This window comes from Paenibacillus sp. YAE3 (genome assembly GCF_057546105.1).
In genome coordinates, this window is sequence record NZ_BAAIYF010000004.1 from 228354 (window position 1) to 343696 (window position 115343).

108 protein-coding genes and 6 pseudogenes (2 of these 114 cut by a window edge) are annotated in these 115343 nt (G+C 52.1%); 86 read left to right on the forward strand and 28 right to left on the reverse strand.

Annotated features, from left to right (window positions below):
* From AC27KL_RS09705 to AC27KL_RS09735, 7 genes are all read left to right on the forward strand, one after another.
* Positions 1-1111, forward strand: partial view of a sensor histidine kinase gene (locus AC27KL_RS09705; protein ID WP_339321902.1) — the 3' portion only. Its footprint begins 353 nt before the window's first position; only the last 1111 of its 1464 coding nucleotides appear in the window; its start codon lies off the left edge, out of view; it ends in the stop codon at positions 1109-1111.
* A gap of 56 nt (positions 1112-1167) precedes the next feature.
* Positions 1168-2115 (forward strand): 4-hydroxy-3-methylbut-2-enyl diphosphate reductase, encoded by a 948-nt coding sequence (locus AC27KL_RS09710; protein WP_339321901.1) that lies wholly within the window; start codon positions 1168-1170, stop codon positions 2113-2115.
* A gap of 407 nt (positions 2116-2522) precedes the next feature.
* Positions 2523-3575, forward strand: coding sequence for a 3-deoxy-7-phosphoheptulonate synthase (gene aroF / locus AC27KL_RS09715; protein WP_487169549.1), 1053 nt, complete (start codon positions 2523-2525; stop codon positions 3573-3575).
* Positions 3576-3827: 252 nt separating this feature from the next.
* Positions 3828-5252 (forward strand): type I glutamate--ammonia ligase, encoded by a 1425-nt coding sequence (gene glnA, locus AC27KL_RS09720; RefSeq protein ID WP_036714962.1) that lies wholly within the window; start codon positions 3828-3830, stop codon positions 5250-5252.
* 215 nt (positions 5253-5467) lie between these two features.
* Positions 5468-6556, forward strand: coding sequence for a 3-phosphoserine/phosphohydroxythreonine transaminase (serC, locus tag AC27KL_RS09725; RefSeq protein ID WP_036714961.1), 1089 nt, complete (start codon positions 5468-5470; stop codon positions 6554-6556).
* Positions 6557-6685: 129 nt separating this feature from the next.
* Positions 6686-7150 carry a tRNA (uridine(34)/cytosine(34)/5-carboxymethylaminomethyluridine(34)-2'-O)-methyltransferase TrmL gene (gene trmL, locus AC27KL_RS09730; RefSeq protein WP_339321899.1) on the forward strand — a complete coding sequence of 155 codons (465 nt, stop codon included), beginning with the start codon at positions 6686-6688 and terminating at the stop codon, positions 7148-7150.
* Positions 7151-7432: 282 nt separating this feature from the next.
* Entirely contained in the window at positions 7433-7687 is a 255-nt protein-coding gene (locus tag AC27KL_RS09735) for an AbrB/MazE/SpoVT family DNA-binding domain-containing protein (RefSeq protein ID WP_036714958.1), read from the forward strand.
* 290 nt (positions 7688-7977) lie between these two features.
* On the opposite strand, the gene AC27KL_RS09740 is transcribed toward AC27KL_RS09735, so the two are convergent.
* Complete coding sequence (locus tag AC27KL_RS09740) at positions 7978-9045, reverse strand: phosphodiester glycosidase family protein (protein ID WP_339321898.1); 1068 nt, start codon at positions 9043-9045, stop codon at positions 7978-7980.
* A complete protein-coding gene (locus AC27KL_RS09745) occupies positions 9042-9449 on the reverse strand; it encodes a hypothetical protein (RefSeq protein WP_339321897.1) in 408 nt (135 codons plus the stop codon). The genes AC27KL_RS09740 and AC27KL_RS09745 overlap by 4 nt, the downstream gene beginning before the upstream one ends.
* A gap of 324 nt (positions 9450-9773) precedes the next feature.
* Here AC27KL_RS09745 and AC27KL_RS09750 point away from each other — a divergent pair, with 324 nt between their 5' ends.
* Both AC27KL_RS09750 and AC27KL_RS09755 read left to right on the forward strand, forming a co-directional pair.
* The gene (locus tag AC27KL_RS09750) at positions 9774-10430 is read left to right on the forward strand and encodes a response regulator transcription factor (RefSeq protein WP_036714954.1); all 657 of its coding nucleotides are present in this window, start codon (positions 9774-9776) and stop codon (positions 10428-10430) included.
* An 80-nt stretch (positions 10431-10510) separates the two neighbouring features.
* Entirely contained in the window at positions 10511-11734 is a 1224-nt protein-coding gene (locus AC27KL_RS09755) for an aminotransferase-like domain-containing protein (RefSeq protein ID WP_339321896.1), read from the forward strand.
* On the opposite strand, the gene AC27KL_RS09760 is transcribed toward AC27KL_RS09755, so the two are convergent.
* Positions 11731-12474, reverse strand: a complete 744-nt coding sequence (locus AC27KL_RS09760) for a DUF2161 domain-containing phosphodiesterase (protein ID WP_339321895.1) — start codon at positions 12472-12474, stop codon at positions 11731-11733. The two genes, AC27KL_RS09755 and AC27KL_RS09760, sit on opposite strands and share 4 nt — an antisense overlap.
* 238 nt (positions 12475-12712) lie before the next feature.
* Here AC27KL_RS09760 and AC27KL_RS09765 point away from each other — a divergent pair, with 238 nt between their 5' ends.
* The 3 genes from AC27KL_RS09765 to AC27KL_RS09775 all read left to right on the forward strand — a co-directional run bounded on the left by AC27KL_RS09765 (position 12713) and on the right by AC27KL_RS09775 (position 17026).
* Positions 12713-14608, forward strand: coding sequence for a PrkA family serine protein kinase (locus tag AC27KL_RS09765; protein WP_339321894.1), 1896 nt, complete (start codon positions 12713-12715; stop codon positions 14606-14608).
* A gap of 247 nt (positions 14609-14855) precedes the next feature.
* Positions 14856-15869, forward strand: coding sequence for a protoglobin domain-containing protein (locus tag AC27KL_RS09770; protein ID WP_339321893.1), 1014 nt, complete (start codon positions 14856-14858; stop codon positions 15867-15869).
* A 149-nt stretch (positions 15870-16018) separates the two neighbouring features.
* Complete coding sequence (locus AC27KL_RS09775) at positions 16019-17026, forward strand: LacI family DNA-binding transcriptional regulator (RefSeq protein ID WP_036714951.1); 1008 nt, start codon at positions 16019-16021, stop codon at positions 17024-17026.
* Positions 17027-17110: 84 nt separating this feature from the next.
* Here AC27KL_RS09775 and AC27KL_RS09780 read toward each other — a convergent pair.
* Positions 17111-17331 (reverse strand): annotated as a pseudogene (locus AC27KL_RS09780) (SpoVR family protein); the annotation flags it as partial.
* A gap of 127 nt (positions 17332-17458) precedes the next feature.
* Here AC27KL_RS09780 and AC27KL_RS09785 point away from each other — a divergent pair.
* From AC27KL_RS09785 to AC27KL_RS09805, 5 genes and pseudogenes are all read left to right on the forward strand, one after another.
* Positions 17459-18043, forward strand: coding sequence for a restriction endonuclease (locus AC27KL_RS09785; protein WP_339321892.1), 585 nt, complete (start codon positions 17459-17461; stop codon positions 18041-18043).
* Positions 18044-18158: 115 nt separating this feature from the next.
* Positions 18159-18392, forward strand: coding sequence for a hypothetical protein (locus tag AC27KL_RS09790; protein ID WP_339321891.1), 234 nt, complete (start codon positions 18159-18161; stop codon positions 18390-18392).
* Entirely contained in the window at positions 18393-18674 is a 282-nt protein-coding gene (locus AC27KL_RS09795) for a type II toxin-antitoxin system RelE/ParE family toxin (RefSeq protein WP_339321890.1), read from the forward strand.
* 108 nt (positions 18675-18782) lie between these two features.
* Positions 18783-19448, forward strand: a pseudogene (locus AC27KL_RS09800) (IS3 family transposase); the annotation flags it as partial.
* 109 nt (positions 19449-19557) lie between these two features.
* A complete protein-coding gene (locus tag AC27KL_RS09805; RefSeq protein WP_339321889.1) occupies positions 19558-20250 on the forward strand; it encodes a response regulator transcription factor in 693 nt (230 codons plus the stop codon).
* Between the two features lie 242 nt (positions 20251-20492).
* On the opposite strand, the gene AC27KL_RS09810 is transcribed toward AC27KL_RS09805, so the two are convergent.
* The 3 genes from AC27KL_RS09810 to AC27KL_RS09820 all read right to left on the reverse strand — a co-directional run bounded on the left by AC27KL_RS09810 (position 20493) and on the right by AC27KL_RS09820 (position 23194).
* On the reverse strand, positions 20493-21926 hold the full coding sequence (locus AC27KL_RS09810; RefSeq protein ID WP_339321888.1) for a SpoVR family protein: 1434 nt from the start codon (positions 21924-21926) through the stop codon (positions 20493-20495).
* Between the two features lie 429 nt (positions 21927-22355).
* A complete protein-coding gene (locus AC27KL_RS09815) occupies positions 22356-22613 on the reverse strand; it encodes a CPBP family glutamic-type intramembrane protease (protein ID WP_487169550.1) in 258 nt (85 codons plus the stop codon).
* A 53-nt stretch (positions 22614-22666) separates the two neighbouring features.
* Positions 22667-23194, reverse strand: a complete 528-nt coding sequence (locus AC27KL_RS09820; protein ID WP_339321885.1) for a CPBP family intramembrane glutamic endopeptidase — start codon at positions 23192-23194, stop codon at positions 22667-22669.
* A 244-nt stretch (positions 23195-23438) separates the two neighbouring features.
* On the opposite strand from AC27KL_RS09820, the gene AC27KL_RS09825 reads away from it, so the two are divergent.
* Both AC27KL_RS09825 and ybiA read left to right on the forward strand, forming a co-directional pair.
* Positions 23439-23867, forward strand: a complete 429-nt coding sequence (locus AC27KL_RS09825; protein WP_339321884.1) for a DnaJ family domain-containing protein — start codon at positions 23439-23441, stop codon at positions 23865-23867.
* Between the two features lie 35 nt (positions 23868-23902).
* Entirely contained in the window at positions 23903-24484 is a 582-nt protein-coding gene (gene ybiA / locus AC27KL_RS09830) for a riboflavin biosynthesis intermediates N-glycosidase (RefSeq protein ID WP_339321883.1), read from the forward strand.
* 88 nt (positions 24485-24572) lie between these two features.
* On the opposite strand, the gene yhbH is transcribed toward ybiA, so the two are convergent.
* Complete coding sequence (gene yhbH, locus AC27KL_RS09835; protein WP_339321882.1) at positions 24573-25730, reverse strand: sporulation protein YhbH; 1158 nt, start codon at positions 25728-25730, stop codon at positions 24573-24575.
* 390 nt (positions 25731-26120) lie between these two features.
* On the opposite strand from yhbH, the gene AC27KL_RS09840 reads away from it, so the two are divergent.
* The 7 genes from AC27KL_RS09840 to AC27KL_RS09870 all read left to right on the forward strand — a co-directional run bounded on the left by AC27KL_RS09840 (position 26121) and on the right by AC27KL_RS09870 (position 37701).
* Positions 26121-27068, forward strand: coding sequence for a copper amine oxidase N-terminal domain-containing protein (locus tag AC27KL_RS09840; RefSeq protein ID WP_339321881.1), 948 nt, complete (start codon positions 26121-26123; stop codon positions 27066-27068).
* Positions 27053-30379 carry a DUF5704 domain-containing protein gene (locus AC27KL_RS09845; RefSeq protein WP_445164702.1) on the forward strand — a complete coding sequence of 1109 codons (3327 nt, stop codon included), beginning with the start codon at positions 27053-27055 and terminating at the stop codon, positions 30377-30379. The genes AC27KL_RS09840 and AC27KL_RS09845 overlap by 16 nt, the downstream gene beginning before the upstream one ends.
* Positions 30380-30544: 165 nt before the next feature.
* Complete coding sequence (locus tag AC27KL_RS09850) at positions 30545-31087, forward strand: YcxB family protein (protein ID WP_487169551.1); 543 nt, start codon at positions 30545-30547, stop codon at positions 31085-31087.
* 376 nt (positions 31088-31463) lie between these two features.
* On the forward strand, positions 31464-33758 hold the full coding sequence (locus tag AC27KL_RS09855) for an AraC family transcriptional regulator (RefSeq protein ID WP_487169552.1): 2295 nt from the start codon (positions 31464-31466) through the stop codon (positions 33756-33758).
* A 400-nt stretch (positions 33759-34158) separates the two neighbouring features.
* Positions 34159-35772 carry an ABC transporter substrate-binding protein gene (locus tag AC27KL_RS09860; RefSeq protein ID WP_339321877.1) on the forward strand — a complete coding sequence of 538 codons (1614 nt, stop codon included), beginning with the start codon at positions 34159-34161 and terminating at the stop codon, positions 35770-35772.
* Between the two features lie 87 nt (positions 35773-35859).
* On the forward strand, positions 35860-36771 hold the full coding sequence (locus AC27KL_RS09865) for an ABC transporter permease (RefSeq protein WP_036711825.1): 912 nt from the start codon (positions 35860-35862) through the stop codon (positions 36769-36771).
* 36 nt (positions 36772-36807) lie between these two features.
* A complete protein-coding gene (locus AC27KL_RS09870; protein WP_339325214.1) occupies positions 36808-37701 on the forward strand; it encodes a carbohydrate ABC transporter permease in 894 nt (297 codons plus the stop codon).
* A gap of 58 nt (positions 37702-37759) precedes the next feature.
* Here AC27KL_RS09870 and AC27KL_RS09875 read toward each other — a convergent pair whose 3' ends face one another.
* The gene (locus AC27KL_RS09875) at positions 37760-38983 is read right to left on the reverse strand and encodes an MFS transporter (protein WP_339321876.1); all 1224 of its coding nucleotides are present in this window, start codon (positions 38981-38983) and stop codon (positions 37760-37762) included.
* A 184-nt stretch (positions 38984-39167) separates the two neighbouring features.
* On the opposite strand from AC27KL_RS09875, the gene AC27KL_RS09880 reads away from it, so the two are divergent.
* The 20 genes from AC27KL_RS09880 to AC27KL_RS09975 all read left to right on the forward strand — a co-directional run bounded on the left by AC27KL_RS09880 (position 39168) and on the right by AC27KL_RS09975 (position 63135).
* The gene (locus tag AC27KL_RS09880; RefSeq protein WP_339321875.1) at positions 39168-40352 is read left to right on the forward strand and encodes an ROK family transcriptional regulator; all 1185 of its coding nucleotides are present in this window, start codon (positions 39168-39170) and stop codon (positions 40350-40352) included.
* A 32-nt stretch (positions 40353-40384) separates the two neighbouring features.
* The gene (locus AC27KL_RS09885; RefSeq protein ID WP_339321874.1) at positions 40385-41383 is read left to right on the forward strand and encodes an asparaginase; all 999 of its coding nucleotides are present in this window, start codon (positions 40385-40387) and stop codon (positions 41381-41383) included.
* Positions 41384-41422: 39 nt separating this feature from the next.
* Positions 41423-42850, forward strand: coding sequence for a dipeptidase PepV (gene pepV, locus AC27KL_RS09890; protein ID WP_339321873.1), 1428 nt, complete (start codon positions 41423-41425; stop codon positions 42848-42850).
* Positions 42851-42895: 45 nt separating this feature from the next.
* Entirely contained in the window at positions 42896-44359 is a 1464-nt protein-coding gene (locus AC27KL_RS09895; protein WP_339321872.1) for a M17 family metallopeptidase, read from the forward strand.
* Positions 44356-45048 carry a copper homeostasis protein CutC gene (locus AC27KL_RS09900; protein ID WP_339321871.1) on the forward strand — a complete coding sequence of 231 codons (693 nt, stop codon included), beginning with the start codon at positions 44356-44358 and terminating at the stop codon, positions 45046-45048. The genes AC27KL_RS09895 and AC27KL_RS09900 overlap by 4 nt, the downstream gene beginning before the upstream one ends.
* A 303-nt stretch (positions 45049-45351) precedes the next feature.
* A complete protein-coding gene (locus AC27KL_RS09905) occupies positions 45352-47004 on the forward strand; it encodes an extracellular solute-binding protein (protein ID WP_339321870.1) in 1653 nt (550 codons plus the stop codon).
* Positions 47001-47966, forward strand: a complete 966-nt coding sequence (locus AC27KL_RS09910; protein WP_445164701.1) for an ABC transporter permease — start codon at positions 47001-47003, stop codon at positions 47964-47966. Before AC27KL_RS09905 ends, AC27KL_RS09910 begins: the two co-directional genes overlap by 4 nt.
* A gap of 20 nt (positions 47967-47986) precedes the next feature.
* Entirely contained in the window at positions 47987-48877 is an 891-nt protein-coding gene (locus AC27KL_RS09915; RefSeq protein ID WP_339321869.1) for a carbohydrate ABC transporter permease, read from the forward strand.
* A 100-nt stretch (positions 48878-48977) separates the two neighbouring features.
* Entirely contained in the window at positions 48978-51962 is a 2985-nt protein-coding gene (locus AC27KL_RS09920; protein WP_487169553.1) for a glycoside hydrolase domain-containing protein, read from the forward strand.
* Entirely contained in the window at positions 51963-52307 is a 345-nt protein-coding gene (locus AC27KL_RS09925; protein WP_487169554.1) for a hypothetical protein, read from the forward strand.
* Positions 52308-52350: 43 nt separating this feature from the next.
* Positions 52351-54129: a cache domain-containing sensor histidine kinase gene (locus AC27KL_RS09930; RefSeq protein ID WP_487169555.1), complete on the forward strand. Its 1779-nt coding sequence runs from the start codon at positions 52351-52353 to the stop codon at positions 54127-54129.
* On the forward strand, positions 54104-54889 hold the full coding sequence (locus tag AC27KL_RS09935; RefSeq protein WP_339321865.1) for a response regulator transcription factor: 786 nt from the start codon (positions 54104-54106) through the stop codon (positions 54887-54889). Before AC27KL_RS09930 ends, AC27KL_RS09935 begins: the two co-directional genes overlap by 26 nt.
* Positions 54890-55034: 145 nt before the next feature.
* Positions 55035-56096: an SIS domain-containing protein gene (locus AC27KL_RS09940; RefSeq protein ID WP_339321864.1), complete on the forward strand. Its 1062-nt coding sequence runs from the start codon at positions 55035-55037 to the stop codon at positions 56094-56096.
* A gap of 16 nt (positions 56097-56112) precedes the next feature.
* Complete coding sequence (locus AC27KL_RS09945; protein WP_445164700.1) at positions 56113-56910, forward strand: DeoR/GlpR family DNA-binding transcription regulator; 798 nt, start codon at positions 56113-56115, stop codon at positions 56908-56910.
* Between the two features lie 46 nt (positions 56911-56956).
* Positions 56957-57937: an ROK family protein gene (locus tag AC27KL_RS09950; protein ID WP_487169556.1), complete on the forward strand. Its 981-nt coding sequence runs from the start codon at positions 56957-56959 to the stop codon at positions 57935-57937.
* A 75-nt stretch (positions 57938-58012) separates the two neighbouring features.
* Positions 58013-58879: a class II fructose-1,6-bisphosphate aldolase gene (gene fba, locus AC27KL_RS09955; protein WP_036711843.1), complete on the forward strand. Its 867-nt coding sequence runs from the start codon at positions 58013-58015 to the stop codon at positions 58877-58879.
* A 134-nt stretch (positions 58880-59013) separates the two neighbouring features.
* Positions 59014-60111: a DUF4349 domain-containing protein gene (locus tag AC27KL_RS09960; RefSeq protein WP_487169557.1), complete on the forward strand. Its 1098-nt coding sequence runs from the start codon at positions 59014-59016 to the stop codon at positions 60109-60111.
* Positions 60112-60224: 113 nt separating this feature from the next.
* Positions 60225-60998, forward strand: coding sequence for a delta-lactam-biosynthetic de-N-acetylase (gene pdaA / locus AC27KL_RS09965; RefSeq protein ID WP_487169558.1), 774 nt, complete (start codon positions 60225-60227; stop codon positions 60996-60998).
* Between the two features lie 245 nt (positions 60999-61243).
* Positions 61244-61810 carry an undecaprenyl-diphosphatase gene (locus tag AC27KL_RS09970; RefSeq protein ID WP_487169559.1) on the forward strand — a complete coding sequence of 189 codons (567 nt, stop codon included), beginning with the start codon at positions 61244-61246 and terminating at the stop codon, positions 61808-61810.
* A gap of 176 nt (positions 61811-61986) precedes the next feature.
* Positions 61987-63135 carry a phosphodiester glycosidase family protein gene (locus tag AC27KL_RS09975; protein ID WP_339321859.1) on the forward strand — a complete coding sequence of 383 codons (1149 nt, stop codon included), beginning with the start codon at positions 61987-61989 and terminating at the stop codon, positions 63133-63135.
* Between the two features lie 146 nt (positions 63136-63281).
* Here the strand turns inward: AC27KL_RS09975 and AC27KL_RS09980 are convergent, their stop codons facing one another.
* The 3 genes from AC27KL_RS09980 to AC27KL_RS09990 are packed head-to-tail and all read right to left on the reverse strand — an operon-like array spanning position 63282 to position 65370.
* Positions 63282-64133, reverse strand: coding sequence for a DegV family protein (locus AC27KL_RS09980; protein ID WP_487169560.1), 852 nt, complete (start codon positions 64131-64133; stop codon positions 63282-63284).
* An 11-nt stretch (positions 64134-64144) separates the two neighbouring features.
* Positions 64145-64996, reverse strand: coding sequence for a DegV family protein (locus AC27KL_RS09985; RefSeq protein ID WP_339321857.1), 852 nt, complete (start codon positions 64994-64996; stop codon positions 64145-64147).
* Positions 64997-65001: 5 nt separating this feature from the next.
* A complete protein-coding gene (locus AC27KL_RS09990) occupies positions 65002-65370 on the reverse strand; it encodes a hypothetical protein (RefSeq protein WP_339321856.1) in 369 nt (122 codons plus the stop codon).
* 173 nt (positions 65371-65543) lie between these two features.
* Here AC27KL_RS09990 and AC27KL_RS09995 point away from each other — a divergent pair, with 173 nt between their 5' ends.
* The gene (locus tag AC27KL_RS09995; RefSeq protein WP_487169561.1) at positions 65544-65924 is read left to right on the forward strand and encodes a DUF423 domain-containing protein; all 381 of its coding nucleotides are present in this window, start codon (positions 65544-65546) and stop codon (positions 65922-65924) included.
* 55 nt (positions 65925-65979) lie between these two features.
* Here AC27KL_RS09995 and AC27KL_RS10000 read toward each other — a convergent pair whose 3' ends face one another.
* Positions 65980-66516: a YolD-like family protein gene (locus AC27KL_RS10000; RefSeq protein ID WP_339321854.1), complete on the reverse strand. Its 537-nt coding sequence runs from the start codon at positions 66514-66516 to the stop codon at positions 65980-65982.
* Positions 66517-66715: 199 nt separating this feature from the next.
* Between AC27KL_RS10000 and AC27KL_RS10005 the strand changes: the two are divergent.
* Positions 66716-66844: pseudogene (locus tag AC27KL_RS10005) on the forward strand (YunC family protein); the annotation flags it as partial.
* Between the two features lie 357 nt (positions 66845-67201).
* Here AC27KL_RS10005 and AC27KL_RS10010 read toward each other — a convergent pair.
* On the reverse strand, positions 67202-67417 hold the full coding sequence (locus AC27KL_RS10010; RefSeq protein WP_487169562.1) for a helix-turn-helix domain-containing protein: 216 nt from the start codon (positions 67415-67417) through the stop codon (positions 67202-67204).
* 784 nt (positions 67418-68201) lie between these two features.
* On the opposite strand from AC27KL_RS10010, the gene AC27KL_RS10015 reads away from it, so the two are divergent.
* The 10 genes and pseudogenes from AC27KL_RS10015 (at position 68202) to AC27KL_RS10060 (ending at position 73589) form a co-directional block, all read left to right on the forward strand.
* Positions 68202-68735 carry a hypothetical protein gene (locus AC27KL_RS10015; RefSeq protein WP_487169563.1) on the forward strand — a complete coding sequence of 178 codons (534 nt, stop codon included), beginning with the start codon at positions 68202-68204 and terminating at the stop codon, positions 68733-68735.
* 210 nt (positions 68736-68945) lie between these two features.
* Positions 68946-69368, forward strand: coding sequence for a hypothetical protein (locus AC27KL_RS10020; protein ID WP_487169564.1), 423 nt, complete (start codon positions 68946-68948; stop codon positions 69366-69368).
* Between the two features lie 100 nt (positions 69369-69468).
* The gene (locus AC27KL_RS10025; protein ID WP_487169565.1) at positions 69469-69723 is read left to right on the forward strand and encodes a hypothetical protein; all 255 of its coding nucleotides are present in this window, start codon (positions 69469-69471) and stop codon (positions 69721-69723) included.
* 284 nt (positions 69724-70007) lie between these two features.
* A complete protein-coding gene (locus AC27KL_RS10030; RefSeq protein WP_487169566.1) occupies positions 70008-70331 on the forward strand; it encodes a hypothetical protein in 324 nt (107 codons plus the stop codon).
* A gap of 52 nt (positions 70332-70383) precedes the next feature.
* A complete protein-coding gene (locus AC27KL_RS10035; protein ID WP_487169567.1) occupies positions 70384-70842 on the forward strand; it encodes a hypothetical protein in 459 nt (152 codons plus the stop codon).
* A 264-nt stretch (positions 70843-71106) separates the two neighbouring features.
* Entirely contained in the window at positions 71107-71310 is a 204-nt protein-coding gene (locus tag AC27KL_RS10040; protein WP_487169568.1) for a hypothetical protein, read from the forward strand.
* Positions 71311-71351: 41 nt separating this feature from the next.
* Positions 71352-71974: pseudogene (locus AC27KL_RS10045) on the forward strand (IS256 family transposase).
* A complete protein-coding gene (locus AC27KL_RS10050) occupies positions 71910-72059 on the forward strand; it encodes a transposase (protein ID WP_487169569.1) in 150 nt (49 codons plus the stop codon). The pseudogene AC27KL_RS10045 and the gene AC27KL_RS10050 overlap by 65 nt, the downstream one beginning before the upstream one ends.
* Positions 72004-72620, forward strand: a pseudogene (locus AC27KL_RS10055) (IS256 family transposase). Before AC27KL_RS10050 ends, AC27KL_RS10055 begins: the two are co-directional and overlap by 56 nt.
* Before the next feature lie 408 nt (positions 72621-73028).
* Positions 73029-73589, forward strand: a complete 561-nt coding sequence (locus tag AC27KL_RS10060) for a tyrosine-type recombinase/integrase (protein WP_487169570.1) — start codon at positions 73029-73031, stop codon at positions 73587-73589.
* A gap of 464 nt (positions 73590-74053) precedes the next feature.
* On the opposite strand, the gene AC27KL_RS10065 is transcribed toward AC27KL_RS10060, so the two are convergent.
* Positions 74054-74701 (reverse strand): lecithin retinol acyltransferase family protein, encoded by a 648-nt coding sequence (locus AC27KL_RS10065; protein ID WP_487169571.1) that lies wholly within the window; start codon positions 74699-74701, stop codon positions 74054-74056.
* Positions 74702-74837: 136 nt separating this feature from the next.
* The gene (locus AC27KL_RS10070; RefSeq protein WP_487169572.1) at positions 74838-75002 is read right to left on the reverse strand and encodes a hypothetical protein; all 165 of its coding nucleotides are present in this window, start codon (positions 75000-75002) and stop codon (positions 74838-74840) included.
* A 41-nt stretch (positions 75003-75043) separates the two neighbouring features.
* On the opposite strand from AC27KL_RS10070, the gene AC27KL_RS10075 reads away from it, so the two are divergent.
* Positions 75044-75583: a hypothetical protein gene (locus tag AC27KL_RS10075; RefSeq protein WP_487169573.1), complete on the forward strand. Its 540-nt coding sequence runs from the start codon at positions 75044-75046 to the stop codon at positions 75581-75583.
* A 196-nt stretch (positions 75584-75779) separates the two neighbouring features.
* On the opposite strand, the gene AC27KL_RS10080 is transcribed toward AC27KL_RS10075, so the two are convergent.
* The gene (locus AC27KL_RS10080) at positions 75780-76535 is read right to left on the reverse strand and encodes a stalk domain-containing protein (RefSeq protein WP_487169574.1); all 756 of its coding nucleotides are present in this window, start codon (positions 76533-76535) and stop codon (positions 75780-75782) included.
* A 1047-nt stretch (positions 76536-77582) separates the two neighbouring features.
* On the opposite strand from AC27KL_RS10080, the gene AC27KL_RS10085 reads away from it, so the two are divergent.
* From AC27KL_RS10085 to AC27KL_RS10095, 3 genes and pseudogenes are all read left to right on the forward strand, one after another.
* Positions 77583-77765 carry a hypothetical protein gene (locus AC27KL_RS10085; protein ID WP_487169575.1) on the forward strand — a complete coding sequence of 61 codons (183 nt, stop codon included), beginning with the start codon at positions 77583-77585 and terminating at the stop codon, positions 77763-77765.
* A 101-nt stretch (positions 77766-77866) separates the two neighbouring features.
* Positions 77867-78982, forward strand: a complete 1116-nt coding sequence (locus tag AC27KL_RS10090; RefSeq protein ID WP_487169576.1) for a tyrosine-type recombinase/integrase — start codon at positions 77867-77869, stop codon at positions 78980-78982.
* 68 nt (positions 78983-79050) lie between these two features.
* Positions 79051-79248: pseudogene (locus AC27KL_RS10095) on the forward strand (YunC family protein); the annotation flags it as partial.
* 131 nt (positions 79249-79379) lie between these two features.
* On the opposite strand, the gene mtnA reads toward AC27KL_RS10095, so the two are convergent.
* Both mtnA and mtnK read right to left on the reverse strand, forming a co-directional pair.
* Positions 79380-80459: an S-methyl-5-thioribose-1-phosphate isomerase gene (gene mtnA, locus AC27KL_RS10100; RefSeq protein ID WP_487169577.1), complete on the reverse strand. Its 1080-nt coding sequence runs from the start codon at positions 80457-80459 to the stop codon at positions 79380-79382.
* Positions 80456-81682: an S-methyl-5-thioribose kinase gene (gene mtnK / locus AC27KL_RS10105; protein WP_487169578.1), complete on the reverse strand. Its 1227-nt coding sequence runs from the start codon at positions 81680-81682 to the stop codon at positions 80456-80458. The genes mtnA and mtnK overlap by 4 nt, the downstream gene beginning before the upstream one ends.
* Positions 81683-81989: 307 nt before the next feature.
* Between mtnK and AC27KL_RS10110 the strand changes: the two genes are divergently transcribed.
* From AC27KL_RS10110 to sufB, 6 genes are all read left to right on the forward strand, one after another.
* Positions 81990-82451 (forward strand): Dps family protein, encoded by a 462-nt coding sequence (locus tag AC27KL_RS10110; protein WP_339321850.1) that lies wholly within the window; start codon positions 81990-81992, stop codon positions 82449-82451.
* A 409-nt stretch (positions 82452-82860) separates the two neighbouring features.
* A complete protein-coding gene (gene sufC, locus AC27KL_RS10115) occupies positions 82861-83643 on the forward strand; it encodes a Fe-S cluster assembly ATPase SufC (protein ID WP_212950446.1) in 783 nt (260 codons plus the stop codon).
* A gap of 22 nt (positions 83644-83665) precedes the next feature.
* Positions 83666-84970, forward strand: a complete 1305-nt coding sequence (gene sufD, locus AC27KL_RS10120) for a Fe-S cluster assembly protein SufD (RefSeq protein ID WP_487169579.1) — start codon at positions 83666-83668, stop codon at positions 84968-84970.
* A complete protein-coding gene (locus AC27KL_RS10125; protein WP_212950445.1) occupies positions 84967-86178 on the forward strand; it encodes a cysteine desulfurase in 1212 nt (403 codons plus the stop codon). Before sufD ends, AC27KL_RS10125 begins: the two co-directional genes overlap by 4 nt.
* Positions 86178-86609, forward strand: coding sequence for a Fe-S cluster assembly sulfur transfer protein SufU (sufU, locus tag AC27KL_RS10130; protein WP_036711864.1), 432 nt, complete (start codon positions 86178-86180; stop codon positions 86607-86609). The genes AC27KL_RS10125 and sufU overlap by 1 nt, the downstream gene beginning before the upstream one ends.
* Positions 86610-86630: 21 nt before the next feature.
* On the forward strand, positions 86631-88028 hold the full coding sequence (gene sufB, locus AC27KL_RS10135) for a Fe-S cluster assembly protein SufB (protein WP_339321848.1): 1398 nt from the start codon (positions 86631-86633) through the stop codon (positions 88026-88028).
* Between the two features lie 181 nt (positions 88029-88209).
* Here sufB and AC27KL_RS10140 read toward each other — a convergent pair whose 3' ends face one another.
* Together AC27KL_RS10140 and AC27KL_RS10145 are read right to left on the reverse strand one after the other, a co-directional pair.
* Positions 88210-89259: an HD-GYP domain-containing protein gene (locus tag AC27KL_RS10140; protein WP_212950441.1), complete on the reverse strand. Its 1050-nt coding sequence runs from the start codon at positions 89257-89259 to the stop codon at positions 88210-88212.
* A gap of 92 nt (positions 89260-89351) precedes the next feature.
* Positions 89352-90074: a molybdenum cofactor biosynthesis protein MoaE gene (locus tag AC27KL_RS10145; RefSeq protein WP_487169580.1), complete on the reverse strand. Its 723-nt coding sequence runs from the start codon at positions 90072-90074 to the stop codon at positions 89352-89354.
* Between the two features lie 136 nt (positions 90075-90210).
* On the opposite strand from AC27KL_RS10145, the gene AC27KL_RS10150 reads away from it, so the two are divergent.
* From AC27KL_RS10150 to AC27KL_RS10220, 15 genes are all read left to right on the forward strand, one after another.
* Entirely contained in the window at positions 90211-91647 is a 1437-nt protein-coding gene (locus AC27KL_RS10150; protein WP_339321846.1) for a bifunctional metallophosphatase/5'-nucleotidase, read from the forward strand.
* Between the two features lie 21 nt (positions 91648-91668).
* Positions 91669-92496: an undecaprenyl-diphosphate phosphatase gene (locus tag AC27KL_RS10155; RefSeq protein ID WP_339321845.1), complete on the forward strand. Its 828-nt coding sequence runs from the start codon at positions 91669-91671 to the stop codon at positions 92494-92496.
* A 133-nt stretch (positions 92497-92629) separates the two neighbouring features.
* Positions 92630-93739 carry an HD-GYP domain-containing protein gene (locus AC27KL_RS10160; RefSeq protein ID WP_339321844.1) on the forward strand — a complete coding sequence of 370 codons (1110 nt, stop codon included), beginning with the start codon at positions 92630-92632 and terminating at the stop codon, positions 93737-93739.
* Between the two features lie 12 nt (positions 93740-93751).
* A complete protein-coding gene (locus AC27KL_RS10165; protein WP_487169581.1) occupies positions 93752-95989 on the forward strand; it encodes an MMPL family transporter in 2238 nt (745 codons plus the stop codon).
* A 109-nt stretch (positions 95990-96098) separates the two neighbouring features.
* A complete protein-coding gene (yfkAB, locus tag AC27KL_RS10170; protein WP_036711871.1) occupies positions 96099-97211 on the forward strand; it encodes a radical SAM/CxCxxxxC motif protein YfkAB in 1113 nt (370 codons plus the stop codon).
* A gap of 17 nt (positions 97212-97228) precedes the next feature.
* On the forward strand, positions 97229-98584 hold the full coding sequence (locus tag AC27KL_RS10175) for a hemolysin family protein (protein WP_339321842.1): 1356 nt from the start codon (positions 97229-97231) through the stop codon (positions 98582-98584).
* An 11-nt stretch (positions 98585-98595) separates the two neighbouring features.
* On the forward strand, positions 98596-99627 hold the full coding sequence (gene ytvI, locus AC27KL_RS10180) for a sporulation integral membrane protein YtvI (RefSeq protein WP_487169582.1): 1032 nt from the start codon (positions 98596-98598) through the stop codon (positions 99625-99627).
* Between the two features lie 189 nt (positions 99628-99816).
* Positions 99817-100041, forward strand: a complete 225-nt coding sequence (locus AC27KL_RS10185) for a spore coat associated protein CotJA (protein ID WP_339325211.1) — start codon at positions 99817-99819, stop codon at positions 100039-100041.
* Positions 100041-100508, forward strand: coding sequence for a spore coat protein CotJB (locus AC27KL_RS10190; protein WP_487169583.1), 468 nt, complete (start codon positions 100041-100043; stop codon positions 100506-100508). Before AC27KL_RS10185 ends, AC27KL_RS10190 begins: the two co-directional genes overlap by 1 nt.
* A gap of 88 nt (positions 100509-100596) precedes the next feature.
* Positions 100597-101166, forward strand: coding sequence for a manganese catalase family protein (locus tag AC27KL_RS10195; RefSeq protein ID WP_036711877.1), 570 nt, complete (start codon positions 100597-100599; stop codon positions 101164-101166).
* A gap of 179 nt (positions 101167-101345) precedes the next feature.
* Complete coding sequence (locus AC27KL_RS10200; RefSeq protein ID WP_036711879.1) at positions 101346-101543, forward strand: YqaE/Pmp3 family membrane protein; 198 nt, start codon at positions 101346-101348, stop codon at positions 101541-101543.
* A gap of 339 nt (positions 101544-101882) precedes the next feature.
* Positions 101883-102608 (forward strand): RNA polymerase sigma-I factor, encoded by a 726-nt coding sequence (sigI, locus tag AC27KL_RS10205; RefSeq protein WP_487169584.1) that lies wholly within the window; start codon positions 101883-101885, stop codon positions 102606-102608.
* 5 nt (positions 102609-102613) lie between these two features.
* Positions 102614-103876: an anti-sigma-I factor RsgI family protein gene (locus AC27KL_RS10210; protein WP_487169585.1), complete on the forward strand. Its 1263-nt coding sequence runs from the start codon at positions 102614-102616 to the stop codon at positions 103874-103876.
* A 105-nt stretch (positions 103877-103981) separates the two neighbouring features.
* Positions 103982-105028, forward strand: coding sequence for an S-layer homology domain-containing protein (locus AC27KL_RS10215; protein ID WP_487169586.1), 1047 nt, complete (start codon positions 103982-103984; stop codon positions 105026-105028).
* A 203-nt stretch (positions 105029-105231) separates the two neighbouring features.
* Complete coding sequence (locus AC27KL_RS10220; RefSeq protein WP_487169587.1) at positions 105232-105933, forward strand: HAD family hydrolase; 702 nt, start codon at positions 105232-105234, stop codon at positions 105931-105933.
* A 56-nt stretch (positions 105934-105989) separates the two neighbouring features.
* Here AC27KL_RS10220 and AC27KL_RS10225 read toward each other — a convergent pair whose 3' ends face one another.
* The 6 genes from AC27KL_RS10225 to AC27KL_RS10250 are packed head-to-tail and all read right to left on the reverse strand — an operon-like array spanning position 105990 to position 112606.
* Positions 105990-107102 carry a YheC/YheD family endospore coat-associated protein gene (locus AC27KL_RS10225; protein ID WP_487169588.1) on the reverse strand — a complete coding sequence of 371 codons (1113 nt, stop codon included), beginning with the start codon at positions 107100-107102 and terminating at the stop codon, positions 105990-105992.
* Positions 107084-107602 (reverse strand): GNAT family N-acetyltransferase, encoded by a 519-nt coding sequence (locus tag AC27KL_RS10230; RefSeq protein WP_487169589.1) that lies wholly within the window; start codon positions 107600-107602, stop codon positions 107084-107086. The genes AC27KL_RS10225 and AC27KL_RS10230 overlap by 19 nt, the downstream gene beginning before the upstream one ends.
* A 20-nt stretch (positions 107603-107622) precedes the next feature.
* The gene (locus tag AC27KL_RS10235) at positions 107623-108738 is read right to left on the reverse strand and encodes a YheC/YheD family endospore coat-associated protein (protein ID WP_487169590.1); all 1116 of its coding nucleotides are present in this window, start codon (positions 108736-108738) and stop codon (positions 107623-107625) included.
* On the reverse strand, positions 108735-110105 hold the full coding sequence (locus AC27KL_RS10240; RefSeq protein WP_339321833.1) for a YheC/YheD family endospore coat-associated protein: 1371 nt from the start codon (positions 110103-110105) through the stop codon (positions 108735-108737). Before AC27KL_RS10240 ends, AC27KL_RS10235 begins: the two co-directional genes overlap by 4 nt.
* Positions 110105-111226 carry a YheC/YheD family endospore coat-associated protein gene (locus AC27KL_RS10245; RefSeq protein ID WP_339321832.1) on the reverse strand — a complete coding sequence of 374 codons (1122 nt, stop codon included), beginning with the start codon at positions 111224-111226 and terminating at the stop codon, positions 110105-110107. Before AC27KL_RS10245 ends, AC27KL_RS10240 begins: the two co-directional genes overlap by 1 nt.
* Before the next feature lie 12 nt (positions 111227-111238).
* On the reverse strand, positions 111239-112606 hold the full coding sequence (locus AC27KL_RS10250) for a YheC/YheD family endospore coat-associated protein (protein ID WP_212950422.1): 1368 nt from the start codon (positions 112604-112606) through the stop codon (positions 111239-111241).
* A gap of 166 nt (positions 112607-112772) precedes the next feature.
* Between AC27KL_RS10250 and AC27KL_RS10255 the strand changes: the two genes are divergently transcribed.
* The 3 genes from AC27KL_RS10255 to AC27KL_RS10265 all read left to right on the forward strand — a co-directional run bounded on the left by AC27KL_RS10255 (position 112773) and on the right by AC27KL_RS10265 (position 114998).
* Positions 112773-113120, forward strand: a complete 348-nt coding sequence (locus AC27KL_RS10255) for a YlbF/YmcA family competence regulator (RefSeq protein ID WP_339321830.1) — start codon at positions 112773-112775, stop codon at positions 113118-113120.
* Between the two features lie 123 nt (positions 113121-113243).
* A complete protein-coding gene (locus tag AC27KL_RS10260; protein WP_036707838.1) occupies positions 113244-113531 on the forward strand; it encodes a hypothetical protein in 288 nt (95 codons plus the stop codon).
* Between the two features lie 132 nt (positions 113532-113663).
* On the forward strand, positions 113664-114998 hold the full coding sequence (locus tag AC27KL_RS10265; RefSeq protein ID WP_036707840.1) for a DRTGG domain-containing protein: 1335 nt from the start codon (positions 113664-113666) through the stop codon (positions 114996-114998).
* A gap of 86 nt (positions 114999-115084) precedes the next feature.
* On the opposite strand, the gene AC27KL_RS10270 is transcribed toward AC27KL_RS10265, so the two are convergent.
* Positions 115085-115343, reverse strand: the 3' portion of a protein-coding gene (locus AC27KL_RS10270; RefSeq protein WP_487169591.1) for a YtpI family protein. Its footprint extends 50 nt past the window's final position; the window shows 259 of its 309 coding nt (coding positions 51-309); its start codon lies beyond the right edge, outside the window; the stop codon is at positions 115085-115087.

Consider the following 115343-nt stretch of genomic DNA (forward strand, 5'->3'; position numbering starts at 1 on the left):
ATTTGAGACCTTCCGCTTAAACGGCAATCCTTTTATGGTCTATCAAAAGCCAGTTGTTGTTCAGAATCAGTTAATCGGATTTTTGCAACTCGCCGTTTGGACTGGTCACGAGGAGGAATTGCTAAGTCTTCTCCGTTCCATATTGATCATCAGCGCCACCATCATGGTACTCATGGCCACCACCTTCGGCCTGTTCCTCGCCCGCAAGTCGATAGCCCCGATCGGGAAAGTCATCGAAGCGGCCGACCAAATCCAGAAGGGCTCGGACCTGAGCGTCCGAATCGCTTACGACGGGCCGCAGGACGAGATCGGGCAGCTGATCAATACGGTCAACAACATGCTGGGCCGGATGGAAGGCTTTTATAAAAACTTGGAGGAATCCTACGCCGCGCAGCGCCGGTTCGTCTCGGACGCGTCCCATGAGCTGCGCACGCCGCTCACGACGATCCGGGGCAACGTCGATCTGCTGCAAAAGATGTGGTCCAAGGACGATTCCGAACGGCCGAATCTGGATGAAGAGACCATGCATCAGATGACGCTCGAAGCGGTCAGCGACATCGCGGACGAATCGAAGCGGATGAGCAGGCTGGTCAGCGATATGCTGTCGTTGGCCCGCGCCGATACCGGGCGGACCTTCGAGAAGCAGCCGGTGCCGCTGGAAATTCTCGTCGAGGAAGTGGCCCGCCGGGCCAAAATGCTGCCGCGCACGGCCGAATGGATTACGGGGGACTTTTCCGTCCTGAACGGCGTTTATATTAACGGCAACAAGGATTACATGCAGCAAATGCTGTTCATTTTTATCGAAAACGCGTTCAAATATACGCCGGAAGGCCAGGTCGTGTTCGATGCCTTTATTTACAAAAACCAGGTAGGCATTCGGATATCCGATACCGGCATCGGCATGGACAAAGAAGAAGTGCCGCATATTTTCGACCGCTTCTACCGGGCCGACCAATCCCGCGGTGTGACGGAAGGCATCGGCCTCGGCTTGTCCATCGCCAAATGGATCATCGACGAGCTGGAAGGTTCAGTGGAGGTCGTGACGCGCCTCGGAGAAGGGACGACGTTTATCATCTGGCTGCCGATCGTCTTTCCGACGCCACTCGAATAGGGTATAATGAATAGATGTTAGCTGAAACAGCATAAGGAAAGCAGGTGAAGTCAGGCATGGAAGTTATTAAAATATCACCGCGCGGATACTGCTACGGCGTCGTGGACGCCATGGTGCTTGCGCGCCAGGCGGCCCAGAACCTGGATCTCCCGCGGCCTATATATATTCTCGGCATGATTGTTCATAACAGCCATGTGACGAACTCTTTCGAAGACGAAGGCATCATCACGCTCGACGGAACCAACCGCTTGGACATTTTGAACCAGGTGGATAAAGGGACGGTCATTTTCACCGCCCACGGCGTTTCGCCCGAAGTACGGCGTATTGCCCGGGAAAAGGGACTGACGACGGTCGATGCGACTTGCCCGGACGTAACGAAAACGCATGATTTGATCCGCGAGAAGGTAGCGGACGGATACGAGATTATTTACATCGGCAAAAAAGGCCATCCCGAGCCGGAAGGCGCCATCGGCATTGCGCCGGAACACGTGCATCTCATTGAGAAGGAAGAAGAAATCGATCAGCTGGACATTCCTTCTTCCAAAATCGTCATTACGAACCAGACGACGATGAGCCAGTGGGATATCAAGCACATCGTGAAAAAGCTGCTCGAACTGTATCCGTCGGCGGAAGTGCATAACGAAATTTGCCTTGCGACGCAGGTTCGGCAGGAAGCGGTGGCCGAGCAGGCCGGCCAGGCCGATCTGGTCATCGTCGTGGGCGACCCGAGAAGCAACAATTCGAATCGATTGGCGCAGGTTTCCGAGGAGATCGCCCATGTCAAAGCGTACCGGATCGCGGACATTACCGAGCTGAAACGCGAATGGCTGGAGGGCGTCACCAAGGTGGCGGTGACTTCGGGGGCATCGACGCCGACGCCGATCACGAAAGAAGTCATCAACTATTTAGAGCAATACGATCCGAATAACGAAGAAACCTGGGAAATCAAACGGACGGTAAACATGCAAAAGCTTTTGCCACCGGTCAAAAACATCAGATCGTAAAAAGCGATGCCAAAAAAGCGATTAGGGAACAGCGGTACAAGAGATCCACGTCTTGTGCCGCTGTTTTTTTATTTCATTACATCAGTCCGTTTTCTAGAAAATACGAGAAAAAGCGGCGGAAACGATTGAAGCAGCGCGTGAGGTATCGGCAAAACACCCCAATGACCAGGCGCCAGGAACCAATTGATTTTATGGCCCGGTCTTGACGGGGGGCGGAAAATGGTTTATTGTTACTTTATCGATTAAAAGCATAAAAGCTAAAAAGCTAAAACGCGTTTAAGCAAATAGGTGAATGTCCCCCCCGAATTGATCGGATTGAAGAGTGTCGGCTTATCAAGCTTTCCGGAACCCGGCTTCCGGGATTCGATTCGGCATAAACAACCTGATAATAGAGAGGAATGGTAATCATGATCGTCATTACATCCAATACAACTCCCGAAGAACAAATCCAAGATATCGTTCGCGTCATCGAAAAGAACGGGCTCCAGGCCCATATTTCCAAAGGCTCGGACCGTACGGTGATCGGGCTCGTCGGGAAAGTGGACCCGTCGATCGCCGAACATTTGCGGCAGATGAAAGGCGTCGAAAACGTCGTTAAAATCACGAAATCGTATAAATTGGCAAGCCGCGACTTCCATCCGGAAGACACGGTGATCGACATTAAAGGCGTTAAAATCGGCGGCGACGAGCTGGTCGTCATGGGCGGACCTTGCGCCGTGGAATCGGCGGCCCAAATCGACGAAATCGCCAAACTCGTGAAAGCGGCCGGCGGACAGGTGCTGCGCGGCGGCGCGTTTAAACCGCGCACGGGCCCGTACAGCTTCCAAGGCGTCGGCGTCGAGGGGCTGATCATGATGGCCGAAGCGGGGCAAAAACACGGCCTGCTTACGATCACCGAAGTCATGACGCCGGAATACGTGGATATCTGCGCGGAATACGCCGACATTTTGCAGGTCGGCACGCGCAACATGCAGAACTTCGACCTGCTGCGCAAGCTGGGAACCTGCGGCAAGCCGGTGCTTCTGAAGCGCGGTTTCAGCGCGACCTACGACGAGCTGCTTAATGCCGCCGAATACATTCTTGCCGGCGGAAATCCGAACGTTATGTTGTGCGAACGCGGCATCCGCACATTCGAGAGCTACACGCGCAACACGCTGGACCTGTCGGCGATTCCCGTGCTGCAGCAGCTCAGCCACCTCCCGGTCATTTCCGATCCAAGCCACGGCACGGGCCGCCGCGAGCTGGTGGAACCGATGTCCAAAGCATCCGTGGCCGCCGGAGCCAACGGGCTTATTATCGAGATGCATACCGATCCCGACAACTCGATGACGGGCGACGGCGTGCAGTCGCTGTTCCCGGACCAATTCGCGGCGCTGCTGAAGGATTTGGAAAAGCTCGCTCCGCTCGTCGGACGCACCTTCAACACGGAAAAGGCCCCGGCTGAGGCGTTTGTCGGCTAATCGGCCGGTTCATAACTTGCGATATACAAGCCTGCCCACCGGCTCCCAGACCGGATGGGCAGGCTATTTGCGTGCGGATAACATAGGCTTGAAACCAAATGTGTAAGAATACCTGACACAGGTCAAAAAAATACCTGACATGGATATTGACGATGTCAGGTTTTGCGTTTTATAATGACGACATAAATAGTAGATACTGAACGTTCACGTAGAAAATGCGGGTAAATGTTCGGATAATGGGAGGAAGAGAACATGTCGGTTGAAAACGTGTTGAAAACGATCAAAGATAATGCAATTGAGTGGGTGGATTTTCGTTTTGTGGATTTGTCTGGCCGTGCCCATCACATTTCTTTGCCTGCCAGAGAAGTGGATGAGGAAACGTTCGTAAACGGGGTTGCGTTTGACGGCTCTTCCATCGCCGGATTCCGCGGAATCGAAGAATCCGACATGGTTATGATGCCTGATCCGGAAGCGGCATTCATCGATCCGTTTACCGCACATCCGACCATCAACATCATGTGCAACATCTATACGCCGGACGGCGAGCGTTACGAGCGCGATCCACGCAGCATCGCGGCGAAAGCGGAGGAATATCTGCAAGCCAGCGGCATCGGAACAGCTGCATTTTTCGCGCCGGAGTCCGAGTTCTTTATTTTCGATGACGTACGTTATGAAAGCAGCATGAACAGCTCTTCCTTCTATGTGGATTCCGAAGAAGCCGCATGGAATACGAACCGCAAGGAAGACGGCGGCAACCTCGGCTTCAAGGTCAGAGTGAAAGGCGGATACGTGCCGGTCGCTCCTGTCGATACGCAGCAGGACATTCGCAGCGAAATGTGCCGCCTGCTTGAAGAAGTGGGACTGCGCGTGGAACGCCATCACCATGAAGTGGCAACCGCAGGCCAAGCCGAAATCAACTTCCGTTTTGACACCCTGAAGAAAACAGCGGATAACCTGCTGATCTACAAATATATCGTGCACAATACGGCCCGCCAATACGGCAAAGTGGCAACCTTCATGCCGAAACCGCTTTTCGGCGACAACGGCAGCGGCATGCACGTGCACCAATCGATTTTCGACGGCGATACCCCGCTGTTCTATGAAAAAGGCGGCTACGCCAACCTGAGCGAGATGGCTCTTCACTACATCGGCGGCATCCTGTACCATGCGCCTGCGCTGCTTGCGCTCACGAATCCGTCGACCAACTCGTTCAAACGTCTGGTTCCGGGCTACGAAGCGCCTGTAAACCTCGTATTCTCCAAGGGCAACCGTTCCGCGGCCATCCGCATTCCGGTCGCTGCCGTAACGCCGAAAGGCTGCCGCATCGAGTTCCGCACGCCGGACTCCACGGCCAACCCTTACTTGGCCTTCTCCGCGATGCTTATGGCCGGCCTCGACGGCATCAAGCGCAAAATCAACCCGGTTGAGCTCGGCTACGGACCGATGGACAAAAACATCTACGAGCTCTCCGACGAGCAAAAAGCCGAAATCCGCAGCGTGCCGGGCACGTTGGACGAAGCGCTCGACGCGCTGAAAGCGGACCATGAGTTCCTGCTTGAAGGCGGCGTATTTACGAAAGAATTCATCGATAACTTTATCGAATTGAAACGCGGCGAAGCCAAAGCGGTATCGATCCGGATTCATCCGCATGAATATAGTCTGTATTTTGACTGCTAATCGAAGATGTTGGCGAAAGGCTGTCCCAGCACGGGGCAGTCTCTTTCGTTTTGCAATTCTTTAAAGCTTTAATTAGGGAAATATGCTAAAGTGGGATAAGGAACGATGGCAAACCGGGACCTGGTGCTTGTGCATTTTGGTACTTGATGCCTTCCCGGATACCTGCTATCATTGAATTCAAAAATTCGAGTACAGAGAGAGGATGGAGAGTTAACGTGAGCAAGAGAGCATACAATTTCAATGCGGGGCCGGCGGCGCTGCCGCTTGAAGTGTTGACGCGCGCGCAAGCGGAGTTTGTTGATTTTCGGGGAACGGGCATGTCCATCATGGAAATGTCGCACCGGGGCAAAGTATACGAAGAAGTCCACCATGAAGCGGAAAGCCGCCTGTTGTCGCTTCTCGGCAATCCCGAAGGCTACAAGGTGCTGTTTTTGCAAGGGGGAGCCAGCACGCAGTTTGCGATGATTCCGATGAACTTTTTGACCGAAGGCAAAACGGCAAGCTACGTCAAAAGCGGAAGCTGGGCGGACAAAGCGATCAAGGAAGCGAAGCTGATCGGCGAAACGCATATCGCAGCCTCTTCGGAAGCGGACAAGTATATGAAGATTCCCGATCTTGCAAGCATCGAAATTCCGGAAAACGCGGCATACCTGCACGTGACCTCCAACGAAACGATTGAAGGGACGCAATACCAGCAGTATCCGGCCACCGGAAACGTGCCGCTGATCGCGGATATGTCCAGCGACATTTTGTGCCGCGAATTCGACGCGACGCAGTTCGATTTTATTTATGCGGGCGCTCAGAAAAACCTGGGACCTTCCGGGGTTACGGTCGTCATCGCCCGGGAGGCCATGCTGGCCGATTCTCCGAGCCACATTCCGACGATGCTTCGTTACAGCACGCATGCGAAAAACGACTCTCTGTACAACACGCCTCCGTCTTTTTCGGTATATATGGTGAACGAGGTTTTGAAATGGATCGAGGAGCAGGGCGGCCTTGCCGGAGTCGAACGGGCCAACCGCAAGAAAGCGGGACTTATTTATGATATAATCGATAGCAGCGAAGGCTTCTATCGCGGTCCCGTGGATGCCGGCAGCCGCTCGATCATGAACATTACGTTCCGCCTGGCATCGGAAGAACTCGAAAAGCAGTTCATCAAGGAATCGGAGCAGGCAGGATTCGTAGGCCTGAAGGGTCACCGCAGCGTCGGCGGACTGCGCGCTTCGATTTACAACGCGGTGCCTTATGAAAGCTGCAAAGCTTTGGTCGATTTCATGGCCGATTTCCAAAAGCGTCATGGATAAGGCAAGCTGAAACGGACTTTAGCCTGTGGAACAGACAGCCTTTCGCCCAACGGCGAAGGGCTTTTTCGTTGCTTTATGGCGGCGGTTTCCCGCTTTGAATCTTGAATCTGAAGGATGGAGTGATTGATTATGGCACTGCATATCGTGCTTGTAGAACCTGAAATACCGGCCAATACCGGAAATATCGCAAGAACCTGCGCGGCGACGGGCACCCATTTGCATTTGGTGCGTCCGCTCGGATTCAGCACGGATGATGCGAAGCTGAAAAGAGCGGGCCTGGATTACTGGTATGCCGTTCACATCGAATACCATGATTCGTTTGCGGAGCTGCAGGAGAAATACCCGGAAGGCCGTTTCTTCTATACTTCGACAAAAGCAGACAAACGCTATACCGACGTCGAGTTCCGGGACGGGGATTTTCTTGTGTTCGGAAAAGAGACCAAGGGACTACCGCCGGAGCTGCTTGCCGCGAATCCCGACACCTGCATCCGCATGCCGATGACCGACAAGGTGCGCTCTTTGAATTTGTCCAATTCGGCGGCGATCATCGTGTACGAAGCGCTGCGCCAGCTCGATTTTCCCGGCATGAAGTAAGTTTCTAAAAGAAAGAAATAAAAATGTTTATCGTTAGCAGGATTCGACATCCGTACATCGAACTATTAAAAAAGACCCATATTTTTGTGATTGGAAAAGGCATCCTGGCCGTAAGGAGTACTTTCTAATCAGGGGGGAAATGTCCTTCGACGGCATTCGAGCATATGAATCCGCGCGAATCGACGTTTTCTTCGCGATTGTAGAGATGGTTCGGCCCCGTTCGCAAATCATGTCTATAATCCCATAAGTTGAATAGTTAAATAGGAGAGGTGTAGTTTGTCTATGAAACCTGCTGGCGTAGTTCGCAAAGTCGATCAGCTGGGGAGAATCGTCTTGCCCAAATCGTTAAGAAAACGGTATCAGATGAATGAGGGGGACCCTGTCGAAATTTTGGTGCAGGGAGATCATATCATTTTGGAGCGTTATCGTCCGAAATGCGTATTCTGCGGCTCCATGGAAGAAGTGAGCGAGTTCAAGGAACGTTATATTTGCGGGCAGTGCCAATCCGACATGGCGCAGCTGCAAAGGCACGCATAATGACCAAAATCAGGCATCACGAATGCATTCGTGATGTTTCTTTTTTAGCGGCTGAAGAAAACGAAAAAAAGGCTTCCTGGTTCAGGAAGCCTTTTGGGCCGTGGATTAAAGGCCTTTGGTCTTATCATCGTTATAAGCCGCGGTTAGAATGCCTGCCAGGAACATAGCAAGCACCAGTGCAATAATCCAAAACGTTAATGAGAACGACATGAAGGCCACCTCCCGCTAATCTACCATGCTCATAAACCATATTATACCCACACTTCGGCAAAAAATAAATGAATATCGTTTTATTTGAAAAATAAAAAGTGGGTCGGCACCGGCCGCAGGCTGCCGTCCGACGGATGGTTGACGACTCTTCCGTTCACAATAAGGGAAGAAGAACCGCCGCCGTCAAGATTATAGGCATCAATGACGCCAAGCCCGTACAGTTTGCTTTGAAGCTCTTGCAGAGTCGCCCCGGAGCTGCCGCTTTCGTTGTAACCGTCGACGACAAGGATCAAAAGCTGGTCGTCCTTATAGTTTCCGATCAAGGTACGCGGCGCACGGTACGGGGACGTTTTCCATTTTTCCGGAATCGGCATCGGCTGCCCGTTTTTCAGCAGAACCGGCACGAACGTAGCCCCGAATCTCGGTTTGAGGCGATCCAAATCCGCCTGGTTCGAAAATTTGCCGCCGATCAGCTTGCCAGCATCGTTCAGGCCCACAAAAAACAGATCCTTGAAGCTGGGCTCGAATCCGTTGACGTATTTTCCGTTCAGCACCGTGGTGCTCAGCGGGTAACGCTTGCCGCCGCTATCGGCAAACCCTCCGGCGTTGATGCCGGCCACGGCGCCTTTCCGGTTGACGGCCTGAAGCGTCGTTTCCGCCCCGCCGACTTTGTCGCGGCCAAGCGCCATCTGCATGGCGTCCGGGTCCTTGAGCTTCACTTTCATCGCGTACCCCTGGTATACGCCGGGATTCACGCGGTACAGCTCGATCCGGATCCGGCTGCTTTCGACCCGCTCGAACGGGGTACCGAGCTTGACGCTGATCCTGCGATTATAAATGGACTCGGGTCGCGCCGCCTGGGTTTGCGCCGTCTTGACGATGGCATTCATGGCGGCGGTCGTCTGTTTATACAGGGCCGAAGTTTTGCGAATCGAAGAAATGGTCGCCTTTACGGTTTGATCGGCCTTGTCCAGGTTTTGCTTGAGCTGCACCGTTTGGGCCGCCAGCGTTTGCTTAGGGACGTAGGAGGCCGTATGTACCTCCACATGCATCGAATTGAAGCTGAACAACATAAACGCGAACATGCCCAAAAAAGGTCCGGTCGCAAGCAGGAAAAACCGGTTGATTTTCTTTTTCGTCGAAATCATTTCAGCAAGTCCATTTTCCGCTGAAGTTCGCTCAGCTGTTTTTTGACTTCGTTCAGCTGGGTGTACAGCTTATTGCTGTTATCCGTTTTGCTGGTCGCGTTGTCTTTGGTGAACGTCAGCAGCTCGTTAAACGACTGCACCTTGCTTTCGAGCTCTTTTACTTCCCCGGACAATTCCGCAAACCTGGCTTCATAGCTTTGCTTCAGCTCATCCATTTGTTTGTGCGTGTCGGCCTGAATCTGCCGGACCATTTCCTGCTTCATATGATTGCTGTATAGATAAGCGCTGGTTATGCCTGCGGCTATAAGCAATACCCAAATGATCAAAACGAGCATGACGGAAGGGGATTTTCCCCGGCTTGTCCGGTTTTGATAGGCGGAGGAAGGATCGGTGTTCGTTTGCATATCATCACCCCGGTTACAATTGGTTTTTTTGCCAGTCCTCATTCTAACATTCCCCTACCAATTTCGCAAAAATGAATCTAAAGTCACAGAAAAGCCTAAAAAGAGATTGCGCCATATGGAAGCGTTGCGATACAATCTTGTTAGATTTATTTGCTGCAGGGAGCGGGCATGGTATGTTTAACATTATTTTCCTAATTATGCCTCTGACGCCACGATCTACCTTTTATACGTCTGAAAACAAGCATTTAACGCGCTCATGACTAATCATAAATCAGATGATCAAACATTCATTCCACTTTTATCGATCAGGGGGTTTCAATCGAAATGACGAAGGTTTGGCGGGTCGTGATTGTTGACAGTCACCCCACGAGTATGCTGGGAACCAAATTGATTCTAGAAGAAAGGGAAGAACTTAGGGTTACGGGCATGGGTTCCACCTGGGAGGAAGGGCTGGTGCTCGTGGCCGAACAAAAGCCGGAACTGGTGCTCTTGGACTACCAAATGCCGGAAGGAACGGCGGAAACGCTGCTGGAGAGAATCAAACATGCGTCGCCGGACAGCCACGTGATTATTTTGACCGATACCGACGGGATCAAGCTGTTGCATTCGATCGTCAATTTGGGCGGAAGCGGAATTTTGTCGAAACAGGCGTCCGCGGCCCAATTGATGCTAATGATCGACGGGCTGCGCGAAGGGCTTGCGATGCTGCCGATGGATTGGCTGAAAAACGGGATTTGGCAGGTGCAGCCGGCGGTGATCGACGGCGGGTTGTATCATTTGACGGAAACCGAAATTTTCATCATGGAACGGATCGTACAGGGCATTACCTATGATAAAATCGCGATGGAAATTTCCGTCAGCCGGCGTTCGATCGACAATTATTTGCGTAAAATATACGTAAAGCTCGGCGTGTCCACCCGGGCCCAAGCGATCGAAAAGTTCGCGCTGACCATGAGACAAAAAAGTCCTGTTTTCAATTGATCCGGGATATATATAACATGTAGAAGAGAAGATACATACCGGATCGCCGGTGATTGGAACTGGGAGAAGGAGGAGATATCATGCAGTATTCCTTTGCGGAGCGCACGAAGGCGATGCTTTCGTCGCCGATTCACTTCATGAGATCGCTGTCTACTCGGGAATCGTTCATTTCTTTTGCCGAGGAACTTCCCGCCGAGGAGTTGTTCCCGATTTCGTCACTGGAGGCTGCCGCGGCAGCCGTCATTTCCAAAAGCCCTGCGGCGCTGCAATACGGCGAGCCGCAGGGCTATTTGCCGCTTCGGGAATGGCTGTGCAAGGATTTTCAGGAACGCAAGGGAACGGATGTGCATGCGGGACAGGTGCTGCTCACGACCGGCAGCCAGCAGGCGATGGACCTTTTAGCCCGCGTATACGTTGAGCCTGGCGATCCGGTGCTGGTCGAGCAGCCGACGGCTCCGGGATTTTTGCAAATCCTGAAGATGCAAGGAGCGTCGATCGTGCCGGTCGAAGGGGATGCGGAGGGGATCAACCCGGAGCGGTTGCTTGAGGAAGCGGAGAGGCTGAAACCGAAGCTTCTGCTCGTATCGCCGAACTTCACGAATCCGACCGGAATATTGTGGAGTCTGGAACGCCGGCGGGAGGTTCTGGATATATGTAAATCGCGGAAAATCCTCATCGTGGAGGACAATTCCTATGGCGACCTTCATTTCGGGGGAATCGGGGCAAAGGCGTTTTACCGCGAGCATCCCTCCCTGTATTCGCTGGACGATGCGGGAAACGGGGGGCAGGTGCTGCATATCGGCTCCTTCAGCAAAACGGTCGTTCCCGCGCTTCGTACGGGCTGGGCGGCCGGCAACAAAAAGATGATCGATACGATGGTCATGGCCAAACAGCTGGCGGATTGGCAGTCGAGCCATTTCAACCAGTGCCTTCTCCACTATCTGCTTGAATCTTCTACCTTTAATATCCATGAACATATCCGGATGCTGAACCGCGAGTACGAAACGAGACTCAAGCTGATGACGGAACTGCTGAAGCGCCCGGCGTGGAAACAAGTAAGCTTCGAGGTGCCCCGGGGCGGCATGTTCCTGTGGGTAAAGCTCCCGGATGCCCTGGACGGCGTCGCCCTGCTGAAATGTTCGCTGGATAAAGGCGCCGCGTTTTTGCCGGGCTCATTGTGTTATCCGAATGGGGGCGGCAGCGGATATATCCGCCTGAACTTCACGCATCCCGGCCGGGATGAGCTGCTGCTCGGGATGAATTTGATCGGCGAAGCGATCTCGGAATTCACGGCCCGGAGTTAACGTTTGCCGGCCGGTTCCGCCGCGGATGAAGAAGCGGTTTCGAGCACCCCGGCATATTCCTTGAGGCTTTCGGTTCCGGCTGCCGAGAGCACGTAACGGCCGCGCCTGATCCGTTCAAACCATCCGTAATAATTATGCTGCAGGATGGCCGCCGCGTTGCCGATGCCGGTCAGGCTGCGAAGCTGGGCGGGAGACGCGCCTTCCGGAGGTGCGGCCGCCAGGGCTTGCGCGACGCGCAGCGCTTTTTCGCGGTAGGCGGTAACCAGCTTTGCCCGGCTGCTTCCGCCGACGTTATAATCCCCGCTGCGTTCGTGGAACTCGTACAATAGGCGCTCCTTGCGTTTTTGCCTGACGGGTTTCGCCGGCTCCTGGACGCCCGGTTCGCAGAGCACTTCGACAAAAGGTTGTTTCGTTTTATAAAACGTAATCGTGATGAGGCCGAATCCCAGCTTGCGGCACAATTTCGCAATATCGCCCCAACGCTGATTGACAGCTCCGCGCTTGGCCCTGCTCCGTTCGACCGCCAAATAAACGCGGGAACTTAGCTGAAGACGTTCCATCCCCTGCAGCAGCAGCGCGAGATTGAACGTTTTTTTCATTTCCACGATCAAGGGCTCCGCCTCCGCCGGATGCACCCCGACCAAATCGCAGTGCCGCACCTCTCCTTTGATTTCGTAGCCCCGCTGTTCGAAAAAAGCCTTCAGCGGCTCATACAGCTCGGTTTCATGCCGTACGGTCATGATCATTCCCCTTTGCTTCCAAGACGGTTGATTTCCTATATTATAACATTCGATAAAAGACAATCCTCCTTTCGCGAAAAAATAGGTCAACTAATCCCATGGTTCCGCATAGGTATGTAATACACTTTTCGATCAATGGATTTGCGAATATGAACAAAGAAAAACGGGATGAAAGTTGACCCTTGACGCTTTGATGGAATTTTTGACAACTCATAACGTAGTCATAGGAGGTACTAGCATGGATATTTTCGAACGCGTTGCGGCCTATCGGGCAGAAAGTGATCAACTTGCGTGGAACGGCACCTTTAAAGATTACATCGAGCTGCTCCGTAAAAATCCTTCGGCGGCGGTCACGGCTCATGCACGCGTGTATGACATGATCAAGTCGTACGGCGTGGAGGAGGTTGGCGGCCATAAGCGTTATAAATTTTTCGAGCAGGAGATTTTCGGCCTGGACCGGTCCATCGAGAAGCTCGTGGAGGAATATTTCCATTCCGCGGCGCGCCGGCTTGACGTCCGCAAACGGATCCTGCTGCTGATGGGCCCGGTTAGCGGCGGCAAATCTACGCTGGTCACTCTCCTAAAACGGGGCCTGGAAAAATACTCGCGAACGGAACAGGGAGCGCTTTATGCCATAGACGGCTGCCCGATGCACGAGGAACCGCTGCATTTGATCCCGATCGAGCTCAGGCCCGAAGTGGAGAGGGAGCTTGGCGTCCGCATCGAGGGGAATTTATGCCCTTCCTGCCAAATGCGCCTGAAGCTGGAGTACGGCGGTGACATCGAAAAGGTGCCCGTAACCCGCGTGATCATTTCCGAGGATGCCAGGGTGGGGATCGGCACGTTCAGCCCTTCCGACCCGAAATCGCAGGATATCGCCGATCTGACCGGCAGCATCGACTTTTCGACGATCACCGAATACGGCTCGGAATCGGACCCGCGGGCCTACCGTTTTGACGGCGAATTGAACAAGGCCAACCGGGGGCTGATGGAATTCCAGGAAATGCTGAAGTGCGACGAGAAGTTTTTGTGGAATTTGCTTTCCTTGACCCAGGAGGGCAATTTCAAAGCAGGCCGTTTCGCGCTGATATCGGCGGATGAATTGATCGTCGCGCATACGAACGAAGCGGAATACAAAGCGTTTATTTCCAACAAGAAAAACGAAGCGCTGCAATCGCGGATGATCGTCATGCCGATTCCATACAACCTGAAGGTTTCCGAGGAAGAGAAAATCTACAACAAGCTGATCAAGCAAAGCGATATGCAGCATGTGCATATTGCGCCGCATGCGCTGCGAGCCGCAGCCATTTTTTCCATCCTGACCCGCCTGAAGGAAACGAAAAAACACGGCATGGATCTGGTCAAAAAAATGCGGATGTACGACGGGGAGGAAATCGAAGGCTTCAAGGAAGCCGACCTGAAGGAAATGCAGTCCGAGTATTTGGAAGAAGGCATGTCCGGCGTGGATCCGCGGTATGTCATCAACCGCATTTCCAGCGCTTTGATCAAGCAGGACCTTCAGTGCATTAACGCGCTGGACATTTTGCGGGCGATCAAGGACGGACTCGACCAGCACGCCTCCATCACCAAGGACGAACGGGAGCGTTATTTGAATTTTATCGCCGTTGCCCGCAAGGAATACGATGAGCTCGCCAAAAAAGAAGTCCAAAAAGCGTTTGTGTACTCTTTTGACGAGTCGGCAAAAACGCTTTTTGAAAATTACCTGGACAATATCGAAGCTTTCTGCAACATGTCCAAAATCCGCGATCCGCTGACCGACGAGGAGATGAATCCGGATGAGCGCCTGATGCGTTCGATCGAGGAACAGATCGGCATTTCGGAAAACGCCAAAAAGGCGTTCAGGGAAGAAATCATGATCCGCATATCGTCCTACTCGCGCAAAGGGAAAAAATTCGAATACCACAACCACGACCGGCTGCGCGAAGCAATCGAAAAGAAATTGTTTGCCGATCTGAAAGACATCGTCAAAATCACGACCTCCACCAAAACGCCGGATGCAACGCAGCTGAAGCGGATCAACGAAGTCAGCAAACGTTTGATGGATGACCATGGATATTGCCCGGTCTGCGCGAATGAATTGCTGAGATACGTGGGAAGTTTGCTGAACCGGTAAAAAGCGGAGCCGTCCTCGGACAGAGGGCGGTTTTTTTCGGTTCCGGATCTCCGTTTCGGAGCCCCTTCAAACGTTCGGGCTAGAGCCAGGGGAGGGGCAGGCGCTCCCGCCGGATTTTTCAGGTACAGAAAAGATTTGCAAAAAAATGATTCAAATCTAGTGGATTACGCGTCGATATAGTCTATAATATACAAAGTTAGCATTTTAAACGGAAAAATTTAGGACTAAAGAAGGAGATGCCTGATCCATGATCAATATATCCCCGAAACGGCAGCAGCAGCTGAATTACATCAAGTTGACCGAGCAGGATATGGAAATTCTGGCGCAACACCGTCCCGTATTCGAGAAAGTCGTCGAAGAGGTGGTGAACCGTTTTTACGCCCATATTGCGACGGAGCCGGAGCTGATGGAGATCATCGGCAGATTCACCACCACCGATAGATTAAAAGAAACGCAAAGGAAGTACTGGCTGTCGCTGGCCGAAGGCAGGATCGACGATGCGTATTTGGAGAGACGGGTCGCGATCGGCCTTGTGCATTCCCGCGTCGGGCTCGGCGTCGAATATTATCTCGGCAGTTATATGACTTATCTGGACATCGCGACGGATTTGCTCCGGCAGGCCGTGCCGGATCAGTGGACCAAGGTCGTGTTTTCGCTCAGCAAAATGTTCAATCTCGACTCCCAGCTGGTGCTTGAAGCGTACGAGATGAAAGAAAAAGAGAAGCTGAAAGATTTGGCGGACGAAAAAGAGCATGTGCTGCAGGCGGTGACCGAAGTCGTGCAGCAGCTCACCGGCATGATTGCGGAGCTGAACGAAAGCGCCGGACAGATCGCGGTGACCGCGCAGGTAACGGCCGATTCCCAGGAGACGGCTCACGCGCTGATGGACGAGCTGCACGAGGACGTGCAGCAGATCGAAAGCATGGGCGCCTTGATCAAAGCGATCTCCGACCAGACGCATTTGCTGGGGCTCAATGCCGCGATCGAAGCCGCGCACGCCGGGGACATGGGCAGAGGTTTCGCGGTGGTCGCGGGCGAGGTGCGCAAGCTGGCGGCGCATTCGCGGGAAGCGCTCGAGCAGATCCAGGACAAGGTATCGGGCATTATGGAACGGCTGAGCCGCGTCCAGGCGGAAACGGAAAAAACGACGGTTCATGCCAGGGAACAGGCGAGCAGCTCGCAAGAACTGGCATCGTTTGTGAACGTGATCGAAAAGCTGACGCAGGATCTGGCGGAAATCCAGAAACGAAGCCAAAGCTGACCTGGAACGGATTGTTTAATCTTCCATTTTCCTGCAAAATAAATCGTATATTCGCTCCACCATTCTAGTATAATAGAGTATGGCATCATGAGGATGAGGCAGACGATACATTAAAAGCGTTTCGGCAATCCGTCGTTTGGGGTGATTGAATGGCTTCGATCCATGATGTGGCTAAGGAAGCAGGGGTATCGGTTGCAACCGTATCCAAAGTAATAAACCATTACCCGGATGTCAGCGAAAAAACGAGAAAAAAAGTGAAACATGCGATTGCGCGGCTTCGTTACCGTCCCAATGTCATTGCGAGAGGCCTCGTCACCGGCAGATCCTGGACCGTCGGGGTCCTCATTCACGTTCCTTTTACGAACCCGTACGTATCGATGCTGCTGGAAGGAATCAAAACGGCGCTGGAACATAGCGGGTATGATTTGATGCGTTTGTCCGCGCGGCTGAACGATCCGGACTATTCCTTCATCGACCATTGCCAAAGCCGGAATTTGGACGGGGTTGTCGTCTTCGGCGTGGAAAAGGACCACCGCAGCATCCAGGAACTGATCCAGTCCGGCATTCCGACGATGTTCGTGGACACGGACGCCACCGGTCTCCGGGCGGGCAATATTACGACGGACAACCGGAACGGCATCCGGATGGCGGTCCGCCATCTGTTCGAGCTGGGACATCGCCGGATCGCTTATTTGGCGGGCGTTTCCGGCCAGGACGTCAACGAATTGCGTTTGGCGGGATACCGGGAAGGGCTGGAGGTTTTTTCGCTTCCCTATCGGGCCGATTATGTCGCGGACGGCGACTATTCCTACGACAGCGGCATCCGCGGAATGAATATGCTGTTGGATCTGGCCCAGCCTCCGACGGCGGTCATCTGCACCTCCGACATGGCGGCCTTTGGGGCGATCCGGGCGGTCGAAGCGCGGGGGTTATCCGTTCCCGGCGATATTTCCGTCGTCGGTTTCGATAATATTTTCGAAGCGGAGCTGTTTAAACCCAGGCTGACGACCATCAACCAAAATATTCATGCCATCGGCGTCAAATCGATCGAAGCGCTGATTGCCATGATCAAACATCCCGGAGATCCGCCGCCGGTCTTGACGGAACCGTCCAGCTTGATCGTCCGCGAATCGACGGGGAAAGCGAAGGATGCATAATGCCGGGAAGGAAGAAGGAAGAACATGCCTCGAGGAGGGCTCGGGAGCATGTTCTTTTTTGATGCAAAATTTCCACATCCGGGCAAATGCATAACATGGATCGGGAGTTATTGACGAGCTCATAAATTTTGCAAAGCCCGAAAGCATATTACAGTTTCATTTTGTTAAAGGCTTTGCCGAAGCTCCATTTTGTGGGCATGCCGTATGCTCTAAAGGTATAGATGATATCGGACGGGTAAATCTCGTTCCGCATTGGGATAGAAATCAAGTCCGAGTCCAGTTGCGAACTCTGTAATTTCAGCAATAGCTCCTTTAAATCTAAAGAAAACATTTCCATTCCTCCATTTCTGATGTTGGTTATCTGCTTGCAGCAAAGCGGCTGATTGAAATGCCTGTCGGTTGGTAAGGATGGATATAAGGGAGTGATGCTAAATGACGGTGCTGTTCAGTTTATCGATAATAGCCATTTGTTATATACTGTATCTGTATTACAATCAAAAACGCATGTTAGAGAATTATCACAGCAATGCGCTCGATGCGTTCTCGTCACACGAAGATATGAAGGAGACCCTTCGTATTGGTTTGTATAATCGTTTCAAGCGGGAGTTGGAGCAGGAGAAAGACAATGATCCGTTAATGTTTGAACATTTTGTTGCTGATATCTTGACAACCGTTCGAGGTGGTAACACTTACGTTACTAAGAGTTCAGGAGATTTTGGTGTCGATATTGAAGAACAAACTGAAAACGGATTGTACCTGGGGCAAGTGAAATGTTACAACGATATGAATCTGGTTGGATTTGGACCAATCGCGATTATCCATTCCCAGATGGTTAAGCAAGGTGCGGTAGGGGGTTATGTGGTGACGACAAGTGATTTTACATCTAATGCTCGTATCTACGCTGAAGGATTAAATATTGACTTAATTAACGGCAGACAGTTGGTGGAGCTATGGCTGGAACATTTGGAGACCAAACGTGAAGAGGTTGAGGTGCTAAATCCAATACCGCAAATGTAATTGACGCTCAAGCGACAGTTATTTACTAATGAGCTGCAGGTTGAATATATGCTATAATTCAGCTATGAGAGTTATGCTTAGCAGGCTAGCGATATCTTCGAAGGAGGTTGCAAGGATGAATTTTAGTCTAAGAGCTCCTGACGGTACGGTGATTGAATCGTATCATAAAGACCGCAAAGAATTTATTCGGATTGATGGCATGGAATATGAAGTGTACAATCCGGTAGATGATTTAGATTCCGACCCTGAGATTAGACAAATGATCGAAGCTTCTGAAAAGGACATTCACCAAGGAAAACTTTACTCGACAGATGATTTGATTGAAGCGGTAAAGCGTGGTGAAGTGTAATTGATTGTTCAGTGGACCGAAACGGCAGTGCGCCGACTCCATCAAATCAAGAGCGATCATTACACAGAACAAGAAACGGTGGAATACAAGATTAATCTCATTCGACGCGTAGAAGATAAAGTGATTAGGATGGGAACGACCATGCCATCTCGGGAATACCGTAATATTTTCTACTGCATGGTTGACCGCTATATTGTGTCTTACAAGGTGCTGAATAATGGTGAGCGATATGTGATTACCTCTTTCAAGCACGGGGCAATGAAGCGCACTTTTAAATTTTAACGAAAGCCGGATCCATATTAAACTGTACCCTATCGAGAAGACACTTTAAAAAAGTCTCTCGGTAGGGTACTTTTGTTTATAAGCAAAACGATGGGGAGGGGGAATTGGCGGATCATGAAAAAATACGGCATTTTGTGCCCTTTCAGGAAGGCAAATCCCTATAAGAGAATGATGAAAGCTACTCATGAGCACCGGGTCGTTCCTAACCTGCTGAATCGGGAATTTAAGCAGAATGTTCCTGGTAAGGTATTGCTGACGGATATCACCTATCTATTCTACGGTTCAAGTAAGAAAGCCTATTTACCAACAATCAAGGACAGTTCAACCAATGAAATTCTGGCCTATCATGTATCAGACCGGATCACAATGGACCTTGCGACAGATACCCTTCTTAAGCTTAAGAAAAACAGAAGCTTTAAAAAGGCCGATGGTGCCTTCATTCATTCTGATCAGGGATCTCATTATACACATCCGGATTTTCAAAAAATGGTTAAGAAAATGAAATTGAAACAATCCATGTCCAGGCGGGGAAACTGCTGGGATAACGCCCCTCAGGAATCCTTTTTTGGCCATTTTAAAGATCAGGCCTCCATTAAATCTTGTTTGACTTTGAACGAGTTAAAACAGGAGATCAAGTCCTACATGACCTATTACAACCACTATAGATATCAATGGAATTTAAAAAAAGATGACCCCTGTTCTCAATACAGAGATCATCTTCTTCAATCTGCCTGGGCTTTTTTAAGAATGTCCTTTACAAGCGGTACAGTTTAGGCTCGGGAGCATGTTCTTTTTTGATGCAAAATTTCCACATCCGGACACCATTCATTATAATAGGTACAACCGGAAAAACGGCTGCTGCAGGCAGCGGGAGGGCTGACTGATGAATCAAAAAAAAGTGCTGGTTGCAGACGACGAGGAAAGCATCCGCAGCGCTATCGTATATGCATTGAAACGCGAAGGGTTTGAGGTCGCAACGGCGGCGGATGGGGAGGAGGCCCTGCAAAAGGCCGCTTCGTTCCGCCCCGATCTGATCGTCCTGGACGTCATGATGCCCAAACTGAACGGCTACGAGGTTTGCAGGAGGCTGGAACATGAGAAAGGGCTTGGCATCCTATTGCTGACGGTGAAAAACGATATCGTCGACAAAGTGCTCGGACTCGAGCTTGGCGCAGACGATTTCATGAGCAAACCGTTCGATATCCGCGAGCTCGTCGCCCGTGCCAAATCGATCGTCCGCCGGCTGGACAAAGGAAGCGACGGGACGTCTTCGCCCGACTCGGAGGTATACCGCCTCGAAGGCTTAAAAGTCGATACGGTCCGGCGAACGGCGGAGATGAACGGCGAACCGATGGATTTGACGCCGAAAGAATTCGACCTGCTGGCGCTTTTGGTGTCCCATGCCGGACGTGTATATACCCGCGAGGATTTGCTCGATCTCGTATGGGGGATGGCGTATTTCGGCGGTACGCGCACCGTGGACATCCATATTCAGCGCCTGCGCAAAAAGCTTGGGGACGCCCATTATTTGTTGCAAACGGTATACGGGATCGGGTATAAGGCGATGGAGAAATAAGCGGAACGTGGGACGGACAAAAAATAAGCAACCTCGCTTCCGGTGTAGACCGAAGCCAAGGTTGCTTATTGCCGTTGCTTGTTTATGAGGGCTGCAAGAGGCTCTAAGTCGACGAGGCCTCGCCTTTTCTCTCTCGCGTACTCCGCCTCATTGCAAAAATGGCCTTGCGCCGGCTTCTTACCGGGCAAGACCACTTTTTTTCTTCGTACCTTTGGCTTTTTCTTGGCCTTAAAACCCAAACATCACACAAACTTGCGGTGCAGCTTTTTGCCGTCGTACGAAAACATCACTTTTTTATCTTCGATCACCGTCTCGAGATGCACCGTGCGTCCCCACAGCTGATACACGTAGGGCATCGTGCGTTCCATGTATTTCAGGTCGAGTTCGGTGCCTTCGTATTCATGCCGGATGACCATTTCCCCGTTCCGCATGTAATCCCCGTCGGACACGACCAGGTACGGGTTGCCGCCGTTGACCCTGGAGACGACGAGCTGGTCGCGGACGCGTTCCCAGGCTTTGTCGGTAATTTTCCATTCCGGGCCTTTTTTCTCGAATACGTATAAATCCAAATCATCGGTCAGTTCTTTCGTCAAATAGTTGCGGATAAAGGAAATATCGGAATCGTACTCGCGTACCTCGAATATTTTTTGGCGCCCCTGCCCGGGTTTGCGTCCGGCAAGCTCCTGCTCTTCCCGGGTCGGGTGATCCCAGCGCCGCTCGATATCCTCGAAAATTTTCAGCCCCAAATAATACGGGTTCAGGCTGTTGCGCGACGGCTGCACGACGGAGGCATTCAGTTTGGCGAATTCGATCGTTTCCTCGCTCGCGAGGTCCAGCTCCCGGATGATGCGCTGATGCCAATACGAAGCCCAGCCTTCGTTCATGATTTTCGTTTCGATTTGCGGCCAAAAATACAGCATTTCCTCGCGCAGCATGCTCATGATGTCCCGCTGCCAGTCCTCCAGCACTTCGGAAAACTCCTGGATGAACCACATGATGTCTTTTTCCGGTTCGGGCGGGAAACGGCGCGGGCCTGGTTCGCCTTTTTCTTTGTTTCTGGGCTCATCCAGGCTCCACAGATCGTCGTATTCGCTGGTTTTCGGCTCGCGTTTGGCCGATTCTTTTTGTTCTTTGATTTTGTATTCCATGTATTGCTGCTTATCGAAATGCTGCGGTTTGATGAGCTGCGGATCGACATGCTCCTGGATGCTCAGGACGGCGTCGATGAAATTTTCAACGGCTTCGGTGCCGTATTCCATTTCGTAGCGGCTGATCCGTTCGGCCGTGGCCGACATGCTCTCCACCATGTTGCGGTTGGAAGCGGAGAAGCGGTAATTGTTTTTGAAAAAATCGCAGTGGGCGAGGACGTGCGCGACGATCAGCTTGTTTTGGATCAGGGAATTGCCGTCGAGCAAAAACGCGTAGCAGGGGTTGGAGTTGATGACCAGCTCGTAAATTTTGCTGAGCCCGAAGTCGTATTGCATCTTCATTTTGTTGAAGGTTTTGCCGAAGCTCCAGTGCGAGAATCGGGTCGGCATGCCGTAGGCGCCGAAGGTATAAATAATGTCTGCCGGGCAGATTTCGTAACGCATCGGATAATAATCCAGGCCAAAACCGTCGGCAATTTCCATGATTTCGCGGATGGCATATTCGAGTTGTTTGATTTCATCGCTCATGAGTAAGTAGCTCCTTCCCAGTGTCCAGAAGAACGCCGGTAAGCGCCGAACGGGTTAAAATCATGATGTTACAGCTTTACGGGATGGATGCTGCGATTAGCGCCGGGGGCGGTTCTCCTTGAAAATCCTCCAGTACATTGTATGCAGCGGATGTGCGATTTAATAATGCAACGATGGACGATTGTCCTGGATGTGAATTTGATTTGACCATTCTCTAAGCGTTGCACGGTTCATGTCAATATGCTGCAGGATGACGTACGGTCGAACATCTTCAAGGATTTTCAGATATCGCTTTGCAAGTTGTTTAACTTGGAAGCCTAATATATAGAGAGCCGATTCCAACCGGAGTCGGCATTTTTTGTTCCAAAAATTGAAGCACGGTTCCGCCTGAAAAGTCCCCCAGTACATTGATTGCAGCGGATGTGCGATTTAATTATGCGAGCCTGGGTTCGGCTTGGTTTCCACAAGCAGCTTCTTCCAAATCCATATGGCAGCGACGGCCCAAACTACGATGGTCACGATCCCGCTTTCTCCGGCGACGTAAGACCAGCCCGCGGATTTTACGAAAAACAACTGCTCCAGCCAGCTGCGCGACAAATTGATGATCATGTGAATGACGACGGCCGGCCATACGCTTTGGCTCCGCCAGCGAACCCAACCCATAAAAACCGACAAAGGAAAAATCATGACAGTAAACAGCAACAAATTGATCCAGACGTTCCCGTCCTCGTTATAGCCGTTCAGATAAAAGGATAATGGAAGCAGGTCCACACGGCTGCGGTGATCAGGATCGATTTTTTGATGCCGAACGCTTGGGTCAGTCTGGGCTGCAAATACCCGCGCCAGCCGATTTCCTCCCCGAAGGAAAAAATGAACATCATGATCAGCATGACCGGCGCCCAGGAGTTCCGCGTGATATACCCTACGTATTGGGGAACGGTAAAATGGGCCGCGCCTTTGGCGAGAAATTCGGCGGAAGGCAGGTCCACGATGCCGAAGGCCCAAGCGCCGAGAAAACCGACCGTAATCGGAACGATCGACAGCAGTGCAGCCGCGTACCATTTCAACCCGCCGATTTTGGTGATGCCGAGCAGCTTCAGGGCTTCCTTTCGTCCGGGCAGGACGATGAGCAGCAGCATGACGGTAATCAGGGGCGCGAGCTGGCTGATGGCAACCAAGGCCGTAATTTTCGATAGATTGGCAAGCAGCGTCAGCAGTAACACAAGGATGCTAAAGGCCGCACCGGAGAAAGCAAATGATTTATTCATAGGAAATTCGTTCCTTTCATGTATGTGTTGGACCCATTGTAGAAGACGATTATCAAGAATTTATAAAGACGCTGGATTTGGATCGGATTTTTTTCGAATCCCGTTCTCCGGCTTTTTAGAATTTGAAAAATTTTCAAATATGGTTTGGCGGCCTGCCGCACGCCCCGTGCTACAATAAAATTGAAAATGCATCATTTTTAAATTCTTGAGGTTCATCCATTTTCTTGAAATGAGGTGGCGCGTTTTGGACTGGAATGACCGTAAAAAGAAAGCGGCGCAGGAAGTTCAGCAGCACACGACCGATGAGAGGCATGAACATCTATCCGCGCGGGAAGGCATGATCGAATCGGCTGTCGACGCATTCGCCAAAAACGGCGGGTTTAACGATTTGCCCGGCAAAGGAAAACCGATCAAAATCGAAGCAGGGGACGTGCTGACGTCCATCCTGAAAAACGCCAATGTTCAGCCGCCCTGGATCGAGCTCCGGAAGGAAATCGCCGCGGATTTGAAGCGGGTCGCAGACCGGAAGCCGTCGGTGGCGGAGATGGAAGCCGAGCTTGAAGCCATTAATCAGAAGATCCGGAAATACAATCGGCTGGTCCCGAATTCCCTCTTGCAAAAAGGGCTCGTGTCGGCCGCAAACGTTGAATCGGCTTGCGAGAAATGGGTTTAACCCGGCGACCACGGCTGAATGATGTAGGAGGTAACATGTATTCCATTCAAGAAATAAGACAGCAATTCCAAAAAGGCCGGAAGCTGAAATACGTTTTTTTCTGGGGGCATCAGCCCGCAGCAGACGGCAGCGTTACCAAAAGCTGTTTCAGCCAGTGGTGGCCCTGCAGGTTCACCGAGGACGGCGTCTCGTACACCAGCGCCGAACATTATATGATGGCCGGGAAGGCAAGGCTTTTTGGGGACGAAGAGATGCTGGAGCGCATTTTGGCGGCCAAACACCCGAAGCAGGCAAAAGACTTGGGCCGGAAGGTGAGAGGTTTCGATCCGAAAGTATGGGATGAGGAAGGTTATCGCATCGTCGTACGCGGCAACCTGGCGAAATTTTCCCAAAACGAGGAATTAGGGCAGTTTTTGCTTGGTACCGGAACGCGGGTGCTGGTGGAGGCGAGTCCCGTCGACCGCATCTGGGGAGTCGGGCTTGCAGCCGATGACGAGCGGATCGAAAATCCGCTGTTGTGGCAAGGAAACAACCTGCTCGGATTTGCTCTGATGGATGTCCGGGACCGGTTGCGGGCCGATGCCGACGGGAAGGGACACGGGGCATTTCTGTCGTAGTTTATCGTAACCAAAAAAGACGTTGCCCGGCTGCAATGCCTGCATGCCGGCAGCGTCTTTATTTATGATCCACCCGTCGTCTTAACTTTCAGTTCAGCGCGGCCTCCTGTTTGCGGAAAAACGTCCGCAGCGCCTGGTACACCTCGCCTTTTTCCTTGATGACATAATACATGAACTGATCCAGTTTAATATTGCGGTATGCCGACATCAGCGTGCTGCTGCGATTGTATTGGTTGACTTCGCCGTAACCGAACATGTTGCTGACTTTGAGCAGCTCCCCGATCAAGCGCACGCAGCGTTCGTTGTCGGAGGTCAGGTTGTCGCCGTCGGAAAAATGGAACGGATAAATGTTGTACTTGGACGGCGGGTAACGCCGGTCGATGATTTCAAGCGCTTTTTGGTACGCGGACGAGCAAATGGTGCCGCCGCTTTCCCCCCTTGTGAAAAAATCCTCCTCGGAAACTTCCTTCGCTTCCGTATGATGCGCCACAAACACGATATCCACCTTTTCGTACTGCCGCCGCAGAAAACGGGTCATCCAGAAAAAGAAGCTGCGCGCGCAATATTTTTCGAAGGAGCCCATAGAGCCTGAAGTGTCCATCATGGCGATGATGACGGCGCTGGAGTGGGGCACCACGACTTCCTCCCATGTTTTGTACCGCAGATCGTCCGGACTGATATGGTGGATGCCCGGCGTTCCGGACGTGGCGTTGCGGCGCAAATTTTCGAGAATGGTCCGCTTTTTGTCGATGTTGGATTGCATGCCTTTTTTGCGGATGTCGTTGAAGGTGATTGATTCGGTCTCCACATCCTGCTGGTCCTTCGGCTTCATGAACGGGAGTTCCATTTCCTCGAACAGCATATTTTCCAGGTCTTCCATGCTGACCTCGGCTTCCACGATATCGTATCCCGGCTGGTCTCCGGCTTTTTCGCCCTGTCCGGGCTTTTGCGCCGGATCCCGTCCCAGCACATCCCCTACCTGGCTGTCTCCGTCTCCTTGGCCGACATGCTTCTGCTTTTGGAAGTTATAAATAAAACGGTATTCGTCCAGACTCCGGATGGGCACCTTGATAATCTGTTTACCGTCCGACATGATAATGCTTTCTTCCGTAATGAGATCGGGCAGGTTCTGTTTAATCATTTCCTTCACTTTTTCCTGATGCCGGACTTGATCCTGGTATCCTTTGCGGTGCAGCGACCAGTCCTCCTTGGATACGACAAACAGCGAATGATCGTCAGATGGCATTGTTCAGCACCTCCCATATGCGCGTACTCGGTTAACGAATAAGCCATTATTAATCAAGTATATTCACGCGCGGGGATGATATGTGATACGGACAAAAGCAAATTCGCAAGTTCAAGCCATTGCAAAAAAATCCATATTCAGGCTCATTCCCGAGATTTTCGACTATTTATGACAAATATTTCAAGAATCTTGTAGTATAATGCAATTGTCCTATGATTTAGGACGGATCGCTCATAAGTCTAGCATGACCAATTACATAGCTTTTGAGGGGGTGTGCTCCAGATCATTCACGTGGGCAAGCAGTCCCGTAGGATAAGACAAGATCAAAGTAGATTGATAACGGAGACGGTTGTTGGACAAGAAAAATGTGATTGATAGGGAGTGTAATGGATGAAAAAAATCGCGCCATTATGTTTGGCAGGAGCTTTGTTGTTATCCGGCGGTTTGTTTGCGAACGGTTCCGCGACTGCCGCAGCTTCATCGACGGGCAATATTGAAGTGTTGTTAAACGCCAAAAAGATTCAGTTTCCGGACGCGAAACCTTATCAGGATGCGCAGGGGAGCGTCATGGTCCCGATCCGCTTCGTGTCCGAAGCTTTGGGAGCCGAGGTAGGCTGGGAAAAGGTAAACGGCCAAATGACCGTGTCGGTGAATAACGAAAAACATAACGTCCAGATGACGGTCGGGCAAAAGGTGGCCAAAGTGGACGGACAGGATAAATCCTACGGCACCAAAATCGAGCTGAAGCAAAACCGGACGTTCGTTCCGCTGCGCCTGGTGAGCGAGGGACTGGGGCAGCCGGTGGAGTGGGACAAGATCGGAAGATGGGTGTGGATTGGGGAGAAGAAGGCCCCGACGCTGGAGGAGTTAGGGTTGAAGCCGGTGAGTATAGAGCCGTATAGGAAGTGGTTTACCAAGAAGCAGTACCTGCTGAAGAATTTAGAGGATCAACCTTATAAAAGTACATTAATTTTTAAAATTACAGATCTTCCGACATCGTTAGTACGGGATATTTACAGCATTGAACCTTACACTGATCCTAAAACAAAGGTACCGTATCTCAAAGTAAGAGCAAAAACTACATCTGGAGCTGGTAATTTATTTTATTTAACCAATAAAAACGACATTCGTTATCGAAATCCGATTGACTCTTTAACAATCAATAACGGTGATGGTACTAAATACAGCTTTTATAAAATATGGTCTAGCGCCGACGAAGACCTTGACGGTATCGTTGATGATAAACGACTTACGATAAAGGACATCGAATATATTGGGTTTCGCTTTGGCTCTCCAGATTATATTCCTATGATGATTAGCCCATGGAAAGGAAAGTAATGGCCGTGGGACGAATACTGAAGCGAATTACTGCCATATCTTTAATTGGGCTGCTGCTCTTTTTGCAGATGCCCCTTTCTCCATTTCAAGTACAGGAAGCGTACGCGGCGACCGAAATTACTCCGCTCGGATACCATAAAGAAAGCAATTATCGATATTTCGTCGGCATGATGTATTACGAAATGTGGAGGAGCACGGATGGATCTTGGACGGATGGAGGACGACAGCCGAACAAAGGAATGCGAGGCGAGGCGACCTTCACCTACAAATTTCAGTTTCCTAACCGGAAGATAAAGAATGTTGAAGCACGGATTTATAAATATCCTGCCGATCCGGAAGTTTATTTTCAAGAATCTAGATCGGATTCATACTCGGATTATGGAGACGCAGTAAGCATCGGTACAACAGATGCAGACATAAGACCATTCAGCAAACAGGGAATTGGAACGGATACGACGACCATCCCGATCACAGTAAATATGCTTCTTGATGCTGCCAATCCAAGAGATGTAAAAAACGAGCAATGCCCCACATGTGCTCCTGAAGTCAGAGCATACCGGATTTTTGTCCCCATGCTCTTCAAAATCGAACTCGCCTCCCAACTCAACGTCAAATACTTCACGACCGACGCGAAGCCGCTAAACGTTTTTACGCCGCGGATCGATGAAGAGATGGTCGTAGGGAAGGATTATTCCTTCACGCCGCCAACGCATCCGGATTACGAATACGTTGGATTTAAAAAATCAACGACGGACGCTTCGCCAAGCGGCAATATCACGCCGGGGAATCCGTATTCCTTTACTTACGACGGCACCTTTGAAAAGTACACGCTGTTTATGTATTACAAAAAGAAGGACGGCACCGACAACGGCTGCCCTCCCGGCCAATCCTGCGAACCTGAACCTAAGCCACCGGCGGAACCTACATGCACCAAGCCTGCTCCTGCCCAGACGGTGAATGGCAAAACGATGGACCCGAACGTGTCCGCGGTCATTAAAGCCGACAGCAGGGGGAGCGAGAAGTTCGACGTGCTGCAGGGGATTCCGACCTCCGAGAGCTTGTACGGGAACGTGAAAGCGAAGGAGTATTTATACCAACATGCCTTCACTCAGATGAAAGGCGTCTGCACGTTTGAGGTCAAGGTGAAAAAGACGTACATCCTGGAATGGGACCCGGGCAAAACAGTGCCGAACCCCGACGGCAAAGGCAGCCATGAAGAACCCGACCCGCAGCGCGAAACCGAAGACAGGGAGTACACCTACACGATTCAGCGCCCGTATTCTTTTTGGAAAATCGACAATCTCGAAGTTTATGATATCGATCGGGCCACGCTGACCAACTACGCCTGGGATACGGTGACGATTCAGCCGGCCGGCTATCATCCGCCGGAATATGCGGCCACCCAGGACGGGAACTACTTCCCGCCGGACCCGCCCGGGACGCTGACCGCTCCCTCGGAAACCAAGTCAGGAGGCAAAACGAAACCTAGCGTGCCGAACGAGCAAGGCGCTTTTCAGGGCATGGCGGAGCAGGCGGTGAAGAAGGTAGAGGTCCAGAACGATTCTTTGGTGTTCAAAGGCCAGACGATCATCAGCGGCGCGCGCACCCAGGAAAACGGCCCGACGCCAAGCCGGATTCCGGAGCCGACGATGATTAACGACAACGTTTTGTACAGTCCGGGACATGTGATCAGCAAAACGAAAACGAACAAAAACAGCCAGCCCAGCACTGGCGAAATCTTTTACAACCTGATGGACGGCAGCATCAACGGGGGTTCGAACCGATCCTTCCCGATCCCGGGCATCAACCCGGTGACGGTGCATACGCCGGTCGTCATTTACGCCTCCACGACGGATGATCGGGCGCATAACCAAAAAACGAATCCGGCCGCCGGCCGCAACGCGACCATATTGGACCGGCCGTTTACGATTTACATGCCGACCGGCGGACAGCACCGCAACATTCCAGGATACGGCAACCGGGACTACGCCAAATACATCCGGGACAAGCAGGTCAAGTTTCCGTTTGATGTGTATACCGCCGATAAAAGCCGGTTTATTCCGAAAAACACCTGGGTTTCGATTCCGGTCATGCAAACGGCGGAGACGTTTTTTTTGCCGGTGTGGGTGGACGAAGGCTTTTACGACATCCAGTTCCGCACCATCGCGGAAAACGCTCCTCCGGACTATACCTCCGAATCGCACGCCAACCTGAATTTGGCCCATCATGCGGCCACGGACGTCATCCCGGTGGACGTGATCGGCAGGCTGTATGATTTCCATGTGACCGATATCGCCGATTATAACTGGGAAAAGGTATTCCGCACCCAATCCGGCAGCGCGAATCCAACCGGGGTGTCCTACTGGGTCGGCCAAAACCTGATCGACGGGGAGCCCCGCGGCAATAAAGCGGTGTATACGCTGCCGATAAGGCCGGGAAGCCATCCGCTGCAAGGTTACAAAAACGTATCGGTCAAAACCGGCTACCATTTCAAATTCGATTTCAAAACCAAAGGCAACATGTTCGGGCCGCTTGACGGCATCCGGATCACGCCCAGCTTTTATTTCGTCCGGAAGGACGGCAAAGCCGTCAACGCCAAAGGCGACACCCGCATTCCGGTAGACCTTTATTACAACACCAGCAAAAACAACTTCGTCAAAATCGGCTCGGCGCAGGACCAGGTCAAGCGTTACGTCATCCTGAACGACCGGCTGCGCAACGTACCGGCCACGGAGCTCCGCGATACCGCCGACTACAAATACGGGCATTACGGACAAGCCGGCAGCATGGGCAAAAACGAATATATCCAAAACTATATCCAGTCCTTTACGAAGCAAAAAACGCCTGTCGGCAGCTACAGCCTGCTCATTTTGCCGGAACAGCTCCGGACGTTTCTCAGGCTGCAAGGAAACATCCCGGCGTCCGTCGATCCGGAACGCGCCCATGTTTCCGTGCAAAAATGGTACGGGGAATACTCCCTGCCGGCCGAACCCTTCGTGGTGGAAGCGGGATTGAACGTGGCCGAATACGGGCGCACGCACGGCGGGCTGGACAGCAAGTCTCCTATTTTTCTCAAAAACGGGTATATCATCGTGAACTTCAACATTGAATCGATCCAGCAGGGGAATTTGAAAAATCCCCATCTGCAATACATTCATGCCCCGCTGATGAACCAGTGGCAGCTTGAAGGTTTTAACCGGAGCATCCAGGATGCTTACGGCCATCGCTTTGCGCTGAAAGACGGCGATATTCTCTTTTACCATGCGGACAAATCGAGCCGGGACGACTTCAGCTCCCAGGTTCCGCATTAAACAGGCAAGGAAACGGAGGCAAATCCGAAGGTTTTATGGAAACTCTACGGGTTTGCCCCGGCCTCCCGGCCTAAACTTTGGGCTTCCGCGTGACCGGCCCTAACCTCGCAACGTTTGCGTTGTTTTAGGAGTAAGGGGAAGTTTGATCCAAAGGAGGAGGACCGCTTGAATCATGAAATCATCGTTGAAGCCGCGCTGGAGTTGAAGGACGTGCAGGAGGTGAACCTCTTTTTTACGAGGACGTCCAGGTTGATGCTGGCTGTCGTGTTTTTTCTGATGGTCATCGGGATTGTCCTCTTGGTCGACGAGAGCCGGACCGGCATGGAGTTTATGATCGCGTTCCTGCTGGATGTTTTGCTCAGCGTCATTTTATGGTTCGCGTACGGGTGGAGCATTCGCCGGAAATCCGTAAAAGCGTTTTTCAGCGACCGGTTGATGCGGCAGCGCCATACGTTCATGTTTTCGGAGTCGGGCTTTCGATACGCATCCGAATCGGAATCGGCCAAGGTCCGCTGGAGCGATATTTATGAGGTGCGCGAATCCCGGAATTTGTTTTTGATTCTGCTGTCGTCGAGCCGGACGTTAATCGTGCCGAAGGATGGTTTTGCGACGGAACAGGATCGGGCGCAGTTCAGGGGAATCGTGGAATCGAACGTCAAAACCAGCCGGTTTCACTGGCGGAGGGAAGCGACAAGTAGCAAAAGTTAAAGCGCTTAAATTCACGCCGTCTCATGCGGTCGTTTTTTGCTTAAGAAAATGATGGTATGCGGCCTCCCGAAAGAAGGGATACGGTTTTTAGCCGGCGGTTTGCCTGTTCCATTGGGGGGCTCATAAGTACGTCATGTACGGAAAAAGAGGTGCTGAAAAAGAAGCGGGTTCCCAAGCCCATAAAATTAAATGTGCAATGCCGCCTTTCGCCAAAGCAAGAGCGTGCCCGGCAGGAAATGACTGTAAATACAACTGAATTTTCAACATAAGTTGTACGTACCATTTTTTCGCGCGAGTTGGTATAATATCCATTAACGATGAGAAAATGACCATCCTTGCCGCTTCACACGCCCGGTAAAAGAAAGGTGGTTGTCCATTGAGAAAAAAACGGAATCGTCTGTTGACTCAATTTCTTGCCTCTTATCTTCTCGTTCTTTTATTCCCTGTCTCCATCATCCTCGTTTATTATTATCCGCATTCAACCGAAGTCGTGAAGCAGCAGGATACGGATTGGAATACCCATATTACGGAACAATTGATGACTTCGATGGATACCTTGATGCGATATGTTTACCGCTTGCCTTCCGAACTCGTGCAAAACCGCGAAATCAAAATGTACGACAACAGCGACTACGGCCGGGTCCTGATTGCGAATGAAATGCGCAAATATAACGCCACGGACGGTCTGATCGACAATACCTTGCTGTACATCGAAAGCAGCGGTTATTTGTTCGCCAAAACAGGAAGCGCTTACAAGGAAGAGGATTTCGATAAGCCGGGCATCGGATATTATTACGAAACCTGGCCGCGCCGGGAAATGTTCGAGACGCTGCAGCATTTGAAAGCGCCGATGGTCCGTCCGGTCGAGGACGTCATCATCCCGGGCAGCAACCGCGTCCGCATGTTGACTTTTGCTTTCCCTTTGCCGGTCGGCGGATACGATCCGCCGGGCGCGGTGCTGATCATGGTCCGCGAAGACACGGTGATACGCATGATTCAATCCCTTTCCGAGAAATATACGGGCCGATTTTTTATCTTTGACGAGCAGGGCCGCCAGCTGCTGGCTTCGGAGAAAACGGATGACGCCGCAACGGAGGGGGTTCGCCGCCTCATGCCGGAACTGAAGGAGGGTTCGGAAGGAGGCGGCATTTACCGGGTGAACGGCAAATCTTACATCGTGTCGCATACGTTGTCGGGAACCAACGGCTGGCATTATGTAAGCATGCTGCCGGTTACCGATACGCTGCACGGCATTCGGACGATTCAGCGCAACACGGTGATTTTGATCGGGCTCATGCTGCTCCTCGAATGGCTGGTGATTTATATTTCGATCCGCAAAAATTACCATCCGATCAAAAGGCTCGTCGATTTGGCGGTACATATTTTCGAGCCTGCCGACCGCAAGCCGCTCGGCGAAATCGAAACGATCCGCTATGCGCTTGGCGAGCTTGCATCGGCGAATCATACGCTGGATGCAAAAGTGAAGCAGACGATTCCGATCATCCGGGAAAATCTGCTGTTCGAGCTCGTCAGCGGCCGGGCGCCCGATTGGGAGACGTTTTGCCTCGAAGCGGAGGCTTACGGCATCGCCTTTCCGCATCCGGCCATGGCTGTTGCGGTTTTGTCCATTGAAGCAGGCGGTACGGCGGAAGGATCGGATGCCGGCGGGCAGGCGTTCGCAGGGGCGGCGAACCTGCTCCGGCAGATCGAAAAGCGGCCGGAGAAGGGACTTCAATGTTATTTTTTTAAAAGCATTTACAATCAGGAAATGGTCTTTATCGGTTCCTTTGCGCCTGATTTTGCGATCAAAGCATTTCTTGATGACGTGCGGAAAGAGCTGGAGGCCGAAACCGGGGGCCGCGTGTTTATCGGGGCCGGCATACCGGGCAAGCTCGAATCGGTCGAAGCGGTTCACGTATCGTATTTGCAGGCGGTGCGCGCATCCGAGCAATTGCGCTTCCGCCGCGAACGCCAGGTGCTTTTTTTCGGCGAGATGGAAGCCCCGAAGGCAGGAACGGTATCTTACTTCGCCGAACTGCTGCAATCGTTGGAGCTGTCGATATTAAAAAACGACGCCGCTTCGGTTCAATCCATCGTGGAGCGGTTGGTGGCCGGCATGGGCAGCGAAGGGGCGCCGCCGCATGTCGTGCGGAGCGTCTATTTGAACACGGTCAGCGTCATCCTGAACGGCTTGCACCGGTTCAGCCATGATGATGCCAACCTGCTCCGGCTGACGGATGCGGCATTTCGGCACCGTTATACGTTCGAACAAATGGCGGGCATCGTCAGGGAGAGCTGCGGCAAGCTGTGCGACATGATCCAAAGCACGCTGCCGTCCTCCCGCAAAGTTTCGCGGGACGAAATCGTCTGTTTTATCGAGCGAAAGGGGATGGAGCCTGATTTCTCGCTGCAGCTGATCGCCGACTATTTTCAGATGTCGCCCTCGAATTTCAGCCATTATTTCAAAAAGACTTTCGGTCAGAACTTCAAGGAATATATCGACTTGCAGCGCATTCAGCAATCGGTGCGGCTGCTGCGCGAGACGGATCAGACGCTGGATGAAATATCGCGCAAGACGGGATTCTCCAATACGTCGAGTTTTATACGTTCGTTCAAAAAAATCGTGGGTACGACGCCGGGACAATACCGGGAAACGCATAAGGCGGTGTGAAGGGGCATCCATACGGCGCGGCTACAGGAAACATTGAAGGTCGATTCGGGGCAATAAGCCAGCCCCTGAACTCGGCCTTTTTGCGTCTTTTCCGGGATGAAGAGCAAGCGGGCGCGGCGCCTTCAAGCGCGGTTCGTCCTTCCCATGCCGGTGCCGTTTTTTGAACATATTCAAAAATTGAATCTGCCGGAAAATGCCGCTCCCGCAAGGTTTGACGGCTGCCGGTTTTCAAGCTTTTCAATAAATGCGCATGGTTTGAAAACTGTTCGTTTACGGCCGTTCGCGCCGGCGATTAAAGTGGTGGCAAGGGACGGACGCGTCCTTCGCGGACATCCCATCCGGATGAGATGAACATCTTCGAATTATTCTTTTATGAGGGGGCAAAATGATGCGATTTGGCATGCGAAAAAAAGTAATCGGTTTCACGTCGGTTCTCTTGGCAACGTCCGTCGTCATGACGGCCTGCAGCGGTTCGGGGGGAGGCGGCAATGCCGAGGATGGTGCATCGACCGATCCTGCGGGCAGCGGCAAGAAGGTAAAGTTGACGGCGATCATGACGAAACATGCTTTAACGAAGCCGCTGGCGGAGATGGAGTGGCTGCAGAAGGTCGAGGAAAAAGCCGGCGTCGATATCGAATGGCAGGAAATAACAGCGGATTGGGGGCAAAAGAAAGGAACGATGCTCGCAAGCGGGGACGTGCCCGATTTGTTTGTCGGACCAAACGTCATCACGGACGCCGATTTCGCCCAGTTCCAGGGATTGTTCCAGGACTTGTCCGGCATGCTGGATCAGGCGCCCAACGTTCAAAAAATGTTCGAAGAGAAACCGGACACGAAGCGGATTGCAACGCAACCGGACGGCAAAATTTACGGTTTGCCGAAATACCAGCGGTTCTGGCCAAGCTCCGCGTCCCGCCTCTACATTAATCAAAAATGGCTCGACAATCTCGGTCTGAAGGTTCCGACCACTTGGGATGAGCTGTACGACGTGCTTGTCGCATTCAAGGAGAAGGACGCCAACGGCAACGGCGACCCGAACGACGAAATTCCGATGGATTGGCCGGGAGGCATCGGCGGATATTTCAACGCGGCATATTTGCTCGGCGGTACCGGCATGACCCTGACCGACGGCAGCCCGCAAGGTTACTTCGTCGAAGACGGCAAGGTCAAAAACTTCCTGACCGACGATCGTTACAAAGAGCTTGTCATGTTTCTGAACAAGCTTTACAAAGCCGGCCTCATCAATCCGGAAGTGTTCACGCATGATTACACGAAATATCAATCGGTCGCCCGCGGAGACGGGGATACCGCGAAGGTCGGCTTTACGCTCGGGTGGGTGGCGTCGGACCGGTTCGGCGAAAAGCTTGCGCCGCAGTATACGTCGATAACGCCGCCGAAAGCTGCGCCGGACAGCGAGATTTCGTGGAGCTATGATTACAATTCGTTGAACTACGGCGTCAATCATATCGTCATGTCGGCCACATCGAAAAACAAAGAAGCGGCCATGCGGTTCATCAACGAATTGTATGCGCCGGAGGTCGGCATGCAGGTGCTCTTCGGGTCGATCGGTCCGAACATCAAGGATAACGGGGACGGCTCTTACGCCGTGCTGCCGCCGGCCGATCCGAACATGGACCCCGGCACGTGGAAATGGACGTCGACCATGGCGGACAACGGCGCTTTTTATATTCCGGACTCGCTCAAGCTGACGCTGGGCAAGGACATGCAGGAGGTTATCGGACAGTCCAAGCCGATTGAAGCGATCCAAATCGACGTCGACAACGATGTGCTGCCAAGTACGTTCATGAAATATTCGACGGCGGACAACAACACGATGGCGTTAAACAATACGAACGTCATGAATCTTGCCAACACCAGCTTTGCGAAATGGGTCACGAAAGGCGGCGTCGAAGCCGAGTGGGACACCTACGTCAAGGAAAGCGAAAAAGCCGGACTGAAGCAAAACCTTGAAATCATGCAGAAGTATTACGACGAATACAAGCAAAACCAATAAAAGTCTGAGCGGTGAGAACCTTCGTGCATCCGCACTCCTTATGTGCGGCGGCACGGAGGTCCCCGCAAGAAGAAAGGGGATGCTCCGATGCGCAACCGGGGAGGACTGCAGACGCTCAAACGCGATTACCAGCTGTGGATCATGATTTTGCCCGCCATCGCCGTCATTTTTATTTTCAACTATATTCCGATGTACGGCATTCAGCTCGCGTTTCGCGATTACGATTTTTCGAAAGGGCTTACCGGCGGCGAATGGCGGGGGCTGCACTACTTCAAGCAGTTTATCGACAGCTATTTGTTCGTGGATTTGATGCGGAATACGTTTTTGATCAGCCTGGCGACGATCGTGATCGGGTTTCCCGCCCCGATTATCCTGGCGCTCACTTTGAACCAAATCCGGCGCAAGCGGATGAAAAACGTGATGCAGACGGTCGTTTACCTGCCTCATTTTATTTCGATCATCGTTCTGGTCGGCATGATGAACGTGCTGCTGTCGCCGGAAACCGGCGTCGTCGGCCATATGATGAAGGCGATGGGGCTTGGACATATCAACCTGATCGCCTCGACGAATACGTTTATCCCTGTGTACGTGTTGTCCGATATCTGGCAGCATTGCGGCTGGAACAGCATCATCTATTTGGCGGCTTTGTCCACCGTCGATCCGCAGCTGTACGACTCGGCCAAAATGGACGGCGCCAGCCGGTGGCAGATGATCCGCTACGTGGATTTGCCGGCGCTGGTCCCGACGATCGTCATCTTGTTCATTCTCAGCATGGGCAGCATTTTGGGCACCGGGTTCGAGAAGACATTTTTGATGCAAAATTCGCTCAACCTGCCCGTTTCCGAAGTGATTTCCACCTACGTGTACAAAATCGGGATCATTTCCAACCAGTTCAGCTACGCTTCGGCCATCGGCCTGTTTAATACCGTCATTAATTTTATCTTTTTGTTCGGCGTCAACGCCATTTCGAAAAAAGTGTCCAATACGAGCTTGTACTAATGACACGGATTCGCCTAAAAGGGAGGAATATCCATGATGGCGCTTAAAAACATGGACGGCAAGGAGCTTCTTTTCAGGATGGCCCTCTTCGTGGTATGCACGCTTATTTTTCTGGTCATCGCTTATCCGCTTTATTTCATCGTGATTGCGTCGTTCAGCGATTCCACGCTGGTGGCGACCGGCAAAGTGCTGCTGTTTCCGAAAGGGTTGAGCTTGTTCGGATACAAGGAAATTTTTCAGGACAGCCGCATCTGGACCGGATACCGAAATACCGTTTTTTACACGCTGTTCGGCACGCTCGTCAATATGGTGTTTACGATGCCGGCCGCTTACGTCTTGTCGCGGAGGGAATTCAAGGCAAGGCGGGTGATCATGTTTCTGTTCGTCGTGACGATGTTTTTTAACGGCGGGCTGATCCCGACCTATCTGCTCATGAAGGATCTGCATATCACGAATACGGTTTGGGTGTTCATTGTGCCGTTTTGCGTCAACGTTTTTTATTTGATCATCGCCAGGACGTTTTTTGAAAGCTCGCTGCCGCCGGAGCTGTACGAAGCCGCGATGATGGACGGCTGCTCGCATTTCAAATATTTCGTGAAGGTGGCGCTGCCGCTTTCGAAAGCGATGATTTCCGTCATTGCGCTGTATTATTTGGTCGGGCATTGGAACGATTTTTTTACCGCGCTCGTCTACATCCGGGACAACAACCTGCAGCCGCTGCAAATCGTCCTGAGGGACATTTTGCTGTCCAACCAGGCGTTCCAAAACGGGGCGGGCACGGGCGGGGCTGCCGGCGGTTATGCGCAGCGTTACGCGGACCAGATCAAATACGGCGTCATAATCGTGTCGTCGCTGCCGATCCTCGTGTTATACCCGTTCCTGCAAAAATATTTCGAAAAAGGCGTCATGATCGGTTCGGTCAAAGGGTAAGGCGAAAAAAAAAGTTGCCCGTTTTCCGTTTGTGTTCACGGAGGGGCAACTTTTTTCGTTACATGTGTTTGCCGGAGGTATGCACCGATAGCGGCATGTGCTGCTTGCGTTCCGACAGGTAAACGGCCAGGGCGATCACAAACGCGAACCCGACCATGACCGCGCCGACCCAAGGTAAGGCAGTCAATCCCATATGATTGATGACCAATCCGCCGCAAAAAGCGCCAAACGCGTTGCCCAGATTGCCTGCCGAGTGGTTGGAGGTGGAGGCTAACGCCGGGGCCTCCTGCGCCAGGTTCATGATTTTGACCTGAATGCCCGGCATAACCGCAAACGCGGCGGCTCCCCACAGGAAAATGGTGATGACGGCGCCGACCGGACTGTGGACCGTAAACGTGAAGATGGTCAGCAGCACGCACAGGCTGAAGAAAATTCCGAATACCGCCGGCATCAGCTTCCAGTCCGCCAGCTTCCCGCCGACGATGTTCCCGACGGTCACGCCGATGCCGAACAGGACGAGAATCCAGGTCACGCTGCGCTCATGATACCCGGTAACCTGCTCCAGCAATGGGGCGATGTACGTGAACACCGCAAACAGGCTGGAGTTGCCGACCGCGCAGGCCAGCAGCATGACGAGCAGCTTCGGCTGGGCGAGGGCTTTGAACTGCTTGGTCAGGCTGGCTGCCTGATCCTGGCGGATGCGCGGGATAAAAGCGACGATGCCGATCAGCGCGATCACGCCCATCAGCGCAATGGCGGCAAACGAAGCCCGCCATCCCAAATGCTGGCCGATAAAGGTACCGACAGGTACGCCGATAATGTTCGCGATGGTGAGTCCCGCCATCATGATCGAGACGGCGCCGGCCCGTTTATGCGGTTTAACGAGATTGGCCGCAATGACGGCGCCGACCCCGAAAAACGTGCCGTGGCAAAGCGCGCTGATCATCCGTGCTCCCATAAGCACATCATAATTCGGGGCGATGACCGCGATGCCGTTGCCAAGGATAAATACCAGCATCAGCAGGCACAGCAGCAGCTTTTGCGGCAGCCGGTGGGTAAGGATCGTCATAATCGGCGCTCCGATGGCGACGCCGAGGGCATAGCTGGTGATCAGCTGCCCGGCGGTGGAGATGCTGACGTTCAAATCTTCGGCAACGTTCGGCAGGATGCCCATGATGACGAACTCGGTCATGCCGATCGCGAAGGCGCCTACCGTCAGGGACAGGATCGAAACCGGAAACGGCTCTTTCGGTTTTTCGGGTTTCGTTTTGGATGGATTCATGCTGTATAAACAACCTTTCTGTAGGATTCTATCCATGAAAATACTAACTGTAATTATTCTATTTTTCATGAAAATTTTCAAGAACTAGTTTGTGTAAAAAGGATTGACAGCTCTAGGCAAACCTTTTAAAGTTCAATTAATAACACCACTGGAGAAATTAATTAAGGTAAGGAGCAGTCCGTCCATGCAAAAGCATGACCAGGATTTTATCAAAAGAAAAAACAGGACGACCGTATTCGAAATCATCAAAAACCATTCGCCCTTGTCGCGGGCTGAGATCGCCCGATTGACGGGCATGAGCCCGACAACGGTCAGCCGGATCGTCGCCGAACTGGATCACCTCGATTTCATGCACGAAATCGAGCAGGAGACGACGAGCGTCGGCCGCAAAGCGATTTTGCTGAAGGTCAACCCGAAGTCGGTGTTATCGGTCGGCGTGGAAATCGACAAAACGGTCATCCGGATGGGCGCCGTCGATTTGGACGGGAGCGTGATCGGGGGCAAAAGCATCGCCAGAAACGCAGAGGAGAGCTCCGAAGCGACGCTGGGCAGCATCGCGGCAGGGATCAACGCCTTGATCGACGATGAGCGCCTGGACCGCCGGAGAATCGTCGGCATCGGCGTAGGGCTGCCGGGGATCATCGATCATGCCGGAGGAAAGGCTGTGCTGTCGGCCCAGCTGGGCTGGAAGCAGGCCGACATCGCCGGGCTGCTGAAGGCGCGTACCGGACTTGCGGTGGCGGTGGACAACGAACTGAAGGTCAAGTCGCTCGCGGAGCATATGTACGGGGCGGCCAAAGGGTCGAAACGTTCAGTGTTGATCGGTTTCGGCAGCGGCGTCGGTTCCTCGCTGATCATCGACGGCGACATTTACCGGGGCGAGTCCAACAGCGCGGGAGAGGTCGGCCATACCGTCGTCGACCCGGGCGGCCTGCGATGCGATTGCGGCAAAAAAGGATGTTTGCAGACTTATATCGCCGAAGCCGCGCTCATCGAACAGGCGTCCCGAGTCAAGCCGGTCGCATCCTTGGATGAGCTGTTTCAGGCAAGGCGGGACGGAGAGAGGTGGGCCGCGGACATTGTGGACCGGGCGATGGCTTTTATCGCGGTCACGATCGGCAACGTCGCCTGCATGTACAATCCGGATACGGTCATCCTCACCGGCAAGCTTGTCGAGCGTTATCCGGAAGTCAGGGCGTTCATCGCCGAAAAATGCATGAGCGAATACGTATGGGAGCCGCTGCGCGGCACGTTCCGCATCGCCTATTCTGCTTTCGAACAGGATGGCGTCATCATCGGATCGGGCCTGCTTGCGCAAGGCCGTTTCCTGGACATCGCCAGCCAAATCGAGCAGATGGAGCAAAACTAGGAACAATCCAATCCAAAAACGGAGGAACCAACATGTACTTCAAACCATTAGTGGAAGAATACCGCGCAGGCGTGCTCGAAAACGTTCATTTGGGCGTCTTGTGCGGCGTCAATGACAAAGGGGAGGTCGTTCACGAGATCGGCAGCGCCGAGCATGTCACCTACTTGCGCTCCGCGGCGAAGCCGTTCCAGGCCATTCCCGTCATGAAACGGAACATCGCGGAAAAATACGGCCTGACCGCCGCCGAGGCGGCGATGTTCGCCGCGTCCCACCGGGGCGAAGCTTATCATATCGAAGCTTTGGAGTCGATCATGCGCAAAATCGGATTGGCCGAGGAACAACTGCTGACCTGCCCTACGTATCCGCTGAACGACGAGCCGAAGTTCGCCTGCATGCGCGAGGGAAAGGCGCCGAGAAGGATCTACCACAATTGCTCCGGCAAACATTTCGGCATCATTGCCGCGGCGCGGGAGTCGGGATACGACACCGAAACGTACTGGCAGCCGTCCCATCCGATTCAGCAGGAAATTTTGCAGGCCCTCGCGGATATGGCGGAATACCCGGCCGATCGGATCGAGGTCGGCGTCGACGGCTGCGGGTTCCCGGTTTTTGCGCTGCCGCTGAAGCATATCGCCAAAGCGTATCTTAAGCTGGCCTGCCCGGACCTGATCCCGGATGCAGCCACCCGCGAGGCCGTTAAACGGATGACGGCGTATATGCATGATGCGCCGGACAGCATCGCCAGCCACAATTTCATCTGTTCCGAGCTGCTGCGCGATCCGAATATCGTCGCCAAAGGCGGAGCCAAGGGCGTCTACTGTTTTTCGCTGATCCGGGAACGCATGGCCTTTGCGCTGAAAGTCATCGATGGTTCGGAAACACCTTGGCCGATCATCGTCGCATCCATTTTGGAGCAAATCGGCTACGGCAATCGGGAGACGATCGACAGATTGTATGCGGTGGTGCCGAAGGAAATCAAAAACGACAATCACGTCCTCGTCGGCGAGCGGAAAGCTTCTTTTGTATTCTAAAGTCGATCGTCACGGGTCGGTAAGAAGGGGTTGAAAATCATGGATTGGTATCAGGAAGCGTCCGGCCGGAAAGCGGCGATCCTGCACGATTTACAAGGGCTGCTGGCGATTCCGAGCGTCTACGACGCCGAAACGGCGGCTCCCGGGCAGCCGATGGGCAGGGGAATCGGGGAGGCGCTCCGGTTTATGCTGGACCTGTGCGCTGCCGAGGGCTTCCGCGTGCGGAACTTGGACGGATATGTCGGTTACGCCGAATATGGCCCGGAGGATGCCGAGCATTACATCGCGGTGTTGAGCCATCTCGACGTCGTGCCCGTGTCCGGCGAATGGACGAAGCCTCCTTTCGAGCCCGACGTTCGCGACGGCAAAATTTTTGCCCGCGGGGCGATCGACGATAAAGGGCCGGCGATGGCTTCTTTTTATGCATTAAAAATCGTCAAGGATCTCGGCTTGCCGCTCAGGCACCGAATCCGCCTCATTTTCGGCACGGATGAGGAAAAAACGCACCGATGCATGGAGAAATATAAGGAGCTGGAGCCGATGCCCGCATTCGGTTTTACGCCGGACGCCGATTTTCCGATCGTCAGCGCCGAAAAAGGGCAGATCAATACCCGAATCCTGTTCCCGCAGGAGCCGGAAACGCCGGATGCGAAGGGGGAGTACGAACTGCTTTCGTTCCGGTCCGGCATCGTCGCCAATATGGTTCCGGAAGCGGCCGAGGCGATCGTTGCGGGTGAAGAGGGAGCCCTCCAAGCCCTGGAGCAGGCGTATCGAGCATATTGCAACGATAACGGATGCAAAGGCGGAGTCGAAACCGGGGAGCAGGCCATCAAGCTGCATATGGCGGGAAAAGCCGCGCATGGGATGGAGCCCGAATTGGGGATGAATGCGGGGCTAGCGCTGATTCATTTCCTGAAAAACTATTCATGGGGCAAAAGCGCAGGACATTACCTGCATACCGTCGATACGCTTTTGTACGACGATGTGCACGGGCGTGCCCTGGGCATTGCGATGGAGGATGAACTCAGCGGGAAACTGACCGTCAACAGCGGCATTTTGCAGTTTGACCCGAGGGGAGAAACGTTTTTTTATATGAATTTGCGTTTTCCGGTTTGCGGCAGCTATGAGGAGATTTTGAAGCGCATATCGGTGAAGCTGGAGGAGCACCGCCTGGCCATGGAGCCCCCAAGCTTGAAAAAGCCGCACCATGTGCCGGGGGACCATCCGATGATCCAGGCCATGCAGGCGGTTTACGAGGCCGAAACCGGCGAGCGGGCGAACCTGCTGTCGACGGGCGGCGGCACCTATGCGGCCCATTTCCCGATGGGCGTCGCGTTTGGTCCGCTGTTTCCGGGGATGGAATCCACGGCCCATCAGCCGAACGAATACATGGATATCGAGCTGCTGCTGCGATGCACGGCGATATACGCGCGCGCCTTAAACGAACTTGGAAACTTGGAGATTTAAACAGGCTGCTAGGCACAAATCTTTTTGCAAAGGGATGCATGGATAATGGAGATCAATACGGGGACACATGCCCAAGCGGAAGTCATGATAGAACTTGTATTCAGCGATGGCGAATACGCCCCTTCGCTTCCGCTTTCGGCCAAAATGAAGGAGCGCGGCGGGCAGACCTGGTTTTACGGACGCCATGCCGGAGAGCAGGATATCTTAGTCATTGGCCTCGGGGCCCGGGAGCGTTTCAGGATGGAAATATTGCGGGAGGCGGCGGGTAACGCGGGCCGGGCGATGCAGGACATCGGCAGGACGACGGCGGAGCTGAACCCGGACGGTTTCATGGACCTGTTCGGTTCCGAAGCGTGGCCGGCGGAAGCGATCACGGCCTGGACGGAAGGCTGGCAGCTCGGAACGTATGCGTTCAACAAATACAAAGGAAGTGCCAAACCGAAGCCGATCCAACGGGTTCGGATAAGCCCGGAAAGCAGACCGGAGGACGGACCGGCAGCGGAGCTTGGACGCATGCGCGCCGAGTCGACTGCGCTTGCCCGCGATTTGTGCAACGAAGCAGCAAGCGATTTGAACCCTTCCGCTTTCGTGGCCCGGATCCGGCAGGTTTTTGCCGGCCGGAACGTCAAGCTTACCGTCTATCAAGGGGAGGAGCTGAAGCAGCGTCAGATGAACGGACTGCTGGCGGTAGGCGCAGGCAGCAAGCATCCGCCCGCGATGGTGGAAATCAGCTACGAAGGGGATCCGCATGCGGAACATCTGGCCCTCGTCGGCAAAGGCATCACGTTCGACATGGGCGGCATGAACCTGAAGGATGCCCGCGATTTAAGCGACGCCCGCTTTGACATGGGCGGCGCGGCGGCGGTGATCGGCGCGATGGATCTGCTGACGCGCCTTGAGGTAAAGGCCCGCATCACGGCCATCATTCCGATTGCCGACAACGTGCCGGACGGAGGCGCGTTCCTGCCGTCCGACGTCATCCGATACCCGAATGGCCTGTCCGTGCAGGTCGTCAATACGGATGCCGAAGGCAGGCTGATTCTGGCCGACGGGATTCTCCATGCCCTCCGCTGCGGCGCCCGGCATATCATCGACGTGGCGACGCTGACGGGAGCGGTCGGCCACGCGCTGGGCCTGAAAGTTGCCGGCGTATGGGGGGACGATGAATACACCGGTCAGCTGATGCGTATCGGCGACCGCAACGGGGATCGGATCTGGCGGCTGCCGCTGGTGGACGAAGACGAAGAGCTTCTCGGCAGCCCTTATGCCGATATGGCCAATCTGGCGTCAAGTCCGTACGGCGGCGCGAATATGGCGGCGCTGTTCCTGCGCCGTTTCGTGGACGGGAAAGCGCGTTGGTGCCATATCGACATGGCGAACACCGTTCAAGTTCCCAGCTCGCGCGGATACAAAGTGACGGGAGCGACGGGCTACGGCGTAAGGCTGCTCGCCGATTTCGTGTGCGAGCGGGCCGCGGCGGGAACGGGCGAAGGAGGGACTTCCCGATGAAGCTTGAGGTCATTGCCACGACTTTGACGGATGCGCTCATAGCGGAACAAGGCGGGGCTGATCGGATCGAACTCGTTACCGGCATTTTGGAAGGCGGGTTAACCCCAGGACCGGGGTTGATCCGGGAAGTCGTGCGCCGGGTGAGCATCCCGGTCCATGTCATGGTCCGCCCCCACAGCCAGTCGTTCGTGTACGACGAACATGATCTTCAAACGATGAAGGAAGACATTGCTTTCATCAAGGCGAGCGGCGCGGCCGGCATCGTGCTCGGCACCCTGACCGGGGACGGAAAGGTGGACACGGCAGCGCTGGAATATCTCCTTCAGGACACGGAAGGCTTAAACGTGACGTTTCATCGCGCCTTTGACGAGATCGAGGATCAGCTGACCGCGTTTCAGGTGATTGCCGGTTATCCGCAAATCAATCGCATTTTGACGTCCGGCGGCCCGCTGCCGGCGCCGAAGTCCGCGCCGCAAATCAAGCGGCTCGTCGAGGCGTCCCGCGGAACGGGAACCGCGATTCTCGCCGGATACGGGCTTTCCGTGCCGGTGCTGCAGGAGTTCATCGAGGCAACGGGCGTTCCGGAGGTCCATTTCGGATCGGCCCTGCGCAGGGACGGAGATAACCTGAGGCCCGTGGAGCCGTCCCGCGTACAAGCGGCGAAGGATATCCTGCGCGGGTTCGAATAGGGGCAAAAGAGGGGAAGGCCGGCCAGACCCGGCCGCACCGCAGCGAGTATGGCGAATAATAAGGAATTCCACGAAAGGATGCAGCAAGACCGCATGGCGGCTTGCGCATCCTTTTTTTTGCCGCCCGCCATCTTAGATCCCCTCAACCCGGGGTCACTTTTTATCCTAATGAAGTGCACATTCGTATGATGTAAGCGCTATTTTAAAGATCAACCGGCACCCATTTAAAGAGGGAAACTGACTCTGCCGGCCCATCCGCCTTGTATCATTAGAATCAATCCTACAGGAAAGCGAGGAAAGCTAATGAATAAAAAGGGGAAGTCGGCGCTGGTGCTGCTGGCCGCCGTGATGCTGTTGCTGTCGGCCTGCACGTCCGGCAAGAAGGAAACGGCAGAGGAAAGCAGGGACCCCGGCAAACCGCCCGAAGCGAAAACGGAAACGGCAATCGATCCGTTCCGGCTGCCGGAGCTCGTCGAGGTGAGCACGATCAAAGCGGTGTCGCCGAACGAAAGAATCCCGCAGGGGGACACGATCGAAGACAATATGTACACCCGCCATTTCACCGAAAAAACGAACGTGAAGTTCAAGTATATGTGGTACGCCTCGGGCGACGATTACACGCAAAAACTGAAGCTGGCGGTGGCCAGCAACGATCTGCCCGATGCGATGGTCGTGGACGAACGGACGTTTCTGGAATTGGCGGACGCCGATCAGCTTGAGGATTTGACCGACGTATTCGAAACTTATGCGTCCGATCAGGTCAAGCAAATCTATGAGCTGAACGACGGCTTGTCCCTCGACAAAGCGACGATCGACGGCAAGCTGCTGGCCATTCCGAACATCGTGCCGAAGGGAGATTCCTTCCAGGAGATATGGGTGCGGAAAGACTGGCTCGACAAGCTGGGCCTGCAGCCTCCGAAGACGGTGGACGACGTGGAAAAGATCGCCGAGGCGTTTATTACCCGCGATCCGGACGGCAACGGCAAAAACGACACGATCGGGCTGCCCGGCAACAACGGGGTCGTCACGACCGATTACGGCTGGAACTATGATTTCAAGGCGCTGTTTAATGCTTTTGGCGCTTATCCAAGCATTTGGCTGAAGGACGGCTCGGGCAACCTCGTATACGGCTCCACCACGCCGGAAGCCAAGCAGGCGCTCGGCAAGCTGGCGGAATGGTACAAAAAAGGGCTGATCGACAAGGACTTCGCGCTCCGCAAAAATCCCGACGAGCTGGTGGTCGGCGGGAAAAGCGGCATCTTTTTCGGGCCGTGGTACATGCCGTTCGGCACCTTGACAAACGCCATGATGTCCGATCCGAAGGCCGATTGGAGAGCCTACGCGATCGAAGACGGCCATGGGCAGTACAATGCGACCGTCGTGCCTCCGAGCAGCAGCTTCCTCGTGGTGAAAAAAGGCTTTAAGCACCCGGAAGCGGTCATGACGTATTTCAACTACAATACCCGATTCCTGCAAACGCCGACGCCCGACGATAAAAAGCTGGACCAAACCTATGTCAGCCTGCGTCCGATCGATTTGAACATCGGCGATCCCGACGCGGTGTTGAAAAAACATGAAATGATCAAAGGCGCGATCGAGGGCAAGCTGACGCCGGACCAGCTGTCTCCGGAGATGCAGGGCCATCTGGAGCGCTGGAACAAATATAAAGCCGACCCGAAAGCGAACATCGGTGAATGGGGGCCTCCGTATGCGTATTTGGTCGGCGGGCAGCCGATGGCGGACGTAAAGTTCAATGAGGTGTATTCGCTGTACACGGCCACGACGAAAACGATGGAGAAACGCTGGAGCAACCTGCAGAAGCTGGAAAACGAAACCTATTTCAAAATCGTCCTCGGCGAGCTGCCGCTGGATGCATTTGATCAATTCGTGGCCGATTGGAAAGCGCAGGGCGGGGAGCAAATCATGAAGGAAGTCCAAGAGGCCGTTCAGAAATGACGGGAAAAGCGGAGCAAACCCGCCTGCCGGTCCGGCCGCAAACGGAGCTTTCCGCATTCAAGCCGGGCAAGAAGCGCAGAAAACCGTTCCAAACGCATTACCACTTGATGCTGCTGCCCGGCGTCATCCTGCTCGTCGTCTTCTCCATCGTTCCGATGTTCGGCCTGCTGATGGCGTTTCAGGATTACAAAATCAGCAAGGGTATTTTCGGATCCCCTTGGGTCGGGCTCGAAAACTTCACCTATTTTTTCGAACTGAGCGACAGCAAAGTCATTATCCGCAACACGCTGTTTCTCGCCATATCCAAAATCGTGGCCAACCTGATCGTGCCGCTCGTATTTGCCGTTTTGCTGAACGAAGTCCGGCAGCGGGCGTTCAAACGGACGGTGCAAACGATCGTTTACCTGCCGCATTTTTTGTCCTGGGTCATTTTGGCGGGGATTTTCTCGGAGCTGCTCCTGACCGACGGGATCGTCAACCGGATGCTGGAGGTTTTCGGAATCGGCCCGATCCAATTTTTGGGGGACAACCGCGTGTTCCCGTACATTCTGATCGGCAGCGACGTGTGGAAGGAATTCGGGTTCAACACGATCATTTATTTGGCCGCGCTGGCAGGCATCGATCCCCATCTGTACGAGGCTGCTTCCATCGACGGAGCCGATTGGCGGAAGCAAACCCGCCTGATCACGCTGCCGCTGCTTCGGGCGACGATCATTTTGCTGGCGACGCTGGCCATCGGCAATATTTTGAACGCCGGCTTCGACCAGATTTTCAACATGTATTCCCCGATCGTCTATGAATCCTCCGACGTGATCGACACCTACGTGTACCGGGCGGGCATTCTGGACGGCCAATACGGGTTCGCGACGGCCATCGGGCTGATGAAATCGGTCATCGCGTTCGTCCTGATCATTTTTTCCTACTCGCTCGCGTACAAGTATGCGAATTACCGGATTTTCTAACCGGGAAGGAGGTGAAGCTCGTGGTACGCAGCCAAACGGTATCGGCCAAAATTTGGTACGCCCTGTTAATCGTCGGCATGGTGCTGATCGCTTTGACGTCCATTGCGCCCATCGTTCATACGGTGGCGGTGTCCTTCAGCCATAAGGCTTACGCCGCAGCAGGAGCCGTATCGTTTTGGCCGAAAGGCTTCAATCTGTACGCGTATAAGCAGATCGTGGCCGATTCGAAATTTCTCCATTCCTTTATGGTGTCGGTCGAACGGGTGCTGCTGGGCGGGGCGATAAACTTTTTGATGACGGTGCTCATGGCTTATCCGCTGTCCCGGACCAGCGAGCAGTTTGCCGGCCGCAATATCTACATGTGGTTCCTGATTTTTACGATGCTGTTCAGCGGAGGCGTCATCCCGCTTTACATTTTGGTGAAGAGCCTCGGGCTCTTCGATTCGATTTGGGCTTTGGTACTGCCGTCCGCAGTGCCGGTATTCAACGTGATTTTGCTCATGAATTTTTTCCGCGGCATTCCGAAGGAGCTGAACGAAGCCGGAAGCATGGACGGGGCGGGTCCGTGGTACATGCTGTTTCGGGTGTACATTCCTTTGTCGCTGCCTTCGATTGCGACCGTTACCTTGTTCAGCATCGTCGGACATTGGAATTCGTTTTTCGACGGCATGATCTTTATGCGAAGCGTGGAGCATTATCCGCTTCAGACTTACATCCAGCAGCTGGTCGTTCAAATGAGCATCAGCACGATGGCCTCGGACCCGAACAAATACGAGCTGATGAGGCAGCTGTCGGACCAGACGCTGAACGCGGCCAAAATCGTCGTGGCCGTCGTTCCGGTGCTCGTCGTGTACCCGTTTTTGCAAAAATATTTCATCCAGGGCATTTTGCTCGGGTCGGTGAAGGAGTAGGGCGAAGCAGCTTTGACCTGCTTTGCCGAATATTATGGTGGCGTCATGTCTTACAGGCGAGAAATGATTTGCAATAAAATCATGGAGGCGATGATGTACCGTGCGAAAAAAATTACCGTCGTTGATGCTTGCCCTTCTTCTGCTGCTGTCCGCGGCACCTGTTTCGGAGGCGGCCCCATCGGGACTTGACGTGTGGGTCGTCAATGCCCTCAAAACCGTATACCGTACGAGTACGCTCCCGCAAAACCCGGAAACCGGCATTCGCCTAGTATCGGCCAAAAACGAATACGAAAGCGCCCAGATCGCCGTCCGCGGGACGTCCGATTTTAAAATCACGAAGGTTGAATTTTCAAACCTCGTCTCCGGCGGACGCAAGTCCATCGCAAGCAGCAACCTGAAGTACCATTTTGCCGAATACGGGCTGCCGGACACGGTTCAGCCGAACATCTTTTTTCCCGAACGGGTAGGCGATCCGATCTATCCCCTGTCGGACATCCCGGACCCGTTGTCGAACGAAAAATCGATGAAGGCAGCCGCCAACTCGACGCAGCCGATTTGGATCACGGCGTATGTGCCGTCAACTGCGGAAGCCGGGGTGTATCAAGGCAGCGTGACGGTCAAAACGAACCGCGGGGACTATCGGGTTCCGCTTGAGGTCGAAGTCGCCGACGTAGAAATTCCGCAAACCTCGGATACCCGTTTCATCAATTACATTTGGGCGATGACCAACGGCTTTACATGGGACGGCATGCAGTTCGGCGACGCCTCGTCGGACGCGTACGACGTCGGAAAGTATTATTACGGCGTGGAAACGTACAGCGACAAATGGTTTAAGCTGATGGACAATTTCGCGCAGGTGATGACGGATTACCGGCAGAACATGATCTGGGTCCGGACGGACCTGTTTTTGAAAGAAACGGGAACGAATCTTTCCGAATTCGTAAACGGTATTCCGAAGGATATCGACTGGTCGCTGTTTGACAGGTACATGCAAATTTTCATCGACAAAGGGATGCGAAACTTCGCGAACGCCCATCTGATCCACATCCTGAACTACATGCCGGCGGACGAAAAGCCCGATCCTTCCTGGAACGAGAAGCTGCCGGACGCGCTGCCGCAAACCGACGCTTTTCTGAACAACTATCTTACCGCCTTGCATGACCATTTGCAGGAAAAAGGCTGGACGAGCGAAAACGGCTTTACCTGGTACCAGCACATCCGGGATGAGCCGATCGACGACAATGCAACCAATTACTGGACATACGTCGCTAAAAAAGTGAAAGCCATCGTCCCTGACTTTAAAACGATGGATGCCGATCCGCACGGGATTCTATTAAATGATAAAACGAAACCTTACGTCGACGTATGGGTTCCTTTAACGCCCGCGTTCCAGGAAAAAGAGGTCCAGTACAAAGCTGAGCAAGCGTCCGGCAGCGATTTGTGGGTGTATACCTGCGAGGTCAACCAGCCGCCTTGGCTGAACCGCTTCTGGACGCAGCCGACGCTGACGGGCAGACTGCTGTACTGGAACCTGTTCCAGCATGGCGTGCAGGGGCATCTGCACTGGGCGTGGAACGCGTGGTACGTCGGCAGCTGGTACGGAGATTCGGCCATCGTCTATCCGGACAAGAAAAACATGACGGTCAAAAGCTCCATCCGTTATGAGGCGCAGAGGGACGGCCTTGAAGAGTACGAACTGCTGCGCAAAATCCAGGAAACCCGTCCGAAGCTGGCGCAGCAAATCGTCGACAGCGCGGTGAGTCCGGCGGATGCAAGGAAGTATACGCTCTCGCCGGAATACGTCAAGGCGCTCCATGACTACATGGTCCGGGCAGCGGCGGGCGAACAGGTTGGAGACGTACCGGCCCCGGGGAGCCCGTACGACGGACAGGAGGTGCCGCTGACGTACATGGCCGACAACGCAAGCGGGGATTTGAACTATTCGGGCACCTGGTATGACAAAAGCCGGCAGTACGCCTACCAAGGCGGCGTGCGGGTGACCGAAACGGCAAACGATGCGGTGGAATACGAGTTTGAAGGCCAAGGGATCGACGTTGTCGTCGAGAAAAACGAAACTTCCGGCAACATGGCGATTTCGATCGACGGTGCGGAGCCGGTCATAGCCGATGCGTACGAAAAGGTGCAGCATGATTATTTTACGATTTATGCCAAACGCGATCTGACGCCGGGCAGGCATAAGATCAAGGTCGTCAACATGGAAAACAAGGGCCTGTATTTGGACGCATTCCGCGTGTACATGGCGGAGGGACAGCAAGCGTACGACGCCTCTCTCAGCAATATCGCGGTCGATCAGGTGCCATCGCTGCGGTTCGACAGCAGCGTCCGCGAATACCACCTGTCGCTGCCTAATGGGGTTGATGTCGTGACGGTCAGACCGACCCAAACCGACGAAAACGGCACGATGTCGGTAAACGGCCGGCCCGTTGCCCGCGGCGAAGCGGCGACCGCCGACGTTCCGGAAGGCATGAGCCGCATAACGATCGTGTCCACGGCTTCGGACGGCCGAACCAAACAGGAATATACGCTTCATTTGATCAAAGGTGCCGTAAACGAACCCGGCATCAACAAGGCGAGAAGCAGCGCGCAGGTGACGGCGACTGCAACGCGAACCGGCGATCAAGGCGTGACCTACGGCCCGTCCAAGATGGCCGACGGCGATTACGGCACGATGTTTGCGAGCCCCCAAGGGTATAACGACACCCATCCGTTCCCGCATGACATCGTCTTGTCCTGGGATCAGCCGCAATCGTTTAACGCGATCGTCATGGCAACCACCTCGGGCCTGCTGCAGGGCATCACCGATATCGATGTGCAGGTATCCACGGCCGGCGTGAACTTCGATACCGTCGCCCGGCATGTTCCGATCCAATGGAGGAGCGATAAGGACGACAACGTGATGGAAAAGACGTTTGCGGCGATTCCGGACGTTTCGGAGGTCAAAAAGCTGCGGATTCAAATCAACGATGCCGACTACCGAACATGGAACATGTACGCGCTTTATGAGCTGGAGCTGTATCAGCTGCCGGATCACGGCGAGCTGGATGTGCAGGTGACGGGGCGGTAAATGGAAGGATTATCGGCGTCACTTCCGCCTCAATCGGCGGGATCGGCCGATTTTCATGAAGCTTTATATCGGGCAGAAGGGTATCTCAAGGCCGGTTCCGGTCAGGAGGTACCCTTTTTCCGGAGCGGAAAGTCCGCTTTCGTCCACGGAAGGTCCACATTTGTCTCCCGTTTGGCCGCCGTTTCGGCACAAAATGCAACAAGCAAGAAGCAAAATTGTGACTTTGCAGGATTTTCGCCGGGATATAATGAAGGAAACGGCGCGGTTTCAAGCGAAAATCGTCCCTGTTTTGCCTTGCCGCCTGCTGCCAGGGTACCTATAATCAAATTCATATCATTTTTGTAAGCGGATACAAAAATATGTTCAAAAACATGTTCGGGAGGATGGCATGGAGAAACGAAAACGGCCCTTGTATCATCGGTTCAAGCATCGGTTCAAGCTCCCCTATTCGCTCAAAAACCGGCTGCTCATCATTTTGTCGCTGACATCCCTGCTCCCGCTCGCCATCCTTGGCAGCATTACCTATTATTCGATGTTGTCTTTGCTTGAAAACAAAACCCAGGCAAGCGTGATCAGCCATTTGCATGAGGTGCGAATGTCGCTCGACAACACCTTTTCCCAAATGAACCACGTCTCCCAGCAGCTGGCGTTCGAGGGGAAGGTAGGCCAGGACGTCGAAAGGTATTTGCAGGCGAACGCTTACGGCAAAAAGGCGCTGCAGGATGAAATCAAACGGGAGCTTGGCGTCATCGGCTTCACGAATCCGAACCTTGGCATGATCTTTTATTTTTCGGCCGAAACGAACGAACGTTTTTTCGAAAATTACATGGCGGCTCCGTCGTTTTCGCTGAACAAGCTGCCGCTTTTGCTTCAGGCCAACCAGATCACGTATTACGGTCCCCACAAATCCTTTAATCCGCTTGACGGCCATCTCGTGTTTTCGGCGGTCCGCAAGGTGGATTTGAAGGAACGGGACGATATTTACGTCTATATCGAAACGAATTACAAATGGGTGGAGGCGCTGATCCGGAATCAGGAGAAGTCCCAGGGGTACGAGCATTTAATCGTGGACGCCAAAGGACGGATTGCCTTTACGGAAGCGGAAGATGCGTTTCCGGAAGGGGGGCTTTTCCCGGACATTCGGCAAGAGAAAACGCCGGTTAACGGATATTACGCTTTTTCGGAACCAAGCAATCAAGGCTGGCGGGTCGTAACGGTCATCTCCAAGTCCTCGTATGAGCATGAAGTGAACAAATGGATCGGCAAATTTACGGGCACCGTCGTCGCGGCCATTTTTATCAGCGTTTTGTTTTCCCTGGTTACCTGGCGCATGATTTACGATCCGCTGCGGGGATTGGTCCGCGAAATTCGGGACGTGAAGCATCAAAGGCCGGCCAAACCGGCGAGCCGCCCCGGCAATTTGGAGTTCGACATGATCCATGAGCAGCTGAACCATATGCGCGCCCGCATTTCGGGTCTGATCGAAGATATCGAACGGAGTGAACGGGAAAAGTCCGCGCTTGAGCTGGAGAAGCTGATGAACCGGATCAATCCGCATTTCATCCATAATACGCTCGATACGATCCGCTGGATCGCCAGAGGCGAAGGGCATGCGGAGATCGACCGGCTGGTGTCCACGCTGAACAAGCTGCTGTACTACAATTTGGGCAAAAACGGCGAACCGACCGTCCGGGCGGAGCTGGAGGCCATCCGGAGCTACATTTCCCTGCAGGAAGTCCGGTACAACGTGCGCATCGACGTTCATATCGACGTGGAAGCGGAGGTTCTGGATTTGCCAATTCCGCGTTTTATTTTGCAGCCGCTCGTGGAAAATGCCCTGTACCACGGCCTCGACGGGGACGGCGTCATCGAAGTGGAAATCCGCGAAGCGGAAACGGGGCGACTGCTCGAAATTGCCGTCAAAGACAACGGCAGGGGCATGGATGAAGAGACGATCCGCAGTTTCATCGAAGGCCGCCCGGAAGCGGGGAAGGTGGGGATGGGCATCGGGTTGCAGTACGTGGTGCGCATGCTGAAAAGCCATTACGGCGGCGGGGCCCTTTTTTCCATCGAAAGTACTCCCGGCGTTTCGACGACGGTCATGCTGACTATACCGATTGAAGATAAAGGAGATGCTGCCGATGACAAGCGTGCTGGTTGTGGATGACGACCATTTGGTGAGAAAAGGTTTTATCGGAATTATGCCTTGGCAAAAATACGGGTTTACGGTGGCGGGAGAAGCGGGTAACGGCGAAAAGGCGCTGGAGCTGCTGGAAAACACGAAAGTGGACCTCCTGATCACGGATTTGGCGATGCCCGTCATGTCGGGGCTAGAACTGATGAGGGAAGTCAAAGAAAAATATCCCGGGACGTTCATGGTGGTGCTGACGTTTCATCATGATTTTGCTTTGATCCAGGAAGCGCTTCGGCTCGGGGCGGTGGATTACATCACGAAAATCGAATTGGAGCAGGAGCAGCTGGACGGCATCCTGAGCCGGATCGCGGGTCGGATCCGCGAGGTCAAGGGCAACAACGCGGCGGACCCCGAACCGTTCCGGGCCGCTAACGCGGATGCGGAAGCCGGGTTCTCCTACTCGGCGGAGGTGCAAGAATGCATAAGCAATGCCGTAGGTTTTATCCGCGAGCATTACCAGACCGAACTGCTGCTGCCCGACGTCGCCCAGCGGGTCAACATGAGCCGCAGTTATTTCAGCCGCTGCTTCAAAGACATCGTCGGCACAACGTTTCACGACTACGTGCGCGAGCTGCGGATCGAACATGCCAAAAAGCTGCTGCGGCAGACGAACAAACCGGTGCAGTGGATTTCCGTCCAGTCCGGTTATCCGAACGAAAAATATTTTTTCAAGGTATTCCGCGAAATGACGGGTTATCTGCCGGGGGAGTTCCGGAAAAAATCGCGGCAGTAGAGGGGAAGCGTTCGGTCAGGCAGATCATTTCATTTCGCAAATATTGCAAAAATCAATCAAATATATGATTGTAAATTTCATTATGGTGAAATATAATGTCAGCATAAAGACTTATCATTACATTTTGAAGACTGGGGTGTTCGTATTGGCAGAACAGTTTGGCGTACTGACGTATCCGGAAATCGGAGGGCAAAGCGAGGCGCTTGCCGCCGCCTGGGAGCAGCTTGAACGGCAGCAGGATTGGGTGGACAACTATTTTAAAAGCGACAAATTCGACGAGGTCGTTTTTATCGGATCGGGAACCTCTTATTATCTTGCGTTAACCGCGGCCAGCACCTTCCGCAAATGGACGGGCAAAAGCGCCAGCGCCCATCCGTCATCGGAAATTTACCTGTTCCGGGAGCAGGCCGTCGCCGCGAAAAAGGAAGTGCTGCTTGTCGGCATCTCCCGTTCGGGCGAATCCTCCGAAGTGATTTTGGCGCTGGATTCGGTCAAAGGGCTGGCTGGCTGGACGACCTGCGGCATAACCTGCCACGAAGAGAGCACGATGGCGAAAAACGTGCCGTGCCTGTTGTCCCCGCTCGGCAACGAAAAAAGCACCGTCATGACCAAATCGTTCAGCAGCATGACCTTTATGCTCCAGGCGGCGATGGCGAAGGCGGCGGGCAGCGAAGCCCATCTCTCCGAGTTGAAGGAAGTGATGGCGCTCAGCAAGCAAACGGTGGAGAAAGGCGATGCGGCAGCCAAAGCGCTGATCGACGGCCATCCGGAGCTGAACAAGTTCATCTATCTCGGCATGGGCGCATACAACGGCCTGGCCCACGAAGCCTGCCTGAAATTGAAGGAAATGTCCTGCGTATGGACGGAAAGTTTTGGTACAATGGAATTCCGGCATGGTCCGAAATCGGTGGTGGAGCCTGGCACGATGGTATGCCTGTTCCTGTCCGAAACGGCCAGAGCCTATGAAATCAAAGTTGCGCAGGAAATGAAGGAATACGGCGCGCACGTCGTTCTCGTGACGGCCGAAGCCGGCGAAGATACTGCTTTTGCGGACCTGGTCTTTGCCACGGGCGGCCGTCAGCTCAGCGATGAGGCGAGAGCGGCGCTGAATATGCCGCTGGTTCAATATATCGGTTACTACACCGCGCTGCGGGAGGGAAGAAACCCGGACAGCCCGCGGAATTTGACCCAAGTGGTTAAAATCTGACATATAAAGGAGCGAAATGGTTTTGCGAGAACGGAATGGATCGAAAGAAGAACGTCAGGAGCATATTTTAGAATTCATCCTGGAGAACGGTTCGATATCCCTTCAGGAAGTCGTCCAGCAATTCGACTGCTCGGAGGCGACGGCCAGACGGGACCTGGAGGCGTTGGAAAAGGCCGGAAAGGTCATCCGGACGATGGGTGGGGGAGCGAAACCCGCGGGACTGATTGCCGGGAGGGAGATTCCATTCCACGAAAAGCAAAACAAGCTCTATCGGGAAAAAGAACGCATTGCCCAGCTCGCCGCATCCCTGGTCGAAGAGGGGGACGTCATCGGCTTGACGGGAGGCACGACGACGTATCTGATCGCCCGGGCTTTAAAAAGCCGCAGGAACATTACCGTGGTCACCAATGCCGTCAACATTGCGATGGAGCTGGCCGCGATCGAGGAAATTCAAGTGGTGCTCACCGGCGGTATGCTGCGCAGCAAAAACTTCGAGCTGTGCGGGCCGCTGGCCGAGCGGACGCTTGAAGCGCTGAATATCCATATCATGTTCATGGGCATCGACGGATTTTCCGTGGATCAGGGCGTCAGCACCTATTCCGAGCTGGAGGCGAACACCGCCAAAATCATGATGAAACGGACCGAGCGGACGATCGCGGTGTTCGACCATACCAAATCGGGACGCAACTCGTTGTTCCAGGTGGCGCCGTTATCCGCCCTTCACGGGATCATCACGGACGAAGAACCCGGAGAGGACACGCGGGCGCGCCTGGAGGCGGAGCAGGTTCAGGTTTACGTGGCGCAAGCCCGGTAACATCATTATTTCAAAAACTATCGAATAATGCAGGGCGGGTGTGAAGATGGAAATTTATGCAGGCGTGGATGTGGGCGGAACCAACATCGTATGCGGCTTGGTAACGCCCTCCGGCGAGGTCGTGCATCGAATCAAACGGGCCACGGAGGTTTCCAAAGGCCCGGACGCCATTTTGGAAAAAATCGCATCCATGATCGAAGAAGCGGCCGTCGGTTTCGCCGGCCAAACGGGGGCTGCCGTCTCGGTCGCCGCGGCCGGGATCGGCTTGCCGGGATTCGTCGATCCGGAAGAAGGGATCGCCCGGTTCGCGGGCAACCTCGGCTGGCGCAACCTGCCCGCGGCCCAGCGGCTGCAGGCGCGGTTGAACCTGCCGGTGTACATTGACAACGACGTTCGTACTTATGTATACGGCGAAGCGATGCATGGAGCGGGCAAAGGCTTCAAGGATGTGTTGGGGCTGACGGTAGGCACCGGCATCGCTGCGGCTATGGTCAATGACGGCAAGCTCTACTACGGCTACCGGAACATGGCCGGCGAGCTTGGACACATCGTGATGGACGGACTTTCCGATCCGTGTCCTTGCGGGTTGCATGGCTGCCTTGAAACTTATGCATCGGCTTCGGGGATGGTGCGCCAGGCGAAAAAGCGGATGCAAGACGGGGAGGCGTCCATCCTGCAGGAATGGTATCCGGGGGAGCGGCTTGCGGAACTGTCCGCCGCGGACCTTTCACGCGCCTACGATGAGGGCGATCCGCTCGCCCGCAGCGTGATGGAAAAGGCGGGAACGCTGCTCGGCCGCGCGTTGTCCTGTGCGGTCCCGCTGTATAGTCCCGAGCTGATCATCGTCGGCGGCGGGGGCGCGCTTGCGGGCGAACGCCTGCTTGAGCCGCTGCGGAAGGAGCTGTACAGCCGGATATTGCCGGATTACAGGGAGGGCCTTCAGGTGGCCCCGGCCTTAAACAACGACGATGCAGGCGTCACCGGAAGCGCCATGTACGCGAAACAAAGACATGCCGCAACCGTTTGATATCCGGAAAACAAGCATCGGTTCTAACCAGCCATCATGCATCGAAATTCATACAAACGAAGGGGAAATATGAACATGGCACTTGTTTCTTCAACTTCCTTACTGCAAACCGCCAGACAAAACAAATACGCGATCGGCGCTTTTAACGTCCATACGCTCGAAATGCTCCAGGCCGTCGTCGAAGCGGCCGAAGAGGCCCAGTCACCGCTAATTCTGCAATCGACCGTGGGCACGGTCAAACATCTGGGAGCGGACTACATCGCCGCAGCCGCGACCGTCGCCGCCAACCGCGCCAGCGTGCCGATCGCGCTCCATCTCGACCACTGCTCCGATTTTGCCGTCATCATGAGCTGCATCCGTGCCGGCTATACGTCGGTCATGATCGATGCTTCCCATTCGCCGTTCGAAGACAATGTGGCGATTACGCAAAAAGTGGTGGAAGCGGCCAATGCGGTCGGCATCAACGTTGAAGCCGAGCTCGGCAAAGTGGGCGGTGTCGAAGACGACATCGTCGTGGACGAACGGGACGCGCTGCTGGCCGATCCGGCCGAATGCGCCGAGTTCGTGGAGCGTACGGGCGTTCATACGCTCGCCCCGGCTATCGGGACGGCGCACGGCATTTACAAAGGCGACCCGAACATCGACTTCGACCGCATCAAACGCATCGCCGACGTCGTCAGCGTGCCTCTCGTTTTGCACGGCGGCTCCGGCATTCCGGAGGAGCAGGTCAAACGGGCCGTGTCCCTCGGCATGGCGAAGATGAACGTGGCGACCGAACTTCGCATCGTGTTTTCGGATGCCATCAAAGCGGTATTTGCCGCCAATCCGGAAGAAAACGACCCGCGCAAATACATGATTCCGGCCAAACAGGCGCTGAAACAAGCGGCCATCGAAAAAATGCAGCTTTGCGGCTGCGCCGGACGCGCCGGCGACTTCCGTTAATCGGAGGCCGGAACGATTCCATAGCTCTTCGGGAAAAATCCCGGGGGCTTTTTTTGTGCCGGCCTGCAACCTTCCAGATCATGGGACCGTTAGTAGATAAAATGGAATTCATCCATCTTCGAGGGGGATTAGGTATGAGATATCGGGGGTCATGGATCGCTGCATTGCTGTTGATCGCGTTGTTGGTCAGCGCCTGTTCGTCAGGGGCTCAAGACAAAAGCGCGGAAGATGCAGCGTCGGTCAACAGCCAAGCTTCCTCGGCGGACATGGCGGAGGCGCCAAGCGAAGGGAAGGCGACGACGGAATCCACAAGTGAAGCGGAGGCTGCGGTCAACAACAGCACCGAAGAACCGGCTTCCGCGGATGCCCGGCTGCCGAATGCGCCTTCGCCGTCCCAGGTTGCGGGCGCAGGCTTTAACTCGCAGGATCTGTCGAGCGGCCTGAACAAAAAGCTGATGTACAAAGCGAACATCGTGATGGAGATTCAGGATTATGGAAAGGCGCAGTCGGAAGTCCGGAACGCGGTGACGCTTTCCGGCGGTTATATCGTCAATTTCAGCGAAACCCAGTCCGCCAGCGAAAAAGGCGGCACGTTTATCGTCAAAGTTCCTGCAAACGGTTTCTCCTCCTTTTTAGGCCGGCTGGAGAACATCGCGCACGAAAACCTGCAGCGCAGCATCGAAGGGCAGGACGTGACGGAGGAATACGTCGATCTGGAATCCAGGCTCAAGGCCAAGCGAATCATGGAGGAGCAATACGTTGCTTTCATGAAAAAAGCGACCAAAACGACCGACCTTGTCGCTTTTGCCAACGAGCTGGAGCGCATCCAGGCGGAAATCGAGCAAATGAAAGGCCGCATGCGTTACATTGACCAAAACGTGGCTTATTCCACGGTCGAAATCAGGCTTTACGAGACGCCCCCAAAAAAGGAGGACCCGAAAGCGTCCGCCGTTCAAGCCCCGCTTGGGCAGCGCGTTTCCGAAGCTTTTCAGGGCAGCGTCGACGTGATCGCGATGATCGCCCAATGGATCATCGTTATCCTGTCCGGATCGCTTCCCGTCCTGGTCATCGCGGCGATCGTCCTGCTCATCCTTTGGCTGGCGCGAAAATCGGGGCGGCGGAAACGGGAAGAGGCGGCCCGAAAGCGCAAGCTGATCAATAACGGAGAGGCTGCCGCTCCGGAACACCACGAAGGCCCGGAGGGCGGGGAAGAAGGCAGGAAAGACGAGTAACAGGAAAAGCAAGCCGCAATTCGCCAAAAAATGCACATAACTTGGCCTTCATTGTGGCATATTACCTCTAGTTTGCAAATTGAGTCCATTTTTGGATGAGAGGTGATATCCACGTGAAGCGTTTTGTGATCGCATTGGCTGCGGTTTTGCTGCTGTGCTGCGGCTACCAGCAAACCGCGTCGGCGGACGGTCCTTACCATTTCGGCTTCAAAAAAAGCAAAAACGGCCAGCTTCCTTCGATTAACGAAGAAGGCTTCAAGGAAGTATTGCAGAAAAACGAAGCGATATTTTTGGGCGACACTTCCCGCAAGGAGCTGTACCTGACGTTCGACAACGGCTACGAAAACGGGTTTACGCCTAAAATTTTGGATGTGCTGAAGGAAAAAAAGGTCCCGGCCATTTTCTTTCTGACAGGCCATTACGTCGAGGATAAACCCGAGCTGGTGAAACGGATGGCGGCGGAAGGGCATTTGATCGGCAACCATTCCTGGTCCCATCCCGACCTGACGCAAATCTCGGACGCCAAGCTCAAAGAAGAACTGAAGAGGGTAAAGGATGCCGTAGCGGCCACGACCGGGCAGCAGGCCATGAACTTCCTCCGCCCGCCGCGGGGCATTTTTAACGATCGCGCGTTGGCGGTAAGCCGCCAGGAAGGTTACGTCAGCGTATTTTGGTCGGTGGCCTATAAGGATTGGGACGTGAACGACCAGCGCGGCGCAGACCATGCCTACAGGCAGGTGATGGCCCAGCTGCATCCGGGGGCGGTCATTTTGCTGCATTCCATCTCCCGGGACAACACGGAGGCTTTGGGAAGAATCATCGACGGGGCGCGGCAGCAAGGCTACGAGTTCAAAAGCCTGGATGAGCTTAAAGTGAAAACCTACTGATTCAACGCCAGAAAGATTAAAAGGCATTCCCGAAAGGGGGTGCTTTTTTGTGCATGGAGCCTGATTGAAACCATTGTCCGGCCGGAAGGAATGGCGTATTTCAGGCTGGCTTAAGCCGCTTGGATTCAGGGCAGGATTTGTATTAAACGGGAGGGATCCATTATACTGGACAACGTGCAAAAAACTTTGGTAGGCACAAAATGTTTCACCGTATGAGCTGCCGCAAAAGGAAGGAGAGGATTTTTTTGCTGCAATCATGGGACTACTCGCTGTTCAGCTGGATCAACAATGCGGCTGGCAGTTTCCCGGCCTTGGACGCAATCATGCGCTTTTTATCCAAAGATGCGGAATATCTGTTTTATTTGGCCGTGATCGTGTATTGCTTTACCCGGAGGGGAACGGACCGGAGGATGGTCGTACAGGCGCTTGTTTCCGCCTTCGTCGCTTTCGGGATCGGATCTGTTCTCGGCCATTTGTTTTACCGGGATCGTCCGTTCGTCACCCATCACGTGCATCAAATGATCGACCATGCGGCCAATGCGTCGTTCCCGAGCAATCATTCGATCGGTTCTTTTGTCATCGCGTTTTCGATTTTCCTCTGCCGCAAAAAGGACGGGGCCTTCTGGCTGCTTTTCGCCGCCTTGATCGGCTTTTCCCGGATCTGGAACGGCGTCCATTACCCGACGGACGTCATCAGCGGCGCCATCATTGCCATCGTAGTGTCGGCCGTCGTTTACAAGCTGTTCGATAAGCTGGTTTGGAGCAGACGTTTCGGCTCATGGCGGACGTTCCCCGGCAACTATTCACGGTAAGGGCAGCGACGGAGCAAATGAGGCAAGGAGCCGCATTATAAAGATCGCATTTTCACGCCAATCCTGAAAAAGGGTTGGTTTTTTCTTGCAGATTTTTCTTGGCGGAAGATGTAACTTTTTAGTGAAAGGATACGTCTTATTTTCAAAGCTTGCAGAAAAATGGAGGATCACAGACGATGGACCAAGCTTCATTGCCCAAAAGATCTACCGTGAGACAACAATCCTATAAACATAAAAAGCGCAAAAAACGCAAAAAAGGGTTCGGGTGGTTCCTTTCCCGTTTCGTATGGACCGTGCTGATTGCGGGAGCGCTTGGAGCCGGGTGGTTTTTCTTGACGCCGAGCGGCAACGAATACCGGTTCCTGATGGCGGACACGCTGATCACGACGCAGCACCGGCATTGGGCCAAATATATCATCGGGCAGGCCGAGCTGGACCGGAGGGTCGCGGAATACAACCAACGCTTCGAATCGATGGGCGAGGAAAAAGATACGCACCAGATCCATCTGCCGGCTCCGGAGCCGACTGCCTCGGAAAGCCCGGAGGCGGCCGTGCAGAAAAAGCCGCTAGTCGAAATCGAGGAGATTTCCGGCAAAGGCTACCACGGCTACGTCATGACCGTCAACGATCCGACGAAAATACGCCTCGGCGTGCCGCATGCCCGGGGGAAAGGCGAAAAAGTGTCGAGCATGGTGAAACGAACCGGCGCTATTGCCGGCGTAAACGCTGGAGGTTTCGCCGATCCGAATTGGAAAGGAAACGGATTTAAGCCGATCGGGATCGTCATTTCCCAGGGCAAGCTTTATTACAACGGCCTCGGGAACAGCAAATCGACCCAGGTCGTGGGCATCGACAAAAACGGCAAGATGGTTGCCGGCCATTATTCCTTGAAAGAGCTGAACGATATGGGGATCAAGGAGGCGGTAACCTTTCAGCCGCGGATCATCGTCAACGGCAAAGGGCTGATCCGGAATGCGAAAGAGGGTTGGGGCATTGCGCCGCGGACGGCGATGGGACAGCGGGCCGACGGTGCCATCCTGTTCGTCGTCATCGACGGCCGCCAGCCGACCTACAGCATCGGCGCGAATTTGTACGACGTGCAGCAAATCATGCTGAAGCGCGGAGCCGTGATCGCCGCCAACCTGGACGGCGGTTCATCGACGGTGCTCGTGAAGGACAACGAAATCGTGAACCGGCCATCATCCGAATACGGAGAGCGGTATTTGCCGACCGCTTTCCTCGTGTTCGAGCATCCGGAAGAAGCGAACATCCCGAACATTTGGGCCGGTTTGAATCCGAAGGACATCGATCCTGGGAAAAAGTAAGCCGTTGCTGCATGCGGCCCCAGCCTGGTTTTGTTGAGCGGCAAAATAAAGGACAGCCTGAGGGCTGTCCTTTTATCGTATGCGTATAGGTCCGTGCGATGCCGACGTGGATTCTGGCGTGAATATAGGAAAGGAAGATGATGGCATTAAGCTTTTTTAGCGTACATGATGCCGATCGTTTTCGGGCCGCAGTGGCTGGAGATGACGCAGCCCGCCGTGGAAAGCGCCACTTGGCGGGCGTTCGTGTTTTCCTGGAGCACCTTTTGCAGCCGGAGCGCTTCGTCTTCGGCAAAGGAATGGACGACCACGATCAGGTCGTTATCCATGAGGCCGCTTTTTTCCAAGGCGTTTTGCAGCATTTGATTCGTCGCTTTTTCCTTTTTGCCCCTTACCTTGTAGGCGGGGGTCATTTTTCCGTCAACCACCTTGATGACAGGGCGGATGTTCAGCAGGCTTCCCAGCAAATTTTGCACGCCGGAGCAGCGGCCGCCTTTATACAAATATTCGAGCGTGTCGATGACAAACTCGGATTCCACCTGGGGCCGTACGGCTTCGAGCAGCTTTACGATCTCGTCGAGGCTTTTTCCCTCCCGGGCGGCAAACACCGCTTTCATGACCAGGAGGCCGATCGCGCTGGAAAGGTTCAATGAGTCCACGACGCGGATCGAAGCTTCCGGAAATTCGCCCGCCGCGATCAAAGCGTTCTGATAGGTCGCCGATAATGCGGAGGACAAGCTGATGTACAAAATCGATTCCCCTTGTTTGACATGCGGCTCGAATGCAGCCATGAAATCCGCAGGAGAAGGGGCGGCCGTCTTCGGCAGGCTTCCGCCTCGGGACACCCGCTCATACAGCTCGGCCGGCGTAATGTCCACCCCGTCCCGGAGCTGCTCGTTTCCAAAAACGACATAGAGCGGAATGATTCCGATGTCGTATTGCTGGACCCACGCTTTCGGCAGGTCGCTCGTGCTGTCGGTAAATATTTTGATGTTAGACATGAACATCTCCCTTAGTTTTTCTTTACGTATAAAATCCCGATCGTTTTGGCCCCGCAGTGGGAGGAAATGACGCAGCCCGCATCGGAGATGGCGACTTCGCGGGCGCCGGTTCGTTCCTCAAGCATCCGTTTGAGCTCCCGGGCGTCTTCCTCCGCCATCGAGTGGGTAACGAAAATGAGATCTTGATCCATCTGGTCCCGGTTGGCCAGGGCGTTAGTCAGCAGCTGCTCCAGCGCTTTTTCCCGTTTGCCGCGGACTTTGTAGGCCGGGGTCATTTTTCCGTCGATGACCTTGATGACCGGACGGATTTTCAGCAGGCTGCCGACGAGATTTTGCATGCCGGAGCATCTTCCGCCCTTATACAAATAATCCAGCGAATCGATTACGAATTCGGTTTCGACAAGCGGTCTGACGCTTTGCACCAATTCGGCGATGTCCCGCGCGCCTTTTCCCGCTTCGGCCGCTTTGACCGCCTTCATCACCTGAAGCCCGATCCCCGTGGACAGGTTTAATGAGTCAACCACCGTCACCCTTCCGTCGGGAAATTCGCCCGCGGCGATCACCGCGTTTTGATACGTGGAGGACAGTTCCGACGAAAGGCTGATGTACACGATGTCCCGGCCTTCCTCGATGTCCGGCGTAAACGCCTGGATGAAGTCCGACGGCGACGGAGCGGCCGTTTTCGGCAAGCTGCCGGTCTTGTCCACTTCCGCGTAAAGCTCGGCTACGCTAATGTCCACGCCGTCCCTGTAGGTCTTGTCCCCGAACGTGACATAAAGCGGAATCAGGCCGATCCCGTAGTCCCGGATCCACTCCCGGGGCAGGTCGCAAGTGCTGTCGGCAAAAATTTTAACTTTCGTCATTTCGGTCACCTTCCTGCTCTTAACATAAGTACGACAAACATCAGGCCAAAACTGAAAATGATAATGGCGTTCAGGGAGAGCCCCAATACGGCAAAGATTTTTTTGCGGTTCCTGAGAATCGTCCCGACGATGCCCAAAATCACGCCGATGACATTCGCGGCGAACAGGCCGATCAGGATCATGGTGATGACCGTGACGCCCGTGGTCGAGCTCTGGGTCCAGGAACTGTCGGTCTCGAGGCCTTGGGCGAAAACGGCCCCCATCGCGCCAACGCTAATGATATAGGCCAGCATGGACACGAGGCTGATGATAAACGAGGCGATTCCGGGACCGGAGTGCCGTTTATGCCGGAGCGGCTGCTGGTGTGGTTCCATGTTCTTTCTCTCCTTAAGTGAATAGATATGTATGCTTCTTACTCTTCCATATTATCAAGCAAAAATCAAGACGGGCGAAGGCTTTCGGCCCGGGGAAGCGGTGGAAAAGGCATACCGGATCGGGTAATATGATGACAGACTGCAAAACCTAAGCGAAGGAGTGGAGACGACACATGCAGCGCAAGTTTATGATCATCGGCGCGATCATGGCCATGCTCTCCGTGGCGATCGGCGCTTTCGGTGCCCATATGCTGGAACCGATCGTTGGCGAAGATGCGATGAAAGTTTATGAAACCGGGGTTCAATACCATATGGCGCATGCGCTTGGCATCATTTTGATCGCGATAGCGGCCGGCATCTGGGGGGATTCGCGAAAATTGGCCTGGGCCGGCTGGCTTTTGTTTGCGGGCATCATTCTTTTTTCCGGCAGCTTGTACGTGCTGACCGTTACCGGGATCAAGCTGCTTGGAGCGATTACGCCGATCGGCGGCGTGGCGTTCATCGCCGGATGGATATGCCTGATCGCCGATGCGGCGTCGCGAAAGAAACGATAAGACTAAGAAAGCCCTTGCGCTTCCTGTTCACAGGAGGACAAGGGCTTTGCTCGTATTAGACGACCTCAATGATTTCGCTAAGCTTAAACGAATAGACCTGCTTTTCGTCAACGTGGTAGACGTTAAGCAGCTGATTGGTTTCGTCGAAATTCAATATGCGGCACGGCATACTGTTCCGTGTGCCGCCGCGGCTGATCGTCAGCCGGGTCAGCCGGTTGTCGCGGATGCATTCCGTGATCCATTCATACAGCTGGGAGCCGTAATCCGCGGAAATCGTTTTTTTCTCAGCGGGGGAGCTGGGGCTGGTCGCCGGTTGTCCAGTCTTTGCTTTTTGAGTGCGGTTGTTGTCAGGCACAGGCAAATCTGCGGAAGCGCCTGACTTGTGAACAAGGGATTTCCGTTTGTCCCGAAGCATCGAATCGATCAGCTGGCCAAGCTCCATTCCGGATTTGATCCGGAAGTCCGCGATGCTTTCGCATTTGTTAAACATTTCGATCATCGCCTGCAATGCAAGCGCATTCGAGCGGCCTTTGACCAGGATATCGACATTAAACAAATACCCTGACTCTTCAACATTTTGTTTATTCTCCATAATTCCCCCAGCCTATACCATGTGAAAAATATGTATGAAACTGAATAAATCATATCATGAACACGTAAACGTGAATAGTCCTAATGTCGGATGCGTGCGTAACTTTATTCCTAGCCGGCGGGAAGGTCGCCTACACAGGAAGCGCCTTGCGGGAATACACATAATTTGAGCATTTATCCTATTAGGGAGGTGTGAGCCTATGGTGACGATGGAGCCTATTACGGTCGGTGGTCACACCCTTGTCGGAGTGGAAGTCAAGCTCCCCAAAACGACCCTGCTGACGATCAGCACCTCGCGGGGTTACATCATGTGCGGGGCAACTAGTGTATAGGAAATTTCTCGTTGAAAAATATCTATTGTTTATTCGGCATAATCCCTTACAGGACAAGCTTTCATTAGTTTTCAAAAGAATTTGAAAGGATTTAAAATGCATCAAAAATAAACGATAAAAAACAATAGTTGTGACCAAATTTGTGACTTTTAAGAATGGAGTAAGTTTGTGATTAATGTTTTCTTATGTGGAAAACATGACCAGAGGATTTAGTTCTTAAGTAACAAAATATTTTAATGAAATAAAAGGCGTCCATGTAGGACACCCCTCAGGACTTCAATTCTGGATTGTAAGACGTTTTAGGAATCGGGGAAGGAAATACACTCGTTCAAGGTTTAAACGCAGTACTTGGCACTAATCCACACTTTCAAATTGCATCAATACTGCAATATCCTCTATGTCTAATGCATCGGCTATTTTTTCTAGCATAATCAGATTAACTTCTTTTCGATCATCACTACACAATTTAGATATTCTTGCTTGCGGAACACCTGACATCTCCTCAAGTTGTTTTTGTGTAATTCCTCTGCTTTTTAAAGCTTCCTTTAACTTAATTCTAATTTTAAGCAATAAAATTCCTCCAATCAATTGACAGGATATGACCATAAGCGTATATTGCATTAAAGAATTATATATCTGTGAGTACGAAAGCACAATAAATGATACATAAAAAAGGAGATATCGATATGCAAACAATACTGAACAAGAAATCATGGATAACGGTCTATCTGACATTGAAGTATTCCCATACTGGCTTGAATGGGTGGGAGTTGAGGAGGAATGTAATCTTCATTTTATAAAGAGTGTTGTCAAAACCCATGATGATTTAGAGAGGTGGCTAGAGTTTTTTGACGGAGATATTGAGTCAGTTAGTCTAACTTATACAACAGTGAACTATGTTGAATCAAAAATGTTAACACCTACTGCTCAACATGGGCGGTTGGTTATAGCATAAGGGGAGATAGCGGTAAGTACAGAACAGGAAAGCTGATAAAAGGGAAACTGTACCTAAAAGCCAATAGAGGCAACTGGATCACTATAAAAATGCTTATTAAAATAATGGGAGAATGAAGTAAGCCATCACTATGATAGTGATGGTTTTTTATTGTCTTGTATTGGGATATGTTGGATAATAGAACCTAGAACGAAGGTTGGGTAGGCGTGAAGTCATACACACAAAAGAGGAGCGTATCTTTTATGACTTTAGATCAAGATGGGATATTTAATTTTTGATCAAAAGGCAATGGGAATAGGGTTCGTTTTTTTAACTCATAAGGGCAGAGAGTATTTTGATCTGTAGTAAACCAAAAGAAAATAAAACGATGATTTCATAAAATATAAGGAGTGAGAAGAAATGGTTTACAATTCAGCCCATGTATTTAATAATTTTCACCAAATTAATAAAAGCATTGAACTATCTAGGCAACAGAGACTAACTCCTTCGATTTTAATAATGATATATAGCAGTATTGAGATTGCTTCCTCTCTATGTGTTGATGGAGATAGAGATGTAAGAAGGGAGGATTATATTAATTGGGTAAACACGTATCTAATACCTGAGACTAACAATTCTAATTTAAACGGAGAATCCTTGTACGGTGCTCGTTGCTCAATTCTACATTCCCTTACAAGTGAATCCAGTATGTCAAGAAGAGGTAGGGCTATTCCAATCTCATACATTTGGGGAATAGAAACAATAAATGAGCTTGAAGGAATGAAGGAGAAGGCTCAGAAGGGGGAAATAATCGTACTAGAAATTGGGTGCTTTATTGATTCATATAACAGATCAATCCAGAATTTCAGAAACGAATGTTCTATCAATTCCACTCTCGATGAAGTTGTAGCTAAGCGTGGAATAAATATGTTTTTTGGACATCAAATAAAATAGTACATTCCTTAGGAGATGAAAAGAATGAATACAAATAAAGAAGATATTCAAAAGTTTGTTATCTGCGCTCATTGAGGGATTGAACGATCTTGAACAAGTACTTGCTAGGAGCGAAGAACTGGTGATAGAAAACAAGAAAAATGAAAGATACAAGGAATTGAAAAGGCTACTAGATACAATAAAGTAAAACAAAACAAGGAGAGGTTTTACATGGCAAGATTTTTGGAGATTGAAGAGCTAATTGGAGAAACTAAAGTCACAAGTTTAATTGGTGTTGGATCTATTAATTATGTATTTAACTATGAGGGAAAGGCAGTAGTTAAAACGTCTAAAAAATTCACAGTAATTACGAATAATTATAAAGATATATGTGATCTGTTGCATCCTTTTCAATTTAACCGAACCGAATTGAATGGAACCTCAATACATGCCCCTGGACTGGATACTAAGGACAAGGGTATTGAAGCTATAATTAATTTAAACAGAGTAGCTTCGTTATATGGAAGTTTCCAAGGGGAGATTGACTTTGAAGATGGAACAACCGTAGAATCATATTTTTCGCCCTATGGTTCCATTGAAAGTTTGAAGTTGGAACAAGGCAGCTATATATTACGTAACAAAGGTGAAGAGTAATAGAAGGAACAATTCTATGGGGTGTTAATTCTATTACAAAACTCCCCATAGAATTTCAAACAAAGTAATATGAAATGAGTCCTTTATTAGGAGATGGAAAATGAACGATTACGCTGAACAAAAAAGTATAAGGCATTCAAAAGTTACCGGATATTTTGGAGAATATATTGTTCTTTACTATTTATCTAGAGAGGGATTTTCAGTTGCCCATGTAGATCAAATTGGACTTGACATTGTAGGTAGAAATAATGTTACCGACGAGCTTATTGGAATTTCGGTTAAAACAAGAAGTGGAAGGCATCCTAATCTCAAAAGATATAGAAAAAGAAAAGCACAATATGGAATATGCATCTGAAATTTTCGGTTGTGTCCCCTATTATGCATTTGTTATGGACTTCATCAATGAAAATAGCAATCAAAAGATTCTTATTTATATCGTTAAGGCCGAAAAAGTATATGAATCACAAAAAAGTAGCACTTCGGGGCTTTCATGGAGCATGTCGAAGAAAAAAATGAATGAATATCGGACTGATGACTCGATAATTAAGATCGAGATTAATCATAAAATAATTAATTGGTTTTAGTAAAATTAGCCTTTCGCATGTGATTTTACAGAAAATGATGAGGGAGGAACTAGTCATGGTTAAAAGAGTTATTGCTGGTTTACTTGGATTAATTGTATTTGGTTTATTTGGCTTTTTAATATTTACTAACTACCAGCAAACTACCGATTTAAAAATGCTGAAGAACTCAAACAACGACCTGTCATCTACTTTAGAAGAACTGAAATCTAAAGTCGATGACTTAGAATCCACATCAAATACAATTGAATCGAATAATACAGACTTAACATTCTCTGATATAGAACAGACAGAGGAAAACATAAAAAGTGATCTAGAAGATCTTAAAAGGGAAGTTAGTGACTTACATAGTCGTATTCTCGATCTGGAGTTATGGAAGTGATCGAATTAAAGCGGATTTTTAATAAAACGAATCTTTTATAGGAAGTGAATTAATGGATATCATTAGTGAAATTAAACCATTCTTATATAAAATGCTGAGTGAGGTTGGCATTAATCCAACCGACAATCAGATCAGAGTTATAGACCGAGGCAAACCACACTCCTGTAAATTTGTAGATGGTAAGATGTATATTTATACTTATAAGCACCAAGATGAATATCTAAAGATAGGAAAAGCGGGAAGAAACAGCAAGGCCAGATTTTATAGTCAGCATTATAACCCGGAAAGCTCAAAAAGCAATCTTGCGAAGTCTATCTTATTAGACCCTACAATGAATGTTTATTCGCTTTCAAAATTAACCGTGGGAAACTGGATAAAAAACAACATTGAGCGAGTTGACATAGAGATTGATGAAGGGCTAGGGATATTTACACTAAATCTAATTGAGTCGATACTACACTGCTTGTACCTTCCAAAGTATGAGGGTTTTAAAAGTCAGAGGTCAACATAAAATATGGCTTAGATCTAAATTTGATTAAGGAGGTGACTGAGATAAAAAACAAACATAAGAAAAAGTATTTAATCTTACTAGCCGTTGTATTTCCAATCACAATAATCGCCATGCTCACACTTCCTTATGAAGAACGGAAACTTGCATTAGCAATAATCCATTAATTTTCTGGATATTGTTTATTCATGGATCGCATTCGAGAAGAGAAAAAAAGATACATAAAACAAATATTTTATGATAACCGGACAATGGGGGCCCAATTACATGAAATATAAAAAGGCAGAAAAGAATAACATGAAAACAAGATACTATTACGATGTTATTGTTGGAATACATGTAAAAGAAGATGATGAGGAAGATGATATAACACGTACATATTCGATTGCATCAGATCAAGAATTTACAATAGATAATGTACTTCAGACAGCCGCTGATAGAGTCTGTAAAATAGTTTGTGTAAACTCCTAAACCCAGTAAAATGGAAGACATAGAAAGGTTTGGGGGGATACATGGGACTTTGGACGAAAGAGCAATTGCGAGCCTTCATTAAGGAGAAGTTGGTGACGGCACAAGACGCGCAGAATGCCTTAAAGGAACTGTTTGCCGAGACCCTTCAAGAGATGTTGGAGGCGGAGATCGACACGCATTTAGGCTACGAGAAGCACGAGGTTAAAGCCAAGATGACGCCAAACAGCCGAAATGGCAACAGCAAGAAGACGGTGGGCAGCGAATACGGAGGCAGGAAATTGCGATTCCACGGGATCGGATGGGGGAATTCGAGCCGGTTGTTGTGCAGAAGCACCAGAAGAATGTTACCGGCATTGAAGATCAGATCATCGCCCTGTACGCCAAAGGTGTCAGCACCCGGAAGATTCAAGACCATCTGCATAACCTTTACGGTATCGAAGTCTCGCCTACGCTCATCTCCAATGTCACCAACAAAATCGTGCCTCTCATTAAGGAATGGCAGAATCGACCGCTTCAAGGCGTGTACGCAGTCGTCTACATGGATGCGATTCACTTCAAAGTGAAGCAGGACGGAGCCATTGTAAACAAAAAAAGCCTACATGGTTATTGGTATCGACCTGGACGGAAACAAAGATATGCTCGGCATGTGGATCGGAGAGAATGAATCCAGTAAGTTTTGGCTCAGCGTGCTAAATGATCTGCGAGCGAAATCGTGGTGTCCAAGACATTCTCATCATCTGTGTGGATAATCTTAGTGGGTTCTCCGAAGCGATTGCGGCCTGCTATCCAAAGACCGAGATCCCAAAGTGTATCATCCACCAAATCCGTAATTCCACCCGCTACGTGTCGTACAAGGATCTCAAGAAAGTCACCGCTGACCTGAAGCCGATTTACAAAGATGCAACTGAGGAAGGGGCACTGCTTGAACTGGACCGCTTCGAGGAAGTCTGGGGCGTCAAGTATCCGCTCATTGTCCGCTCTTGGCGCAACAATTGGGGGAACTCTCAACCTTCTTCAAGTACTCGCCTGAGATTCGCAAACTTATCTATACCACAAATATGATTGAGAGTTACCACCGGCAGCTTCGCAAGGTCACTAAGGGGAAAAGTATCTTCCCTACCGATGAAGCCCTGCTGAAAATGCTCTACCTGGCCACGATGGATGTGACACGAAAATGGACAGGTCGTGTCCAAAACTGGGGACAGATGCTGCTTCAGCTTTCGGTCTTCTATCCGGATCGGGTCAGTAACTATTTACGTTTAATCCCCCTCGTGGGGATTGCTTGGAATGAGTTTACACAGAAATCTTGACAGACCCCGCTGATATTGTACAATGAAGTTGATACACCAACTAACTTTTTCCATTATGACATTGTTTAGATAACCGGTATTACAATATTGGGAGCATAGGACCGAGAACTGTAAGTATCGAATTTCCTCTTTGTGGATATTGAGCTAAGAAGCTACAGAAAAGAGAATAACAACAGCGAACCGTAACCCATCACTAGACAGTGGTGGTTTTTTGTTGCTCAATGTTGGGATATGTTGGATAATAGGACCTGTGACAAAAGTTGGATACTATGAACAATAGGTTATCAGATTATGAATAGAGTACGGTGAAATCGAGATAAAAGGGAAGAGGCACTGAAAAAGTATTACATAGAAAGATTAAATTATTCCTAAAGTGCCTGTTATGGAAATGAACTACCCAAGAAATTAATGTGCACAAAAGGTTTATTTCATCGATATTCAGGTTTCGAGGTGAAAAATGAATCATACCGAATTAGTTCAAAATATAGCATCTGTTTTAGCATCCGTGGTGAAATCATACGATTAATCATTTATACACTAATGCATTATGGTCTGAGGGTTTCTGAATTGGTGTCATTGAATAGGACAGACATCATTATTAACGAGAGAAGCGGAAGCCTGACCGTTAGGGAAAGTAAAGGTGGAGAGTCTAGGACTGTTCCATTAGCTGTTGATGTAAGGTACCACCTTTCCCGTTATCTTGAAACACGAACTGATAACGACGATTCACTATTCATTAGTAACGAACGCAAACGTATATCAGTCCGCACCGTTCAGCACATGTTAAGCAAATACGGTACACATCCACACGTATTGAAACATACCTTTGTTAGACAGCTAGTCAAGTCAGGTAACGATATTTCAACGGTTGCAGAACTTGCAGGACATAAGGATGTTAATGGTACACGCCGTTATTCCAAGCCTGATGAGTTAGAGAAGATAGCGGCAATTGAAAAGGCGTTCACATAACCGGCAGTACACTAAGCCCTATCAAGGGCTTTTTATTATGTCCACAATATCCTTTTGAGGCTACGGAATTCCGTCTTACTAACAATTCATTATTGATTACAATGAATGGAAACTAACACCATCTGAAAATAGAGTTCCAAGTATTCTAAAGTAACGAATCGTGACTTTAGAAAGTAACGACGTCGTTACAAACCCTATGGACGATTGTACGAGGGGTTAAGACATCTAAAATGGGTATGGGGGGGATATTAAAAGTTACAAAAAATGCAAGATTACCAAAAATTCCTGCAGCACTTCCATCTCGACATCAAGGTTAAATTTCCGGCGATACTATATATCAAGGGATATCTATTAATATCAATATAGAAATATTCAATAAATTAAATCTTACTACGAAGAAAATATATACCTGATTTTTCTGAATCCTTCGAAGTTTTTAAAACTAGACGAAGTGACATATGTAGTTAAATAAATTGATTTTTAGTACTCCCATTCCTGCACCAAATGACAAAGTGTTCACAATTTTGGAAAATTACATTGTATTCCCTCTCACCTAACCTGGAATTCGCTCTTTGAATGATCTCCTCAACTGAATATCTCTGTGGAGAGTTTCCATTCATTATTTCAAAGGATTTACCTTGAAATTCTTTGAGTGAGCATTTATGTATAACTCCTTCGGAATAATGAATTACCTCGTTATTACCAATATAAAGCCCGTGATGCGTATAACCGATCCTATTTACTACAAGATGGTCTGCAGGCTCGGGGACAAATTGCTTTTTTCGCTTGATTGCTTTTACTGTTAGTCGTGTTGTATTTCGATTTATAACTCGCGATGCAAACATAACAGGATTGCTGATAAATAAAAGATCTGACTTCTTAATGTTATTCCGTTTAGTAAAATTATTAATTGTTTGATTGACTCTATCTATTTTATCAATAGTCTTACCGGCAAGTGGTGAACGGTCATGTATATTGTCTTTTATTAAATTGCGTATATCCTTAAGGTCTCTTTTAAATTCTTTTTTAAATTCCTTTGTATCATAGATAACTTGATCAATAAAATATGCAGTATCACTTAACATTATTGACAAACGATCACGCAAACTCATAAATTAGCTACTCCCCTATCAAATATTTATGATTATTTTAGCACATTGGGGTAAATTTCCAAACGGGTTTTTAACGCATTCTCGTTTATTTCATATGCAAGATTTGCATGGTATAATTATCCTATGGATAAATAATTTAGGAGGTTGTTGATATTTCTATCAAACTTAAAGGTATACCATTAATTTTGTTTTTAGCAATAGCTGTTCTATTTGTAGCGTGGACAATTAAGAATCCAACTTCGTTTGGAAATCTAATCACTGTAACACTAATTAATATAACTAATGCTTTTTTATCGATCATAAATTTCCTGCAAGGATTACAGAATTAGGGGAGGTTAAATCATGTCAATTAATGACTATTTGCGTTTATTAGATGTTCAAGGTAAAAGCTTTGCATTTCTTGCTATTGCGCCTAAAGGAAAGTATCCATTAAGAAGCTATGGCAATGAGTTCGATAATTATGTAAAACAAGTGATAAGCATTGACAAGTATATTTCAATTTATGATTACCAAAATAATAGACCTGAGATTCTTCAAGACGTAGCTTTTAAAATGCTAATTATGCCTCTTATCGGGGATACCAATAATATGATAAAAAGGGAAACAATAAAGGAAAAGAGAGCCACTAAGGAGCAAATGGAGGCTTTTATTGTTGCTAAAGAGTTTTATGCAACTGTTCCAAATGGTGAAAAGAGCGAAGAAGAAGCTATAGAAAATGGAAAAGCAAAAGCAAAAGCATTTATCGATAAATATGCTAATGGAGAGTATGAAGTAGTAATAAAAAATGTAAGCAGACATGAAGATGGGGTTCAGTTTCTTTATGAAATGGAATTCAATAAAAGTAATGAGGACTATGTTTTCGATTATTGTTATTGCAATTAGTGTGTTGGGACTGGTGTAAAAGTATAACGGTGAGGATAGTTTTGATAAACTTCATAATATGCATCTAAAAGGCCTTTGAGAGAATATATGAAAAAAGATGTTAATTGCGTATTCGACATGTTATTAATAGCTGAGCTGATTGTATAAAAATGAAGGGGTTGTCCAACTTTGGACAGCCCCTTTTTTACATTTTCTCTTACTTGAATTTTAAAACCACTCTATTTTGATCTGCCTCATATTTTGCTTCTATATTTAACCCCAATTGCTTAAACATATCGTTAAGTGGAACCGCATATGCATTCTTTTCTTTTATATAAATTGCCCCAGTACTTGATTCTTTGTTAAGAATTATTTTATATACTTTATCATTTTGCGGATTTTTTATTTCATATGATTTTTGTTTCTCGATTATCGTGAGATATTTAAGATTACTTGCAAAATGTTCTGTAGTAATAGAGTCGGGATTATCATTATTACTTTCACGTATATAGTAGTCATTTGAAGCAATCGAGACTAGGAGATCAATATAATTAGCATCAAAACCTGCAAAAATTTCCTGCCCTTTTACATATGATGGGAGCCCCATGGTTAAACCGTAAAGTTTTCCATCAACGTCAGTTTTAATATTGAGTGCATCAACAATAATAAAGTTGCTTGATTTTTCAGTATTCTTGATAGTCGAAGCGGGTTGATTACTCGCCGCTGATCCATTATCAAGCAGAATTTGACCATTCTTTAGAGCAACATTATATCCAACTGCTTCAGACGTTTCTCGTAACGGTAAATATGTAGTTCCATTAATAATAACCGGTTTGTTTTTTAGGGCCTTCTCTTTCCCGTTGATGACCAATTTATAATTTGCAATACTTGCAGTCAATTTGCTGGAAGCAGCATAAGAAACACCAGAAAAGAATAATGCTCCACAAGCAAAGCCTATTATCAATTTCTTCATTTTGGATATTCCCCCTAAACAATATATCCTAAATCCTACCATTGAACAGTAAATAGGTCTATGGTGTTAGACGTCATGATGGAATCTTCTTTCCCCATAACGTGGAGAATGTCTTACTATACCTTCATGAAATTCACGACGGTTAACCAGTCTAAATTTTCGACAGGTCGTCTATTTCTACGGAAAGTGTAGCGGGACAATTAAGTATAGAAGGAATCCACCTAGAACCAAATAAGTTTATCAAAGCTCTACTAATGGAAGAAGAGTATCCAATACATATAGTTAGAGCGTTCCTAAATAATTTCTATGAATCAGAAGCAACAGAAGCCCTTCTGAGCGAGTTATACAGTAAGGGAGGGTGAGAATGAAGCAAGTATATCTAACAGGCTTAGACGGGTGTACAATGAGCGTGTACACGAATAAGGAATGGGCACAAGAGAAGGATTACTTTGAATACATAGAAGAGATCATGGATGATGAGTTAGAGGATTAAAGGGGTGATTTCAAATCACCTCGTCAAAGGAAATAGTTTGAATCGCGATTTCGCGGAGCAAATAAAATTAGCGGTGGTCAGATTGGCTTCTACTTGGTAATTGGTACGACGTCGTATAGCGCTCTAAGTCTTAAAGCGTGGTACATACCACGGTCATCTTAGTTAAATTCGGCAGCCACCTTAACTGGCTCGTTGCCACTTTTGGAATCACATCATGCCCATTTGTGGGTATAACGTGGAATAAAACCCACCTTGTAAACGATGGCTAAACGTCAATTTGACGTGTACCTTGTATAGTGATTGGATTTTCGCCAAGTTGTGAAAGATTTCCGAACAAGCTGGGAAGGGGGGGGACGCAGCGTCCAACCAGTGGGAAATTTCCGTAGGTCAAGGGGTAAGTTGAACTTACATCCCTCAGACCTTCTGAGTCGGAAGGTTAGAAAACAATTAAATAAAAAATACCTAAACGGAAGGAAATAATACATATTGTTTGTGAATCAAAAATATCGAATGAGACAAATTTCAAATACATAGGTGTTATATGAGGTGATGAAATGACAACTTCGACAAAAGAAAAAGAATTGTTGTGTACAAAGGACATTATGAAAAGATTGAATATGGGACGTAATGCAGCAACGGAAATAATGAACAAATTAAATCCGGTTCAGATTGGTAAAAGAAAATATGTATCAAGAGAAGTACTGGAATATTGGATTAAAACTTCAAAATTAATGTGACGTGCATGGCATAAGTGGAGTCAGTATTTGTGATAAAATTAAATTAATCACATACTTGGCTCCATTCTTATCTGGTCAGTAAGAATAGGGAGTGAAAACGAATGGCTTCAGTAAAGAAAAATAAAACTACCAAGAAATGGGAATTTGTTTTCGATTATTACGATGAATCAGGGATAAGGAAGCAAGTAAGAAGGAGAGGATTTGATTCAAAACGCGAAGCCGATGATAGAATGGCACAGCTCCAATTAGAGGTACAAAATAAAGAGTATATTGGAACGGATCATACAACACTTGGAGATTTTATTTCATATTGGCTTGATAACATCCGTAAAATGGAATGTGGCGAAACCACATTTTATAACGACAAGCTTTATTTTAAAAATCATATCAAAAACTCCATAGGAAAGCACAAATTACAAAAGCTTGATCTCGGTATTTGTCAGCGTTTCGTAACAGACATGCACAATAAAGGATTCGCAAGAAATACGATTGATAGGGTTTGTACTTTGCTTAAACGATCAATTGATAAAGCAATTGAGTATGGGTTACTGAAGGTTAATTACATGCGAAAAGTGACTTTACCCAAAAAAGAAAAAATAAACTTACAGATATGGACACTTGAACAAGCAAACCAATTTCTGATGTTCACTAAAGATAGAAGATACCATTGTGTTTATGCTCTTGCATTGTTGGCTGGAATGAGACAAGGAGAAATACTTGGTTTAAGATGGAAAGACATTGATTTCGATAAAAAACTTATTTATGTAAATCAAACATTAACATATTATGGAAAGGAAATTAAACAAGGTGCTAAAACTTATGCAGGTGTTAGGAAAATCTCAATTCCCAATCAGTTAGTCGATATTCTAAAAGAGCAACAAAAACAATACGAAGCTTTGAAGGATAAACTTGGTACTAATTTTATTGATATGGATATTGTAATTTTCAATCTTAGTAATGGAAAGACTGTGTTCCCAGGAAACTTAACAAAGAGATACGCAAAAGACATTAAGGATTCAGGATTGCCGCACATCAGATTCCATGATTTAAGACATACCCATGCAACAATGCTACTTTCAAAAGGGATTAACGTAAAAGTCATATCAGAGAGACTGGGACACACCAAAATTGGCGTTACATTGGACACCTATAGTCACGTTTTGCCAAGTATGCAGGAAGAAGTCACAAACACACTTGAGGAAATTATACTTGTGTGACCGCTCTGTGACTTTTAAGGGACTTAGAGCAAAAAAACATTGATTTATAAGGGAATATTTAAATAAACATCATGTGCGGGGCGCTCGACATCGGACTTTTAAATGATCGCCTGGGCGACCGCAAGATCATTGCGGGAAGAGCGGTGGGTGTCAGGACGTTGAAGGAGCTGCTGGAATCGCCGCTCGAATCCGTCACGTCGGAAGCAGCCGCCCTGGGTATCGTTCCGGGCATGCCCGGACATGAAGCGCTTCTTAAAATGCTATAGACAACTGGTTCAATGGTCATAGATTTTCATGAAGCTGGCTGATTAAAAGTGCGGCAAAAAAACCAGCCCTTCAGGGGCTGGTTTCGTTTTTGGCATGATGGGATTTGATAAAAATCGTTTGCGTACCGCTTCTAGCGGAAGAGCGCCGCCAGATGTTCCCGGTAGGGTGCGCGGACGATGCCTTTTTCCGTTATGATGGCGGTAACGTATTCGTTTGGCGTCACGTCGAATGCCGGATTATAGACTTTGATGCCGCTTGGAGCCGTTCTTTTGCCGAAACCTTCCGTAATTTCATGCTCCGGCCGTTCCTCGATCGGAATCAGGTCGCCCGATTCGGTATTCAGATCGATCGTTGACAGCGGACAAGCCACGTAAAAAGGAATGCCGTGCGCTTTGGCCAGAACGGCGAGGCTGTAGGTGCCGATTTTGTTCGCCACGTCGCCGTTGGCCGCGACGCGGTCCGTGCCGACGATCACCGCCTGCACCCAGCCTTTGGACATGACCATGCCGGCCATGTTGTCGCAAAGCAGCGTGACGTCGATGCCCGCCTGCTGCAGCTCGAAGGCGGTGAGGCGCGCGCCTTGGAGAACGGGGCGGGTTTCGTCCGCGAACACCTTCAGCTTCATGCCTTTTTCATGGGCGAGATACATGGGGGCGGTCGCGGTTCCGTATTTGGCCGTCGCGAGGCCGCCCGCATTGCAATGCGTCAGGACGCCCATACCGTCCGAAAACAGCGGCAGCGCGTGCTCGCCGATCCGGCGGCAGACGTCCTCGTCTTCGGCTTGGATCGACGCCGCTTCGGCGAGAAGGGCATCCGGGAAGCCGGCGATGCCCTCCTCGGAAGCGGCAAGGCGGGAGGCCTTTTCCTTCATCCGGTCCAGCGCCCAGAACAGGTTCACGGCCGTCGGACGGGAGGTTGCCAGATAGGCGCATACCTGCTGAATATGCTGCAGCCATTCCAGCTTGTCTGCGCCTGCGTACCGCTTGGCGCCGAGGACGACGCCGTAGGCGGCCGCGATGCCGATCGCGGGCGCCCCGCGCACGACCATGGAGTGGATGGCTTCCCATACCTCCTCGGGCGTGACGAGTTTTCGCATGATGATGTTTTCGGGCAGGAGGCGCTGATCCAAAAGCTTCAGCGAATCCTCTTCCCATACTATCGAGATCAGCGGTTGATATCTATCTTTTGGCGTAGATTCCTGGATGCTCATCGTACTGCTCCTTCGAATGGTTGTGCCGCTTGTTTCACGAGCCGCAGAATGTCTTCTCCGTTCGTCACGGTGCGGTGTTGTTTCACGAGATGCTTGCCGATGGCAAGGGCTTTGCGCTGGGCTTCTTCCCGAAGCCGCTCGTCTTCGATGGCGTCGATGTCCGCGACATGCGAGAGGCCGACGATCCGGCGGATCATTTTGCAGCCGGCGAAACCGGCCGTATCCCGCAAAACCTTGGCGACGTAAACGTCCTGGTAACCGGGGGATCCCGCCATCGGATCTTTGGCTTCTTCATCCCATAGTTTGCGGAAGCGGGTTTCGAACTCCTGCCAGATATCCGACACCATCGAAAGCAGCCGCTGCTCCGTTTCCCGGCGGGCGGCCGGGTCTTTCGTCCATCCCGGGCGGGAAGCGTAATTCAACAACAGGTTGGCGATGATAGCTCCGACGTCGAAGCCCATCGGCCCGTAATATGCAAATTCGGGATCGATGACTTTCGTCGACTCGGGCGTCGCGAAAATGCTTCCGGTGTGCAGGTCGCCGTGCAGCAGCGCTTCCGCGCGGGTCAGGAAGGCTTCGCGCAGCAGCGCCACCTCAAGGTGGAGGGCCGCGTCTTCGCGAAGGCTCCGGGCTTCGTCCTCAAGGTATTCCGGATAGTTGTTGTTGGCCGACAGCTTGTACGGATCTTCGAAAATCAAATCCTCGGTAATTTTGCACAAATCGGGATTGATGAATTTTTTGACCTGTTCCTTTTTCTCCTGCGGGTTCATGGCCAAGTCCGACGTGAAAAACAGCGTTCTCGCCAGGAACTCCCCGATATGCTCCGCAAAAAGCGGATAAGCGACGCCATCGATGAGGCCTTTGCGCATAATGGTATGATCGCTTAAATCCTCCATGACGGTGATGGCGAGGTGATCGTCGTAAGCATACACTTCCGGGGCGAGGCCGGGGCATAGCCGGTACTGAAGCTGAAGGGCTTCCCGTTCGATTCTTGCGCGGTCCAGGGACAGGGGCCAAGATTCGCCGACGACTTTCGCATAAGGCAGCGCTTGTTTGATAATGAGGCTTTTGCCGCCGTTTTGGTCGGTGATATGGAACACCAGATTCAAATTGCCGTCGCCGATTTCCTCGCAGTCAAGCGCGGCATCTGCAGGAAAATGACCCGGAATGCCGCGGGCAAATGAGATCGCTTCTTCGATCGTGAGTGGATGATAAGTGGACACTAAAAGTCACCTCCGCTAAGTAAAGAACCGCATAAACCAAATTTAATTCCAACTTAATCGCTTGGTATTGTAAATTATTATTCAGTATATCGGATAACGGCAGGTTTTTGAACCATTTTTTTGCTTGCACAGATTTCCATGCGAAAGATGGGGCGTTTTTGTTTCATGTAGGGAGCAGCAGGGTAATATATGAACAAAGGCGGACAAGCGGCAGAGTGCTGCCCGAAGCCGATGACATGCAGAGTGCAAACGGCTTTTGCGCGCCCGGCGCAGGCCGATTATATTCATGAAAAGGCAGGGATTCGACATGGCTAAAACAACCGCAAAAACGAAAACGACGACGCTGGAGCAAATATTGAACCAGGAGGTCGCGAACCTGAACGTCCTGTACGTCAAAATCCATAATTACCACTGGTACGTCAAAGGCGAGCATTTCTTTACGCTGCACGCGAAGTTCGAAGAGCTGTACGACGACATTACGCTCAAAATGGACGAGGTGGCCGAGCGGCTTTTAACCATTAAAGGAAGCCCGGCCGCCACGATGAAGGAATATTTGGAGCTGGCGACGATCCAGGAGGCATCGGGCAAAGAGGACGCCCGCAAAATGGTGCAGACACTGATCGAGGATTTCGCCACGGTGTCCGAAGAACTGCAGGAGGGCATTCGGATCGCGGACGAAACGGGAGACGAGCCGACCGGAGACTTGTTCATCAAAATCAAAAACGATCTGGAGAAGCATATGTGGATGCTGCGTTCTTACCTGGGATAAGGTTGAAAGAAGGCCGCAAACGGAACGTTTTCGGGCACGACGAAAAACTTCCTTATTTAATTAAGGAGCGTTACGGCGGTGCGTGTCCGGCATATTTCAAGCGGCTTCATCCTGCCGCGGCAAGAGCCGCGGTCCCGGCTGGGGAGGGCGTTTTGCCTTAAGTTTTGCGTATACGAAAGCAGGCTTGGCTGTGTAGGCCGGGCCTGCTTTTGCGATTATTTCGGAAACATCGGCCTATGAAGGTTGATATGGAACTGTATTTATTATAAAATTATTGATAATCAGTGAGAATCAGTTTAGATTCATTTTAAATTGATAATTATGATTGCTTGAAATCAGGGTAGGTCATCCCTGTTTTAAATAGACTGTCTGATTTCGGTAAAACACAATAACGGAGGGAATAACGTACATGGCTACTCACTTTTCAATTCAAGGCCTTAAAGCGGAAATTGAAGGCAAGGAAATCCTGAAAGGCATCAACCTGGAAATGAAAGGCGGAGAAATCCACGCCATCATGGGTCCGAACGGTACCGGTAAAAGTACCCTGGCTTCCGCTCTGATGGGGCATCCTAAATACGAAGTTACCGAGGGCAGCGCTACGCTGAACGGCGAAGACCTGCTCGAAATGGGAGTCGACGAGCGCGCACGCGCAGGTCTGTTCCTTGCAATGCAGTACCCGAGCGAAATTACGGGCGTGACAAACTCCGACTTTTTGCGCAGTGCCATTAACGCCCGCCGTGAAGAAGGTCAGGAAATTTCCCTGATCCGTTTTATCCGCCAATTGGAAGCGAAAATGAAAGAACTCGACATGAATCCGGAATTCGCGCACCGCTACCTCAATGAAGGTTTCTCCGGCGGCGAAAAGAAACGGAACGAAATTTTGCAAATGATGATGATCGAACCAAGCATCGTCATTTTGGACGAAATCGACTCGGGCCTGGATATCGACGCCCTCAAAATCGTTGCCAACGGCGTCAACGCGATGCGCAGCGAAGACCGCGGCTTCTTGATCATTACCCACTATCAGCGCCTGCTTAACTACATCAAACCGGACTTCGTCCATGTCATGATGCAAGGCCGCATCGTGAAATCCGGCGGTCCTGAGCTGGCCGAGCGCCTGGAAGCGGAAGGTTACGATTGGGTGAAGGAAGAACTGGGCATCGAAGACGAGACCGTAGGACAAGAAGCGTAAACAACGGAAGGAGGAAACCGAAATGACAACACAAACGATTCTTCCGGTAAACGCTGAGAGCCTTGGTCAACTGTCCAAACAAAGACAAGAACCGGCTTGGCTAACGGAAAACCGTCTGAAGGCTTTGGAGCTTGCCGCGAGCCTTGAATTGCCTAAACTCGAGAAAATGAGAATCGAGCGTTGGGACATTCAAAATTACGGAAGCTATAAAGCGGATGCGGGCATCGCATCGCTGGCGGAGGTTCCGGCATCCATTCAAGAGCTGATCCAGGATCAGGAGTCCGGAAGCTTGCTGATCCAGCGCAATTCCAGCGTCGTATACTCGAAGCTTGCACCGGAGCTGGCTGAAAAAGGCGTTATTTTTACGGATTTGCAAACCGCCGCGAAAGAGCATGGGGATCTGGTCAAAGCCCACCTGCATACGGCGGTCAAAGCGGACGAAAACTCCGTAGCGGCGCTTCATGCCGCGATTTGGAACGGGGGCGTGTTCGTTTACGTTCCTAAAAACGTGGAAGTCACGGTGCCGCTGCAGGCCGTATTGCTTACGGACGACGGCGAAGCGACGTTTGCTCCGCATGTGTTGATCATTGCCGACGTCAACAGCTCGGTAACCTACGTGGACAATTACGTTTCCGGCGAAGGCAACCAGGCGGTTACCCATAACGGCGCCGTCGAAGTGTTCGCCAAGCAGGGAGCGAAGGTCCGGTATGCAACCATTCACCAAATGGGAACCAACGTCACGGATCTGAGCTACCGCCGCGCCATCATCGACAATGACGCATCGATGGAATGGATCGTCGGCGAAATGAACAGCGGCGACACGGTGAGCGATACGTATTCGGTGCTGAAAGGTAACGGATCGACGTCCGACTCGAAAGTCATCGCGGTCGGTTCCGGTTCCCAGAAGCTGAACTACACGACCCGCGCCAACCACTTCGGCAAATCTTCCGAAAGCCAAATGATTACCCGCGCGGTAATGCGCGAGGAAGCAACGGCAATCATCAACGGGATTACGAAGATCGAAAAAGGCGCAACGAAATCCGACGGACAGCAAACGGAAAAAGTGCTCATGCTGAGCCCGAAAGCCCGCGGGGACGCGAACCCGATCCTGCTGATCGACGAAGATGACGTTAAAGCAGGCCACGCGGCTTCGGTTGGCCAAGTCAACCAGGAGCAAATTTATTACCTGATGTCCCGCGGCATTTCCCGCGAGGTTGCCGAATCCCTGATTATCTACGGATTCCTGGCGCCTGTCGTATCCCAAATTCCGATGGAAAGCTTGCAGAAACAGCTGCAAACGGTCATCGAAAGGAAGTTGGGACAATGAATAACGCCATTCGCGAGCAGTTCCCGATTCTGAAGCAGGAGATCAACGGCCATCCATTGGTTTACCTGGACAGCGCGGCGACTTCCCAGAAGCCGCTGGCCGTCATCGAAGCGCTGCGGCATTATTACGAATACGATAATGCGAACGTTCACCGGGGCGTGCATACGCTCGGAAGCCGTGCTACCGATGCTTATGAAGGCGCACGCGAGAAAGTGGCTAAATTCATTCATGCCAAGAGCACGAAGGAAATCGTGTTTACGCGCGGGACGACGACAGCCCTGAACATGGTGGCTTCGTCTTACGCACGCTCCATTTTGTCCGAGGGCGACGAAATCGTCCTGACCCCGATGGAGCATCACAGCAATCTGATTCCATGGCAGCAGGTGGCGAAAGCCACCGGCGCCGTGCTCAAATATGTTAAACTGCAAGAAGACGGTACAGTGACCTTGTCCGAAGTCGAGAAGGTGGTTTCGGACAAAACGAAAATCGTAACGATGGCTTACGTCTCCAACGTCATGGGCGTCATTAATCCGGTCAAGGAAATCGCCGCTCTGGCGCACCGCCACGGAGCCGTCATGGTCGTTGACGGCGCCCAAAGCACGCCGCATATGAAGGTAGACGTGCAGGACCTGGATTGCGATTTTTATGCTTTTTCCGGCCATAAAATGTGCGGTCCGACAGGGATCGGCGTTTTGTACGGGAAGCAGGCGCTGCTCGAGAAGATGGAACCGGTCGAATTCGGCGGCGAGATGATCGACGATGTCGGGCTTTACGACTCGTCGTGGAAGGAGCTCCCCTGGAAGTTTGAAGGGGGCACGCCGATCATTGCCGGAGCCGTCGGGCTTGGAGCAGCCATCGATTTTCTCGAAAGCATCGGGCTTGACGCCATTGCGGCCCATGAACATGAACTGGCCGAATACGCGGTGGGCCGCCTGTCCGAGATTGAAGGACTGAAGCTTTACGGTCCCCGCGCGCGGAAAGTCGGGCTGGTCACGTTTAACCTGGGCGATGTTCACCCGCATGACGTGGCGACGGTTCTGGATGCCAGCGGCATCGCCATCAGGGCCGGCCATCACTGCTGCCAGCCGCTGATGCGCTGGCTGGAAGCAAGTTCAACTGCACGCGCAAGCTTTTATCTGTATAATACGAAGGAAGATGTGGACCGTCTGATCAGCGCATTAATCCAGACAAAGGAGTATTTTGGCTAATGCAACTTGATGACTTGTACCGGCGCGTGATTATGGACCACTATAAAAATCCGCGGAACCGGGGAAAATTCGAAGACGGAACCGTTACAGTCGATTTGAATAACCCGACTTGCGGCGACAAAATTTCGCTGCAGCTCAAGGTGGATGATGGAATCGTACAGGATGCGAGATATACGGGGGAAGGCTGCTCGATCAGCATGTCTTCCGCTTCCATGATGACCGAAGCCGTCAAAGGCAAAACGGTCGAGGAAGCAAGGGAGCTGGCATCCCGGTTCTCCGCGCTGATGCAAGGGGAAGACGTCCATTTCGACGACTACGAGGATATTGAAGCCCTGTCCGGTGTAAACAAGTTCCCGGCCCGCATCAAATGCGCCACGCTCGCGTGGAATGCGTTGCGCAAAGGGATCGACGAGAAGCAGCACGACCATTAATTGATAGGGAGGTTCATACCCATGGCTAAAAAGGCCCCTGAAATAGAAGAATACAAATACGGGTTCCGCGACGAGCACAAAGCGGTTTTCCAAACCGGTAAAGGGTTGACCCGCGAAATCGTCACCGAGATCTCCAAAATTAAAAACGAACCGGAATGGATGCTTGAATTCCGTCTGAAGTCGCTTGAACAGTTCGAAAAAATGCCGATGCCGAAATGGGGCGGCAACCTTGACGAGCTGGACTTCAATGATATCCAGTATTATGTGAGACCTTCCGAGAAACAAGGAAAAACGTGGGAAGAGGTTCCTGCGGAAATCAAAGAAACGTTCGACAAGCTGGGCATTCCGGAAGCGGAGCAAAAATTCCTCGCCGGCGTATCCGCCCAATACGAGTCCGAAGTGGTATACCACAACATGCAAAAGGATCTGGAAGATCAGGGCGTCATCTTCATGGACACCGACACGGCGCTGAAAGAGCATCCTGAAATTTTCAGAGAGCATTTTGCCACCGTCGTTCCTCCATCCGACAACAAATTTGCGGCTTTGAACAGCGCGGTATGGTCCGGCGGCAGCTTCATCTACGTTCCAAAAGGCGTCAAATGCGAAATTCCGCTGCAGGCCTACTTCCGGATCAACTCCGAAAACATGGGACAATTCGAACGGACGCTGATCATCGCGGACGAAGGCAGCTTCGTGCACTACGTCGAAGGCTGTACCGCTCCGATCTACAGCACCAACTCGCTGCACAGCGCGGTCGTGGAAATCATCTGTAAAAAAGATGCGCGCGTTCGCTACACCACGATCCAAAACTGGGCGCCAAACATTTACAACCTCGTCACGAAGCGTGCCGTTGCCGAAGAAAACGCAACGATGGAATGGGTTGACGGCAACATCGGCTCCAAGCTGACGATGAAATACCCTGCAGTTCTCCTGAAAGGACGCGGCGCGAAAGGCATGGTATTGTCGATCGCGGTGGCAGGCAAAGGACAACACCAGGACGCCGGCGCCAAAATGATTCACCTGGCTCCGGACACGACTTCGACGATCGTATCGAAATCGATCAGCAAACACGGCGGCAAGGTCACTTACCGCGGCTTGGCTTCCTTCGGACGCAACGCGGACGGCGCCAAAGCCAACATCAAATGCGACACGCTGATTCTGGACAACGAATCCACGTCGGATACGATTCCGTACAACGAAATCAAAAACGACAACATCGTGCTTGAACACGAAGCGACGGTTTCGAAGGTATCCGAAGATCAGCTCTTCTACCTAATGAGCCGCGGTTTGACCGAAGCCGAAGCGACGCAAATGATCGTCATGGGCTTCATCGAACCGTTTACGAAAGAACTGCCGATGGAATATGCGGTCGAAATGAACCGTTTGATCAAATTCGAGATGGAAGGTTCGATCGGCTAATTCATGAACCGGTCGGCCAATACGTATCTGCTTCGCCAGGCTTGGTTTGGCGAAAGCAGATACGTATTTTTTTTGCAAGCGAATAGCCGCATGTCCATAAGCGTCCGCGTGGCGCCGGCCAATATAAAACGCCCGTCCCGGAAGTCTGCCGGGGCGGGCGTTTGTTTGGACTAAGCCATGATTATAGAAAGATCTTAACGATGCCGATTTCCCGCTGCAGGGACAAATCCACGAAGCGGTTATCGGTCTTCACCAGCGGCCGGAAAAAATCGGCAGGATTGGTCATCACGATCGTGCCTTGTTCTCCGGTTGAGAGCAGGACGTTTTTGCCGATGAAGTTGGGAAGCATATGACGAATAAAGACTTGAGTGGCGTTGGCGCTCAATTTGCCGAAGCTCATGGTGTGCAGCTCGCGCATGACGGTAAGCAGCTCCTGCTTGGACTGGTACACGCGGTTCATGCTCATCGCGCTGAATACGTCCGCCACCGCCGTAATTCGCGAAAACGGATGGATTTCGTTTTTTTCGATGGCGTGGGGGTAACCGCTGCCATCGTCCCGTTCGTGATGCTGAAGGGCAACAAGCGCCGGAATGGAGTCCGGAGAAGAATTACGGATGATGTCATGCCCGTAAACCGTATGTTTTTTCATGATCTCGAATTCTTCCGGCGTCAGTTTGCCCGGCTTGTTCAGCAGGCTTCCGGGAATTTGGCATTTGCCGATGTCGTGAAGATAACCCGCACGTCCCGCTTCATAGGCCTCTTCTTTGGAAAATCCGAGCCAGGATGCAATATAATAAGATAAAATGCCGACCTGCATCGAATGGTGATATGTATAATCGTCGTTTTGATCAATGCACAGCATAAGGGAGACGATGTCCGTATGTTCCTTCAATTGATCGACGAGGGGCTCCATGATATCGTCTACCATCGTTTCGTTGAATCTTCCGGTAGTTAACGCTTCCAAATACATCGACTCGAATCCGTCCACGGCTTGCTCGATGAAGGGCTTTGTCTTTTGCAAGAGCTCCATCTGTTGGGAGTGAATCAGGGTGACCGCGGGCTGATGCGCTGCGGGCTCGATATCGACGTAGTCCACGGCATGCTTCATCAGCTTGCGGATGTCTTCGTCCGTCAACAGCGTTCCTTTTTGCATTACGTGAAGTCCCGATGCGCTAAACGCATCCGCTGCCAGCCGGTCGCCCGGTTTTAAGTCTGTGACATGCACTTTCAAGCAATACGTCACTCCATTTCTTCAAAATTCGACATCTGTTACCTGCTATCATATCAAGAAAAAAATGGATTGACAATGCCAATATACTAGATCTAAAGCCTTGCTGTCGGGTCCCACGGACCCTTCTGATGTCCCTTCCATTCCGAACCATCGTCCCAGATTTCCTTTTTCCAGATCGGGACCGATTGCTTCAACTTTTCGATGGCATACCGGCTCGCTTCGTAGCAATCCTCCCGGTGGCTTGTCGAAATCGCGATGATTACGCTCGTTTCTTTAATGTCGACTTTGCCGATCCGGTGGGAAATGGCGCATAAGGTTCCGGGCCACCGGGTATCAATATCTTTGCCGATGGCTTCGAGCTGGGCCAGCGCCATGGGGACGTAAGCTTCGTATTCGAGATGAACCGTCCGCTGGTCTCCCGTCATTTCGCGCGTCGTTCCGACGAAAGAGAGGGTGGCGCCATGGTTCGGATGAAGCACTTTGCTCGTCACTTCCTCGACCGACAGCGGCTGGTCCGTGATGCAAAAGCGCCCATCCTTGGATGCGGCGCGAACGGGAGATTGGCCGTCGCCTCCGGATACCGGCGGAATGAGGGCAATTTCGGAACCTTCCGTAATAAGGAAGTCCCCTGGAGCATATTCCTGATTTACGGCCACAAAAGAAACGGAGATCTGCGAGGCAGCCTCCGGAAAGGACTTGGACAACTCTATTTTCAGCTGATCCGCGGTAATTTCCGGCTGTTCGACGGCGTAATCCAGCACCCGGGTCTGCAATCGTTCCGCCAGGCCTGCGAATAATTGAATGCGAAGTTGCATGATTTTCACCTCAACCATTGATGTTCATGTCTATCCAATATACCATATCCATATTGAAAATGTTATGCTTATCCATTAGAGACCCGCTGATGTCGGCGATTTTTGCACCTGCGCGAGAAAGGAAGGACTTTAACTTATGAAGCGCAACGAACCTAAAACGATAACGATTCTGCACACGAACGATATCCACAGTCATTTCGAGAAGGTCAGCTCCATCGCGGCGCATATTGCCCGGGAGCGCGAAGAGGCCCAAGGAAGCCCCTTGCTGCTGGTGGACATCGGGGACCATATGGACCGCTCGGCGATGGAAACCGAAGGAACGATGGGCGGGGTGAACGTCGATTTGCTCAATTTGACCGGGTACGACGCCATTACGATCGGAAACAACGAAGGTTTGACGCTGACGCCGGAAGACTTGGCACGGGTATATTCGGGACTGCAGGCCGAAGTGGTCTGCTGCAATTTGCTGGAAGAAACGACAGGCGAGCCGCCGTCATGGATGAAAAAGCACGTCGTCCTCGAAAAAGGGGGCGTTAAAATCGGCCTTACGGGAGCGACGGCGCCGTTTTCGGCCTTTTACGAACTGCTTGGCTTCAAAGCGCTTGAGCCGGAAGCGGCGATCAGGCGGGAAGTCGAGCTGCTCCGGCCCCAATCGGACATCGTCGTTGTGTTGTCCCATCTTGGGCTGGCAACGGACCAGCGGCTGGCGGAGCGGATTCAAGGGATCGACGCGATCCTTGGCGGGCACACGCACCATCTGCTGGAGAAACCGCTGGTGATTGGCAACACCGCCATATGCGCGGCAGGGAAGTTCGGGGACTATATCGGCAAAATCCGCTTGGAGCAGCAGCCTGACGGTGCTTTCCGAATGGCGGAAGGATGCGTCATTCCTGTCGATACCGATAAATTAGACGAAACCGTCAGCAGCGCGCTGAACCGGCATCGGCTGCGGGCCGAGGAATACCTGCAGGAAACCGTCGCCGTTACCGATCGGGAGCTGCCGCTTGACTATACGTCGGAGTCCCCGTTCGGGAATTTGCTGGCGCAGGCCGTGCGCAGATTTGCCGGTACCGGCATTTCCATTGTCAACACGGGCCAGCTGCTCGGTCCGCTGCCGGAGGGAGAAATATCCGCCGGAATGCTTCATACGCTGTGTCCGTCCCCGGTCAATGCGTGCATCGTCAAGCTGAAAGGGAAGGACATTCGGAATGCGCTGGAAGAAAGCCTGCTGCCCGATTTTTGGGGCAGGGAGATCAAGGGCTTCGGCTTCCGGGGGGAGATTTTGGGAAATGTGGCGGTAGATGGTCTGGAAGTCTTGTATGATCCGGTCCGAATCCCTTATGATAGGATTGTCGAAATTACGCATATGGGGGAGAAACTGCTGGACGAGCAGGAATACGAGGTCGGAACGCTTGACATGTTCACGTTCGGCATCGGCTACGAATCGCTTGCATTAGGGCGCGACCCGCAATTTTTGCTGCCCGAATTTCTTCGGGATCTGCTGCGCTTCGAGCTGGTCCGTCCGGGAAGTCTTGCGGAAAGCGAAAGACGCAGATGGGCACAGAGCCATTAAAATTTCCTTGGGGAGGAAATCATGGATACAATAACGGCAATCGTATTGGGAATTGTGGAGGGCATTACGGAATTCATTCCCGTTTCTTCGACCGGTCATATGATTCTCGCTTCGAAGCTGCTCGGCTACAACGATCAGGATCCTACGATGAAAACGTTCGAGGTCGTGATCCAGCTGGGGGCGATTCTGGCCATCGCGCTCGTATACTGGCGCCGGATCCTCGACCTGCTGGGGATTAAGAAAATCGATTCCGGCGGCCATCGCATGGCTCCAGGGAAAAAGCTGAACCTGCTGCATGTCATCATCGGCATCGCTCCCGCGCTGATCGTCGCGTTTTTTGCGAGGGATTTCATCAAAAGCCTCTTCAGCGCAAGCACGGTCATTTGGGCGCTCGTGGCGGGCGGCGTGTTCATGATTTTTGCGGAATGGTTCAATAAGTCCAAGGCGAAAATCACGGCGGAAACGATCGATGATCTCAGTTACAAGCAGGTGTTTTTGATCGGCATTTATCAAATTTTATCCGTGCTTTGGCCGGGCTTTTCGCGTTCGGGTTCGACGATCGCCGGCGGCATGCTGTCCGGTGCCAGTTATAAAGCGTCCGCCGATTTTTCGTTTCTGATCGCGATCCCGATCATGGTTGCGGCGTCGGGGTACGAAATGCTGGACTCCTATCAAAATTTGACCAAAGATACGCTTGGCTTGTTTGCGATCGGCTTCATTCTTGCTTTTGTCGTTGCCTATGTCGTGGTGCTTGCATTCATGAAATTGATCCAGAAAATCCGGCTGACCCATTTTGCGGTGTACCGGTTTGTTTTGGCGGTTGTTTTTTGGCTATTCATTATGCGCTGATTCGTAAGTTTGCCCCGGCCAAAAGATGGGCTTTCCTGAAAAACGGGATCAGTGTTCATGGTTTGAGACTTTTTACGGATAACGGCATGACGGAACCGCGGAATCCGTGATTTAGGGCAGGAGAGGATATGCTTTGCGTTTGGTACCCGTTCGTAAGCTTCAGGAAGGTATGAGGATCGGCAAAAAGATATATAACGACGAAGGCGTCGTCCTTTTGGCGGACGGCGTGGAACTGACGGTTCCGCTGATCCGCCGGCTCGTGGAATTGGATATCGGTTATGTTTACATAGAAGACGAACAGACAGAGGGAATCGTAATACCGGAATTGCTTCATGAGGATACGCGCCGCGAGGCGCTGCAAAATATCCGGAAAAACTTTCAACGTTTGTCCGGAACTTCGAAAATCGCCAAAGGTTATTTTCATCTCGGCAAAGATTTCACCAGGGTGATGGAAGCGATTTTGAAGGATGTCAGCCGGCAGGAGGATTCCATGATTTTGCTCATGGACATGAATACCGCGGATCATTATTTGTATAAGCACTCATTAAACGTCTGCGTCTATTCGCTCGTGCTCGGGATCGCAAGCGGCTATCCGGAGGACCGGCTGATGCAGCTCGGCCTCGGGGCGCTGCTCCACGACATCGGCAAAACGCAAATTCCGCAGCGGGTGCTGTCCAAGCCCCAAAAGTTGACGGATGACGAATTCCGGGTGATGAAGGCCCATGCCGAGATCGGATACAAAATTTTAAAAGACGAGCCTAACATCCCGCTTTTGGCGGCCCATTGCGCCTTTCAGCATCATGAACGGCTGAACGGAAGCGGCTACCCGCGCGGAGTCCAGGGGAAAGAAATCCATGAGTACGCCCAGTGGGTGGCGCTTGCCGATTCCTACGACGCCATGACTTCGCATCGTGTGTACAGACCCGCTATGCTGCCTCATCAGGCCGTAGAGGTTCTGTACGCAGGATCGGGGACGTTATACGATCAAAAAAAGCTGGAGCTGTTCCGGGACAAGGTGGCGATTTACCCGCCGGGATTAACGGTCAAATTAAACACGGGCGAAACCGGCGTCGTCTCCCGCATCCATTCAAGCACCCCTCATCGCCCGGTGATCCGCATACTCTCGGATGCGGAGGGGCATAACCTGAAGGCGCCTTATGAAATAGACCTTGCGCGAAAGCTTTCCGTCATCATCACGGAGGTGGACGACGCCGACGTACAGCCGATTTCTTTTCAGCATTAAGGAGGAAGATCCATGAAGGAGCGACAGTATAAAGCGCCAAAACGGCAGTGGGGGAGCATCATCTACCGCTGCCGTTGGGCGGTCGCGATCGCGTGGGTCTTTTTTATCGTTGTTCTCGGCGCATTCGCCGTCAGAACCCCGTCGCTGCTGCAGGACAGCGGATTTACGCCGACGGGCAGCCAATCCGAACGCGGAATCGCTTTTCTTGAAGAGAACCTGGATATGTCCGCCGCTTCGCTCGACATCGTGCTGCAAAGCACGGAGGGCAAAAATTTGACCGCCTCGGAGGCGCAGGACCGAATTTGGGAGGAACTCGCTCCGCTTAGAGACAAACCGTTCGTCCAGGATATGTACGCCAGCATGGTGACGCGGAAAGCCGGGGAAGACGGCATCATCTCTTATACGGTATTGCTGAACGAAACGGCAAGCGAAGCGCTCAAGCATTTTGACGAGATCAAAGCGGCGGTGCCGGAGATCGCCGGAACCGAAACGTATATCACCGGCAATCTGGCGGTTTATCACGATATGAGCGCGGCCGTAAGGCACGATATCGTCCGGGCGGAGTCGTTCGGGATTCCGGCGGCGCTTGTTATTTTGCTGCTCCTGTTCCGTACCCTTCCCGCCGCGCTGCTGCCGGTCGTGATCGGCGTCGGGAGCGTTGCGGCGACGATGGGCGGCTTGTATTTTGTGGCAGCAAACGGCGCCGCGCTGAGCAATTTTCTGCCGAATATGGTGACGATGCTGGGCCTTGCCGTGGGGATCGACTACGCTTTGTTCATGGTGAGCCGCTTTCGCGAGGAGCTTGCGGAAAAGGACGTCCCCGACGCGCTTGCGGCTGCATGCCGCACGTCAGGAAGATCGGTGCTTTATTCGGGTGCGGCCGTCATGGCCGGGCTCCTTGCGCTGTGTCTGGTCGATCTCCCCATTTTCCGTTCGCTGGCGCTCGGCGGGATGCTGGTCGTGCTGGTGTCGGTGCTTGCCGCAAGCACCTTGCTGCCTGCGCTGCTCGGCATATTGGGACGGCGGATTTTTTCGCTGCCGATCAAGCTTGGCCGAGGGCATGCCGATGGTGCCGGTTACGGCAGCAAGGCGTGGGTGCGGCTTTCGGAATGGATCATGTCGCGCCCGGGCGTCATTGCGGCCGTCGTTACCGCAGCACTGCTCATCGCCATGCTGCCTTCCTTGCAAATGAAGCTGGGCATCCCGTCGGCCGAGGTGCTGCCGCCGTCCTATGAATCCAGATATGGAGCCGAACTGATGAAAAAGGCTTACGACATGAAAGAAGCCAACAGCATCATGATTGCAGCGGAGCTGGACCGGCATTACGAAGATTCACGATCCGTCCGTCTGGTGAAATCATATATGACCATGCTTGAAGAACTTCCGGGCGTTCACCGCGTCGAAAGCTACGCGGGTTATATCAAGGGGGAGGCAAGCGGCGTCAGCCCGGAACTGAAATCCGAGATCGAAAAACGCCATGCCGCCAAAGGACGTGCGGCCGTCATCGTCGTCGTGCCGGAGGAGGGGGAAAGCTCCCCGAATACCGTCAGGCTGGTGAGGGAAATCCGGCAGCATCCGCCGGAAGGCATGCATATTTACGTGACGGGTTCCCCGGCCTACAAGCTTGATATCATGGATCGGATCCAAAGCGGGATACCTTACGTGCTTGCCGCTGTCCTGCTGCTCACTTATATCATTTTGTTTGCGGCCTTCCGCTCGGTCCTGCTCCCGCTTAAGGCGGTGGCGATGAACTTGCTCAGCCTCGGCGCCAGCTTCGGCCTGGTCACCCTCGTGTTCCAGCTCGGGTACGGCGCAGAATGGCTGAACGTCACGTATACGGGAAGCGTGTTCGCCGTTTTGCCGATTCTCATTTTTTGCGTGGTTTTCGGCATTTCCATGGATTACGAGGTCATGATGCTGTCACGGATCGTCGAAGCCTACAAAATGGAGCGGAATAACGAGCGCAGCACCGCCATAGGATTGCAAAGAACCGGGGGGATGATCACCGGAGCGGCACTCATTCTGGCCGTCGTGGCCGGCGCGTTCATGTTTACCGATAACGAGCTGATGAAAGCGCTCGGGCTGGGCCTGACGGCTTCCGTGCTGATCGACGTCACGGTCGTGCGCATCCTGCTCGTGCCGTCTTTGATGAAGCTTCTCGGCAAAGCCAACTGGTGGCTTCCGGGATGGCTATCGTTTCTGGCCAAAAAGGGCGAGGGGGAAGCGCCCGGCGAAAACGCGCGGCCGTAACGCGGGGCGAGGCGGGAGAGTTTTTTGTCGCTTCATGGTATGATATAAGGGACTAGGCTTTAGGATTTGCAAAATCCTCGGTTAAATAAAGAAATAAGGTGAGGAAAAAATGAATACGATACAACTGTCGCCAAGCTATGATCCGTGGGATCCGATCGGCTCCCTGCGGGCATACGGACGTCACGTGCTGACGAGCGTGGAAATGACAGTCACGCATTTGTGCAACATGCGCTGCGAGCATTGCGCCGTAGGGGATATGCTCGTCATGAAGGAGGCCGAATTTCTGCCGCTTGATCTGATGCTGAAAAGGCTCGATGAAGTCGAGCATCTGCAAACGATCAGCTTGACCGGCGGCGAGCCGTCCTTCCGCGAAAAAACGGTGAACGAAGTGATCGTTCCCCTGCTCCGCTACGCCAAAGAACGCGGCATCCGGACGCAGATCAACTCGAATTTGACGCTCGATATCAGCCGGTACGAAAAAATGCTTCCGTACTTGGATGTCATGCATATTTCGTTCAACTATTTGAACGGCGACGATTTTCACGAGGTCGGCTTCGCGAACAGCAGCCATCCCGTTCCGAAGGAAACGGCCTACCGCATGTACGACAAAATGATCGAAAACGCCGTCAAATTAAGCGAAGCGGGGATGTTTATCTCGGCCGAATCGATGATTAATTATCGCACGCATACAAAACTGGCTGGAATTCACAAACTAATCGAGGAAATGGGCTGCAAACGCCATGAGGTCCATCCGATGTATGCGTCCAACTTCGCGAGCTCGCTGCCGGTGTTATCGCTCGAGGAAACGCGGAAGGCCATCCATTCCTTGCTTGATGCCCGCAATCCGGACATCTGGATGCTGTTCGGAACGCTTCCGTTTTTTGCTTGCAGCGACGATCCCGAGGAGCTTGCGTTGATCCGCCGCTTGGCATCCGAACCGAACGTGACGGTCCGCAACGACCCGGACGGACGCAACCGCGTCAACGTCAACCTGTTTTCGGGCGACGTCTATGTCACCGACTTTTCGGACGTCCCGCCTTTCGGCAACATCATGGACAGCCGGCTCGACGATGTTTTTGCCAAATGGCAAAACGATCACCCGCTGAACAAAACCGTAAACTGCCACTGCGACGCGGCAGGCTGCTGCGGACCGAATCTGCTGGTGAAGGATATGTATTACAAGGAAACCGATTTTAGCATAAGGCAAGCTAACATCATCTAAGAAATGAGGCGTTGGATTTGGACGGGGAGTTTGAAATAGGCAAGCTATTATTCAACCTTTTCCTGGTTTTGCTGCTTGTATTCTTTAACGGGGTGTTCGTCGCCGCGGAGTTTTCGCTGGTCAAAATGCGCCAGTCCCGGCTTACGCAGCTGGTTAGCGAAGGCAACCGCATGGCGAATTATGCTTTGAAAGTAAACAATAAGCTGGATGCCTATTTGTCGGCTACGCAGTTCGGCATTACGCTGGCATCGCTGGGACTCGGCTGGATCGGCGAACCCGCCGTCTCGCACCTCTTGGTGCAGCCGCTCATGTACAAGATCGGAATCACGGACAAAACGGTCATTTCTTCCGTGTCGGTGATCCTAGGATTCTGCGTCATAACCTTTTTACATATCGTACTAGGGGAGCTTGCTCCAAAGTCCCTGGCGATTCAAAAAACGGAAGGGGCGGCGCTGCTGCTGTCCGGTCCGCTGATGTTGTTTTATAAAATCTTTTTTCCGTTTATCTGGCTGCTGAACGCTTCGGCAAACATCATTTTGCGTATGTTCGGGGTACAGCCGGCGACGGAATCGGAAGCTGCGCATTCCGAAGAGGAAATCCGCATATTAATGAATCAGAGCGCCAAAAGCGGTGTGATCGACAAAGACGAGATGAAGCTGATGGACAACATCTTTGAATTTTCCGATCTGCTGGCGCGCGAGATCATGCTGCCCCGTACGGACATGGACTGCCTGTACACGAACAATACGCTGGAAGAAAACCTGCGAATCATCAGCGAAACCAAACATTCGCGTTATCCCGTCGCCGTGGAGGACAAGGACCAGATCATCGGCTTTGTCCATATCACCGATTTCCTGCTGGCGGATGAAGAGCACCAGAAGGAGCTGGCGAAGCTGGTGCGGCCGATTCTGAACGTGCCGGAATCGATGGAAATCAGCCATGTCCTCCGGCTGATGCAGAAAAAACACGCTCAGCTGACGCTGGTCGTGGACGAGTATGGCGGCACGGCGGGCATGCTTACGGCGGAAGAGATTTTGGAAGAAATCGTGGGCGAACTTTACGACGAGTTCGAGGACGAGCGTCCAGACGTGGAAATTCAGGAGGATTTCATATCGGTGGACGGGCGTATGCTGATCGAAGACGTGAATGATCTGACAGGCGTCATTATCGAAGATGACGAAGTCGATTCCATCGGCGGCTGGCTGTTCAAGGAGCTGGAAGGAAATCCGGTGAAAGGCAGAAAGGTTCAGCTGGCCAACTACGTTTTCGAAGTCGAAGAATCGACGAGGCTCCGGATCACAAGGGTCAATATCCACCGCGTTGCCGCCGCCGAACCGAACAAAGAAGAAACGGAGGCGGAAAACGGGGATTAAGGGGGGAGCTTGTGTCAGGGAAACAGCTGCTTCTCATCGGAATCGGACTGGCCCTGCTGTACGTCATGTTTACGGCAGGGGCCCCGTTTCTGCTGGCTGCACTGGTCGCCATTTCGCTTGAGCCCGTTCACGTCATGATGATGGGCAAACTGAAATGGAACCGAGTGGCGGCCGCTTCCCTCACATGTACTCTGTTTTTGCTTCTAGTTCTGCTCCTGGTGTACATGCTGGGGCTGCAGGTATTTGGTCAACTGGTAGAGTATTGGGAAAATGCGCCATCGTATTTTGCGGCAGCGAACGACTTTGCGCAGCATACGATGATCCAGGCCCGGGGGTGGCTCGACAATATCCGGCCCGACTTGGCCGAGAGCTTGAGGGCGCTGCTTTCCAATCTCACGCAGTATGCGGAATCCTTTGCGAATACGCTGTCGTCTGCCTTTCTCAATTTCGCCAGGGGGATTCCCGGCACGTTCGTGTTTTTTGTCGTCTTTTTTGTCGCGGTGTATTTATTCAGCTTTGGTCTGCCGGCGATCCGCTCCGGCATTCTTTCCTTGTTTGAGGATGAGATGCAGGGGCAGATTCAGCAGGTGCTTCACAGCCTGAAAAAGTCGATTTTCGGTTTTTTGCAGGCTCAGATGATTCTGAGCGCTTTTACGTACGTGGTGACGTTGACGGGACTGCTTATCCTCGACATCCGTTATCCGCTTGCGATTGCGCTGCTTGTCATGCTGGTCGACATTTTGCCGATTCTCGGCGTTGGTTCCGTTTTGATTCCGTGGGCCGCCTATTTGTTTATCGTCGGCGATAACTATACGGGCTTCGGGCTGTTGCTGCTGTTTATCGTCATTACGGTGGCCAGGCGGGTCATCGAGCCGAAGATCATCGGCGACTCTGTCGGCATCGGCGCTTTATCGGCGCTGGTCAGCATGTATGTCGGCTTTAAACTGGTCGGCGTCATCGGCGTGTTTATCGGACCGCTGGTGGTCATCATCTATTCGGCCGTGCGCAAAGCGGGTTTGTTTCAGATCAAAATCAAATTTTAAAGCGGGCCTTCCAAGGACTCCCCGGACAAGTTTCGGCTTGTTTCGAGGGAGTTTTTTGGTTGTTTTCGATAAATTTTGTTCAGTTTTCGCGAAACCCTCATATGTATGTTACGAAGAGCCCAACGAGGAGTCCTAGACTCGTCCGGCTTAAATACGAACCAGAAGGAGGCTCCGTTCGTGAACGATCCAATGAACAACCAGATCCGAGTCTACAAGCCCTTTATCGGACCGTTTGATCCTTGCCCGCCTTTGCCCTACAGGACATACGTCGTACCGCCGAACCAATATATCGTCTTTCAACCGAGGGACTGGCCGCAATACAGTCTGGAGGAAGCCCTGACGCGGGGAACGCTTTGGCCCAATCTGTTCAGTCCGTACAATCCCAAGCGGAATTCGCAGGAAGGAGGAGCTTGATGTCTGAACAAGGAATCCCGCGGAATTCGGGTCCGGCGAACGGGCCCGGCCATGTCGGCCCGGCTCATGCGCACCACGAAAACGCCGGTCCTGCCCATCACGCCCATGAAAACGTCGGTCCCGCCCACCACGTGCATGAAAATGCCGGTCCCGCCCATCATCACATGCATGAAAACGTCGGTCCGGCCGGGATGAAGCCGGAAACCAAAGGGACGGTGGATCGCCAGTATTACGAGCTTTTGGAACAGCTTCAGGTGATCGATTTCGCCCTGGTCGAGCTGAATCTGTATCTGGATACCCATCCGGACGATTTGAAACGCATCGAGCAGTACAACCGGCTGGCGCAGGAACGCATCCCGCTGGTGAGAAAGTTTCAGGAGCTGTACGGCCCGCTGATGCATTTCGGCCACGCCTATTCCAGATTCCCTTTCGAATGGCCGGAAGCGCCGTGGCCTTGGCAGGTGTAAAGGGAGGACTTAAGCTTTGGCAACCTGAAAAAACACCGGAGAAAAAGCCAGAAATCTGCGGAAGATGTAAAGGAGGCGATCCACACCCATGTGGGTATACGAGAAGAAGCTGCAGTATCCGGTTCGGGTGAGCAAATGCGATCCGATGATGGCCAAATTCCTGCTGGAGCAGTACGGAGGCGCGGACGGCGAATTGGCGGCCGCCCTGCGTTATTTGAATCAGCGGTATACGATTCCCGATAAGGTCATCGGCTTGTTGAACGATATCGGCACGGAAGAATTTGCACATCTGGAAATGATCGCCACCATGGTATACAAACTGACGAAGGATGCTACCGTCGAACAGCTGAAAGCAGCCGGCCTGGGCGACCACTATGCCAATCACGATAAGGCCCTGTTCTACCAAAACGCGGCAGGGGTGCCGTGGACGGCGACCTATATTCAGGCCAAGGGCGATCCGATTGCGGACCTGTACGAGGACATCGCGGCCGAGGAAAAGGCCCGGGCTACATACCAGTGGCTGATCGACATGACCGATGACGTCGATTTGCAGGACAGCCTGAAGTTTTTGCGCGAACGGGAAATCGTGCATTCGCTGCGCTTCCGCGAGGCGGTGGAGATCATTAAGGACGACCGCGGGAAAAAGAAATACTTTTAATTTCCGAATGTTGTTGCCCCGTAAGAAGGATGCCTGCAGCAGCGTCCTCCTATGGGGCATTCGTTTTTTGGGCGTGATCGATACATAGGGGGGCCGGCAGCGGCTATATAACGAAGAGATGGAACCATCGCGATGGGGGGATCGTATTATAAGTACTTTCAACGAAACGAGGTCACGCCATGCGATATTTATTATGTTTTCTCCCGCCGCTGGCAGTTCTTAGCTGCGGTAAGCTCGGACAATTTATTCTGAGCATCATACTCACCTGCATCGGATATGTCCCGGGCGTCATTCATGCCATTTTGGTGGTGAACGCATACAAAGCGGATCAGCGGACGGAGAAAATCGTCCGGGCCATAGAAAATCAACATCGGTAGGGAAAAAAACGACACGACGCCATGCATAACAAAATAGGGGGATACACGGCCTTGGTCTGATGGAATACGGAACCGGGGCCGATTTTTTATTTTCTTACCGGGCCGGACTGTCTGTCGGATGAGAGGTTCAATGCTGCCGTCTGCTACAGAAGGATCGTTTTGAGGCCGGGTTTGAATTTGCCGCGCGTATGCGTTGTTTTTTGCCATAATGGCCCATCCATGAATTCCCAATCGCAAATTTTTTAGGAGAAGGAGTGCAAAATGAGACCAACCCTATTAAAATACAATATACTCAATCTAGCAGCTAGACTGGGACTTACGTTTAGGAAGTGATGGTTTGTGCTGGACGGCAGATCGATCGAATCTGTGATCAAAAGCGCCCAAGAAGGAAACCGGTCGGAACGCGATTGGATCATCGAACAATATCGTCCCTTCATTTTGCGGACCGTCTCCCAAGTATGCAAAAGCCCGATCGGGTGGGAGCGCGACGAAGCAAGCATCGGGATGATCGCGTTAAACGAGGCCATCGACCGGTACGACAGCGGCATGAAAAAATCCTTCGACAATTTTGCTTATATGATGATCCATAACCGCCTTGTGGACGAGTTCCGGAGACAAGGGAGAATTTTAAAATCGGAAAGCGTCATTCTGAACGATCCGGGGGACCTGTTCGACCAGACCCCGAGCGAAATCGCCAGTTCTCTCGAACGTTACGACAGGGAGCAATCGGCCAGCGAGCTGGCGATGGAGCTGCTTGCATACGACGAGGCCCTGCAGGAATACGGCGTGTCGCTGGAGGAGCTGGAGGATTGCTCCCCGAAGCATAGAGATACGCGGAAGCAGATGATCCAAATCGCCAAGCGGTTCAGCGAACAGCCGGAATGGCTCGATGTCCTGAAGCAAACCAAAAGGCTGCCGATCAAAAACATGCTGAAAATGTTTAAAGTGGGTCACAAAACGCTGGAGCGGAATCGTAAATATATCATAGCGCTTGTTTTGATCTACGCATGTCCGGAATTCGAACGGATACGCAGCACCGTTTCTTTTGCAAACATGGAGGAGTGATGATGATGCATGGAGTCGTAATGAAAATAACCGAGAAGTGTATCGTCGTTCTCTGCGAGGATGGAACCTTCCGAAACCTGCCGCATTTGCCCGATATGCCTCAGCTGGGGGATCGGATTCCGGTGGAAGCGGCCAGATCCGTACCCGCACGAAAGCGTCATGCCGGCCGCTGGCTGAGGCAGGCCTGGTGGCTCGCGGCTTCCATCGTGCTGTTGATCGGCGCCGTTTTTTTATGGAAGCCCTCTACGGGCAACGCATCCATGATGGTCGCGATCGACATCAATCCGAGCATGGAATTGTATGTCCGGCAGGATGGAAGAATCGACCGGGTCAAGCCGCTGAACGATGATGCCAAAAAGCTATTATCCGAACGGGAGCTCAAAGGGCAAAATTTTTACGATGCGGTTCATGCCATCGTCGATGAGGCGGCGAAACAGGGGTTTTTGAACGCCGGCGAGGGAAAAAAGTGGATCCTGCTGTCGACGGTGGAACTCCGCTCCGCTCCGTTTGTGCCGGACAAGCAAAAGGTCGAGACGTCGGAAAACGGATATGACCTCGAATGGTTCGAGGCGGACCGGGAGCTGATGAAGAAAGCCCAAAAAGCGAAGTTGTCGCTCAATAAGTATATCGTTTACGAAAAAGCGGGGGAAAAGGGCATCCGGCTGAACATCGATGACCTGCGCTCCCGTTCCGTCGCCGCAGCCCTTGCCGGGGCAGGGGTGGACCCGCAGCGCTTTTTTGACGGAGCGGGAAGCCATGCCGAAACCGTGCCGCCGTCCGATCCCGCGAAAGCGGCACCTGAGGGAAGCAAGGGGGCGCAAGCCGAGACGGGAAAGGGAAAGGGAAAGGAAGTCAAACAGCCGCAGCAGACCCAAAAGCATTCCCTGCAAAGCAAAGAGCATCCTGCCGACAGCTCGGAGCAAAAAGACGGCGCGGCTCGAAAGGCGGATGCGGGACATTCTGCCAAAAGCAGGCCGAAGGATCCGGTTAAAAGCAGCGGCGGTTCGAACCCTAAAGAAACTCCGCAATCCGGCGAAAGCAAAACGATGCGGCATGATGAGAAAAAAGCGGATGGCAATTCGGCCAAGAAAAACGTCCAAGGGAAAAGCGGCGAACAGGCGAAAGGCGGCGCTCAAGCCAAAAACGGCAAACCCAAGGAGGAGCTGCCGGCCGACCGCGGCGTACGGCCCGACAGCGGCAAATCGGCGAACGCTCCGGAGGACGCGGCAGAAGAACACAGCGGGAAAAACGGTCCGAAAAATAAATGATTCATTTTTTTGAAAGACCCCCTCAAAACGATGGGACGCGGCGTAATGAAATATGTGCTTACTACAAAAGCAACCTAAATTTTATCGTTTGCGAGGGATGAAGAAATGAAAAAAGTTAAACACATTCTGCTGTCCACCTTTGCCGTATCGCTGGCCTTGAGCCTGTCCGTTCAAGCCGCATCGGCTAACGAAGCCGCATCTTCCGCCAAGCCGGAGGTCCGCGCTCAGGCCGCGCTGAAGTTTAAGGATATCAATGACGCGCCTTGGGCGGAAGGAAACATTCTCAAAATGCAATCGAAACACGTTTTCCAAGGATTTGAAGACGGCACGTTCCGTCCGAACAAGCCTGTGACCCGCGTTGAAGCGATCGTCATGGCCGTTCGCCTGATGGGGCTTGATGAGGAGGCGAAATCCAAATCTGCCAGCTCGAGCCTTCCTTTCCAGGATGCGGATCATTTGAGCAAGAAATATCCTTGGGCTGCAGGTTACGTGGCTGCCGCTCTGGACCACGGATTGCTTGATGCGAACGAAAAGATCCAGCCGGAAAAGCCGGCGAGCCGCGTTTGGGTATCCAGCCTGCTCGTCAAATCTCTCGGTTTCGAAAATGAGGCGTCGGCCCAAACGGCAGCCAAGCTGAGCTTCAAAGATTCCAGCGCTATTCCCGCCGCTTCCGTCGGTTATGTCAAAGTCGCGATGGAGAAAGGGCTCATCAGCGGTTATCCAAACGGAACGTTCCTGCCGAATAAGGGCGTGACCCGCGCCGAAATGGCGGCATTGCTCGACAGAACGAACGAAGACCTGATGGAAAAAGCCGGTGCGGTGAAAGTGAATGGAACCGTGAAGGAAATTTCCTTTCCCGCGGCGTCGGTAACGGCGGATACCTACGGGGAGATCAAAGTCGAAACGGCAAACCGGGAGATCGGCACTTTCAAAATCGAAAGCGGATTGCTCGTGGGCGATCACAACAAAGCGATCAAGGCTGATCAATTGGCCGTTAACGATAAGGTGGTTCTGACCGTTCTGGATCAAAAGGTGGTCGACGCCAGACTGCTGGCCTCCAAAGGAAGCGAGAAACCTGCGGCCAACGATCAACCGCAAAAAGCCGAAAATGCGGGCAACGGCAAAAAATCCGATAAAAAAACCGGCAAGTAAGCCTTTCCGTTGAGAGGGATTGCTTGCGAAACGGGGCCAGGACAAATCGACTTTGATGCGTTCCTGGCCTTCAAGAGTCCATGCAGCTGGAGCGGGATCAAGCAAAAGCGTCCTCCTTGGTTTACATCCCGAAGGGCTTCCCTTATCATAAGCTATAAGCAAGCGAAAGACATCGAAGTGACAGAAGGGAAGAGGTAAAACCAATGAACCAAAGCAAACGGACCCGTCCCGAGGCCATGATTTTCGACATGGACGGTACGCTGTTCCAAACGGAAACGGTGCTTCTGCCGGCATACCATAAGCTGTTCGATACGCTTCGCAGCGAAGGGCTTTATACGTCTCCGACGCCGCCGCAGGAGCGGCTGCTGGGAAGCCTGGGCATGCTGCTTGAAGATATTTGGAAGGTGGTTATGCCCGACGGGAGCCCGCAGGCCCACGCCCGCGCGAACGAGCTGCTGCTGCAGCTGGAGCTGGAAGGGCTGGCAGGCGGGGAAACGCTGCTGTACCCGGAAGTGAAGGAAACGCTCGAGGAGCTGCACCGGCGGGGCGTAAAGCTGTTTGTTGCCAGCAACGGGCTTGAGCATTACATAAGCGGGATCGTGGAGACGCATGGCCTGGCCGCGCTTTTTGACGGATTGTACAGCGCAGGCAAACACGGCACGCTTTCCAAAGTGGATTTGGTGAAGCTGCTGCTGGACGAAAACGGCGTAAAGTCCGCATGGATGGTCGGAGACCGGTCTTCCGACGTCGAAGCGGGCAAGAAAAACGGGTTGTGCGCCGTCGGCTGTGCATATGCCGGTTTCGGCAACGACGAAGAACTCAAGGGAGCGGACGTGCTCATTTCTTCGTTCGCCGAGCTTATAAAGCTGTATGAGGAATCTGATTCAGAGCAGCCGGACGCATAACCTTGCAGCAAAAAAAACGGACAGGGCCGCGGAGACATTCCGCGGTCCGTCCGTTTTTATTCGTGCGAGGGCTCATGCATTTTTTCGTATAACCCCACGGCGTATTCCAAAGGTTTCACGATCGCCTTCCGGTACAGCTCGGCGTCCCCGATTTGCGAGAACACCTCCCTGGCGGGTTTGGGGTTGACTTCAAGCAGGTAAATCTCCCCTTTTTTGTTGATCGCCAGGTCGAGCGCCAGCTCGCATAAAGCCCCGTATTGCTTTTCCAGGAATGAAGCCACCTCGACGCCGAGCCTTTCGGCTCTCCGCTGCACCTTGCGCCGTTTCTCCTCATCGTCGATCCATCGTTCCATCATTTCGTTGAAGGAGATGGCATGCCCGCCGCCATGGAGGTTGGACGTGACGCTGCGCCGCGCTCCGACTCTTCCGGCGATGCCGGTAAGCTCCCATGCGCCTTCCCTGTTTTTCTGCACCAGCATCCGGTAATCGTGAACCCTGCCGTCGGGGAGATCGACCGCGATTCCCTCCTGCACCAAATAGCGGTTTTTCATGCTCCAGCTGCTTAGGACGGCTCCCAGGCGGGAAGCGTGGATTTTCTGCGGCGTGATGATTTTCCGCTGTTGATTGCGGCCCTGTATATAGTAATATGGCGTTCCTCTGATCCGTTCGACCCGCAAAATTCCGCGTCCGCCGGTGCCGTTGATCGGTTTCAGGTAAACGATCGGCGTTTTTTTCAGCATATGGTGCACATCGGAAAAACCATGGAACAAATGGGTTTCGGGGAGGTGATTCTTGAATTCGGGTCTCCGCGAAAGCACCTCGTAAATCGTCCATTTATTGCGGAGCGGGCGGTTCAGGAATTGCATATGCCCGTATCGGCGGCGAAATTGAAGCAGCTGCTCGAAACGGGAGCTTTTTTGGATTCGGCAGCGATCATAGATCATGTCGGGGAACGAACGCCATCTGCGCCTCCATGCGCCTTTTTTTGCGTCATATTCCAGGGCGTGAATTTTTTGCTTCGAATCGCTGACATCCATGGGCGTAAATACGAATACGTCCAGGCCGATTTTGCGGCCTTCGATGATCATTTTCTGGTATACGGGTTTTTCCTCAAGAGCTTTATGGTCGTTCAGATATAGCGTCAAAATGCCTAAGACGGGAACCGGCACAATCTTTCACCTTCTTTGGTTGGGGCCGCTATGCGGCGGTCTGTTTTTGGCGCGTTTCCTTCGAGACGGAGGAGCGTTCTGCCCGTCGATGCCATGGCCAGGGAGGAGGCAGTGAGTCCGGCTTTAAAGCAAAGCCCCAGGAAGGGGACCTGGTTCAGACCTGCCCGGCATTCCAATCTGCCGAGCCGGTCAAGCTGTGCTTTCAGGAGGGCGCAGCCGACGCCTTTGCGGCGGTACAGCGGATGGACCGCAATAAGAAAAGCGTCTTTACCGTAGCCGGCCACAAAGCTCGCTCCAGCCAGAACGGGTCCGGCTTCCCCCCGCAGCGTAGCCAGCAGCAGGGAGGTGCCGGGAGCCTGCAGCTCATGTTCGGTTGCCCTGGCAAGCCGCAAATAATCTTCGCGCATCGAACGGATCCCGCCGTGGTCGAACAGAAACCGCAGCACGCGCGCGTGCTGGCGGTTCCAGTCGTCCTGCGGGGAGAGGGATGAAATTTGCATCTGCTCACTTCCTTTTAACGTTACGGCTTCTGGGCGTTCGCAAGGTAATGGCTGTATTGGAAAATCCGCTCAAGCGATTTTTGGCGGATATGCGGCTCGTCGAATTTCATCGGTTTGGCGTTGGCCTCGAAAAACCAGATGCCGCCCGAGGTGTCAACGCCCAGATCCATGGACATTTCGCCGTGCGGATGGCCGGAAGCCTTTTCGATTTGCCTGGCGATGACGATCGCGGTCGTTTTGACGCGGTTGATCATGCCGGGCGCGCTGCCTTCGCCGAACACGGCCGTCAGCAATTTGCCCGGATCTTCGATGCTGCCGCCCCGGGGGACGTGGGTCGTAATGCTTTTGGAGCCGGCCATGCGCGCTCCCACGCCCGTGACGCCCCATTGCCCTTTTCCCGTCTTTTGCAGCAGCACCCGCAAATCGAACGGGCGCTGCTCAATGGACGCAAGCTCGATGGCTTGCTGGACGATATAACGGCTGGTGCCGGTTTCCGCTTTAATCCGTTTCCACAGCCGGTGAATGCTGGCCCCCTTGTACGTCGTGCTGCTTCGATGATGCTGAACCTTCAGCCGGTACGGAAGCGGTTTGTCCTGCTGGTATTTCAGCATCATGATGCCTTTGCCGGCTTTGCCGCTTTCGGGCTTCAGATAGAGGGAAGGATAACGTTCAAGCATCTTTTGCAAGCCGGACTCTCCCCGCAGCCTTCGGGTTTTGGGCACGAGATGCCCGGTGGCTTTCGATTTTTTGAGCCATTCGAACAGATGCCATTTATTGAAAAAATACGGATTATAAAACTTGATGGTCGGATGGACCAGGCACTCCTTGATTTTTTTCCGAACCTGGGGCTTCAGTTCATCCTCCCGCTGAGGAATCCGGTTGTAAATGACGTTCGGGAGGGGGAAAAGCTGCTTCTCCCATTCGCCGTCCGGATTGAGGGTGTAGCCTCTTAACCGCTCTTCCTGCAGCTTGAGATCCTTGATCGTCACGACATAGACCAGATATCCCATTTCCTGTCCGGTCTTGACGATATCTTCAAAGTTGGCCAGGTTTCCCCGGAAATACTTCGGTCCGCCCGACACCGTCAGGATCGCGACGACGGGTTTGCCGTTTTCTTCGCTGATGGTCGTTGTCACTCGGAATCCCTCCTGCGGAATTTGCTAAGGTAAAGGCAATGTTCGAGAATATGCTCCACAGAAGCTTTCCCTTCCGACCTGAGGGAAGGATGGCTGAAGATGGAGCGGCCCGGTTTTGCGTTGGCTTCGAACATCCATACCTTCTCATCCTGATCGATCCCGAGATCGAATCCGATTTCGCCAAGCAGGTGCTGGTGGTGGAACTCGATGGCTTCGGCAAGCGTAATGGCGACTTTTTTGGCGTTTTGCAGCACTTCTTCGGATCTTGGCCCGAAGGCCCGGCTCAGCGCTTGTTCCGGGGTCAGCAGGGAACCGCCGTTTTTCAAATGCGTCGTCACGCTGCCCCGTCCGGCTTTTTTGGCGCCTATGCCGACGACCACCCAGTTGTTTTTTCCGTTCTTATGCATGTGGAAGCGAAAATCGATGGGGCAGTTGTCGATTTCGACGAGACGGATCCCCTGCTGGATGACATAGGAGCTTAACGACCGGCCGTGCCTCGCCTGAAGCATCCGCATCATGCTGTTAAAGGAACTGAAGCGGAGCAGCACGTTGCCGCTTCCTTTGCGGTAGCGGGCGAAATAGCCTTTTTTCGGCAGGTACGTCAGGCGGTAGATGCCTTTTCCCAAGCTGCCGCCCGAGGGCTTGTAGTACAGGAACTGATGCCTTTCCAGCATTTCCTTGATTTTTTCGGGGGTCGGATTCATATGGGACTCGGGAACGTATTTGTTGACGGTATTATCGTTTTCGAGCAGGCGGTAGATATCCGATTTGTTAAAAAAGCTCCAGTTGAAGTAAGGGATTTTCCTGCGGCCCAGGCGTTCGCGCAGCTGGATGATCGGGGAAGAGGTTTCGGCCTTCCGGCTCGGGAGCCGGTTGTACACGACGTCGGGCAGCGGGACGGTTCTCCTGTAAAAGCTGCCGTTTTCGCTGAGAAAGTAACCGTTGACCGTTTCCTGCTGCCAATTGATGTCCCGGGGCGTAAAAGCGAAAATATAGCATTTTTTCCTGCCTTCCCGGAGCAGCTGCTTGATGAATTGCGTGCGCGACCCGAAAGGCTGGGAGGTGTTCGTGGGCCCATCCGAAAGCACGCCGATCAGCGGGCCGAGCTGAAACTCGTTATCCTGGTTGCGTATATAAACGCCGCCGGCCGAAGGCACGCGGATGCCGTTGCGGACGCCCGAGCCGAGGTACAGATGTTTCCCCGGTTTGTTGATGGACTTTACGGCAGCATGGATCACGTCTCTCCCGAGACGAAGCTGGATGTTTTTTTTGCCGGACAGCTTTAAGCTTTTCAGTAAGTTGTTGGAAACGTAGACGACTTTCTCGGGCTTCTGCGAAAAATGAACATTACAAAAAGTCAAACTCATCAATTTACCCTCCTAAGTTGTCGAAGCAGTAGATAGCGGGCGTAACGGAGCGGATTTTCCGACGCGAGAACGGCGCTGTCCGGATCACCTGCCTGCCGGATGGAGGTGCGTCCCGGCTTGGAGTTTACTTCGAGCAGCCAAACGTTCCCTTTCGTATCGATTCCGAAATCGATGCCCAGTTCTCCGAGCCGGCCAAAATGACTTTCCAGAATCGGCGGAATCTTCTCCGACAGCTGCGAGATGACGGACGTCAACCGCTTCGCCTGATCGGCTCCGAATTGTCCGCTGAGGTACGGCAGGACGGGAAGGGCTTTTCCGCCGCCGTGAAGATTGGATGTGATGCTACCCGAGGCGCCCTCCCGAACCGCGGTACCGGTTCGCATCCACAACCCTTTTTCATTTTTCTGCATTAACACCCTGGTATCAAAAGACCGGCCATTCCTGCCCTGCAAATGCAGAAACGGCTGGATGATATACGTTCGGTTTTCCGTAAATTCCGTCACCCACCGCACCGCCGCAGCTTCGGACCGGAAGATTTTTTCCACGGGCCGGTTTTGGGAGTCCCTGCCTTTGGCCGTCCAGGTCCCGCTTTCCCGGTCGACCCGGACATAGAGCGCGTTTTTGCCTTGGGACCCGCCCTTCGGTTTCAGGAACGCTTCTCCGCCGTAGGATTCGAGTGCTTCCAGGAGGCTTTTTTTTCCCCGGTAGATCTCGGTGGGAGGAAGGTAAGGCAGAAGGCTGGGGTCTTTTTTCAAAATCCGGTAGACCTGCCACTTCCCCGGAAGCGCGCGCGACCATAAGGTCCAATCCTTGGCGGCCCGGGAATCCGACAACAGGCTTGCCGCCAGTTTGAATTCCCTTCCGGTGTGGAACAGACAGCGGTCGTATACGATATCCGGAAAAGGAAACCGGCTTTGCCTCCAGCCGCCTTCCCCGTAGATGAAACCGTGAACGAAGGTGCGGTCCCTGGAAGCGTCCGACGGGCGAAAGACGATGACCCGGATGCCGTATTTTTTGCCGAGAACCGAAAGTTTCCGGCAGTAGCCTTCATCGGAAAACGGGGGACTGCCCGCGCGGCGGCAGCACATGATGCCGAGCGTCCCGAGCGTGGTGCTTTTCATGATGCGCCTCCTTTAAAAACCGGACAAATAGCAGCAGTATTCGAGCAGCCTTTTGACCGAGGGCCTGATTTTTTGCTCGTTAAGCGGGGTATTGTCGTTTTTGGAAGGCTTGGAGTTGACCTCCAGCAGCCAAATTTTCCCGGAATTGTCCATCGCGAGGTCGATGCCGAGCTCCCCGAAATGCACCGGAATCAGGTTGTCGATTCCCCTGGCGATGTCTAGGGACGCCCGGTGCAGCTTGACGTAAGCCGTATTTTTGACCTCCGAAGGCAGCAGGCACTTGCTCACTGCATCTTTGACTGAGCTGAGGGTGCCGCCGCGGGCCAGATTGGAAACGAAATGGTTGCCGCCGGCGATCCGGGCTACGATGGATGTCACGTGCCAATTCCCCGACCCGTTTTTTTGTACCAGAGCCCGAAAGTCGATCGGTCTTTTGGCATGGTCGATCAGGTTGAGCCCTTGCTGGATTTGGTAGCGCGTCGTTTTCATTTTGCCGGACAAACCCGAAAACAGCTTCGTGATGCTGGAGTAAGTCTGCCTGCGGGCACCGGCGGTCGAAGTGGCCAGCGTCTGGTAGGTACCGTCCGGTTGCCTTGCGATGCGGATGATGCCTTTGCCGAGACTGCCGCGCACCGGCTTCAGGAACACGACCGGATAATGCTGGCACATTTTTTTGAGCATGGAAAAACCGGTAAGCAAGTAAGATTCGGGCATATACCTGGCAAGGGAGGAGTCGGATTTGAGCGTGTCGAAGACCTCGTTTTTGTCCAGAAACCTTTCATTAAAAACATGCGCGCCGTAGAGCGATTTTACTTCTTTCATAAAATGCTGTACGCTAGGTTTATTCTCCATTTTGCGGGTGGTGAGACGGTTGTTGATGACATCCGCGATCGGCATGGACGTCTGGCGCCACCCGTCGTCATATACCCAACCCTGTATACTGCCCGCTCCTTCCCGAATGTGGTCAGGGGTAAAGAAGTATACATAGGCTCCCTGCTTCCGGCAGGCGTTAACCAGTTCCCGGCAGAACATGGATATGGAGCCAAACGGTTTATCGGGTTGTTCCGGATTGTCCCGACTGATCAGCACGCTGATGAGCGGTCCCAGTCTGAGCGTGCGACTCGTAGAATGATAGGCCGCCCTCAGTACCGGACGAGAAAAAAGACCCATTCGGCGGGCCAGAGGCTCACTGATTCGCAGTCCGCTGGATTTGGCTGCGGGAACGACGGTGATCTCTTGTCTGAAGGAACCAAATGCCAACTGCAGAGGACGGTCGGTAGGAATCTTCCACTGTTTGACCAGCTTCTCTCCGAGCACAATGGCGTTTTCCTTCAGATTGCCCGGAGTGAACATTTGGACCGGTAGCGTTTTTTTGGACATCGTGGATCTCCTTCCAACAGCAACTTGATGTCTACAGGGCAGATAAGGTGCATCTGCGTTTTGCATGTAATGTATCATATGAGGACATATATCCCTTGGTGATTGACCCATTTTTATAAAATCGGGGATCTGCAGCTTTCATATTTCGTAAGGAGGAACTACACACATGAATATTTATGACAAAACGAATGAACTGGCCAAAGCGCTGAAGGAATGCCAGGAAGTAAAGGACATCAAATCGGCGATGAGCCTGATCGAGCAAGACCTCGAAAGCAAGCGCATGCTGGAGGACTTCAGAAAACGCCAGATGGAAATCCAGCAGCGGATGATGTCCGGCGATATGCCGTCCCAGGATGAAATGGAACAGATGGAAAAGCTCTTCGACGTGCTCAGCCTCAACCTGAACATCCGCCGCTTGTTTGATGCGGAACGCCGCCTCAGCACGATCATCGAGGATATCAACAAAACGATTTCGGACAGCCTTCAGGACCTTTACGGCGGGCAAAGTTTGTAATATCCCCCGGGTGACGCGCTGACGTTTTTTTGGCAGGGATGTTTTTCAAAACTTGTCTCATATTTTCCGGCCGGCCTTCATAGAGTAGAAATATAGATTTACGAGTGAAGGAGCTGCCGCAAAATGAAAAAAGCAAAGAAAATCAAACATTCCCTGTATCTGATCGTGGCTTTGGCCATGCTGGTGTATGCCCTGCCCCTGATTTCCTTTAGCGGAGGCTGGTCCTGGACGTCGGCGTTCGGGGTCGCCTGGGCGCTGTTCGCTTTTCTGGTCATCGGGGCGCATCTGCATTATTTGCTCGGCGTGGACGAAGAGAAGCAGAAGACGCTTGACCGGATCAAGGCGGAGAAGCTGCGTCAATGGCAATTGAAATGGCCGGAGGAAAAACAGCGCAGCCAGGAACATATGTGAGGATGTTGCAAAAATCCGGATGAAAGTACGAAAAAAGCTGCGGCGCTTTGCGCTGCGGCTTTTTTTGCGCGCCTTGGAATGCTATGATATAGATACAGAATAGTACAGTTGAAGTGATGGGGGTGTAACAGCTTGGAAGGCCGTGATGACGCGATTACGAAACACGAGCAGTTGCTGCTGCATATCGAAGGGTTGAAGGTCGGCACGAAAATTTCCGTCCGCAAATTGGCCAGGGAAATGTCCGTCAGCGAAGGAACGGCTTACCGCGCGCTCAAGGACGCGGAAAATCTCGGCATCGTCGTGACGAAGGAGCGGATCGGCACCGTCCGGGTCGAAAAGAAGCCGCGCAACATATCCGAGCAGCTTACCTTTGCGGATGTCGTTGAAATCGTGGAAGGACATGTCCTCGGAGGGGCCGAAGGCCTGCATAAAAACCTGCATAAGTACGTGATCGGGGCGATGAAGGTGGATGCCATGGCTCGTTACATCGACGCCGGAAGCCTGCTCATCGTCGGGAACCGCGAGAACGCGCACACGCTGGCTTTGGAGCAGGGAGCGGGGGTGCTGATCACGGGCGGTTTCGGCACGAGCAAAGAGGTAAAGGCGCTGGCCGATCAGCTCAATCTGCCGATTTTTTCGTCGCGGCATGATACGTTTACCGTGGCGTCGCTAATTAACCGGGCGATCTTCGACCGGCTGATCAAGAAAAAAATCATGATCGTCGAGGATATCGTCGGCAGCAAGCCGAAAATCCATGCGCTCAAGCTGTCCAGCACGGCAGGCGAAAGCCTGGCGTTGTCCGAGCAAAAAGGCGATACGCGGCTGCCGGTCGTCGACGAATGGAACCGGGTGCTCGGCATCGTCAACCGCAGCGATCTGAGGAACCTGCCGCCGGAGCAAAGCATCGAAAAGGTGCTTGTCCGCAATCCGGTGACCGCGACGCTGCAAACCTCGCTGGCGTCGGCGGCGCAGCTGATGATGTGGGAAGGCATCGACTTCCTGCCGATCATCGACAAAAACCGCAAGCTGGTGGCCACCGTTTCGCGCAAGGAAGTGCTGCAGGCGATGCGCGACGCACGCAAGCAGCCGCAGCTTGGGGAGACGTTCGATCATTTGATCTGGAACGGTTTTGCCGATGAGCGGGACGAAGAGGGGCGGCTGTTTTTCCACGGCTTCATTACGCCGCAGATGGCGACGGATCTCGGGACGATTTCCGAAGGCATCCTGACGACGGTCATGACGCAGGCCGCGCTGCGCGCCGCGAAGGACATGACGGGCAACGATTTCGTGCTCGACAACATGTCCACCTATTTCGTGCGACCCGTCCAGATCGAAGATCCCGTCGCCGTCATGCCGCGCCTGCTTGAGGCGAGCCGCCGGACGTGCAAGATGGAAATCGAAATGACGCACATGGACAGCTTGGTCGCCAAAGCGGTCCTGACGCTGCAGTCCATCGAACACGGCTAGGGCTGCAGGGACGGTTTTAAAAGCGCAGCAAAAAAAGCCGGACGCACCTTTGCGGAGCGTCCGGCTTTTTGCGGTACGGGCCCGGTTTAACCCGCGTCGTTCGATTTCATGCGCCCAAAGTAGCTGCGGTTGCGGATGCCGGCAAAAATGTTGAAGGCCCCGAGGACCAGGAACACCGCTTCGATGATGACCGCCACCGTCGAGCCCCTGAACATGAACATGGCAATCAGTGCCAGCACGACCAGCATGATCCCCATGAAAATATTCATGACGGCTCCGTATATTCCGCGTTCCCTGGCATCTTTCGCGCGCCGTGAGCGGCTGCTGTACAGAGCCGCGCCGATG

Coding starts and splice junctions, on each gene's coding strand:
- AC27KL_RS09945 (WP_445164700.1), top strand. CDS start 56,113: ATGGTTTTGCGAGAACGGAATGGATCGAAAGAAGAACGTCAGGAGCAT.
- AC27KL_RS10150 (WP_339321846.1), top strand. CDS start 90,211: ATGAAGCGCAACGAACCTAAAACGATAACGATTCTGCACACGAACGAT.
- AC27KL_RS09950 (WP_487169556.1), top strand. CDS start 56,957: ATGGAAATTTATGCAGGCGTGGATGTGGGCGGAACCAACATCGTATGC.
- AC27KL_RS10060 (WP_487169570.1), top strand. CDS start 73,029: ATGTGCACAAAAGGTTTATTTCATCGATATTCAGGTTTCGAGGTGAAA.
- AC27KL_RS09815 (WP_487169550.1), bottom strand. CDS start 22,613: ATGATTTTTCCTTTGTCGGTTTTTATGGGTTGGGTTCGCTGGCGGAGC.
- AC27KL_RS09785 (WP_339321892.1), top strand. CDS start 17,459: ATGACGGTGCTGTTCAGTTTATCGATAATAGCCATTTGTTATATACTG.
- AC27KL_RS09845 (WP_445164702.1), top strand. CDS start 27,053: ATGGAAAGGAAAGTAATGGCCGTGGGACGAATACTGAAGCGAATTACT.
- AC27KL_RS10155 (WP_339321845.1), top strand. CDS start 91,669: ATGGATACAATAACGGCAATCGTATTGGGAATTGTGGAGGGCATTACG.
- AC27KL_RS10040 (WP_487169568.1), top strand. CDS start 71,107: ATGAAATATAAAAAGGCAGAAAAGAATAACATGAAAACAAGATACTAT.
- AC27KL_RS10255 (WP_339321830.1), top strand. CDS start 112,773: ATGAATATTTATGACAAAACGAATGAACTGGCCAAAGCGCTGAAGGAA.
- AC27KL_RS09710 (WP_339321901.1), top strand. CDS start 1,168: ATGGAAGTTATTAAAATATCACCGCGCGGATACTGCTACGGCGTCGTG.
- AC27KL_RS09750 (WP_036714954.1), top strand. CDS start 9,774: ATGACGAAGGTTTGGCGGGTCGTGATTGTTGACAGTCACCCCACGAGT.
- AC27KL_RS10240 (WP_339321833.1), bottom strand. CDS start 110,105: ATGAGTTTGACTTTTTGTAATGTTCATTTTTCGCAGAAGCCCGAGAAA.
- AC27KL_RS10070 (WP_487169572.1), bottom strand. CDS start 75,002: ATGATCGATAAAAAAGCATTAGTTATATTAATTAGTGTTACAGTGATT.
- AC27KL_RS10025 (WP_487169565.1), top strand. CDS start 69,469: ATGAACGATTACGCTGAACAAAAAAGTATAAGGCATTCAAAAGTTACC.
- AC27KL_RS10260 (WP_036707838.1), top strand. CDS start 113,244: ATGAAAAAAGCAAAGAAAATCAAACATTCCCTGTATCTGATCGTGGCT.
- ybiA (WP_339321883.1), top strand. CDS start 23,903: ATGTATTCCATTCAAGAAATAAGACAGCAATTCCAAAAAGGCCGGAAG.
- AC27KL_RS10000 (WP_339321854.1), bottom strand. CDS start 66,516: ATGGAGAATAAACAAAATGTTGAAGAGTCAGGGTATTTGTTTAATGTC.
- AC27KL_RS10110 (WP_339321850.1), top strand. CDS start 81,990: ATGGCTAAAACAACCGCAAAAACGAAAACGACGACGCTGGAGCAAATA.
- AC27KL_RS10210 (WP_487169585.1), top strand. CDS start 102,614: ATGCATGGAGTCGTAATGAAAATAACCGAGAAGTGTATCGTCGTTCTC.
- AC27KL_RS10200 (WP_036711879.1), top strand. CDS start 101,346: ATGCGATATTTATTATGTTTTCTCCCGCCGCTGGCAGTTCTTAGCTGC.
- AC27KL_RS09805 (WP_339321889.1), top strand. CDS start 19,558: ATGAATCAAAAAAAAGTGCTGGTTGCAGACGACGAGGAAAGCATCCGC.
- AC27KL_RS10230 (WP_487169589.1), bottom strand. CDS start 107,602: ATGCAAATTTCATCCCTCTCCCCGCAGGACGACTGGAACCGCCAGCAC.
- AC27KL_RS10015 (WP_487169563.1), top strand. CDS start 68,202: ATGGTTTACAATTCAGCCCATGTATTTAATAATTTTCACCAAATTAAT.
- AC27KL_RS10050 (WP_487169569.1), top strand. CDS start 71,910: ATGGTTATTGGTATCGACCTGGACGGAAACAAAGATATGCTCGGCATG.
- glnA (WP_036714962.1), top strand. CDS start 3,828: ATGTCGGTTGAAAACGTGTTGAAAACGATCAAAGATAATGCAATTGAG.
- AC27KL_RS09860 (WP_339321877.1), top strand. CDS start 34,159: ATGCGAAAAAAAGTAATCGGTTTCACGTCGGTTCTCTTGGCAACGTCC.
- AC27KL_RS10080 (WP_487169574.1), bottom strand. CDS start 76,535: ATGAAGAAATTGATAATAGGCTTTGCTTGTGGAGCATTATTCTTTTCT.
- AC27KL_RS09975 (WP_339321859.1), top strand. CDS start 61,987: ATGGACCAAGCTTCATTGCCCAAAAGATCTACCGTGAGACAACAATCC.
- AC27KL_RS09760 (WP_339321895.1), bottom strand. CDS start 12,474: ATGACCGTACGGCATGAAACCGAGCTGTATGAGCCGCTGAAGGCTTTT.
- trmL (WP_339321899.1), top strand. CDS start 6,686: ATGGCACTGCATATCGTGCTTGTAGAACCTGAAATACCGGCCAATACC.
- sufB (WP_339321848.1), top strand. CDS start 86,631: ATGGCTAAAAAGGCCCCTGAAATAGAAGAATACAAATACGGGTTCCGC.
- mtnA (WP_487169577.1), bottom strand. CDS start 80,459: ATGAGCATCCAGGAATCTACGCCAAAAGATAGATATCAACCGCTGATC.
- AC27KL_RS10020 (WP_487169564.1), top strand. CDS start 68,946: ATGGCAAGATTTTTGGAGATTGAAGAGCTAATTGGAGAAACTAAAGTC.
- sufU (WP_036711864.1), top strand. CDS start 86,178: ATGCAACTTGATGACTTGTACCGGCGCGTGATTATGGACCACTATAAA.
- AC27KL_RS09790 (WP_339321891.1), top strand. CDS start 18,159: ATGAATTTTAGTCTAAGAGCTCCTGACGGTACGGTGATTGAATCGTAT.
- AC27KL_RS09900 (WP_339321871.1), top strand. CDS start 44,356: ATGAAGCTTGAGGTCATTGCCACGACTTTGACGGATGCGCTCATAGCG.
- aroF (WP_487169549.1), top strand. CDS start 2,523: ATGATCGTCATTACATCCAATACAACTCCCGAAGAACAAATCCAAGAT.
- AC27KL_RS09905 (WP_339321870.1), top strand. CDS start 45,352: ATGAATAAAAAGGGGAAGTCGGCGCTGGTGCTGCTGGCCGCCGTGATG.
- AC27KL_RS09960 (WP_487169557.1), top strand. CDS start 59,014: ATGAGATATCGGGGGTCATGGATCGCTGCATTGCTGTTGATCGCGTTG.
- yhbH (WP_339321882.1), bottom strand. CDS start 25,730: ATGCCATCTGACGATCATTCGCTGTTTGTCGTATCCAAGGAGGACTGG.
- AC27KL_RS09880 (WP_339321875.1), top strand. CDS start 39,168: ATGCAAAAGCATGACCAGGATTTTATCAAAAGAAAAAACAGGACGACC.
- AC27KL_RS09735 (WP_036714958.1), top strand. CDS start 7,433: ATGAAACCTGCTGGCGTAGTTCGCAAAGTCGATCAGCTGGGGAGAATC.
- AC27KL_RS10085 (WP_487169575.1), top strand. CDS start 77,583: ATGACAACTTCGACAAAAGAAAAAGAATTGTTGTGTACAAAGGACATT.
- AC27KL_RS09910 (WP_445164701.1), top strand. CDS start 47,001: ATGACGGGAAAAGCGGAGCAAACCCGCCTGCCGGTCCGGCCGCAAACG.
- AC27KL_RS10215 (WP_487169586.1), top strand. CDS start 103,982: ATGAAAAAAGTTAAACACATTCTGCTGTCCACCTTTGCCGTATCGCTG.
- AC27KL_RS10250 (WP_212950422.1), bottom strand. CDS start 112,606: ATGTCCAAAAAAACGCTACCGGTCCAAATGTTCACTCCGGGCAATCTG.
- AC27KL_RS10185 (WP_339325211.1), top strand. CDS start 99,817: ATGAACAACCAGATCCGAGTCTACAAGCCCTTTATCGGACCGTTTGAT.
- AC27KL_RS09740 (WP_339321898.1), bottom strand. CDS start 9,045: ATGATTTCGACGAAAAAGAAAATCAACCGGTTTTTCCTGCTTGCGACC.
- sufD (WP_487169579.1), top strand. CDS start 83,666: ATGACAACACAAACGATTCTTCCGGTAAACGCTGAGAGCCTTGGTCAA.
- AC27KL_RS09770 (WP_339321893.1), top strand. CDS start 14,856: ATGATCAATATATCCCCGAAACGGCAGCAGCAGCTGAATTACATCAAG.
- AC27KL_RS09870 (WP_339325214.1), top strand. CDS start 36,808: ATGGCGCTTAAAAACATGGACGGCAAGGAGCTTCTTTTCAGGATGGCC.
- AC27KL_RS09755 (WP_339321896.1), top strand. CDS start 10,511: ATGCAGTATTCCTTTGCGGAGCGCACGAAGGCGATGCTTTCGTCGCCG.
- AC27KL_RS10125 (WP_212950445.1), top strand. CDS start 84,967: ATGAATAACGCCATTCGCGAGCAGTTCCCGATTCTGAAGCAGGAGATC.
- sufC (WP_212950446.1), top strand. CDS start 82,861: ATGGCTACTCACTTTTCAATTCAAGGCCTTAAAGCGGAAATTGAAGGC.
- yfkAB (WP_036711871.1), top strand. CDS start 96,099: ATGAATACGATACAACTGTCGCCAAGCTATGATCCGTGGGATCCGATC.
- AC27KL_RS09925 (WP_487169554.1), top strand. CDS start 51,963: ATGGAAGGATTATCGGCGTCACTTCCGCCTCAATCGGCGGGATCGGCC.
- AC27KL_RS09745 (WP_339321897.1), bottom strand. CDS start 9,449: ATGCAAACGAACACCGATCCTTCCTCCGCCTATCAAAACCGGACAAGC.
- AC27KL_RS09840 (WP_339321881.1), top strand. CDS start 26,121: ATGAAAAAAATCGCGCCATTATGTTTGGCAGGAGCTTTGTTGTTATCC.
- AC27KL_RS09990 (WP_339321856.1), bottom strand. CDS start 65,370: ATGGAACCACACCAGCAGCCGCTCCGGCATAAACGGCACTCCGGTCCC.
- AC27KL_RS09820 (WP_339321885.1), bottom strand. CDS start 23,194: ATGAATAAATCATTTGCTTTCTCCGGTGCGGCCTTTAGCATCCTTGTG.
- AC27KL_RS09875 (WP_339321876.1), bottom strand. CDS start 38,983: ATGAATCCATCCAAAACGAAACCCGAAAAACCGAAAGAGCCGTTTCCG.
- AC27KL_RS10035 (WP_487169567.1), top strand. CDS start 70,384: ATGGATATCATTAGTGAAATTAAACCATTCTTATATAAAATGCTGAGT.
- AC27KL_RS09985 (WP_339321857.1), bottom strand. CDS start 64,996: ATGACGAAAGTTAAAATTTTTGCCGACAGCACTTGCGACCTGCCCCGG.
- AC27KL_RS10195 (WP_036711877.1), top strand. CDS start 100,597: ATGTGGGTATACGAGAAGAAGCTGCAGTATCCGGTTCGGGTGAGCAAA.
- AC27KL_RS09865 (WP_036711825.1), top strand. CDS start 35,860: ATGCGCAACCGGGGAGGACTGCAGACGCTCAAACGCGATTACCAGCTG.
- AC27KL_RS10075 (WP_487169573.1), top strand. CDS start 75,044: ATGTCAATTAATGACTATTTGCGTTTATTAGATGTTCAAGGTAAAAGC.
- AC27KL_RS09810 (WP_339321888.1), bottom strand. CDS start 21,926: ATGAGCGATGAAATCAAACAACTCGAATATGCCATCCGCGAAATCATG.
- AC27KL_RS10030 (WP_487169566.1), top strand. CDS start 70,008: ATGGTTAAAAGAGTTATTGCTGGTTTACTTGGATTAATTGTATTTGGT.
- AC27KL_RS09935 (WP_339321865.1), top strand. CDS start 54,104: ATGACAAGCGTGCTGGTTGTGGATGACGACCATTTGGTGAGAAAAGGT.
- AC27KL_RS09930 (WP_487169555.1), top strand. CDS start 52,351: ATGGAGAAACGAAAACGGCCCTTGTATCATCGGTTCAAGCATCGGTTC.
- fba (WP_036711843.1), top strand. CDS start 58,013: ATGGCACTTGTTTCTTCAACTTCCTTACTGCAAACCGCCAGACAAAAC.
- AC27KL_RS10090 (WP_487169576.1), top strand. CDS start 77,867: ATGGCTTCAGTAAAGAAAAATAAAACTACCAAGAAATGGGAATTTGTT.
- AC27KL_RS10065 (WP_487169571.1), bottom strand. CDS start 74,701: ATGAGTTTGCGTGATCGTTTGTCAATAATGTTAAGTGATACTGCATAT.
- AC27KL_RS09995 (WP_487169561.1), top strand. CDS start 65,544: ATGCAGCGCAAGTTTATGATCATCGGCGCGATCATGGCCATGCTCTCC.
- pepV (WP_339321873.1), top strand. CDS start 41,423: ATGGATTGGTATCAGGAAGCGTCCGGCCGGAAAGCGGCGATCCTGCAC.
- AC27KL_RS09895 (WP_339321872.1), top strand. CDS start 42,896: ATGGAGATCAATACGGGGACACATGCCCAAGCGGAAGTCATGATAGAA.
- AC27KL_RS10165 (WP_487169581.1), top strand. CDS start 93,752: ATGAAGGAGCGACAGTATAAAGCGCCAAAACGGCAGTGGGGGAGCATC.
- AC27KL_RS10145 (WP_487169580.1), bottom strand. CDS start 90,074: ATGCAACTTCGCATTCAATTATTCGCAGGCCTGGCGGAACGATTGCAG.
- AC27KL_RS10190 (WP_487169583.1), top strand. CDS start 100,041: ATGTCTGAACAAGGAATCCCGCGGAATTCGGGTCCGGCGAACGGGCCC.
- AC27KL_RS10220 (WP_487169587.1), top strand. CDS start 105,232: ATGAACCAAAGCAAACGGACCCGTCCCGAGGCCATGATTTTCGACATG.
- AC27KL_RS09885 (WP_339321874.1), top strand. CDS start 40,385: ATGTACTTCAAACCATTAGTGGAAGAATACCGCGCAGGCGTGCTCGAA.
- AC27KL_RS09765 (WP_339321894.1), top strand. CDS start 12,713: ATGGATATTTTCGAACGCGTTGCGGCCTATCGGGCAGAAAGTGATCAA.
- AC27KL_RS09980 (WP_487169560.1), bottom strand. CDS start 64,133: ATGTCTAACATCAAAATATTTACCGACAGCACGAGCGACCTGCCGAAA.
- AC27KL_RS09775 (WP_036714951.1), top strand. CDS start 16,019: ATGGCTTCGATCCATGATGTGGCTAAGGAAGCAGGGGTATCGGTTGCA.
- AC27KL_RS10245 (WP_339321832.1), bottom strand. CDS start 111,226: ATGAAAAGCACCACGCTCGGGACGCTCGGCATCATGTGCTGCCGCCGC.